Origin of the sequence: Micromonospora terminaliae (assembly GCF_009671205.1) — a bacterium.
GTDB classification, from domain to species: Bacteria; Actinomycetota; Actinomycetes; order Mycobacteriales; family Micromonosporaceae; genus Micromonospora; species Micromonospora terminaliae.
Window position 1 is genome coordinate 6240355 of record NZ_CP045309.1, and the last position, 113955, is coordinate 6354309.

Sequence of the window (113955 nt, forward strand, 5' to 3'; positions counted from 1 at the left end):
TCGGCGGCTGCGGCGCGCCCGACACCGGCGGCTGCGGCGGCTGCGGGCTGCCGGGCACCGGCGGCATCGGCGCGGTGGGGAACGCCTGGGTCGGCGGTTCCTGCGGCTGCTGGTTCGGGTCCTGCGGTCCGAACGGAGGCTGAGGGTGGCTCACCGTACTCCTTGGGCACCTTCGAGATCGTCAGTCGGAACGACGGTACAAGCCGACCGCAACGCGACCGCCGGGCCCTCACCCCGGTACCAGAACGGCAGCGGTGCGCACCAGACCGGCGTCCACCGCGAATCGGCCGGCTATCGACGACGGCGGATCGGTCACCGGCGCGGCGGCGAGGCGGGCCGGCGCGATCCGGGCGGTGAAGGTGCCCGCCGCGGGATCGAGCGTGACGCGGGCGTCGGGGAAGTCCAGCCAGGTGCCGACGAGCGGGTGCCAGACCTTGTAGACGGTCTCCTTGACGCTGAACAGCACGACCGACCAGGCGACCCCGCGGGGCAGCCGGGCCAGCTCCGTCTCCTCCTCGGGCAGGCAGACCTTCCGGCGTACCCCGGTGGGAAGTTCCCGGTGGCGCTCGGCGTCGATGCCCACCGCGCGGATCTCGGCGGCGCGGGCGGCGGCGGCCGCGCAGTAGTCCCGGGTGTGGGTGATGGCGCCGACGACGCCGGCCGGCCAGACCGGGGCGCGGTCAATGCCCGCGGGCACCGGCGCGGCCGGCAGCCCCAGGCCGGCCAGCGCCCGGCGGGCGCAGACCCGGCCGGCGGTGAAGTCCCGGCGGCGGCTGGCCACGGCCCGCTCGCCCAGGCCGGCCCGCTCGGCCGGGAGCAGCGCGCCGGTCCAGTCCGCGGCTCCGGCCACCGCCACGGCGACCTCGGGCGGCAGAAGGTCCCGCATGACGCCGAAACGTACCGCAACCATGTAACGCCGGAGAGTTCCGGGACGCTGTTCGAGCGTTCCGGGGAGGCACAGTCCACTTGCACGAGTCCACTCACGAGAGGATGGGCCGATGACGCCTGGCGCGAAGGCGTCGGAGTCACGACCGGGCGAACACGCCCCCGTGACCCCCGACTGGACCTGTGGATCCTGCGGTGAGGACTGGCCCTGTGCCACCAAACGCCGGCAACTGCTGGACGAGTACCAGGTGGACCGCGCCTCGCTGAGCGTCTATCTCGGCTCCTGCCTGGCCGCCGCCACGCAGGACCTCCGTACCGCCCCGGTCGGCTCGCTCCAGGACCGGTTCATCGGCTGGGTGCCGCGCCCGCCGCGTACCCTCTGACCCGCGCTTCCGGTGGCCGCCGCGTCGGGTTCGCGGCGGCCACCGGTCGCGGGTTCACGGCCGGCGGGGCCGCCGGGTGAGGGCGAAGCCCACGACGCCCGCCACGGCGGCGAGCACGCCTCCCGCGCTGGTCCACACCCAGCGCGAGCCGGCCTCCGGAAGCCAGCCGGCGAGGCCGTCCTCCTCCTCGGCGACCGCCTCGGGCGCCGGCTCCGCCCTGAGTACCGTGCCGGCCCTGGTGTTCGCCACCAGTGGCGCCGCCAGCTCCCCGTCGTCGCCGGACCCGCCGCCGTGGGTGTCGGCGCCGACCAGCAGGTCCACCTCGACCGGCAGGCCCAGGTCGGGCTCGGGCAGGTCGGTGACCGAGAGCCGGAGGTAGTAGGTGCCGGGCAGCGGGTCGCCGGACCACGGCTCCGCCCAGGGCCGGACGCGGCGCAGCGTGCAGCCCAGCGCCACGCTGGTCGCGGTCGCCGCCGCGGTCGGGGTCTGCGCGCCGGCCGTGCACGCCTGGCGGCGGCGCAGCCCGTCGAACACGTCGACCGTCCAGGTGGACGTCCCCGTGCGCGGCGTTCCGAAGGAGACCGTGGCCGTGATCTCGTGGACCTGGCCGGCCTCGGCGCGGAACGACCAGTAGAGGTGGTCGCCGGTCGAGGCGGCCACCCGGACCGGCTGGCCGGGGGTGATGGCCGTGGCGGTCAGGAACGAGGTGCCCGCCTTGGTGACGGTCGCCGCGCCGGGCGACGGCGTGGGGGCCGCGGCGGCGGCCGCCGGGGTGAGGGCCAGCCCCGCGGCGGCCAGCGCCGCCGCGGAGGCGATCAGGGTAGGCATCCTCAGTTCTCCCTCCAGGTGGCCACCCACCAGCGGGTGAGCAGCCCGGCGACCAGCCCGGTGACCAGGCCGGCCAGGGTGAGCAGGAGCAGCAGCGCCCAGCCGCGGCCGAGGTCCGGCCCGTCCGGGGCGGGGGACGCGCCGACCACGTCCACGGTCAGCTCCACCGGCATGCCCGGGGCGGCCTGGGTGCCGGCCCGCGGCGCGAACGAGTTGCTGACCACGAGGCACACGGTCCGCGCCGCCCGCATCCCGCTCGGCGTGGGTTCCGGGCTCTCCTCCTCGGCGGCCGACCAGCGCAGCCCGGCCGACACCACGTCGGTACGCCCGCTGCCGGCGTCGACGCCCCGGACCAGTTCCCGCCCGTCCGGGGCGGTGGCCCGCAGCAGGACGCCGTAGTCCGGGTTCACCGGCCGGTCCAACGCGACGCTCACCGAGGCCCGCAGCTCCTGCCCGGGGCGCACCGGAACCCGGTACCAGCGGTGCTCGGCGAACGCCTCGCGGTCGGTGTAGACGCCGGGGGCGAGCAGCGGGGCGCCGTCGCAGCCGGGCGACCCGCCGACCACGGTCGGGGTGGCGGTGTAGGTGTCCCGGGCCCGGTCCACCAGCTGCTTGATCCGCCCGGTCAGCTCGTCGGCGCTCTGCGCCGCGGTGTACGTGCCGCCGGTCGCCCCGGCGATGCAGAGCAGCTGCCGGCGGACCTTCTCGTCGGGGGCCAGGCCGAGCGTGTCGACGACCAGGCGGGTGCCCTGGGCGGCCAGCTCGCGGGCCACCTGGCAGGGGTCGGGCGGGGCGCAGGTGTCCTCGCCATCGGTGATCAGCACGATCCGGCGGGCGGTGCTGCCGGTGCCCAGGTCCTGCGCGGCGGAGCGGAGCGCCAGCCCCACCGGGGTGAAGCCGGTCGGGCGCAGCGTGGCGACGGCCGCCTTGGCCTGCGTACGGTCCACGGGTCCGACCGGCACGATCTGCTGGGTGTCCTGGCAGCCCTGCTTCTTGTCCTTGCCCCGGTAGGTGGCGCCGAGCACCCGGATGCCCAGCTGGTTCCCGTCCGGCAGGGCGTCGACCACCTCGTTGAACGCCTGCTGCGCCACCGCGATCCGGCTACGCCCGTCGATGTCCCGGGCCCGCATCGAGCCGCTGACGTCCAGGACCAGTTCGACCTTGGGTGGCTCGGCGGGGGGTTCGGCGGTCCCGTCGTCGGCCGCGGCGGGCGGCGGACCGATCAGCGCGGTCGCCGCCAGCAGTCCGAGAAGGACGGCCGCCGGTCGTCTCTTGTTGATCACCGGGCGAAGTGTAGTGAGATCCACTGTGGAAGATCATCGGGGCTCGGCCATCAAGATCGATCGATGCCCAAAGTGCCATGATCAGGGGCTGGCTCACGCGTCGGCGAATGGTAAGGAATTCGTGATGTTTCCGCAGCGTGACGGACCGTGAGGTGCCCGATGTAAACCTTTTGCGGGGTGGCGCATTCGTCGGAAATCTGACCATGGCCGACCCGTTGTGCCGCTGCCGCACTGTGGTTAAGCTCTGTCTTGCGCGCCCCAATCGCCCGCTTCCCCCGTGGCAGGCGATCGGGGCGCGCTTTTTCCGTGCCCCGGGCTGTCGTGTTTCCCGGCTTTTCGTGCCACGGGCCGACGGACGCGGCCGGCCCGTGATCGCAACCGATTTCCGGCCCGCGCCGGTCAGATCCAGCGGCCGTCCAGCCACATCCGGGCCGACCAGTCCGCGTAGGCCATGAGCCGGCCCACGAAGATCGGGTAGAAATAGCCGAAGCAGAGGGCGACGAGTAGCACGTACGCGCCCGCGACGATGCTGCCGACCAGGCGCCGGTCGGAGGTGTCCTCGGCGCTCGGCGGTGCCGCCGTGCCGGGCGCCGGGGCGGGCGAGATGATCGCGCCGAGCACGTAGACCACCGCGAGCACCAGGAACGGCACCGCCGGCGCGGCGTAGAACGAGAACATCGTGCGGCCGTCGAGCGCGAACCAGAACCAGGGCAGCAGGCCGGCGGCAACGCTGAGCAGGATGGCGCCGGCCCGCCAGTCGCGCCGCGCCAGCCCCAGCCAGACGGTCGCCACCAGCGCCGGCAGGAACGACCACCAGAGCAGCGGCGTGCCCAGCAGCAGGATCTCGGAAGCGCAGCTCGGCGCGCCGCAGTTGCCGTCGCCGGACCAGTAGAAGGCCACCGGCCGGCCGAGCAGCAGCCACTGCCACGGCCAGGACTGGTATTTGTGCGGGTCGTCGAGCTGGGTGTGGAAGCCGTACGCGGCCTTGTGGTATTCCCACAGGTTGATCAGGGGCCCGATGACCGGGGTGTCGCTCAGCCCCGGAGTGTTCGGGTAGCGGCTGGCCAGGCGGTAGTAGCCCTCGTCGCCGAGCAGCCAGCCCGACCAGGTGAGCACGTAGGTGACGACCATGAGCACGCCGGCCGCCAGCAGCCAGGGCAGCTCGTCCAGCAGGGCGTCCCGCCACGGGCGGCGGACCCCGGCCGAGCGGCGCACGCCGACCTCCCACAGGAGCACCAGCAGCGCGAAGGCCGGGACGAAGTAGAGGCCGCTCCACTTCACCGCGCACGCGCAGCCGAGCAGCACCCCGGCGGCCAGCCGCCACCACGGCCAGTCGCGCCAGGTCGACGGCGGCCGGCCCGCCCGCCCCGGCAGCGACGGGTCGAGCCCCGCCTCCAGCGCCCGGGCCCAGCGCCGGCGCCGGCCGTCGCGGTCGAGCACCAGCGCGCCGAAGGCGGCCAGCACGAACAGCAGCAGGAAGATGTCGAGCAGCGCGGTGCGGGAGAGCACGAAGTGGAAGCCGTCCAGGGCGAGCAGCAGCCCGGCCGCGCAGCCCAGCGTGGTGGAGCGGAACATCCGCCGGCCGATGCGCACCAGCAGCAGCACCGACAGGGTGCCGGCGACGGCCGCCGCGAACCGCCAGCCGAACTCGGGGGCGGTGGTCATCAGGTGCCCCGGCACCGAGATCCTGGTTTCGGCGTCCTGGTAGCCGAAGGCCCACTCGCCGAGGCCGATGAGCCACTTGCCCAGTGGCGGGTGCACCACGTACGACGGGCCGTTGTCCTTGTAGTTCCACTCGACGCCTCGGTCGATCAGCCCGTAGGCGTCGCGGGCGTAGTAGATCTCGTCGAAGATCTTCCCGTTCGGGCCGCTCAGGCCGACGAAGCGCAGGATCGCCGCGATCGCCACCACGACCCCGGTGGCCAGCCAGGCGCGCCCCCGGTCGAGGCGGGCATCGAGGGTGTCGAGCCGTCGCCGGACGACGGCCGGGATCCGGCCACCGCCGCCGCTCGTCGCGGGGCCGGCGGCCCGGTCGGCGGCGGACGCCTCGACGGCGGACCCGCCCGCGTTCGCGCTCTGTGCTGTCGACGCACTCGTCACCCGGCGATCGTAGGCTGCGAAGGTGCCCGGTGGCGCCCGTCGTCTCCGAGATTGGTACGGCCGTCGATGAAGGAGCGCACGCCGTGGGTGAAATGTCCGAGGTTGGTCGCCTGGTGCTGCTCGGCGCGCCACTGGGCAACCCGGCCGACGCCTCGGCCCGCTTCCGCGAGGTGCTCGCCGCCGCCGACGTGGTCGCCGCCGAGGACACCCGCCGGCTCACCCGGCTGGCCCGCGACCTGGGGGTCACGGTCCCGGGCCGGATCGTCTCCTACTTCGAGGGCAACGAGGAGCGGCGCACCCTGGAACTGGTCGACGTGCTCGCCGGCGGCTACACGATCGCGCTGGTCACCGACGGCGGCATGCCCAGCGTCTCCGACCCCGGCTACCGGCTGGTCCGGGCCGCCCTCGACGCCGGGATCCCGGTGACGGCCGCCCCCGGCCCGAGCGCCGTGACCACCGCCCTGGCGCTGTCCGGGCTGCCCTGCGACCGGTTCTGCTTCGAGGGCTTCCTGCCCCGCACGCCCGGCGCCCGCCGGTCCCGGCTGCGCGCCCTCGCCGCCGAGGAGCGCACCCTGGTGCTCTTCGAGGCGCCCCACCGGATCGCCGGGGCGCTGGCCGACCTGGCCGAGGCGTTCGGCCCGGACCGGCCCGCCGCGCTCTGCCGGGAGCTGACGAAGACGTACGAGGAGGTGGTCCGCCGGCCGCTCGGCGAGCTGGCCGAGTGGGCCGCGGCGGGCGAGCCGCGTGGCGAGATCACCCTGGTCGTGGCCGGGGCGCCGCCGGCCGCGGCGGTCCGGCCCGACGACGACACCCTGCGCGCCGCCGTGGCCGCGCGCGAGGCCGCCGGCCTGTCGCGGCGCGACGCCGTCACCGAGGTGGCGACGGAGTACGGCCTACGCCGCCGCGAGGTCTACACGGTCGTGCACAGCTGACCGCCCTCACCAGGCCGCGGCCAGGAACCCGACGGTGATCAGCAGCGGGCCGGCCAGCGCCACGCCCACCGCCCAGCGGCGGTGCCGGGGGTCCGGCAGCCGGGTCGCGCCCGTCCACCGGGCGATCCCGGCGGCGCAGCCGGCGACCAGCAGCAGCCCGAGCAGCCAGCGCAGGTGCCGGCCGGCGCCGGCGTCCGCGTAGGCGGTGCCGGCGGCCGGCCCGGTCATCCGGGCGGGCAGGACCGAGCCGGTGGCGCTGCGCTCGGCCGGCACCCCGGCGACCCGGACCCCGTGGGCCAGGAAGCGCTGGCCGTCGGCCAGGAAGAGCCCCCGGCAGCGCTGGGTCAGCCCGCCGCCGGTGCAGTCGGTGATCACCGCCGTGCCGCTGGTCCCGTGCCCCACGGCCAGCCAGAGCGGGCCGGCGCTCACCCAGGCGAAGAACGCGGCCACCAGGGTGAGCGACAGCAGGACGGACAGCCCGGTGACCGGGTCCGGGGGCCGGGCCGCGCGGGCCCGCTCGCGCCGGGCCGCCCACCGGCGCACCGGCCACGGGGCGGACCGGCGGCGCGGCTCCTCCCGCAGCGGGGTGCCGTCCCAGTGCACCTCCTCGATCGGTGCCCAGGCCGTCCCGCCCTCCGCCGTGCCCGAACGCCGCTGCCAGCGCGGCTGCCGGACCGGCACCCGGCGCGGCACGGCGTCCACGGGAGCCCCGGTGGTCGGCTCCACCGCCACGGGCGGGTCCGCCGGGTCCAGCCGGGGCTGGGGAGCCACCGACGCCCCGCGCGCCGTCCGCGGCGCGGCGTCCCCGGCCGCCGCCGCGGAGGAGGGCCCACCCGGCCCGGGCGCCGTTGGTCTGCTGGTCACGCCGTTCATTTCACACCGGCCGGTCGGGGCCGCCGGGCAGCTCAGGCCGCGTGTCGGCGACAAATCGGGCGTACGGCGGGGGTCGGCACGTGGGACGCGCCCTATTGGTTCGCAGGTGGCCCGTGGCAATCACTAGGCTTGACGCTCATGAGTCACGTTCTCGCCGCGGTCGCCTGGCCCTACGCCAACGGCCCGCGCCACATCGGCCACGTATCCGGATTCGGCGTTCCCTCCGACGTCTTCGCCCGGTACATGCGGATGGCCGGTCACGACGTGCTCATGGTCTCCGGCACCGACGAGCACGGCACCCCGATCCAGGTGCAGGCCGACGCCGAGGGCGTCACCCCCCGCGAGCTGGCCGACCGCTACAACCGGGTGATCGCCGAGGACCTGCGGGCGCTGGGCCTGTCGTACGACCTGTTCACCCGGACCACCACCCGCAACCACTACGCGGTGGTGCAGGAGCTGTTCGAGGGCCTCTACCGCAACGGCTACATCGTCCCCAAGGTCACCACCGGGGCGATCTCCCCGTCGACCGGCCGGACCCTGCCCGACCGCTACATCGAGGGCACCTGCCCGATCTGCGGCTACGACAGCGCCCGGGGCGACCAGTGCGACAACTGCGGCAACCAGCTCGACCCGGTCGACCTGATCAACCCCAGGTCGAAGATCAACGGCGAGACGCCGGAGTTCGTGGAGACCGAGCACTTCTTCCTCGACCTTCCCGCCCTGGCCGACGCGCTGCGGCAGTGGCTGGACGGCAGGGAGGGCTGGCGGCCCAACGTGCTGCGCTTCTCGCGCAACCTGCTCGACGACCTCCAGCCCCGGGCCATCACCCGGGACCTGGAGTGGGGCGTGCCGATCCCGCTCGACGGCTGGCGTGACCGGCCCGACAAGCGGATCTACGTCTGGTTCGACGCGGTCATCGGCTACCTGTCCGCCTCGATCGAGTGGGCCCGCCGCACCGGCGACCCGGAGGCCTGGCGGAGGTGGTGGTCCGCCGACGGCGAGGGCAAGGATGCCCGGGCCTACTACTTCATGGGCAAGGACAACATCGTCTTCCACTCGGTGATCTGGCCGGCGCTGCTCGGCGGCTACTCCGGCGAGGGCTCCCGGGACGGCGAGCCGGGCCGGCTGGGCCGGCTCAACCTGCCCACCGAGGTGGTCTCCAGCGAGTACCTGACCATGGAGGGGCGCAAGTTCTCCTCCTCCCGCAAGGTGGTCATCTACGTCCGCGACTTCCTGGAGCGGTACGACGCCGACGCGCTGCGCTACTTCATCGCGGTGGCCGGCCCGGAGAGCAACGACACCGACTTCACCTGGGCCGAGTTCCTCCGCCGCAACAACGACGAGCTGGTGGCGGGCTGGGGCAACCTGGTCAACCGGTCCGTCTCGATGGCGGCGAAGAACTTCGGCGCGATCCCGCCGGTCGACCCGGCCGGGCTCACCGAGGCCGACCAGGCCCTGCTGGACACCGCGAAGGCGGGCTTCGCCACCGTCGGCGACCTGATCGCCCGGCACCGGCAGAAGCAGGCCATCGGCGAGGCCATGAAGGTCGTGGCCGAGGCCAACAAGTACCTGTCCGAGCAGGCGCCCTGGAAGCTCAAGGGCGAGGACGACAAGCCGCGGACGGGCACCATCCTGCACGTCGCCCTCCAGGTGGTCAGCGACGCCAACACGCTGCTCACCCCGTTCCTGCCGCACTCCGCGCAGAAGATCCACGAGCTGCTCGGCGGCACCGGGGTGCACGCACCCATGCCGCGGATCGAGGAGGTCGAGGACCTCGACGGCGGGCCGGGATACCCGGTGCTGACCGGCGACTACACGGTCGGGGCGCGCTGGGAGTCCGTACCCCTGGAGGTGGGCCGGCCGCTCGCGGCGCCGAAGCCGGTGTTCCGCAAGCTCGACCCGTCGATCGTCGACGAGGAGCTCGCCCGGCTGGCCGGCTGAGCCGACCGACGCACGACGGCGGCCCCGGGGAAACCCGGGGCCGCCAGCGTCGGTGGCTCAGGCGCGGGCCATCTGCGGCGCGCCGATGAACTCCATGATCGCCTTGTTGACCTCGGTCGGGTGCGTCCACGGCGTGCCGTGCGGCGCGCCCTTCAGGGTGACCATCCGGCAGTCGGACAGCATGTGCTGCAACCGCTGGCCGGTGACCGGGTAGGGCAGCACGTTGTCCTTGTCGCCCTGGATGATCAGCACGGGGATGTTGATGTTCGGCAGGTCGCCCCGGAAGTCCGTGAGCCAGGCGTCCACGGAGTCGTGGGTGCCCTTCGCCGACGCCCGCGCGCCGATCTCCCAGTGCGCCCGGTACGCCTCCTCGCTGACCCATTTGCCCTTGTTCTCGCTGTAGTTGAAGAAGGCGTCGCAGAACTGGGTCAGGTAGGCGAACCGGTCCTGGATGATGGCCGCCTTGAACCCCTCGAACAGGCTCTTGTCGACCCCCTCCGGATTGTCGGCCGTCTTCAGCAGGAACGGCGCCAACGGGGCCATCAATACCGCCCGGTCCACCCGGTCCGACCCGTACGCCCCGAGGTAGCGGGTCACCTCGCCGGTGCCCATCGAGTGCCCGATGAGGATCGCGTTGCGCAGGTCCAACTCGGTCATCAGCACGTCGAGGTCGGCCGCGAAGGTGTTGTAGTCGTAGCCGAACGCCGGTTGGGCGGAGTTGCCGAATCCGCGCCGGTCGTACGTGATCACCCGGTAGCCGGCCGCGAGCAGCGGATTGGCCATCTTCTCCCAGGTCGCCCCGTTGAACGGGAACCCGTGAATCAGGACGATCGGCTGGCCGGAGCCGTGATCCTCGTAGTAGAGGTCGATGGGTGCGGAATTCTCCGTACCGACGGTGACGAAAGGCATGGCGGGTTCTCTCCCCTTGCGTGCGTCTCGGACGCCCGCGCTTTCCCCGCCCGCTCCCCGTTATGCCGTCCGGTACGGCAGATCCACCACCCGGTCGTCGGTCAGCTCGGCGCCCGGCGCCCACGTCTCGTAGACGCCCCGCTCGTGGCACTGCGCCCCGGTCGTGGTCACCGCGTCCGGATCGGGCCGGCACAGCCGCAGCCGCAGCCAGCCCGCCTCCTCCCGCAGCACCAGGCAGGGCACCCCGCGCCAGGCGGCGTAGCGCAGCCGGCGGGCCGCCGACTCCACCGGGTACCGGGCCGCCCGGGTCATGGCCAGCACCCGGAACCCGCCGGGCTGGTCGGCCACCGCCTCGTACTCGGCGCCGCCGTAGCCGCCGACGAGCTGGGTGGAGCGGGGCGCGTCGCCGGTCGGCACGTACTCCTGGTCGGGGGAGAGGCCGGGCACCGCGGCCAGCAGGTGCCGCCACTGCGGGCCGACCATGCGCAGCCAGCCCCGCTGCTCCGCCTGGTAGGTGTAGAGCACCACCTCCACCCCCTCCGCCGGGTAGGCGAGCAGGGTCGCGTTCGCCGGCATCGGCAGGTCGGCGAAGTCGCGGGTGACGAACTCGGGGATGAGCTGGGCGTTGCTCGGCACGAACCCGGTGCCCAGCACCGGCGGCCCGAGCCGGTCCCGCGGCGGCAGGCTGGTCAGCCCCTGGTGCGCCGGGCCGACCGGCACGTCGTAGTCGGCCGGGTCGGTGGCGCGCCAGCGCAGCGCGTACGCCACGTCGCCGCCGTCCGAGTCACCGCGCAGCAGCGCCATCCCCGCCGGCGTGTGCAGGTGCGCCACGTCGTGCTCCCGGTGGCAGAAGCCGTGCGGCAGCCAGCCCCGCACGTAGCCGGCGAGCTGGCGCGCGGAGAGCACCTTCACCATCCGGGTGCCCGGCCGGATCACCGCCGAACTGCGCACCGCCGCGAGGGTCGGGTCGCCGGCCGCGCCCGGCTGCTGGCTGAGCTGGTGCAGGTACGCCCAGCCGTGCTCCCGGTGCAGCGGCATGAGCAGCGGCGGGTCGAGTTCCTCGGTCGGCTCGGTCGCCCCGTGCACCGCGCTCACCTCGGTGACGTGCACGAACCTCCGCCACGGGTACGCCACCCCGGGCCGGGGCGCCCACTCGAAACCGGGCGCCTCGTCGGCGCTGAACAGCTCGTACGCCGCGCCCCGGGCGATCTCCTCCGCCGGGTGGACGCGGCCGTCGTACGTCACGCGCAGCCCGGTCCGCTCGGCGGCGGACCCGTTGGCCTGAGGAGTGACGGTCACGCACCGGACCGTAGGCGCGGCAGATGTTGTGGACGTGAACAGTCGATGGCGGTCCGGAAACGCCGGCCCGTGGCGGTGTGTGATGCTGGCCGCGATGAGCGAGCAGACCGAAACCCGCAAGCAGCGCGCCGCCCGCCGGGCCGGTGAGTTCCCGCCCGCCCCGGAGGCGCTGGCCGTGCCCGTGCTGGACAGCCACACCCACCTCGACATCACGGTCAGCGAATACGGCGTGCCCCTGCGAAGCGCGAGGAGTGAGCCGGGGTTGCGAGCCCCGCAGTCGCGAGCGAACAGCGGCCCAGCCCCGGCCGACGACCCGGTGGCGGCGGCGATCGCGGTGGCCGCCGGGGTCGGCGTGGACCGGCTCGTGCAGGTCGGCGTGGACGTCGAGTCGTCCCGGTGGGGCGCCGACGTCGCCGAGCGCTACGGCGCGGTCCTGGCCACCGTGGCCCTGCACCCGAACGAGGCGCCGCGCCTGCCCGACCTGGACGAGGCGCTGCGCCAGATCGAGGCCCTCGCCGGCCGGGAGCGGGTCCGCGGCATCGGCGAGACCGGGATGGACTTCTTCCGCACCGGCGACGAGGGGCGGGCCGCGCAGGAGGAGAGCTTTCGGGCGCACATCGCCATCGCCAAGCGGTACGGCAAGGCGCTGGTCATCCACGACCGGGACGCGCACGCCGACGTGCTGCGGGTCCTCGACGACGAGGGCGCCCCGGACACCGTGGTGCTGCACTGCTTCTCCGGCGACGCCGACTTCGCCCGCGAGTGCGTCCGCCGCGGCTACCTGCTCAGCTTCGCCGGCACGGTCACCTTCGGCAGCGCGTCGGCGCTCCGCGAGGCCGCCGCCGTCACCCCGCCCGGGCAACTGCTGGTCGAGACCGACGCGCCGTACCTGACGCCGATGCCGCACCGCGGGCGGCCGAACGCCTCGTACCTGATCCCGCTGACCGTGCGGTTCCTGGCCGAGACCACCGGCGCCGACCTCGACGAGCTGTGCGCGGCCATCTCCGCGACCGGCGAGCGCGCCTTCGGGCCGTGGTGAAAGGATGCCCGGCGTGACCGGACTCCTCGGCCCGGCGGAGATCCGGGAGCTCGCCGCGCGGCTCGGCGTGACGCCGACCAAGAAGCTCGGCCAGAACTTCGTGCACGACCCGAACACCGTGCGCCGGATCGTCACCACGGCCGGCCTCGCCCCGGACGACGTGGCGCTGGAGGTCGGCCCCGGGCTCGGCTCGCTCACCCTGGCGCTGCTGCCGGTGGCCGCGCACGTGCACGCCGTGGAACTCGACCGGGCCCTGGCCGCCGCGCTGCCGGACACCGCCGCCCGGTTCGCCGGCCCCGACGCCGCCCGGCTCACCGTGCACCCCGCCGACGCGCTGCGGGTCACCGCCGCCGAGCTGGCCGACCCGGCGCCGACCGCGCTGGTCGCGAACCTGCCGTACAACGTGGCCGTGCCCGTGGTCCTGCACCTGCTCGCCGAGCTGCCCACCCTGCGCCACGGCCTCGTGATGGTGCAGAAGGAGGTCGCCGACCGGCTCGTCGCCGGTCCCGGCTCCAAGGTGTACGGCGTCCCGTCGGTCAAGCTCGCCTGGTACGCCCGCTCCCGGGCCGCCGGCAAGGTGCCGCCGAACGTCTTCTGGCCGGTGCCGAACGTCGACTCCGGGCTGGTCGCCTTCACCCGGCGCGAGCCGCCCCGCGCCGACGTACCCCGGGAGGCCGTCTTCGCGGTGGTCGACGCGGCGTTCGCGCAGCGCCGCAAGACCCTGCGCGCCGCCCTCGCCGGGTGGGCCGGCGGCGCGGACCGGGCCGCCGCGGCGCTCACCGCCGCCGGTGTGGACCCCGGCGCGCGCGGGGAGTCACTCACCGTGGAGCAGTTCGCGGCCATCGCCGCGTCGGCCCCGGCCGCCTCCGCCGCCGCCCAGTAGGCTGGCGCCGTTGCCCACCCCGCCGAGGAGCTGACCGTGCAGAAGCCGTTCGACATCCGCCTGCGCCCGCGGGACATCGCCCCGTGACCGAGGCCTGGCGACCGGACGACGAGGACGGGCAGCGGCGCGGGGCCAGCGGCCCGGTGAAGGTGCGGGTGCCGGCCAAGGTCAACCTGCACCTCGGGGTGGGGCCGCTGCGCCGCGACGGCTACCACGAGCTGAACACCGTCTACCACGCGATCTCGATCTACGACGAGCTGACCGCCCGCCGGGGCGACACGCTCACCCTCACCATGGAGGGCGAGGGCGCCGGCGAGCTGGCGCTGGACGACACCAACCTGGTGATCCGGGCCGCCCACGCCCTCGCCGGCTACGCGGGTGTCCTGCCGCACGCCCGGCTGCACCTGCGCAAGCAGATCCCGCTCGCCGGTGGGCTGGCCGGTGGCAGCGCCGACGCGGCCGCCGCGCTGGTCGCCTGCGACGCGCTCTGGGGCACCGGGCTGTCCCGCGACGAACTCGCCGGGATCGCCGCCGACCTGGGCTCCGACGTGCCGTTCCTGATCCACGGCGGCACCGCGCTGGGCACCGGGCGGGGCGAGGCGGTCAGCCCGGTGCTGGCCCGCCCCACCTCCTGGCACTGGGTGGTGGCCGTCGCCGACGGCGGCCTCTCCACGCCGGCCGCCTACCGGGAGCTGGACCGGCTCCGCGACGCCGGCACCGCGGGCGAGCCCCTGGGCAGCACCGACGGGCTGCTCGGCGCGCTGCGCCAGCGCGACCCGAGGGTGCTCGCCGCCGCCCTCGGCAACGACCTCCAGGCCGCCGCGCTGACCATGCGCCCGGCGCTGGCCGAGACGCTCAAGGCGGGGGAGGCGGCCGGAGCGCTCGCCGGACTCGTCTCCGGCTCCGGCCCCACCTGCGTCTTCCTCGCCACCGACGAGGCGCACGCCGGCCGGATCGCCGCCGACCTGGCCGCCGCGGGCGTCTGCCGGGACGCCCGGGTCGCGCACGGCCCGGTCCCCGGCGCCCGCGTCGCCTGAGGCGCGACGGCCGGCCGCGTACCCTTGAGTCGGGCGTCCCGGGCACCGGGGCGCCTTGATCATGAAAGGTGGGTTCGTGGCCAACATCGTCAACCTGGACCGGGTGTCCAAGGGGTACGGCGCCGCCGGGCCGCTGCTCACCGACGTGTCGCTCGGCCTCGACGACGCCGACCGGGTGGGCGTCGTCGGCCTCAACGGCGCCGGCAAGTCCACCCTGCTGCGCCTGCTGACCAAGCAGGAGGAGCCCGACGACGGCCGCGTCACCCACCGCCGGGACCTGCGGGTCCTGTGGCTGCCGCAGACCCTGGACCTGGCCCCCGAGGCCACCGTCCGGGACGTGGTGCTCGGCACCGCCTGGCTCGGCCAGAGCATGGGTGCCGAACACGAGTGGGCCGGCGACGCCGGCGTGCGGGCCATCCTCGACGGCCTCGGCATGGCCCACCTCGGGCTCGACGCGCCGGTCGGCCCGATGTCCGGCGGCGAACGCCGCCGCGTCGCGCTCGCCGCCCTGCTGGTCCGCGACGCCGACCTGCTCATCCTCGACGAGCCCACCAACCACCTCGACGTCGGCGGCGTCGACTGGCTGGCCCGGCACCTCGTCACCCGCAAGGGCGCGCTCGTCGTGGTCACCCACGACCGCTGGTTCCTGGACGCGGTCTGCACCGCCACCTGGGAGGTCGCCGACCAGGCCGTCCGGGCCTACGAGGGCGGCTTCGCCGCCTGGACCCTGGCCCGCGCCGAGCGGCAGCGCGTCGCCGCCGCCACCGAGGCCCGCCGGCAGAACCTGCTCCGCAAGGAGATCGCCTGGCTGCGCCGCGGCGCGCCGGCCCGCACCTCCAAGCCGAAGTTCCGGATCGACGCGGCCAACGCGCTCATCGCCGACGTGCCGGAACCGCGCGACACCATGTCGCTGCAACGGCTCGCCACCGCCCGGCTCGGCAAGCAGGTGTACGACCTCGACGACGTCACCCTGCACGCCGGCCCGAAGGAGATCCTGCGCGACCTCACCTGGCAGGTCGGCCCCGGCGACCGGGTCGCCATCCTGGGGCGCAACGGCGCCGGCAAGACCACCCTGCTGCGCATGCTCGCCGGGGTGACCCGCCCCGACGGCGGGCGGTTCGCCGCCGGGCAGACCGTCCGCCCCGCGTTCCTCTCCCAGGAACTCGCCGAACTCCCCGGCCACCTGCGCGTCCTCGAAGCCGTCGAGGAGGTGGCCCGGCGGGTGCAGCTCGGCGACCGGGAGATCAGCGCCGCCCAGCTCGCCGAGGTCTTCGGCTTCGACGACCGGCGGCTCTGGACCCCGGTCAGCGACCTCTCCGGCGGCGAGCGCCGCCGGCTCCAGATGCTGCGGCTGCTCGCCGGCGAGCCCAACGTGCTCCTCCTCGACGAGCCCACCAACGACCTGGACACCGACACCCTCGCCGCGCTGGAGGACCTGCTCGACTCCTGGCCCGGCACGATCGTCGTGGCCAGCCACGACCGCTACCTGATCGAGCGGGTCACCGACGTCGCGTACGGGATGTTCGGCGACGGCCGGCTCGTGCACCTGCCCGGCGGGGTCGACGAGTACCTGGCCCGCGCCGCGGCCCGCGGCGGCCCCGCACCCGCCGACCTCACCGCGGCCGCGGCCGGCCCGGCCCGCGAGGGCATGTCCGCCGCCGAGGTACGCACCGCCAAGAAGGAACTCAGCCGGCTGGAACGCCAGATCGCCAAGCTCGAACAGAAGGAGGCGACGCTGCACGAGCAGCTCGCCGCCAACGCCACCGACTACGCGAAGGTCGCCGAGCTGGACGCCCAGCTCAAGGAGATCCGCGCCGAGCGGGACCGCACCGAGGAGACCTGGCTGGCCCTCGCCGATGAGCTGCCGGCCAGCTGACCCGCCCGGGGTGGGGGGTGTGCGGCGTCACTGACGGGCGTGCGGGACAATCGCAGGCGACCCCTCTTCCGTTCGGTCTTGGAGACGCACAGATGGCCCACACCCCCGTCAACCACCCCGCGCGGCCTGTCTACCGGGCGATCGGCGGGCTCGTTGGTCTGTACTTCATCGTCTTCGGCGTGCTCGGCATCATCACCAGCGCCGGCGACGACGTCCTCGCCCAGGACGACACCAAGGTCCTCGGCCAGGGCACCAACCTCGGCTTCTCGATGCTCGTGATCCTGCTCGGCGTCGCGATCCTGATCGGCACCGCGATCGGCCGCAACCTCGACGTGGCGATCAACCAGTGGCTGGCCTACGCCCTCATGGCCCTGGGTCTGGCCGAGCTGGCGTTCCTGCACACCGACGCCAACATCTTCAACTTCTCGATCATGACCGACATCGTGGTGCTCACCCTCTCCCTGGTGCTCCTGATGGTCGGCATGTACGGCAAGGTCGGCAGCGACGAGGAGCACGAGGCCTGGCAGAAGGCCCGGCTGGTGCTCTGACCCGCACCCGTTCCCGAAGGCCCGGCGCCCGCCGGGCCTTCGGCGTTTTCCGGGGACGGGAGCGGGCGGCACGAGGGACAATTGCGCCAAAACCAGTCACCCGACCGGAGGCTCCCATGGCGCACTTCCCGGTGAACCACCCCGCACGGCCGCTCTACCGGATCCTGTCCGGGCTCATCGGCCTCTACATCCTGGTCTTCGGCGTCTACGGCGTCTTCGAGACCTGGGGCGAAGGGCTCTTCAGCCGGGAGAACACCTCGGCCCTCGGCCTCCGCACCAACCTGGCGTTCGCCCTGGTCTCCGTGGTCTTCGGCGCCTTCCTCATCATCGGCGCGTCCCGCCGCGGCAACCTCGGCCACTACATGAACCTGACCGCCGGGGCGGTCTTCCTGGTCACCGGCATCCTCATGATGGCCGTGCTGCAGACCTCGGCGAACTTCCTCAACTTCGGGATGTCGACCGTGCTCATCTCGCTGGTGTTCGGGCTGATCCTGCTCGCCACCGGCCTCTACGACAAGGTCGGCACCGACGAGCACGCCGCCGAGGAACGGCGCCGCCGCAACCACCCCGTCGCCGACGCCCACCGCTGAACGCGGCTCAGCCCCGCTTGCGGACCGTGATCAGACCCGGCTTCGCCTCGAGGTGCGACAGGCCGTTCCAGGCCAGGTTCACGAGGTGCGCCGCCACCGTCTCCTTCCGCGGCTTACGCACCTCCAACCACCAGCGCCCGGTCAGCGCCACCATGCCCACCAGCGCCTGCGAATACAGCTCCGCCAGCTTCGGGTCGTAGCCCCGGCTGGAGAACTCCGCGCCCAGGATGTGCTCCACCTGGTGCGCCACGTCGTTCATCACGCTGCTGAAGTTGCCCGTCGCCGACATCAACGGCGACTCGCGGACCAGCACCCGGAAACCGCTGGTCTCCTCCTCGATGTACGTCAGCAGGGTCAACGCCGCCTGCTCCAGCAGCTCCCGCGGATGCCCCGCCGTCAACGCCGTGGTGATCCGGTCCAGCAGCGAGCGGACCTCCCGGTCCACCACCACCGCGTAGAGCCCCTCCTTGCCGCCGAAGTGCTCGTAGACCACCGGCTTGGAGACCTTCGCGCGGGCCGCCACCTCCTCGATCGAGGTGGCGTCGAACCCGCGCTCGGCGAAGATCTGCCGGGCGATCGAGATCAACTGCTCGCGCCGCTGGGTCGCGGACATCCGTACCCGGGAGGGCTTTGCCGCCGGGACGGCCCGCCGCCGGGCGGTGCTGGCGTCGCTGCCGGGAACGTCGGTCACCCGGCCCATCCTGCCAAACCCGCCCCTCGTCGATCGACCGGTTACCGCGCCGGCCGGCCGCGCACCCGCCCCGGCTCCACCAGCTTCGCCGTGATCCGCTCCGGCTTCGGCCACCGCACCGACCAGGCCGCACCCGCCCTCTCCAGCAGCCAGATCACCCGCGCCGACGGATCCACCTGCCCCCGCAGCACGCCGTGCCGCGCGCTGGTCGGCTCCGCGTGGTGCAGGTTGTGCCAGCTCTCCCCGAACGACAGCAGGGCCAGCGGCCAGAAGTTCGACGCGCGGTCGCCCTGCCGCACCGCGAACGGGCGCTCACCGTAGACGTGGCAGACCGAGTTGATCGACCAGGTGACGTGGTGCAGCAGCGCGATCCGGACCAGGCCGCCCCAGAAGAACGCGGTCAGGGCGCCCCGCCACGACCCGGTGAGCAGGCCGCCCATCGCCGCCGGCCCCAGCACCGACACCACCACGAGCACCGGGAACAGCCGGTCCACGCGGCGGGTGACCGGATCGGCCAGCAGATCCGGCGCGAATCGCTCCCGGTTCGACAGCTCGCGGTTGAACAACCAGCCGACGTGCGCGTGGAACAGACCCTTGGTCAGCCCACCGATGCTCTCCCCGAACCGCCACGGCGAGTGCGGGTCGCCCTCCTGGTCGGAGAACGCGTGATGCCGCCGGTGATCGGCCACCCACTGGATGATCTCGCCCTGCACGGCGAACGAACCCGCCACCGCCAGGGTGGCCCGCAGCCACGGTTTCGCCTTGAACGAGCCGTGGGTGAAGTAGCGGTGGTAGCCGACGGTGATGCCGAGGCCGGACAGCACGTACCAGAACGCGGCCACCAGCACGTCCGTCCAGCCCAGCCAGCCGCCCCAGGCCACCGGCACGGCGGCCAGCAGGGCGAGGAACGGGACGACCACGAAGGCCCACAGGGCGATCAGGATGCCGCGGGACTGGTGGCCCTGGGTCAGTGGCTTCGGCCCGCTGTCCGGGCCGGTCAGGGTGGTCGACATGGCACCTCCCAGTGGTACGGGCTACGCCTACGTCACCGTAACCAGGAACGGTCTAGATCGCAGCGGACACGTCAACTCGTCGATGGCTGGACCTGTCGTACGCCCGTCCTAACCTGCCGGAGTGACCGATCCGCTCGCCGCCGAGGCGCGCCGCCTGCGCGTCGAGGAACAGCTCTCCGTCGCGCAGATCCGGGCCCGCCTGGGCATCGGCCGCGACCGGACGTACGCGCTGCTGCGGGGCGTGCCACCACCCGAGTGGACCCGGCGGCCCCGGGCCCGCGACGCGACGGCCGAGCGGCGGCGGGCGCATTCGAAGGCCATGACGGACGCGCGGTGGGGCGCGTACCGGGCGGCGGGGGACGAGGCGCGGGCGGCGGAACAGGAGCGGGCCGCGAGCGCGGTCGGCGCGCTCGACGACCGCGACCTGCTGATGCTGGGCGCGGCGATCTACTGGTGCGAGGGAAGCAAGTCCAAGCCGTGGCGTTCCCAGGATCGGCTCGAGTTCGTCAATAGTGACCCGGGACTGCTCGCCCTGTTCCTCAAGTTTCTGGCCGGGTGTGGGATCGACCGCGACGCGGCGAACTACCGGCTGCTCATCCACGAATCCGCCGATGTCGACGCGGCCATGGGCTGGTGGATGGAGCGGCTGAGGCTCCCGGTCGAGCGTTTCGCGCGGCCGACCCGCAAGCGGCACAACGTGACGACGGTCCGCCGGAACACAGGCGACGACTACCACGGTTGCCTGGTGATTACTGTGCCTCGCAGTCGCCAGCTCTACTGGCGCATCGAGGGCGTGATCGCCGGCATCAGGGCGGCGGTGGAGGGGCTTGCCGGTGAGTGACGATCGGACCGCTCGACGGAGAAACCTCCGGGACGACTTGCAGCGAGCGGCGCATCGGCTGCGGGAAGAGGGACGCACGGTCAACGAGATCGCGGATGGGCTCGGAATTGCCAAGTCGACCGCCTACCGCTGGGTGGGGCATCTTCCGCTCGACCGCTCCTCGGCCGCGGCGGTCGAGCGTCGGCACATAGCGGACGCACGTCGGACGGTGCACCGCACGGAGCGCCGAAAACTGCGCGAGGAGGTCGAGCGCGAGGCACGGAAGCAGGGGGCCGAGTGGGTCGGTGCGCCGGCACTTCGGGAACTGCTGCTTGTCGGCGCGGTGCTCTACTGGTGCGAGGGCACCAAGAGCAAGCCAGCCAATCCCCGCTACGACCTCACCTTCACCAACAGCGACATCCGGCTGGTGGAACTCTTCGTTCGATTCGTCGAGGCCACCGGGAGGTCCCGTCAGGAACTCCGGTACCGGGTGAGCATTCACGAGACTGCGGACGCCGACGCGGCCGGCCGCTGGTGGGCTGCCCAACTGGGTGTGGACTCCGACTCCTTTCAACGGCCGACGCTGAAGCGGCACAACCCGAGGACAGCCCGGACCAACGTCGGTGCGGACTACCGGGGTTGTCTCGTGGTGCGCGTGCCCCGGTCGCGCGAGCTCTACCTCTGGATGGCGGGCGTGGTGGAGGGGCTGGTTGCCCTTCACGCCCCCGATCCGAGCCATCGGGAGGTGGACAACAGGCGCTAAGCTGTTGTCGACCCTTCGGCCGTGGTGTAACTGGCAACACCCAAGATTTTGGTTCTTGTGTTTCAGGTTCGAATCCTGGCGGCCGAGCAGTTTTCAGGTATAGGCGCCCTTCTTGGGGTATGCGGCGGCCTGCCCGGCGGTCTGGTTAGCATGGCCGCGAGACTGTCGCCGTCCCGACGGGAGCCACGTCGTGCCCCAGCCCCACCTCCGCACCGTTGTCGTGCTCGCCGCCGGTGAGGGCAAGCGGATGAAGTCGGCCCTGCCCAAGGTGCTGCACCCGCTGCTCGGTCGTACCCTGCTCGGTCACGTGCTGGCCGCGGCCGCGCCGCTCGGCGCGGACCGCCAGGTGGTCGTGGTCGGCCACGGCGCCGACCAGGTGCGCGCGCACCTGGCCGAGATCGCCCCGGCGGCCACGCCGGTGCTCCAGGAGCGGCAGCTCGGCACCGGGCACGCGGTCCGGATCGCGCTGGACGCCGTTCCGGAGGCCACCGGCACCGTCGTGGTGATCAACGGGGATGTGCCGCTGCTGCGGCCGGAGACCGTGGTGGCCCTGGTCGAGGCGCACGAGGGCGCCGGCGCGGCGGCGACCGTGCTGGCCGCCGAGGTGCCCGACCCGACCGGGCTGGGCCGGATCGTCCGGGACGTCGAGGGGCGGCTCGCGCAGATCGTCGAGGAGCGCGACGCCACCCCGGAGCAGCGCGCGCTGCGGGAGATCAACGCGGGCATCTACGCGTTCGACGTGGCGCGGCTGCGGGACGCGCTGGGCAAGCTCTCCACCGACAACGAGCAGGGCGAGGAGTACCTCACCGACGTGTTCGGCCTGCTGCGGGACGCGGGGGAGCCGGTGGCGGTGCACTGCGCCGCCGACCACGTGGAGACGCTGGGCTGCAACGACCGGGTCGAGCTGGCCGCGCTGCGCCGGCTGCTGCGGGACCGGGTGAACGAGGGCTGGATGCGCACCGGGGTGAGCATCCTCGACCCGCACACCACCTGGATCGACGTGACGGTGACCGTCGAGCGGGACGCGGTGATCGACCAGAACACGCAGCTGCAGGGCGCGACGGTGGTCGGCGCGGGCGCCGTGGTGGGGCCGGACACGACGCTGGTGGACACCACGGTCGGCGCGGGCGCGAGCGTGGTGCGCAGCCACGCGGTGGGCGCCGAGGTGGGGCCGGAGGCCAGCGTGGGGCCGTACGCGTACCTGCGGCCGGAGTCGCGGCTGGGCCGCAAGGCGAAGGTCGGCACGTTCGTGGAGACGAAGAAGGCGGCCATCGGCGAGGGTTCGAAGGTGCCGCACCTGTCGTACGTGGGTGACGCGACGATCGGGGAGCACAGCAACATCGGCGCGGCGACGGTGTTCGTCAACTACGACGGGGTGCGCAAGCACCACACGACGATCGGCAGCCACGCGCGCACCGGGGCGGACAACATGTTCGTGGCGCCGGTGCGGGTGGGTGACGGCGCGTACACGGCGGCGGGCTCGGTGATCATCTCGGACGTGCCGGCCGGGGCCATGGCGGTGGCGCGGGGTCAGCAGCGCAACGTCGAGGGCTGGGTGCTGCGCAAGCGGTCCGGCACGGCGGCCGCGGAGGCGGCGCAGCGGGCCCGCGAGGGTGCGTCGGACGCCGCCCCGGCCGCAAGTGAAGGTGACTGAATCCACGGGGGACCGGAGACCGTGGGAGGACCGGTGAACACGGGGGATACTGCAACCGAATAGTCCCCGGCTCACCGCCGCCGGGAACCACCGACATACGGGAGCAGACGGGCCCATGGGCAGCATCGTCGCCGAAAACCGCAAGAGCCTGATGCTCTTCTCCGGACGGGGTTTTCCGGAGCTGGCCAAGGAGATCGGTGAGGTGCTCGGCGTCGCGCCGACGCCCTCCGACTCGTACGATTTCGCCAACGGTGAGATCTTCGTACGTTTCAAGGATTCGGTGCGCGGTTCGGACGCCTTCGTGGTGCAGTCCGTGACGCACGGGGTCAACACCTGGGTCATGGAGACCCTGATCATGGTCGACGCGCTGAAGCGTGGTTCGGCCAAGCGGATCACGGTGGTCCTGCCCTTCTACCCCTACTCGCGGCAGGACAAGAAGCACCGCGGCCGGGAGCCGATCTCGGCCCGGCTGGTGGCCGACCTGCTGAAGACGGCGGGCGCGAACCGGATCCTGACCGTCGACCTGCACACGGCGCAGATCCAGGGCTTCTTCGACGGCCCGGTGGATCACCTGTTCGCCATGGACGTGCTGGCCGAGTACGTGGAGCACCGGTACGCGGGCCGGCCCATGACGGTGGTGGCTCCGGACTCGGGCCGGGTGCGGGTGGCGGAGCGGTGGACGGACCGGCTGGGTGGCTGCCCGCTGGCGTTCATCCACAAGACCCGGGATCCGCTGAAGCCGAACCAGGTGGTGGCGAACCGGGTGGTCGGTGAGGTCGAGGGCCGGGTCTGCCTGATCGTCGACGACATGATCGACACCGGTGGCACGATCACCAAGGCGGCCGACATCCTGAAGGAGTCGGGCGCGGCGGAGATCGTGGTGGCCTCCACCCACGCGCTGCTGTCGGACCCGGCGACCGAGCGGTTGAAGAACAGCCCGATCAGCGAGGTCGTGGTGACGAACACGCTGCCGCTGCCGCCGGAGAAGCAGCTGGACAAGCTGACCGTGCTGTCGATCGCCCCGCTGCTGGCCCGGGCGATCCGGGAGGTCTTCGACGACGGCTCGGTGACCACCCTCTTCGGTGGCCTGAGCTGAGGTCGGCGCCCCGCCGGCGGCGTCCTTCGCGGGTCGTCGCCGGTCGGGGAAGCCGGTCGGGAAGTGGCCGGCACGGTGTCGCCGGCGGTGATATGGGGACTGCCGGATAGCTCGGAAATCCCTCGGGTAGACTGGTGCGGTTGCCACGGCGAGGGTGCCCGGCGGGCTGCTGAAAAGCACCGCACGGAGGCGCCGTCATCGACGCGGTGCTCCGGGCGGTCGTTCATGACCTTGAGCCCCAGCGAGCCCCTCGCCCCAGCACCGCCAGACGACAAGCCGCCGCAGCGAAAAGCATCAGGAGTTTCCCCGTGTCCGAGGTAAAGATCAGCGCCGAGCCCCGTACCGAGTTCGGCAAGGGTGGTGCCCGTCGTACCCGCCGGGCCGGCAAGGTGCCCGCCGTGCTGTACGGCCACGGCGAGAAGCCCAAGCACATCGCGCTCCCGGCGCGTGAGTTCGCCGCCGCGATCCGCAAGGGCGGTGCGAACCAGCTCTTCGCGATCGAGGTCAGCGACGGCACCCAGGTGCTGGCGCTGCCGAAGGCGATCCAGCGTGACCCGATCAAGGACACCTTCGAGCACGTGGACCTGCTGCTGGTCCGCCGGGGCGAGAAGGTCACCGTCGAGGTCCCGGTCCAGCTGACCGGTGAGGCCGCGAAGGACACCCTGATCGTCCACGACCACGACACCCTCGCGGTGACCGCCGACGCCACCAAGGTGCCGGACCACCTGGAGGCCTCGATCGAGGGCGCCGAGGCCGGCACCCAGATCACCGCCGCCGACGTCGAGCTGCCGGCCGGCGTCGAGCTGGCCGCCGACGGCGAGCTGCCGGTCGCCTCGGTGACCGCCGCCCCGACCGCCGAGCAGCTCGAGGCCACGCTCCCCGAGGTCGAGGTCGCCGAGGAGGAGGCCGAGGCCGAGGTCGGCGAGGAGACCGCCGAGGCTCCGGAGGGCACTCCGGCCGAGGGCGAGCCCGCTGCCGAGGAGCCGAAGACCGAGGCCTGATCGGCCCGCAGGCTGTGCGACAGGCGTCCCCGGTTCCCGGGGGCGCCTGTCGGCGTATCGGAGTCGGGCCGGTGGGCGGCAGAGCGGAAAGGGACGTGGCGTGACGGACGAGGCGGGGCCGTGGCTGGTGGTCGGCCTGGGCAACCCCGGTCGGGAGTACGCGGGCAACCGGCACAACGTCGGCTTCATGGTGGCCGAGCTGCTGGCCGGTCGGCTGGGCGGCAAGTTCGGCCGGCACAAGCGGGCGGTGGCCGAGGTGGCCGAGGGGCGGCTGGGTTTCGGCGGCCCGAAGCTGGTGCTGGTGAAGCCGCTGACCTACATGAACCTCTCCGGTGGCCCGGTGGCCGGGCTGGCGCAGTTCCACAAGATCCCGCCGGAGCGGGTGATCGCGGTGCACGACGAGCTGGACATCCCGTACGGCCAGCTGCGGGTGAAGTGCGGCGGTGGCGAGGGTGGCCACAACGGGCTGCGGTCGATGTCGAAGTCGCTGGGCACCAAGGACTACGTGCGGGTGCGGTTCGGCATCGGCCGGCCGCCGGGCCGGCAGGACCCGGCCGACTACGTGCTGTCGGACTTCTCCCCGGCCGAGCGCAAGGAGCTGGAGTTCCTGGTGGACCGGGCGGCGGACGTGGTGGAGTCGGTGGTCACCAAGGGCGTGGAGCCGACGCAGAACCTCTACCACGGCGCCTGAGGCGCTGGGCGGGGCATCCGGGCTGGTCGGGCCCGTGCCGGTAGTCTGCGACCTTCTGACGTGCGACGGCGGGCGACGGGAGCGGGAACATCATGGGCAGTCCTCCGATGATCGACGGCGCGTTCGCCCGGTGGCTGGCGGCGCGGGCCGGGCAGGCGCTGATGGGCCTGCGCGCGGAGCTGGGCTTCGCCGACGCGGGGGCGCTGAAGTCGGCCGGTGACAAGGTCTCGCACGACCTGATCCGCACCGAGCTGGCGAAGTGGCGGCCGGCGGACGCGGTGCTGTCGGAGGAGGACGAGGGTTCCCGGCTGGCGTGGACGGCCGAGGTGAGCAGCGACGCGGTGTCCCGGCTGAACGCCGACCGGGTGTGGATCATCGACCCGCTGGACGGCACCCGGGAGTTCGCCGAGGAGGGCCGCTCGGACTGGGCCGTGCACGTGGCGCTCTGGTCGCGCAGCGCGCCGACGCCGCACGGTCTGGTCGCGGGCGCGGTGGGGCTGCCGGCGCAGCACCGGGTGCTGGGCACGGACTACCCGCCGGCGTACCCGCCGATGACCCTGGAGGCCGCCACGGCGGGCGGCCGGACCATCCGGTTGGCGGCCAGCCGCAGCCGTCCGCCGGTTTTCCTGACCGATCTGGCAGAGGACATCGGCGCGCATCTGGTTCCGATGGGCTCGGCGGGGGCGAAGATCGCCGCTGTGGTCACCGGCGAGGTCGACGCGTACATCCACGCGGGCGGTCAGTACGAGTGGGATTCGGCCGCTCCGGTCGCTGTGGCGACGGCCACCGGCCTGCACGCTTCCCGGATCGACGGATCTGCGCTGAAATACAACGAGGCCGACCCACGCCTGCCCGACCTGCTGGTCTGCCGCAAGGATCTCGCCAGCCGGTTGCTTGCAGCGCTGCAGAGGCATTCCGGGTAGCCTGAGCGTTCTTCTTCACGAGTCCGACCGGAAAGGTCTGGAATCCCGATGTGCGGATCCGAGCGAATCGAGTTCGTGTCATGACGGCCCCCGCCGCGTACCAGGTGTCGCATCTGGACGCGCTCGAGGCGGAGAGCATCTTCGTGATGCGCGAGGTCGTCGCCGAGATGGAGCGGCCCGTGCTGCTGTTCTCCGGCGGCAAGGACTCGATCGTGATGCTCCGGTTGGCCCAGAAGGCGTTCGCCCCGGCCAACATCCCCTTCCCGGTGATGCACGTCGACACCGGGCACAACTTCCCCGAGGTTCTCGAATACCGGGACCAGCGCGTCGCCGAGCTGGGTCTCCAGCTCATCGTGGCCAGCGTGCCGGAGGCTCTGAGCAAGGGGCTGGTACGCGAGTCGGCCGACGGCATGCGCAACCGGATCCAGACCCCGGTGCTGCTCGACGCGGTGGAGAAGCACCGCTTCGACGCGCTGTTCGGCGGCGCCCGCCGGGACGAGGAGAAGGCCCGGGCCAAGGAGCGGGTGTTCAGCTTCCGCGACGAGTTCGGCCAGTGGGACCCGAAGAACCAGCGCCCCGAGCTGTGGGCGCTCTACAACGGCCGGCACCACCCGGGCGAGTCGATCCGGGTGTTCCCGCTGTCCAACTGGACCGAGCTGGACGTCTGGCACTACATCGCCCGGGAGCGGATCCCGCTGCCGTCGATCTACTACGCGCACCAGCGCGAGGTGATCGAGCGCGACGGCATGCTCTACGCGGTCAACGAGTTCTTCCGCGCCCGCGCCGGTGAGCAGGCGTTCAAGGCCCAGGTGCGGTACCGGACCGTGGGTGACGCCTCCTGCACCGCGGCGGTCCGTTCGGACGCCGACACGGTGGAGAAGGTGATCGAGGAGGTGGCCGCCACCCGGATCACCGAGCGCGGCGCGACCCGCGGCGACGACCGGGTCAGCGAGGCCGCCATGGAGGACCGCAAGCGGGAGGGCTACTTCTGATGAGCGTCGAGACTGTTGCGCCGGCCGAGGCCGACGCGTCGGCCCGGCCGATGGACCTGCTGCGGTTCGCCACCGCGGGCAGCGTGGACGACGGCAAGTCGACCTTGATCGGCCGGCTGCTGTACGACACGAAGTCGCTGTTCACCGACCAGCTGGCCGCGGTCGAGGCGGTCAGCGCGGCGCGGGGCGACGAGTACACCAACCTGGCGCTGCTCACCGACGGCCTGCGCGCCGAGCGGGAGCAGGGCATCACCATCGACGTGGCCTACCGCTACTTCGCCACGCCGCGGCGGAAGTTCATCATCGCCGACACCCCGGGGCACATCCAGTACACCCGGAACATGGTCACCGGCGCCTCCACGGCCGACCTGGCGCTGATCCTGGTCGACGCCCGCAAGGGCCTGGTGGAGCAGTCCCGCCGGCACGCGTTCCTCTGCTCGCTGCTGCGGGTGCCGCACCTGGTCCTGTGCGTCAACAAGATGGACCTGGTGGACTGGTCGCAGGAGGTGTTCGAGCAGATCGCCGACGAGTTCACGGCGTTCGCCGCGAAGCTCGACGTGCCGGACCTGACCGTGGTGCCGATCTCCGCGCTCCAGGGCGACAACATCGTCACCCGCTCGGAGAACATGCCCTGGTACGAGGGCCCGTCGCTGCTGCACCACCTGGAGCGGGTGCACATCGCCTCGGACCGCAACCTCGTCGACGTCCGCTTCCCGGTGCAGTACGTGATCCGGCCGCAGTCGACGACGGTCACCGACTACCGGGGCTACGCGGGTCAGGTGGCGTCGGGCGTGCTCAAGGCCGGCGACGAGGTGATGGTGCTGCCCTCGGGCTTCACCAGCCGGATCGCCAGCGTCGAGACCGCCGACGGCCCGGTCGACGAGGCGTTCCCGCCCATGTCGGTGACCGTCCGGCTGACCGACGAGATCGACATCTCGCGCGGCGACCTGATCTGCCGGCCCAACAACGCCCCGAGCGTCGCGCAGGACATCGAGGCGATGATCTGCTGGATGGACGAGACCCGCCCGCTGCAGGTCGGCGGCAAGTACGCCATCAAGCACACCACCCGCTCGGCGCGGGCGATCGTGCGCGGGCTGCACTACCGGCTGGACATCAACTCGCTGCACCGCGACGAGACGGCCGGCGAGCTGAAGCTCAACGAGATCGGCCGGGTGCGGCTGCGGACGACCGTGCCGTTGCTGGCCGACGAGTACCGGCGCAACCGCACCACGGGCGGGTTCGTCATCATCGACGAGACCACCAACCGCACCGTGGGCGCCGGCATGATCGTCGAGGCCGGCTGACGCGGAAAGCACGTGCGAAGGCCCCCGGTCCACCGACCGGGGGCCTTTTTCCGTTCCGGTCAGTCGAGGCGGGTCGCGCCGGGGGACGGGAGGACGGTGAGGGTGCCGGGCGCGGCGAAGCCGCGGTCGGCGTACGCGGCCGTCACGGCGGCCGCCACGGCGTCGGCGGCGTCCGCGTCGACCAGCGCGAGCACGCAGCCGCCGAAGCCGCCGCCGGTCATCCGCGCCCCGTACGCGCCGGCGGCCAGGGCCGCCTCGACCGCGGTGTCGATCTCCGGCACGGTGATCTCGAAGTCGTCCCGCATCGAGACGTGAGAGGCGGTCAGCAGCGGGCCGATGTCGCGGACCCGGCCGGCGCGCAGCAGCTCGACCGTGTCGAGCACCCGCTGGTCCTCGGTGACCACGTGCCGGACCCGGCGGCGGGTCTCGTCGTCGTCGAGGCGGGCCAGCGCGGCGTCCAGGTCGGCGGCGGCGACGTCGCGCAGGGCGGCCACCCCGAGCGCCTTGGCGGCCCGCTCGCAGGACTTGCGGCGGGCGGCGTACTCGCCGTCGGCGTGCCGGTGCGGCGCCCGGCTGTCGACGACCAGCACGGCGAGCCCGGCGGCGTCCAGGTCGAACGGGATCTGCTCGACCTCCTCGGTGCGGCAGTCGAGGAAGAGGGCGTGCCCGGACCGGCCGCGGATCACCGCGGACTGGTCCATGATGCCGGTGGGCGCGCCGACGTAGTCGTTCTCGGCCCGCTGGGCGAGCCGCGGCCAGCGCTCGGTGGGCAGGTCCAGCCCGCCCAGCTCGACCAGGGCGGCGAGCACCGCCGCCTCGATGGCCGCCGACGAGGAGAGCCCGGAGCCGACCGGCACGTCGGAGGCGATGGCCAGCCGCGCGCCGGGGACGTCGTGGCCGGCGGCGCGCAGGGCCCAGACCACCCCGGCCACGTACGCGGCCCAGCCGTCGACGCCGCCGGGCTCGTCGGCCTCGGCCGGCCCGAACTCCACGGGCTCGTCGTCCAGCTCCGACCAGACGGACCAGCGCCCGCCGCCGGCGGCCGCCGCGGCGACGACGGTACGCAGCGGCAGCGCGAACGGCAGCACGAAGCCGTCGTTGTAGTCGGTGTGCTCGCCGATCAGGTTGACCCGGCCGGGAGCCGCCCAGCGGCCCGCCGGCTCGGCGCCGTACCGCTGCCGGAAGCCGGCGGTGGCGCGGGCCGCGACGTCGCTCATCGCTGTTCCAGGATGTGCGTGCGGTAGAACTCCCAGGCGTCGCCCACCATGTCCTGGAGGGTGGGCTTCTGCGGCACCCAGCCCAGCTCGGCGCGGGCCAGGGCGGAGGAGGCGACCAGTTCGGCCGGGTCGCCCTCACGGCGCGGGGCCACCTCGACCGGCACCGGGTGCCCGGTGACCTCCCGGACCACCTCGATGACCTGGCGGTTGGTGAAGCCGTTGCCGTTGCCCAGGTTGTAGATGCGGTGCCGGCCGGCGGTGGCGGCGTCGAGGGCCAGCAGGTGCGCGCGGGCCAGGTCCTCGACGTGGATGTAGTCGCGGACGCAGGTGCCGTCGACGGTGGGGTAGTCGTCGCCGAAGAGCTGGAACTTGTCGCGCCGGCCGGCGGCCACCTCCAGGGCGAGCGGGATGAGGTGGGTCTCCGGGTCGTGCCGTTCGCCGATGCTCCGCCCGTCGTGCCGGTAGGCCCCGGCCACGTTGAAGTAGCGCAGCGAGACGGCGGCCAGGTCGTGCGCGACCGCCTCGGAGGTGAGCGCCATGTCGACGGCCAGCTTGGTCGCCCCGTAGGTGTTGGTGGGGGCCTTGACGGCGGTCTCCGGGATGGGCAGCTCGGTGGGGTTGCCGTAGACGGCGGCGGTGGAGGAGAAGACCAGCCGGGGCACCCGGGCCGCGCGGACCGCGTCGATGAGGGCGAGCGAGCCGACGGTGTTGGTGTGCCAGTAGAGCTCCGGCTTGACCATCGACTCGCCGGCGGCGATCAGGGCGGCGAAGTGCAGCACGCCGTCGAAGCCGGCGTCGGGGGTGAGCACCCGGGCGGCCTCGTGGATCGGCAGGTCGACGTGGGTCGCCTCGGGGGCGAGCGCTTCCCGGTGGCCGGTGCGCAGGTCGTCCAGGACGGTCACCTCGTGACCGTGGTCGAGCAGCATCCGGGTCACCACGCTGCCGATGAAACCGGCGCCGCCGGTGACGAGCAGTTTCACGTCGCTCCTCCTGCCTGGGCCGCGTGCCGCGGCGGCCGTCGGTGATCACCCTACGGCCGCGGGCTGTGTCGCGGCTGCGAGTGGGGCCGTCTCCTATTCCACCACAATCCCTCATGATTGAACAGATCCGAACATCGCCCGGAGCGTCCGGCGACCGCTGTCTACCATCCTTGTCATGCGGGAGGGAGGTGGTCCCGGGCCCCGGCGACGTCCGCCGGGGCGGCCCAGACGCGTACCGGGACCCGTGGCCCGGACCGTGGCCCGGCTCGTGGTGCGCGCCGCCGACGGCGCCACCCGCCTGGTCACCGACCTGCTCGGGGCCAGCCCGACCGCCGGCCGGGAGCAGATCAGCGAGGCCGAGCTGCGCGACCTGGTCGCCGCCAGCACGGTGCTCGACCCCGACGAGCGGCGGATTATCGACGAGGTGCTGGTGGCGGGGGCGCGGCTGATCCGCGAGGTGATGGTGCCGCGCACGGAGGTGGTCTTCCTCGCCACCGGGCTCACCGTGGCGGAGGCCGAGCGGCTGGTCCGCGCCGAGCCGCACACCCGCTACCCGGTGGTCGACGGCACCCACGACGACGTGGTCGGCTTCGTCCATCTGCGGGACGTGCTGCTACGCCCCGAGCGGGACCCGCGCGCCACGGTCGGCGAGCTGACCCGCGAGGTGAAACGGCTGCCCGGCAGCAAACGGGTGCTGGCCGCGCTCACCGAGATGCGCCGCGAGGGCCACCACCTGGCCGTGGTGATCGACGAGTACGGCGGCACCGCCGGCATCGTCACCTGCGAGGACCTGGTCGAGGAGCTGGTCGGGGAGATCCACGACGAGGACGCGGCCCCGGCCGACCCGGCCCTCGCCGGGCTGCCCGCCGTGGTCGACGGCCGGCTCAACCTGGCCGACTTCGCCGAGCGCACCGGGGTGCCGCTGCCCGCCGGGCCGTACGAGACGGTCGGCGGTTTCGTGATGGCCGCCCTCGGCCGCCTGCCGGTCACCGGCGACGAGGTGCCGGTGGCCGTCGACCCGGACGACGCCGGCGGGCCCGCCCCGGACGACCCGCCCGGCGGCTGGCTGCTGCGGGTGGTGGCCCTCGACGGGCGGCGGGTGTCCCGCCTCGCCGTCTCCACGGCCCGCCTGCCCGAGCCGCGGCGCGAGGTCACGGCCGCGCTCCCGCCCGTGTCCACCCGACCCACCGGCCCGTCATGACGGCCGCCGGGGCTTGCTGACAGAATTGCCGCCATGTCCGACGTACCCGCCCGCCCGCGCGTCTTCTCCGGCATCCAGCCGACGGCCGACTCGTTCCACCTCGGCAACTACCTGGGCGCGGTACGGCACTGGGTGGCCCTGCAGGAGAGCCACGACGCGTTCTACTGCGTGGTGGACCTGCACGCCATCACCGCCGGGCACGACCCGAAGGTGCTCAAGCAGCGCACCCGGATCGCCGCCGCGCAGCTCTTCGCGGTCGGCCTCGACCCGGAGCGCAGCACCCTGTTCGTCCAGTCGCAGGTGCCCGAGCACCCGCAGCTGGCCTGGGTGCTCGGCTGCATCACCGGCTTCGGCGAGGCCAGCCGGATGACGCAGTTCAAGGACAAGTCGCAGAAGCAGGGCAGCGAGCGGGCCAGCGTCGGCCTGTTCACCTACCCGATCCTGCAGGCCGCCGACATCCTGCTCTACCAGGCGCACGCGGTGCCGGTCGGCGAGGACCAGCGGCAGCACCTGGAGCTGTCCCGCGACCTGGCCCAGCGGTTCAACTCGCTGTTCGGCCCGACCTTCACGGTGCCCGCTCCGCACATCGTCAAGGACACCGCGAAGATCACCGACCTGCAGGACCCGACGGCCAAGATGTCGAAGTCGTCCTCCTCGCCGGCCGGCATCATCGACCTGCTGGAGGAGCCGGCCCGCTCGGCCAAGAAGATCCGCTCGGCGGTCACCGACACCGGGCGGGAGATCGTCTTCGACGCCGAGGGCAAGCCCGGCATCGCCAACCTGCTGACCATCTACTCGGCGCTCTCCGGTCGCGGCATCGACGACCTGGTCGCCGCGTACGACGGCAAGGGCTACGGCGACCTGAAGAAGGACCTCGCCGAGGTGGTCCGGGAGTTCGTCACCCCGATCCAGGAGCGCACCCGCGCCTACCTGGACGACCCGGCGCAGCTCGACAAGCTGCTCGCGCAGGGCGCCGAGAAGGCCCGCGCGGTCGCCGCCCCGACGCTGCGCACCGTGTACGAGCGGATCGGCTTCTTCCCGCCGGTCCGGTTCGAGTAGCGGCCCGGGCACGGCGGGAACGGGTGGCGCAGTCGGTGGCCGGAGGGATGGCGCACAGCGTGGATGGCAGGGACGGGGCGCCGGACGCCGGTGAGACGATCCAGATCGGGATCGCGGTCGACATCCCGGAGCCCTGGGGCGGGATGCTCACCCGCCGGCGGGTCGAGGCCGGCGATCCGCTGGCCGTCCCGGCGCACGTCACGCTGCTCGGTCCCACCGAGATCCCGGTGCGCGCGCTGCCGGCCGTCGAGGAGCACCTGGCGCGGGTGGCCGCCACCCACCTGCCGTTCACGCTGCACCTGCGGGGCACCGGCACGTTCCGGCCGGTGACCCAGGTGGTCTTCGTGGCCGTGGCCGCCGGGATCAGCGAGTGCGAACTGCTCGCCGCCGCCATCAACGCGGCCCCCGAGCTGCACCGCGAGGCGCGCTTCCCGTACCACCCGCACGTCACGGTCGCCCAGGACGTGCCGCCGGAGGTGCTCGACAAGGCGTACGAGGACCTGGCCGACTTCTCCGCCCTGTTCGAGGTGGAGGCGTTCACGCTCTTCTCGCACAGCGGGGCCACCCGGTGGCAGCCCCGCCGCGACTTCCGCCTCGGCGGCTGACCTGAGCGCGCGGCCGGCCTGCCGACAGCTTGCCGGGAGATCGGCGAGGATGGCGCTGTGAACGTCATCGGCCGGATCGAGGCGGCGCTCGGTCGCCGCATCGACGCGGCCCGGGCCCGCTCGTCGGCCTTCGACCACGTGTGGCGGGCCGGGACGCTCTACGCCGACCTGCTGGGCGGCCGGCTGGCCGCCGCCATCGCCTACTACGGCTTCTTCGCCGTGTTCGCGCTGGCCCTGGTCGCGTACTGGATCTTCGGCACGATCCTCCAGGACAACCGCGAGGTCAGCCGGGCGGCGGCCGACTTCCTGGAGGGGAACCTGCCGTTCCTCGACCCCCAGCAGATCGCCGAGAGCAGCAACACCGTCGGCGTGATCGGTCTGGTCATCCTGGTCTTCACGGGGATCGGCTGGGTCGAGGCGATCCGCTCCTCACAGCGGCTCATGTACGGCTTCAACCAGCAGCCCGGCAACCTGGTGGTGCGCCGCCTGGTCGACCTGGGGGTGCTGGTCGCGGTCTTCGTGCTGCTCGGTGTCTCGGTGGCCGCCGTGGACGCGCTGGAGTCGCTGCTGCGGTTCCTGGTGCGCAGCACCGGGTCGGTCGGGCTGACCACGGTCAGCGCGGTGCTCAGCGTGCTGGTCAACGCGGTGCTGGCCACCGCGCTGCTGGTGGCGGTGCCCCGGCTGCGGATGAGCCGCCGCCGGCTGCGCCCCGCCGTGCTGGCGGTCGCCGTGGGCATCACGCTGCTCAACACCGTCGGGCGCTACTACGTGGTGCGCACCGAGCGGAACCCGGCGTACACCGTGGTGGCCACGGCCGTGGGGCTGCTGCTCTACCTCTACCTGCTCAACCAGATGGTGCTCTTCGGCGCCGCGCTGGCCGCCACGAGCCGCTACGGGCGGGTGGTGGACCTGGCCGAGGGTGGCGCCGTGCGGGAGGTGGACGTGGAGGTCGACGAGGAGACCGAGCCGGGGACGCCGGGAGGGGCGGGATGAAAATTCGGATCGAGCCGGACTCGGCGACGCCCCCGTACGAGCAGGTGCGCGGGCAGGTCGCCGCCATGATCGGCGACGGCCGGCTGCCGGTGGGCACCCGGCTTCCGGCGGTCCGGCAGCTCGCCGCCGACCTGGACCTGGCCGTGAACACGGTGGCGCGGGCGTACCGGGAGCTGGAGTCCGCCGGGCTGGTGGAGACCCGGGGCCGGCACGGCACGGTGGTGGCCCCGGGGCGCGACGACGCCGACGACCGCCTGCACCGGGCCGCCACGGCGTACGCCGCCGAGGCGCTCCGGCTGGGTGTCCCACCGGACCGCGCCGTCGCCCTGGTCCGTGCGGCTCTGGACGCCGGTACGCACGGGTGAGAGCGGCCGCCGGAGAGGGGGGAGTTGGCGTGAATGAGGCGCACGTCCGCGGCGGGACCGACCATGATGGGCCGGTGGGCGCACTCGTGACACTGGACCTGCCGGACGACTCGCCGATGCTGGGCCTGCCGTGGATCATCACGTTCGGCCCGCTCGGCGACGACGACGAGTGGGAGCCGGTGGTCTGTGGCCCGTACGAGCGACCGCACGCGCTCGCCCTGGCCGAGGCGGTGGTGGCCGAGGAGCAGCTGATGGCGGTGGTGGAGCCGCTGCTGCCGGCGCTGACGCCCGACGAGATCCGCAGCGAGATCGCCGCCGCGCAGATCGCCGCCGAGGACGAGGCGGCCCGGGTCGACCAGGCGGACCTCTACGGCGACTTCGAGGACGTCATCGACGAGGAGCTGGAGCTGGCCGCCGAGCGGGAGCCCGAGCCGGCGAACCCGCCCAGCCGGGACGAGGTCCGCGCCGGTCTCGCCCGGATCGCGCAGCTGCTCACCAGCCGGGGGGCCTGAGGGCTCAGCTCGGCGGGCCGTCGAGCACGCAGAACTCGTTGTCCTCCGGGTCGGCGAGCACCACGAAGCCCTCCGTGCCGGTCTGCCCGACGTCGCTGACATCGAGCGTGTACTGCGCCAGGTGGGTGGTCATCACCAGGTGGTACCCCACGGTCCCGGATGGACACCGGCCCCTCGGGAACGGATCCCCGAGGGGCCGGCGCCACCTCACCCCCCACCACAAGGGGTCGGTAGCCCAGCCGCCCGTCGGCGCGGGGCACAACGGACGACCAGGTCAATGGCGGGTTACCCGGCTCAGCGCCGTTCGAACCACGCAGCCGCGTCGACCGGCAGGACGTGCCCGTCGCCCCGCTCGGTGAGGCCGGCGCTGGCGACGACCGGCCGGCCGTGGCCGGCGATCGTCACCTCCGCGCCGCTGAGGTTGACCACGCAGGTCAGCTCGGCGTCCCCGGCGGAGCGGCGGAACGCCAGCACCCCGGGCTCGGTCTCCAGCCAGGTGATGCCGCCGGTGCCGGCCAGCGCCGGGTGCTCGTGCCGGATCCGCAGCGCGGCCCGGTAGAGCTCCAGCGTCGAGCCGGTCACCCCGGCCTGGGCGGCCACCGAGAGGGCACGCCAGGTCGCCGGGGCCGGCAGCCAGCTCAGCTCGCTGCTCTCCGGGCCGAAGCCGTACGGGGCCAGCTCGCCGCTCCACGGGATCGGCACCCGGCAGCCGTCCCGGCTCTCGCCGGTGCGCAGGAACGCGGGGTCCTGCCGCAGCTCGTCGGGGAGGTCCAGCACCTCGGGCAGGCCCAGCTCCTCGCCCTGGTAGACGTAGGCGCAGCCGGGCAGGGCGAACATCAGCAGGGCGGCGGCCCGAGCGCGGCGCAGCCCGACCTCGCCGTCGCCGTACCGGGTGACGTGCCGCTGCCGGTCGTGGTTGGAGAGCACCCAGGTGGTCGGCGCGCCCACGATGGTGGACTCCGCGAGGGCCGTGTCGATCACCTTGCGGAACGAGTCGGCCGACCAGGTGGCGTCGAGGAAGTCGAAGCTGAACGCCTGGTGCAGCTCGTCCGGGCCGATGTAGCGGGCCAGCCGCTGCGGGGTCTCCGCCCACGCCTCGGCGACCGCCATCCGGCCGCCCGGGTAGCTGTCCAGGATCGGCCGCCAGGCGCGGTAGATGTCGTGCACCTCGTCCTGGTCGAAGTAGGGCAGCCGGCCCTTGCCCAGCAGCTCGGACTGGCGCTGGCCGGTGGTCATCGAGTTGAAGCCGACGTCCGGCAGCCCCTCGGCCTTGATCATCCCGTGCGCCACGTCGATGCGGAAGCCGTCCACACCCCGGTCGAGCCAGAACCGCAGGATGTCCTCGAACTCGGCGCGTACCTCCGGGTGGCGCCAGTTGAGGTCGGGCTGGGCCGGGTCGAACAGGTGCAGGTACCACTGGCCGTCGGCGACGCGGGTCCACGCGGGGCCGCCGAAGATGCTCTCCCAGTCGTTCGGCGGCTGCTCGCCCTGTTCGCCCCTGCCCTCGGCGAAGAGGTAGCGCTCCCGCTCGGGGGAGCCGGGGCCGGCGGCCAGCGCCGCGGCGAACCACGGGTGCGCGCTGGAGGTGTGGTTGGGCACCAGGTCCACGATGATCCGCAGGCCCAGGGCGTGCGCGTCGGTGATCATCGCGTCGAAGTCGGTCAGGTTGCCGAAGAGCGGGTCCACGTTCCGGTAGTCGGCCACGTCGTAGCCGGCGTCGACCTGCGGCGAGGTGTAGAAGGGGGTCAACCAGAGCGCGTCCACGCCGAGCTCGCGCAGGTACGGCAGGCGCTGCCGGATGCCCTGGAGGTCCCCGACACCGTCACCGTTGGCGTCCGCGAAGCTGCGGACGTAGACCTGGTAGACGACCGCGGACCGCCACCAGTCGTCGTCGGCGGTCAGCGGCGTGGGGTGGGGGGCGGAGGTCATCGGTGTGGATCCCCGTTCTCTGGCGCGGGACGGCGGCGCCCCGCGCGGCGTGGGTGGTGGCGCAGGGCGTTTCAGCAGAATGCCGCCCGAGCGCTGCAAGAGTCAAGCATTCCTTGCGCAAGAACTGACGGCAAGGGATCAGGCGGGGATCGCCAGGGTGGGGTTGACGGAGGAGGGACGCTGCTGCGCCGGGCCGCCGGCCGGGCGGGCCACCGCGGTCGAGCCCCGCACCACCAGCTCCGGGCGGAACAGGTACTCGGAGTTCGGGGCGGCGTGCCCGTTGATCTCGTCGACCAGGGCGCGGACGGCGGCCACCGCCATGGCGGCGACCGGCTGGCGCATGGTGGTCAGCGGCGGGTCGGTGAAGGCCATCAGCGGCGAGTCGTCGTAGCCGACCACCGAGACGTCGCCGGGGACGCCGAGCCCACGCTGCCGGGCGGCCCGGATCGCGCCGAGCGCCATGAGGTCCGAGCCGCAGACCAGGCCGGTGACCCCGCGCTCGATGAGCCGGCCCGCGGCGGCCTCGCCGCCCTCGACGCCGAACAGGGAGAGCTCGGCGAGCTCGCCGACCTCGGCCTCGGTGGCGCCGGCCAGCCGGGACATCGCGGCGCGGAAGCCGGCCACCCGCCGCTGCACCGGCACGAACCGGTCCGGGCCGGTGATCAGGCCGATCCGCCGGTGGCCGAGCGCGACCAGGTGCGCGACGGCCAGCTCCGTGGCCTCGCCGTCGTCGCAGGAGACGAAGGGCGCCGCGATGCCGGGCGCGTACCCGTTGATCATGACGATCGGCAACGGACGGGCGATGAGCGCCCGGTACCGGTCGTGGTTGGCGGCGGTGTCGGCGTGCAGGCCGGAGACGAAGACGATCCCGGAGACCTGGCGGTCCAGCAGCATCTCCACGTACTCGTCCTCGGTGACGCCACCGGGGGTCTGCGTGCAGAGCACCGGGGTGAACCCGCTCTGCGCCAGCGTCGACTCGATGACCTGGGCGAAGGCCGGGAAGATGGGGTTGTCCAGCTCGGGCACGACGAGGCCGACCAGCCCGGCGCTGCGCTTGCGCAGCCGGGCGGGGCGCTCGTAGCCGAGCACGTCGAGGGCGGTGAGGACCGCCTGCCGGGTCTCCGGGGCCACTCCGGGGCGGTCGTTGAGCACCCGCGACACCGTGGCCTCGCTGACTTCGGCCTGTTGGGCGATGTCGGACAGTCGAGCGCGCATGGCGGCACTTTAGCTCACGGGCAAGTTCTTGCGTACGCTCCTGCAAGCCCTTCCATTCTCTGCAACCTCTTGCTAACGTCCCCGCAACATGCGAGAGCAGCGGCGCAGCATTCGCGCGCCGGTCAGCAAGAAATTTCCGAGGTTCCCACTGGCGGGCCGCCCTTCCCCCGGCGGGCCGCCATGACGACAGGAGTACCGATGCGCATCCGTACCGCGGGTGTGGTCGCTGTCCTCGGCCTGGCGCTCGCCGCGTCCGGCTGCGGCGGCAGTGACAGCGACAAGCCGGCCGCCAAGGAGACCGCCAAGGCCGCCGGCGGCAAGCTGGTCATCTGGGCCGACGACAAGCGGACCGCGGCCCTGAAGCCGTTCGCCGAGGAGTTCGGCAAGGAGAACGGCGTGACCGTCGAGGTCCAGGCCGTCTCCAAGGACCTGCAGACCAACTTCGTCACCGCCTCGCAGCAGGGCAGCGGCCCGGACGTCGTGGTGGGCGCGCACGACTGGATCGGCAACATGGTCCAGAACGGCGCCATCGACCCGGTGCAGCTCGGCGCCGAGCAGAAGAGCGCGTTCAACGAGACCGCGATCAAGGCCGTCACCTTCAACGGCCAGCTCTACGGCGTCCCCTACGCCACCGAGAACGTCGCGCTGATCCGCAACACCGAGCTGGCCCCCGAGGCGCCGAAGACCATCGAGGACCTGGTCACCGCCGGCAAGAAGCTCAAGGCCGAGAAGAAGGCCAGCGAGATCCTCTGCCTCCAGTCCGGCCAGAACGGCGACGCCTACCACGTGTACCCGCTGTACACCTCGGGCGGCGGCTACCTGTTCGGCACCGGAGCCAACGGCGACTACGACCCGAAGGACCTGGGCGTGGGCAAGCCGGAGTCGATCGCGGCCTTCCAGAAGATCGCGAAGCTCGGTGAGAAGGGCGACGGCGCCCTCAAGCGCTCGATCACCGGCGAGAACTCCATCGCCACCTTCACCGGCAAGAAGTGCGCCTTCCTGGTCTCCGGCCCGTGGGCCATCGCGGACGCGAAGAAGGCCAACATCAAGTACGACATCTCCCCGGTCCCCGGCTTCGCCGGTGGCAAGGAGGCCCAGCCGTTCGTGGGCGTCCAGGCGTTCTACGTCGCCGCCAAGGGCAAGAACAAGGCCCTGGCCCAGGAGTTCGTCACCAACTACGTGACCAAGCCCGAGCTGGCCGTCGCGCTGTACAAGGCCGAGCCGCGCCCGCCGGCGCTGACCGCCGCCTTCGACCAGGTCAAGGGCGAGGACCCGGACCTGGCGAAGTTCCAGGAGGCCGGCAAGAACGGCCAGGTGCTCCCGGCGATCCCGGCCATGGCCGCCATCTGGGACCCCTTCGGCAAGGCGGAGGCCGCCATCATCGGCGGCGCCGACCCGGCCAAGACGATCACCGCCGCGGGCAAGACCATCGCGGGTCAGATCAAGTAATGAGCACGTCGCTGTCCGGCCCGGGGTCTGCTGAGCAGGCCCCGGGCCGGGAGCCCGTTCGCCGCGGGCTCCCGCGCACGTCCCGTACCGCGCGGAACCACGCGCCGATCACCGCGACCGGCCTCGTCGTCAAGGTGGTCCTGCTCGGCCTGGTGGCCGGGATCGCGATCTGGGCGGCGTTCCCGCTCGTCGAGGCCGAGCACTGGGTGGGGCTGGGCATCCTCGCCGCCACCACGGCCGGCCTGTTCTACCTCTATCTGACTCGCCGGCACATCCCGGCCAAGTACCTGGTCCCCGGCACGCTCTTCCTGATCGCCTTCCAGGTCTTCCCGGTGCTCTACACGGCGAGCACCGCGTTCACGAACTTCGGCGACGGCCACCGCGGCAGCAAGGACGACGCGATCGTCGCCATCCAGACCTCCTCGGTGAAGCAGGTCCCCGGCTCCACCGAGTACTCCCTCTCCATCGCCACGAAGGGCGACCCGGCCACCGGCGCGCTCGTGTTCCTGCTCAGCGACCCGAAGACCAAGGAGGTCTTCGCCGGTGACGCGGGCGGGCTGCGCAAGCTCGACGCCGGCGAGGTGACGGTCAGCAGCCTCAGCGGCAAGATCACGGCCGCCGAGGGCTACACCATCCTGAACATCGGCCAGGCCAGCGGTCGCAGCGACGCCGTCACCGCCCTGGTGGTGCCCACCTCCGGCGGCGCCATCCGCTCCAACGGCCTCACCCGCGCCTACGAGGGCAAGGCGGTCCGGGCGTACGACGTGGGGTGCGACTGCATCAAGGACGGCGAGACCGGCAAGACCTGGACCGCCGACGCGGCGAGCGGTTCCTTCGTCGCCGCCGACGGCGAGCGGCTCGCCCAGGGCTGGAAGGTCAACGTCGGGCTGAAGAACTTCAGCCGGGTGCTCACCGACCCGAACATCTCCGGACCGTTCTTCGGCACGCTGGTGTGGAACTTCGCCTTCGCGATCGGCTCCACCGGGCTCACGTTCCTGCTCGGCCTGGCCATCGCGCTCGCCCTGCACTCGCCCCGGATGCGCGGGACCAACCTCTACCGGATACTGCTGATCCTGCCGTACGCCATGCCGTCGTTCGCCATGCTGCTGGTCTGGCGGGACATGTTCAACACCGACTTCGGCCTGATCAACAACCTGTTCGGCCTGGGTGTCGACTGGTTCGGCGGTAGCTGGTCGGCCCGGATCGCCGTGCTGCTGGTGCAGCTGTGGCTCGGCTACCCGTACATGTTCCTGGTGGCCACCGGCGCGTTGCAGGCCATCCCGCGGGAGCTGACCGAGGCCACGTCGGTCGACGGGGCGACGCCCTGGCAGTCGTTCAAGGCGGTCACCCTGCCGCTGCTGCTGGTGGCGCTCTCGCCGCTGCTGATCGCGTCGTTCGCGTACAACTTCAACAACGTCAACGCGATCCTGTTCACCACCGAGGGTGGGCCCTTCCCGGCGGACAACCCGCGCAACGGCGCCACCGACCTGCTCATCACCTACACCTACCGGCTCGCCTTCGGCGCCCAGGGCGCCGAGTACGGGCTGGCCACCACGGTGTCGATCTTCATCTTCGCGATCGTGGCCATCGTCGCGGCGATCAGCTTCTCGCGGACCCGGAAGCAGGAGGAGGTGTACTCGTGACCACCTACGCGGACACCCCGGTCGCCAGACGCAACGCGACCGGGAGGTCGACGGGGCGCTGGTTCGCCCAGGTCGGCTGGCGGCACCTGGTCGGGGTGCTGGCAGTGGCGTTCAGCCTCTTCCCCATCCTGTTCGTGATCTCCGCGGCGCTCAACCCGCTCGGCACGCTGTCGTCGACGGAGCTGGTGCCCACCGGCGCGTCCCTGGAGAACTTCACCAACCTGTTCCAGGACACGCCGTTCGCGCACTGGTTCCTCAACTCGCTGCTGCTCGCCGGCGTGGCGAGTTTCGCCTCGATCTTCCTGTCCGCGCTGGCGGCGTACGCGTTCTCGCGGATGCGGTTCGCCGGTCGCCGGGTCGGGCTGCTCGCGCTGCTGCTGATCCAGATGTTCCCGCAGTTCCTGGCGATCGTGGCGATCTTCCTGATCTTCACGACGGTCACCGCCCTGTGGCCGGCGATCGGCTTCAACACCCCCTGGGGCCTCTTCCTGCTCTACATGGGCACGGCGCTCGGCGCGAACACCTGGCTCATGAAGGGCTTCTTCGACACCCTGCCCAAGGAACTGGACGAGTCGGCGACCATGGACGGCGCCTCGCACGCCCAGGTCTTCTTCCGGATCATGCTGCCACTGGTCGCGCCGATCCTGGCGGTGACCGGGCTGCTCGCCTTCATCGGCTCGATCAACGAGTTCATCATCGCCAACGTGTTCCTCACCGAGCCGAACTCGAAGACCCTCGCGGTCGGCATGTTCGGCCTGGTGGCCGGGGAGCGCAACAACAACTTCGGGATGTTCGCGGCGGGCACCCTGCTCACCGCCATCCCGACGGTGCTGGTGTTCCAACTGCTCCAGCGCTACATCGTCTCCGGCCTCACGGCCGGGGCGGTCAAGGGATAAGCCGGAGGGGTGGTTGCTCGCCGTCGTGGGCGAGGCGAGTGGTGCCACTCCGTACCCATTGCGCACGCTGCGGCAAGGGCGTCGAGGACGTACACCGGAGCGGTTTCCGGGCGGACCGCCGCGGTCGGGTGACCGGCCGCGGCGGGTGCCCGCCCCACTCCCTGTCGTCGACGACGCGAAAGGCATCCCCATGTCGCTCCAGCCGCACCACGACGGATCCGCCACCTACGTGCCCGAGCAGGAGCCCGCGCTCGGCCAGACCGTTCCGGTCTTCGTCCGGGTGCCGGCCGGCGCCGGCGTCCGTCAGGTGCACGTCCGGACCACCGGCGACGGCGAACCCCACTTCGCCGAGGCGGTCGTCGACCGCACCGAGGGCGGTGACGTGTGGTGGCGGGCCGACGTCGAGGTCCGCAACCCGGTCAGCAACTACCGCTTCCTGCTCGACGGCGCGGCGGGCGCCCGCTGGCTGAACGCGGCCGGCCTGGCCGACCACGACGTGCCGGACCACGGCGACTTCAAGCTGGTCAGCTACGCACCGCCGCCGGCCTGGGCCCGGGACGCGGTGATCTACCAGATCTTCCCGGACCGGTTCGCGCGCTCGGCCGCGGCGGCCGGCCGGACGGCGCCGGACTGGGCGATCCCCTGCGACTGGGACACCCCGGTGATCGGGCGCGGCCCGGAGACGCCCCGCCAGTTCTACGGCGGCGACCTGGACGGCATCACCGAGCGGCTCGACCATCTGGACCGGCTCGGGGTGAACACCGTCTACCTCACGCCGATCTTCCCGGCCCGCTCCAACCACCGGTACGACGCGGCCAGCTTCGACACCGTCGACCCGCTGCTCGGCGGGGACGCCGCCCTGGCCCGGCTGGCCGACGCGGTGCACGCCCGGGGCTGGCGGCTGCTCGGCGACATCACGAGCAACCACACCGGCGACGCCCACCAGTGGTTCACGGCCGCCGTCTCCGACGTGCACGCGCCGGAGCGGGAGCTGTACTACTTCGACGTGGCCGGCGGTTCCGACTACGAGTCCTGGTGTGGCGTCAAGTCGCTGCCGAAGCTCAACTGGGGCAGCGCGGAGCTGCGCCGCCGCTTCGCCACCGCCGAGGACTCGCTGCTGCGCCGCTGGCTGCGCCCGCCGTACGCGCTCGACGGCTGGCGGGTGGACGTGGCGAACATGACCGGCCGGCGGGGCGCGGACGCGTACACCCACGAGGTGGCCCGGCTGCTGCGCGAGGTGGTCGCCGACACCCGGGCCGACGCGCTGCTGCTCGCCGAGCACGGGCACGACCACACCGGTGACCTGGACCGGGACGGCTGGCACGGCACCATGAACTACGTCGGCTTCACCGACCCGGTCTGGTCCTGGCTGCGCCGGGGCGACGGCACGGTGCCGAACTTCCTCGGCACCCCCGGCGGGGTGCGGCGGCGGGACGCGGGCGCGGTGCTGGCCACCATGAACACCTACCGGTCACTGATCTCCTGGCGGTCGTACGCGCACTCGTGGCAGCTGCTCGGCTCGCACGACTCGGCCCGCATCCGGACCGTGGTCGGTGACGCGGCGCGGCAGGAGGTCGCCGCCGGCCTGCTCGCCACCATGCCGGGCACGCCGGTGATCTTCGCGGGGGACGAGCTGGGCCTGACCGGCGACAACGGGGAAGGGTCGCGTACCCCGATGCCGTGGCACCGGCCGGAGCGCTGGGACGAGCGCACGTTCGCGGCGTACCGGTCGCTGCTGGCGCTGCGCCGCACCGAGCCCGCGCTGCGGCACGGCGGCCTGCGCTGGGTGCACGCCGACGCGGACACGCTGGTCTTCCTCCGCGAGGCGCCCACCGGCGCGGTGCTGGTGCTGGCCCGCCGCGCCCCCGGCACCCCGGTCCGCCTGACCGGCCTCCCGGCAGGCGAGAACCTCTACGGCGGCGCCCCCGCCCTGAACCCGGGCGCCGCACTCCTCCCGGGAGACGGCCCGACCCTCCAGGTCTGGCGCCTCGCCTGACCCCCAGCCCGGCGTCAGGGGTGGGGGGTGGGGCCGAGCAACGCGCGGACGCCTTGCAGGTAGGTGGCGCGGGTCGGGGAGCCGGTCAGGAGGCGCTGGGTGAAGTAGCCGGGGATCAGGCCGAACAGCGCCGCGCCGACGGCCTCCGGGTCGGCGTCCGCGGGCAGCTCACCGGCGTCGCGCGCGCGTCCGGCGGCGGCGACGAAGTGGCCACGCAGCCGGGTGTACGTGGCCGCGACGAACTCGGCCAGTACCGGATCCCGCTGCGCCTCGCTCCACACCTGCAGGGCCAGCGGCAGCACGCCGTCCGGGCCGAGCTGGGTGTCGACGAAGGTCAGCGCCCGCTCCAGCACCCCGGTCAGGGGCAGCGGCGGGTCGGCCGTGGACAGGTCGGCGAAGGTCGCGTCGGCCGTGCCGATCACCGCCTGGGCGATGGCGGTGATCAGGTCGTTCTTGCTCGGGAAGTAGCGGTAGACGGCGCCGACCGAGAGCCCGGCCTCCTTGATCACATCCTGCATCGAGGTGTTGTGGAAGCCGTCGCGCACGAAGCAGCGCCGGGCCGCGTCGAGGATCTGCTGACGGCGGGCCGCGAGGTGTTCGTCCGATACGCGTGGCACGAGCCACAGTGTAAAGCGAACGTTCGTTCTTGACGCCGGACCGTGCGGCGGCGCACTCTCATCTCAAGAGAACGAACGTTCGTTTTAAGGAGGCGGCGATGCCCGCTCACCCGTCCCGGATCCGCTCGCCCTGGCTGCTCGCCGCGCTGGTCGCCAGCCTGGCCGTGGTGGTGCAGGCGCCGCTCGTACCCCTCTTCGCGGCGCCCGCCGCCCACCTGGCGCCGCGCGACCTGCCGGTCGTCGTGGCCGGGCCGGCGCCCGCCACCGCCGAGCTGGCGGCCCGGCTCGCCGCCGCCCGCCCGGGGGGTTTCGCCGTGACCACGCTGCCGGACGCGGCCGCGGCCGACCGGGCGCTGCGCGACCGGGAGGCGTACGCCGCGTACGTGGTCGGCCCGGACGGGGTCGCCCTGCACACCGCCCCGGCCGCGAGCCCGACCGTGGCCGCCCTGCTCACCGAGGCCGCCACGCAGCTCTCCGCCGGACGCCCGGTGCCGGTCGTGCCGGTCGTGCCCGCCGACCCGGACGACCCGCGCGGGGCCGGCTTCGCCGCCGGATTCCTGCCCCTGGCGCTCACCGCCATGTTGGCCGGGGCGCTGCTCACCGTGCTGATCGCCCGGCGCGGGGCACGGCTGTTCGGCCTGGTCGGCTTCGCCGTCGTGGCCGGCCTCGCCGGTGCCGCGGTGCTGCACGGCTGGCTCGGCGTCCTCGACGGCGACGTGTGGCGCGAGGCCGCCGCCATGGGGCTGTTCGCGCTGGCCGCGGCCGGCACCGTGGCGGGCCTCGGCGCACTGCTCGGCGCCCCCGGGATCGGGCTCGGCGCGCTGCTCGTCTTCCTGGTCGGCAACCCGCTCTCCGCAGTGGCTGCCGCGCCCGAGCTGCTGCCGCAGCCCTGGGGTGCGGTCGGGCAGTACCTGCCGGTCGGTGCGGGCGGCACGCTGCTGCGCTCGGCGGCGTTCTTCGACGGGGCGGGCGCCGGCCGGCCGGCCGCGGTGCTGGCCGGTTACGCCCTGGTCGGTCTCGCCCTGGTCCTCGTCGGGCGCCGTTCCGTCCGGGCCGGCGTGGCCGACGCCGCGCCGGAGCGGCGGCCCGTCGAGGTCACGTTATGACGGCAGCTGCGCGGGTCGGCTACTACAAGCTGTCGTTGATGAGGCAGGATGGCCGGCGTGGAAGCTCTTCGACTGATCCTTCTCTACGTCCACCTGATCGGGTTCGCCCTGCTGCTCGGCGGTGCGATCGCCCAGTACGTCAGCGGCCGGCTGCGGATCAACGCGGCCATGCTCTGGGGCTCGGTGATCGGGCTGCTGACCGGAATCGGTCTGTCCGCCCCGCTGCGCGACGGTGACGAGCCGGCACCCGCCAAGCTTGTTACCAAGTTGGTGCTCGCCCTGCTGATCTTTGTCATGGTCTTCTTCTCCCGTAAGCGGGAGTCCGTGAACCGCGGGCACTTCCTGGCGATCATCGGGTTGACGCTGGTCAACGCGGCGGTGGCGGTCTTCTGGCGTTAGCTCTCCGGCGCAGCGGGAAGACCTCGGGAAACGGACGTTCGCGACACCTCTCCGGAGGGCCGTCGGCACGAAAGGTGATGTGCCCCACGCGCGGGTTACGTAGGGGTAACGACCGTTCAACAGTCGTGCACGATTGTCGGCCGGTGGGTGGGCGCGGGCGTACGCTCCCGTCCGTAACGTGGGACGCCGGCGGCACACCGCAGGCCGGCGCAAGGGCTGCCACCGCGCACGACGCGGTGTGCAATGGGAAGGAGACGTCTTGCGCTCTGTGCGTGGGATGCGGATCGCCTCCGCCATCGTGGCGGGTGGCCTCGTGCTGGGCGCCGCCGCGTGTGGTGAGGCCCCCAAGGACGACAACAACGCCGGCGGCAACGGCGGCAAGAAGTTCAGCGCCTGCATGGTGACCGATGTCGGCGGCATCGATGACAAGTCCTTCAACACCTCGGCCTGGAAGGGCCTCCAGGAGGCGAAGAAGGAGAACGACAACATCGACATCAAGAACGTCCAGTCGAAGGCCGAGGCGGACTACGAGGTCAACCTGACCGGGTTCGTCAACCAGAAGTGCGACTTCATCCTGGCCGTCGGTGGCCTGATGTCGGACGCCACCAAGAAGATCGCCACCGCGAACCCGAACCAGCAGTTCGGCATCGTGGACGCGAACCCGGGCGTCGACAACATCTACCCGATGCAGTTCGACACCGCGCAGGCCGCCTTCCAGGCGGGTTACCTGGCCGCCGGGCTGAGCAAGTCCGGCAAGGTCGGCACCTACGGTGGTCTGCCGATCCCGCCGGTCACCATCTTCATGGACGGCTTCGCCGACGGCGTCGCGTACTACAACAAGGCCAAGAGCAAGAACGTCCAGGTCATCGGCTGGGACAAGGCCACCCAGAAGGGCTCCTTCACCAACGACTTCGTCAAGCAGGACGAGGGCAAGAAGGTCTCCGACGCGCTGGTCGCCCAGGGCGCGGACATCATCATGCCGGTCGCCGGTGGCGCGGGCCTCGGCACCACCGCCGCGGCGCAGGCCTCGAACGGCAAGTACTCGGTCGTGTGGGTGGACGTCGACGGCTGCGAGAGCACCCCGAACTGCCCGGCGCTGGTCACCACGGTCGTCAAGAACATCCCGGACGCCGTCAAGGACGCCGTGCTGAAGGCCGCCAACGGTGAGAAGCTCCAGGCCAAGCCGGGCTTCGTCGGCACCCTGGCCAACAACGGCGTCTCGATCGCCCCGTACCACGACTTCGACAGCAAGGTCCCGGCGGACCTGAAGGCCGAGGTCGACAAGATCAAGGCGGACATCGCCGCCGGCACCATCACGGTCACCTCGAAGGCCCAGCCGACCAAGTGACCGCTCCGCCGGCCGCCGCGGTGAGATCATCGGCAGCGGGGCCGGCGGGCACCAGGTTTGACGATCCGGCCGCCTCGTCGCACGTGGGGAAGACCTCGCGTGACGTCGGGGCGGCCGGTCACCTTGATCCCCCACTGACCCCCACCCGGCGCGGTGGCGGCGCGGCAGCCGCTACGCTGCACCATCGCTCGCACTCCAGGAGGTTGCGCTGAGACTCGAACTGCGCGGCATCACCAAGCGGTTCGGTGATCTGGTCGCCAACGACCACATCGACCTGACGGTGGAGCCTGGAGAGATCCACGCCCTGCTCGGCGAGAACGGCGCCGGCAAGTCGACCCTCATGAACGTGCTCTACGGGCTCTACCAGCCCGACGAGGGCGAGATCCTGGTCGACGGCAAGCCGCTGAAGCTGAAGGGTCCGTCGGACGCGATCGCCGCCGGGATCGGCATGGTGCACCAGCACTTCATGCTGGTGCCGGTCTTCACCGTGGCCGAGAACGTCATGCTCGGGGCGGAACAGACCAGAGGCGCCTTCACCGGCTTCCTCGACCGCCGGCGCGCCCGGCGCGAGGTCGCCGAGGTGTCCGAGCGGTACAACCTCCGGGTCGACCCGGACGCGGTGATCGAGGACCTGCCGGTCGGCATCCAGCAGCGGGTGGAGATCGTCAAGGCCCTCACCCGCGACGTCGACCTGCTCATCCTCGACGAGCCGACCGCCGTGCTGACCCCGCAGGAGACCGAGGAACTGCTCACGGTCATGCGGTCGCTCAAGGAGGCCGGCAAGTCGATCGTGTTCATCACCCACAAGCTGGGTGAGGTCAAGGCGATCGCCGACCGGATCACGGTGATCCGGCGCGGGAAGACGGTGGGCACCGCCGAGCCGAGCGCCAGCCGCGACGAGCTGGCCGCGCTCATGGTGGGCCGCAGCGTCCGGCTGACCGTGGACAAGAAGCCGGCCCAGCCGGGCAAGCCGATCCTCGAGGTCGCCGGCCTGGTCGTCGACGACGACCGGCAGGTACGCGCGGTCGACGGCGTCGACCTGACCGTGCGCGCCGGTGAGGTGCTCGGCATCGCCGGTGTGCAGGGCAACGGGCAGACCGAGCTGATCGAGGCGATCATGGGCCTGCGCCCGGTGCTCGCCGGCTCGATCACCCTGGACGGCGAGGCCGTGCACGGCTGGTCGACCAAGAAGGTCCTCCGCGCGGGCGTCGGGTACGTCCCGGAGGACCGCAGCGTCGACGGCCTGGTCAAGGAGTTCTCCGTCGCCGAGAACCTGGTGCTGGACATCTACGACCGGCCACCCTTCGGCAAGGGCCTCTCGCTCAAGCCGGACGCCATCGCGAAGTCGGCGAAGGAGCGGATCGAGCAGTTCGACGTCCGTACCTCCTCGGCCGACGCGGCGGTCGGCACCCTCTCCGGCGGCAACCAGCAGAAGGTGATCGTGGCGCGGGAGCTGTCCCGGCCGCTGAAGCTCTTCATCGCCGCCCAGCCCACCCGGGGCGTGGACGTCGGCTCGATCGAGTTCATCCACAGCCGGGTCATCCGCGAGCGGGACATCGGCACCGCCGTCATGGTGGTCTCCAGCGAGCTGGACGAGGTCATCGGCCTGGCCGACCGGGTCGCGGTCATGTACCGCGGCCGCATCATCGGCATCGTCGGCCCGGACACCCCGCGCGAGGAGATCGGCCTGCTGATGGCCGGCATCACGCCGGACACCGCCACCACGACCGCTGACGGCTCTGGCAACGAGGACGAGGCATGACCAACCCGAACCCGGTGTCGGGCTCCCCGGACAAGGAGCCGGCGACCGAGGCGCAGGAGGCGCGGAGCGAGGCCCGGGCGACATCGTCCGCGCCCGCCGGCGACACCGAGCGCGCGGTGCCCGCCACCGCGCCGAAGCAGACCGAGGAGCCCCGTCCCACGCTGGGCCAGCTCTTCCTGCACAACCTCTGGGCGGCCAACACGGTCACCGTGACCGTGCTCGCGGTGCTGCTCGCCATGCTGGTCGGCGCGGTGCTGATCATCGTCTCCGACCCGGAGGTGCTGGCCACCTACGGCTACATCACCGCCCGCCCGGCGGACGCGCTCAACAGCAGCTGGTCCGTGGTCAGCGAGGCGTACGCCAACCTGTTCAAGGGCGCGATCTTCGACCCGGACGCGGTCGGCTTCACCGCCGCGATGGGCCCGATCTCGGAGACGCTCACCTACACGGCGCCACTGGTCTTCACCGGCCTGGCGGTCGCGCTCGCCTTCCGCGGCGGCCTGTTCAACATCGGCGCCCAGGGCCAGGCCACCATCGGTGTCATCCTGTCCGCCGTGGCCGGCTTCGCGCTGCCGCTGCCGCCCGGGGTGCACCTGCTCGTCGCGCTGATCGCCGGCGCGCTCGGCGGCGCGCTCTGGGGCTTCATCCCGGGCATCCTCAAGGCGCGCACCGGCGCCCACGAGGTGATCAACACGATCATGCTCAACTACGTGGCGGTCTACTTCCTGTCCTGGATCATCATCCAGAGCGGGGTGCAGAACCCGAACCGGTCGGACGCGATCAGCAAGCCGGTCGAGTCCTCCGCCCAGCTGCCCCGGCTGCTCGGCGCCGACCTGCGGGTGCACGCCGGCATCCTGGTCGCGGTGCTGGCCACCTGGTTCATCGCCTGGCTGCTGAACCGCTCGACGCTCGGCTTCGAGCTGCGGGCGGTCGGCGAGAATCCCGACGCCGCCCGGACCGCCGGCATCAGCGTGACCAAGACGTACGTGCTGGTCATGGTGATCTCGGGTCTGCTGGCCGGCCTCGGCGGATCGAACATGGTGCTCGGCTCGACCGCGAACGCGCTGACCCCGCTGGTGATCGCGCAGATCGGCTTCGACGGCATCCTGGTCGCCCTGCTCGGCCGGGTGAAGCCGTGGGGCGTGCTGCTGGCCGCGCTGCTGTTCGGCGCGCTCCAGGCCGGCGGCAACCGGATGCAGTCCTACTCCGGTATCTCGCTGGAGCTGGTCACCGTGCTCCAGGCGCTCATCGTCATCTTCATCGCCGCGCCGGCCATGGTGAAGGCGATCTTCCAGCTCCGGGCGGCCCGCGCGGCCCGGCTCCAGACGAGCCTCGCGAAGGGCTGGTGAGCATGTCCACCACCGCTGTCCCCGAGGTCGCCGTGACCGCGGTCGACGAGGGCTTCTGGACGCGCGTCCGCAAGACCGGCGCCGTCCTGCTGGGCCTGGGCGTGCTCGCCACGGTGCTGTTCGGCGCGCTGGCCACCGGCCAGCAGGCCCGCTTCACGCTCAGCGAGACCGAGGGCGGCGCCGCCCTCGAGATCAACGGCACGGTCGGCGCCATCCTGTTCGGGATCATCGCCGCCGCGGCCGGTGCGGCCCTGCTCGCCGGGGTGCCGAAGCGCTGGTTCACGCTGGTGCTCGGCGTCGGGCTGGTCGCCTTCGTGCTCAGCTTCCTGTGCTGGCAGGTCTCCGCGGCCCCCGAGGGCCGCAACTTCATGCCGCTGGTCAACATCGTCCGGGGCACGTTCATCCTGGCCCTGCCGCTGATCTTCGGCGCGCTGGCCGGCGTGCTGTGCGAGCGCTCCGGCGTGGTGAACGTGGCCATCGAGGGTCAGCTGCTGATGGGCGCGTTCTCCGGGGCGCTGTTCGGCAGCATCTCCGGCAGCGTCTGGGTGGGCCTGGTCGCCGCCGCGATCGGCGGCGCGCTGATCTCGCTGCTGCTGGCCGTCTTCGCCATCCGCTACCTGGTCGACCAGGTCGTCATGGGCATCGTGCTCAACCTGCTGGCGGTCGGCGTGACCGGCTTCCTCTACGAGCGGCTCATGCAGACCGACGCGACGAAGTACAACAGCGCGCCGCGGTTCAGCAACTGGGAGATCCCGCTGCTCAAGGACATCCCGCTGATCGGCCCGGCGCTGTTCCGGGGCAACATCTTCCTCTACGTCGGCCTGCTGCTGGTGCTGGTCGTCCACATCGCGCTGTTCCGTACCCGGTGGGGCCTGCGGACCCGGTCGGTGGGCGAGCACCCGACGGCCGCCGACACGCTCGGCGTGAAGGTGCTGCGCCTGCGCTACCGCAACGTGATCATGGCCGGGCTGGTGGCCGGCGTGGGTGGCGCCTCGTACACCCTGGCGCTCTACTCGTTCACCAAGAACATGATCGGCGGTAAGGGCTTCATCGCCCTGGCCGCGCTGATCTTCGGCCGGTGGAGCCCGACCGGCGCGCTGCTCGCCGCGCTCTTCTTCGGGTTCGCCGACCAGCTCGCCACCTACCTGGGTGCGATCGGCAGCAGCATTCCGAGCCAGTTCCTGGCCATGCTGCCCTACCTGGCGACGATCCTGGCGGTGGCCGGGCTGGTCGGCAAGGTCCGGGCGCCGGCCGCCGACGGAAAGCCGTATATCAAGGGCTGACCGCCCGCGACGCAGCGTGCCCGGCGGGGAGACCCCGCCGGGCACCGTCGTCTCCGGCCGCCACCGCGACCGATCAGCGTGAATTGGGCAGAATGGGAGTCGTGATGGAGATCGACTGGGAGCGGCTGCGGGCCGCCGCCACCGAGGTCATGCGGCACGCGTACGTGCCCTACTCGAAGTTTCCCGTCGGGGCGGCCGCCCTGGTCGACGACGGCCGGGTGGTGGTCGGCTGCAACGTGGAGAACGCGGCGTACGGCGTGGTGCTCTGCGCCGAGTGCGGCGTGGTCTCCTCGCTGCACGCCACCGGCGGCGGCCGGATCGTGGCGCTGTCGTGCGTCGACGCCACCGGCGAGCCGCTGATGCCGTGCGGCCGGTGCCGGCAGCTGCTGTGGGAGAACGGCGGCCCGGAGTGCCTCATCGAGGCGAAGGGCGGCACGCTGCGGATGGCGGAGCTGCTGCCGCACGCCTTCGGCGTGGAGGACCTGGAGGCGGTGACCGGCGAGACGCCGGTGCCGGTGGTCCCGGAGCGGCTGGCCGCCTGGCGGGGGCGGGGCACGGTCTTCGTGCACCCGGACCTCTCCGCCGGGCAGCAGGTCTGGACGGCCTACTGGGAGCGGTCGGCCGGGGACAGCGAGGGCGCCGAGACCGGCGTGCTGGAGGAGGGCCCGACCTGGGACGACCCGGCGGAGGCGATCACCTGGGGACTGGCCCGGACACCGCGCGTCGTCGTGGTCGACGCGTCGGGCACCATCTTCTGGGCCGGCGAGGGCGAGCCGCCCCTGGAGATCCCGATCCGCTGGTCCGGCGCCTGAGTTCCGCGACGCCCGCGGTCCGGTTCCCCGAGAACGAGGAAAGATCATCTGATGAGTGCATTCACGGCGGTTGACGTCATCCGGGCCAAGCGGGACGGGGGCGTGCTGAGCGACGGCCAGATCGACTGGGTGGTCGACGCGTACACCAAGGGTCTGGTGGCCGACGAGCAGATGTCGGCGCTGGCCATGGCGATCCTGCTGCGCGGCATGACCGCGCCGGAGATCGCCCGGTGGACCGCCGCGATGATCGCCAGCGGCGAGCGGCTGGACCTGTCGCCGGTGGACCGGCCGACCGTGGACAAGCACTCCACCGGCGGCGTGGGCGACAAGATCACCCTGCCGCTGACCCCGCTGGTCGCGGCCTGCGGCGCGGCCGTGCCGCAGCTCAGCGGCCGGGGCCTCGGCCACACCGGCGGCACCCTGGACAAGCTGGAGTCGATCCCCGGCTGGCGGGCCGCGCTGAGCAACGACGAGTTCATCGCCCAGCTGCGCGATGTGGGCGCGGTGATCTGCGCGGCCGGCGAGGGGCTGGCCCCGGCCGACCGCAAGCTGTACGCCCTGCGCGACGTCACCGGCACCGTCGAGGCCATCCCGCTGATCGCCAGCTCGATCATGAGCAAGAAGATCGCCGAGGGGACCGGCGCCCTGGTGCTCGACGTGAAGGTCGGCTCCGGCGCCTTCATGAAGAACGCCGACGACGCCCGCGAGCTGGCCCGGACCATGGTGGAGCTGGGCGGGGCGCACGGGGTGCGCACGGTCGCCCTGCTCACCGACATGTCCACCCCGCTCGGGCTGGCCATCGGCAACGCGGTCGAGGTGACCGAGTCGGTCGAGGTGCTGGCGGGTGGCGGCCCGGCCGACGTGGTCGAGCTGACCCTGGCGCTGGCCCGGGAGATGCTGGCCGCGGCCGGCCTGCCCGACGCCGACCCCGAGGCGGCGCTGCGGGACGGGCGTGCCATGGACGCCTGGCGCGAGATGATCCGGGCCCAGGGCGGCGATCCGGACGCCCCGATGCCGGCGGCCCGCGAGGTCGAGGTGGTCACGGCGACCGAGGACGGCTACGTGGCCGGGATCGACGCGTACGCCATGGGCGTGGCCGCCTGGCGGCTCGGCGCCGGCCGGGCCCGCAAGGAGGACCCGGTCAGCATCCCGGCCGGTGTGGTGCTGCACAAGCGCCCCGGCGACCCGGTACGCACCGGCGAGCCCCTGTACGAGCTGCGCGCCGATCACGCGGAGCGGATCCCGGCCGCGCTGGCCGAGGCGGAGCGCGCGGTCCGGATCGCACCGGAGGCTCCCGCCGCGACCCCGCTGGTGATCGAGCGGATCGGCTGATCTTTTCCGGTCATGGTGCGTTGCCGACCGAGCCGCTATTCTCGCAGGCCAAGGGGGGACCGACCGGCGATGAGCCGTTGTGAGCAGACAGGGACCTGAGCCGTGCGCGTACCCGCCCCCGATCCCCGGGCCGTTCGTGAGGCGAGCCTCGACGAGCTGTCGCGGCTGGGCCTCCCGCTGCCGCCCCCGCAGTTTCCGCTGGTCTGGGAGCCGGGGGACGAGATCGAGCTGCGTTCGACCCCGGAGATCGAGGCCCGCATCGCGGTGCTGCACGTGATCCTGGCCCGCTGCTTCGGGATGCCCGCGCAGGCGGCCATGAGCTGGCTGCTGGAGTCGCACCTGGTCGAGATGGTGACCCCGCCGGAGTGGCAGTTCGTGATGGGCGGCAAGGGCGACCACCGGTCGTTCGTGCTGCACCACGACGCGCTGTTCTCCCTGGCCTGGGTGCTCGGGCTGGCCAAGGAGCTGGACCCGACGGTGCCGGTGGACGAGCGGCTCGTCGAGCGGATGCCGAACCTGGTGGCCGGGGAGACCTTCGGCCAGTGGCGGGCCCGGATCCTGGCCGCACCGCAGCACCCGGCCGACGCGGCCGCCCTGCTCGACCTGCACTACTGCCTGGACTGGGCGTACCTGGAGGTGGAGGAGGCCGGCCTGGCGCTGCCGGGGCTGGTGGACGCGAACGCCATCGGACAGCGCCGGTGGGCGCTGGAGTGGGCGGTGGTGCTGCGCGGGCCGTACCACGACGAGCCGCCGGGCTGGGAAGAGGTCGACCTGTCGACCTGAGTCAGCGCGGCCGGTGCACGGCGAGCCGGATGGCGAGCGTCACCGGCACGGGTTCGGGCAGCGCGGTGATCTGCTCGGCGAGCCGGGCCGGGTCGGCGTGCCAGGCGCTCGGGCCCATCCCGACCAGGGTGGCGACCTCGGTGCGGCCGAGCTCCAGCCGGGCCCGGTGCTCGGTGGCCGACTCCTCGGTGAAGTGCGCGCTCAGGCTGCCGGCGACCCGGTCGGCCTTCGCCGGGTCCACCCGGAGCAGGTCGAGCGCGTCGACCAGCTCGGCGAGGTGGTCCGCCGCCGGGGTGACCACCAGCAGCGCGCCCGCCGGGTCGAGCACCCGGTGGAACTCGGCGCCGTTGCGCGGCGCGAAGACGTTCAGCAGGACGGTGGCGGAGCGGTCGGCCAGGGGCAGCCGCTGCCAGGTGTCGGCCAGCGCCGCGGCCGCGCGGGGATGGCTCCGGGCCGCCCGGCGCAGTGCCGGCTTCGCGACGTCGAGGGCCAGGCCGACCGCGTCCGGCAGCGCCGCCAGCACCGCCGCGAGGTACCAGCCGGTCCCGGCCCCGGCATCCAAAACCAGGGGGTACGGGCCGGCGTCGCCCGGCGGCACGTCGGCGGGGACGAAGCGGGCCGGCGGCCCGACGGCGCGTACCCGATCGGCCACCCGGACCGCGGCGGCGGCCAGGGCGGCGGCGATCGGCGCATAGTGGCCGGCGGCCAGGAAGTCGGCGCGGGCCGCGACCATCTCGGCGCTGTCCCCGGTGTGCGGGGCGCGGCCGGCGAGCAGGTTGACGTACCCCTGCCGGGCGACGTCGAAGCTGTGCCGGCGCGGGCAGCGCAGCGCCCGGGCGGTGCCGGCGGTGGCCTCGGCCAGCGGCTCGCCGCAGACCGGGCAGCGCAGCCGGGCCAGGATGCGGGCGTCCACGCTCAGACCGCCCGGCCCGCGCGGCCGGACAGGCGGTCGACCACCCGCTGGGTCAGGGCACCCAGCGCGTCGATCTCCTCCGGGGTCAGCAGGTCGATGAGGTGCCGACGGACCGCGGCGACGTGGCCCGGGGCGGCGCCCTCGATGGCGGCCCGGCCGGCCGGGGTCAGCACCACGATGGAGCCGCGGCCGTCCGAGGGGTGCTCCTCCCGGCTGACCAGGCCGCGTTGCTGCATCCGGGCCAGGTGGTGGGACAGGCGGCTGCGGGACCAGAGCATCCGGTCGGCCAGCTCGCTGAGCCGCAGCCGCTGGTCGGGTGTCTCGGACAGGTCGGAGAGGACGTCGTAGTCCGGCTCGGAGAGGCCGGCGTCCTGCATCAGCTCCCGGGCCAGCTCCAGGTCGAGCAGGCGGCGCATGCGGCGGTAGCCGCGCCAGGCCCGGTTCTCCCGCTCGTCCAGCCAGCGTGGTGCGTCCATGTGTCGAGCCTAACGGACTTGTTGACATGTCACCAACCCCGGCCTATGGTCGATGACATGTCAACCACATTGCCGACGCGGCTGGTACGGCTCCTCGCTGGCCTGGCCCTCTTCGGCGCCAGCGTCGCCCTGATGGTCCGTGCGGATCTCGGCCTGTCCTCCTGGGACGTGCTGCACCAGGGCCTCGCCGCCCGGACCGGTCTGCCACTCGGGTGGGTCGTCAACGGCGTGGCGCTGCTGGTCCTGCTGCTCTGGTTCCCGCTGCGCCAGCGTCCGGGCGTGGGCACGGTGGCCAACGTCGCGCTGGTCGGCCTGGCGCTCGATGCGGTGCTGGCGGTGCTGCCGCCGCTCTCCGCGCTTCCCGCCCGGATCGGCCTGCTGCTCCTCGGCGTGCTGCTCAACGGGGTGGCCACCGGCCTCTACCTCGGCGCCCGCCTCGGGCCCGGGCCCCGGGACGGCCTGATGACCGGCCTCGCCGCGCGCGGCCTGCCCGTCGGGCGCGTCCGCACGGGGATCGAGCTGGCGGTGCTCGCCGTCGGCTGGCTGCTCGGCGGCACGGTCGGTCCCGGCACCCTGCTCTACGCGCTGGCCATCGGGCCGCTCGCCCAGTTCCTCATCCCCCGACTCGCCGTACCGGCCCCCGGCCGGCCCGCCCCGACAGGAGTGACCCCGCCATGCCCCGCCTGAACGTAATCGTCGCCAGCACCCGACCCGGCCGGGTGGGCCGGCGCATCGGCGACTGGTTCGCCGCGGCGGCCGTCCGCCACGGCGCCTTCGACGAGGTGCGCCTCGTCGACCTCGCCGAGGTCGGCCTGCCGTTCCACGACGAGCCGCACCACCCCGCCGAGGGGGTCTACCTGCACGAGCACACCCGGTCCTGGAGCGCGACCACCGCCGCCGCGGACGCCTTCGTCCTGGTCATGCCGGAGTACAACTACGGCTTCAGCGCGCCGCTGAAGAACGCGATCGACTACCTCTACCACGAGTGGCAGCACAAGCCGGTGGGCTTCGTCAGCTACGGCATGACGTCCGGCGGCCTGCGGGCGGTTCAGATGATCAAGCAGGTGGTGACCACGTTGAACATGGTGCCGGTCAACGAGGCGGTGACGATCTTCCTGCGGCAGGCGCTGGACGACGCCGGCGAGCTGCGCCCCGATCCCGGGCGCGAGGAGGCGGCGGACCTGGTGCTCGACCGGCTCGCCCGGCTGGCCGTGGCGCTGGCCCCGCTGCGGGCGGTGGCGGCGTGACCGCCCGGCTCTGGGAGCTGTTCGGCGAGCGCGGGCGTGGGGTGCTGGTCACGCTGCGCCGCGACGGCCGGCCGCAGCTCTCCAACCTCGACTACCTGGCCGAGCCGGGGCTGATCCGCTGTTCCACCACGGGCGACCGGGCCAAGGTCCGCAATTTGCGCCGCGACCCGCGCGCCAGCTTCCACGTCACCACGCCCGACGGCGGGGCGTACGCGGTGGCCGAGGGGCGGGCGACGCTCACCCCGCCCGCCGCGGCGGCCGACGACGCCACGGTCGACGAACTGGTCGAGGTCTACCGGCGGATCCGCGGCGAGCACCCGGACTGGGCGGACTACCGGGCGGCCATGGTGGCCGACGGCCGGCTGGTGCTCCGCATCACGGTCGAGCGGGTGTACGGCTGGCGGCCGTGACCCGGCCCGGTCCGGTGCCGCGTTCCGGGGGCCGGTGACTAGGGTCGGTGCATGGCAATCTCGTACGAGGACATCGTCAAGGTCCCGAAGGCACTGCTGCACGACCACCTCGACGGCGGTCTGCGGCCCGCGACGATCGTCGAGCTGGCCGCCGATGCCGGCCACGAGCTGCCCACCACCGACCCGGAGGCGCTCGGCCGCTGGTTCGCCGAGGCGGCGAACTCCGGTTCGCTGGAGCGCTACCTGGAGACCTTCGCGCACACCGTGGCCGTCATGCAGACCGCGCCCGCGCTGCGCCGGGTGGCCCGCGAGTGCGCGCTCGACCTGGCCGCCGACGGGGTGGTCTACGCCGAGGTCCGGTTCGCCCCCGAGCAGCACCTGGAGCAGAACCTGACCCTGGACGAGGTGGTCGACGCGGTGGTCACCGGCTTCCGGGAGGGCAGCGCCCTGGCCGCCGAGGCGGGCACCCCCATCCGGGTTGGCACGCTGCTCACCGCCATGCGGCACGCGGCCCGCTCCCAGGAGATCGCCGAACTGGCCGTGCGGCACCGGGACACCGGGGTGGTCGGTTTCGACATCGCCGGCGCCGAGGCCGGTTTCCCGCCCACGCGGCACCTGGACGCCTTCGAGTACCTCCAGCGGGAGAACTTCCACTTCACCATCCACGCCGGTGAGGCGTTCGGGTTGCCGTCGATCTGGCAGGCGATCCAGTGGTGCGGCGCGGACCGGCTCGGGCACGGCGTCCGGATCGTCGACGACATCACGCCCGGTAACCCGCCGGTGCTGGGCCGGCTGGCCGCGTACGTCCGGGACAAGCGCATCCCGCTGGAGCTGTGCCCGTCGTCCAACGTGCAGACCGGTGCGGCCGCGTCGATCGCCGACCACCCGATCGGGCTGCTGCGGGACCTGCGCTTCCGGGTGACCGTCAACACCGACAACCGGCTGATGAGCGGCACCTCCATGTCCCGCGAGATGGCCCTGCTGGTGGACGCCTTCGGCTACGGCTGGAAGGAACTCCAGTGGTTCACCATCAACGCGATGAAGAGCGCCTTCATCCCGTTCGACGAGCGGCTGAAGATCATCGACGAAGTGATCAAGCCGGCGTACGCCAAGCTGATCGGCTGATCACGGCTGATCACGGCTGGCGCGGGTGGCCGGCGAGCAGGGCGGCCACCCGGCGCAGCACCTGACCGGCCCGGGCCGCCTCGGCGCCCAGCCCGGTCTGCCGGCGCAGCACCGCCGGCTCCGCCCGCAGCAGCGCGACCCCGCGCCGGACCAGTACCCGGGGCGCCTTGCGCTGTTCGGCGAGGTCGCGGGCCAGCCGGCGGACGAAGGTCGCGCCGCGGGGGCGGCGCAGCGCGTACGCCCCGGCGAGCAGCCCCCGGCGCCGGCACTCCGCGACGATCTCGGCGGCGAAGATCCCTTCGGCGACGAAAAGTGGCGATCCGTCGACGTCGAATGGCCGGGTGGCCACCCGGCGGTCTGCGCCGATCGCATAAACCGGCACTTCGGCCTTGCCGTGTCGGGCCAGTCGGGCGATGGTTTCCACCGCTGTGTCCGCGTCCCAGGACAGCGGGGACTCCCAGTCCACCTCTCCGTTCCGGCGCGGCAACGTAGGGTCATCGCCGTCCTTGTAGAAGTCGTCGAGGCAGAGGACAGGAAGTCCGGTTCGATGGGCTATATACGACTTTCCGGAGCCGGAGGGCCCGGCGAGCAGGACGACGCGGTGCGGGTGTTCCATTACCTTGAGTGACTCCGGCCAGACGGATTGCTATCAAATTGCATCAACATCTCATCACACCTCCGGCGAGGGACAACCTGGGCTTTCTCTTTGCGGGACGGCGTGATGGAATCTCGGAGGTCCGACCCGCCGGGTCGGTCGCTCGGCGTTGCCCACAGGCGACGCCGGACGCGGTAATGCGAGGGCGGTGACGTGAGCAAACGGCCAACGACGGCGGGCTCCTTCCTGTCGCGTCTGAGCCGGCCGGCCAGCCGGCTCCGCGACATGCCGATCTGGTCCAAGCTCGGCCTGATCATGATCGTGCCGACCATCGCGACAGTCGTGGTCGGCACCAGCGGTCTGGTCGACCACCTGGAGACGCTCAACAATGCCAACCGGGCCGGTGACCTGTCGAACCTGATCTCCTACTCGGGAGACCTGGCCGACAAGCTCCAGGACGAGCGGGTCAACTCGGTGCTCTTCCTCGGTGCGAAGGAAGTGCAGACGCGGGCGCAGTACCAGGAGGCCTACAACCGGGCCAACCAGCGGGTCGACCAGGCGAAGGCGCCGTACTCCCGGCAGCGCCTGGAGATCGAGGACCTGCCGCGCACGTTCGAGACCCGGCTGAAGGACGTCGACCAGGGGCTGGCCGACCTCCCGGGCACCCGCAGCCAGGTCTTCAACGGCAAGCTGACCAGTGCCGACGCCCAGCGGTCGTACGAGGCGCTGATCAGCGACCTCCTGGACATCCGGGACTCGGCCATCCAGCTCGCCGGCGACAACGACCTGAGCGACCGGATGCGCGCCGCTGCCGCCGTCGCCCGGCAGAAGGAATTCCTGGCCCAGCGCCGGGTCATCGTCCACGAGGCGCTGAACGGGGGGCAGCTCACCCCGAACCTGCGTGAGCAGTTCATCGCCAGCCGCACCGGCCAGACGCAGGCGTTCCAGAACTTCAAGGCGATCGCCAACCAGGCCGACTCCGAGTTCTTCGACCAGACCGTCAGCGGCTCCGACCTGCGCAAGGCCGAGCGCTACACCACCACCATCCAGGCGAACACCTCCGGCGACCTGTCGAAACCGCCGTTCACGACGGACGACTGGGACGCCACCATGGTGAACAACGCCAAGCTGGTCCGGACGGTCGAGCAGCGGCTGGACGCCAACGTGGTGCGTCAGGCCGACGAACTGCGGTCGGACACCCAGCGCCAGGTGTTCCTGGAGACCGGCCTGCTGCTGAGCATGCTGCTGCTGGCCATCCTCTTCGCCTACCTGGTCGCCCGCTCCATGGCCCGCTCGCTGCGCGACCTGCGCCAGGGCGCCCTCTCGGTGGCCCAGTACGGCCTGCCCCAGGCGGTGGCCCGGCTGCGTGACCCGCAGGTCACCGGCCAGCTCTCCCCGGTGCAGCTGGCCAACCAGATCGCCGAGCCGCTGCCGGTCCGCAGCAAGGACGAGTTCGGCCAGGTGACCGAGGCGTTCAACGCCGTCCACCTGGAGGCGGTCCGGACCGCGGCCGAGCAGGCCGCCCTGCGGGCCTCCGTCGCGACCATGTTCGTCAACCTGGCCCGCCGGTCGCAGATCCTGGTCGACCGGCTGATCGGCCACCTCGACCGGCTGGAGCGCGGCGAGGAGGACCCGGACCGGCTGGCCGAGCTGTTCCAGCTCGACCACCTGGCCACCCGGATGCGCCGCAACGACGAGAACCTCCTGGTCCTCGCCGGTGCGGACTCCACCCGCGTGCAGCGCGAGCCGGCCGCCCTGATCGACGTGCTCCGCGCCGCCCAGTCCGAGGTCGAGCACTACACGCGGATCGAGTTCGGCGTGATCGACCGGGACATCGAGGTCGCCGCGCACGCGGTCAACGACCTGGTGCACCTGGTCGCCGAGCTGTTCGACAACGCCACCGCCTTCTCCCCGCCGGACTCGCACGTCATGGTGGAGGCCCGGCGGGTGGGCGACCGCGCCTCGCTCTACGTCGAGGACCGCGGCATCGGCATCAGCCACGAGCAGCTCCGCGAGCTGAACGAGCGGCTGGCCACGCCGCCGCAGGTGGACGTGGCGGTCTCCCGGATGATGGGTCTGGTCGTGGTCGCCCGGCTGGCCTCCCGGCACGGCGTCAAGGTCGAACTGCGGCCCGGCGCCGATCGGGGCACGGTCGCGGACGTCACGCTGCCCACCTCGGTCCTGGTGCCGCGCGCCCTCGCCGGCCGCGGCCAGCCCGCGGCGGCCCTCCCGGCCGCCGGCCCGCAGCAGGGCGGTCCGGCCCCGGCCTTCGGCGGCCCGCAGGGCGGTCCGGCCCCGGCCTTCGGTGCCCTGGCCGCCCTCGGCAACGGCCCGCACACCCCGCCGGCCCCGCACCCCGGTGCCTCCGGCAACCAGGTGACCCTGGGCGGTCGGCCGTTCGACCCGGCGTCGCGCAACGGCTCCGGCACCCCGGCCAACGCCGGCGGGGGCCGCTCGATGCCGGCCTGGTCCGACCTGACCGGCGCCGGCGCCCTGGCCGGTGGTGACGGTTTCACCCCGCGCAGCTCGAACGGCCAGCCGATCGACCCGCTGCCCCAGCGGCGCAACCCGGCCGAGGCCGACCCGGCCTCCACCGGCCAGCAGGCGGCCATCCCGCGGCAGCTGCCGAGCAGCCCGGAGGTCCGGCCGTACAACCCGCCGCCGGTCTCCGCTCCGCCGGTCCCGCCGGTCTCCGGTGTCCCGTTCTCCGGTCACCCGGTGTCCGGCTCGCCGGCCCAGGGCTACCCCGTGTCGGGCTCGCCGGCCCAGGGCTACCCCGTGTCGGGCTCGCCGGCCCAGGGCTACCCGGTTTCCGGCGCGCCGGCCTCCGGTTACCCCGTGTCGGGGGCGCCGGCCACCGGTTACCCGGTCTCCGGCGCGCCGGCCTCGGGTTACCCCGTCTCGGGAGCGCCGGCCACCGGTTACCCCGTCTCGGGGGCGCCCGCCTCCGGCCAGCCCGTGTCGGCCGCGCCGGCCGCGGGTCACCCGGTCTCGGTGCCGCCGGTGACCCCGGTGCCGCCGCGTCCCGCCCCGCCGGCCCCCGCGCCGCAGGTCGGTGCCCCGCCGGCCTGGCCGCCGGTGGCCACGCCCGATCAGGCCGCGACCCCGGCGGTGCCCGAGCGGCTCGCCGCCGGCCTGGACATGACCACCGAGCTGCCCCGGGTCACCCGCCCGGAGACGCCGGCGGCCAACCCGCCCGCCCCGGCGCCGGCCCCCGCGCCACGGGCGGCCACCCCGCAGCAGCCCGGCAACCGCCAGCGGTACGCGGACGAGACGATGGAGCTGCCGATCTTCCGGGAGCTCGAGTCGGCCTGGTTCCGCACCAGCCGGCCGGCGCCCAAGGAGGAGGCGACCGCGGCGGAGTCCGCGGCGACCAACGGCGCCGCGACCCAGCAGTTCGCCAGGGTCGACACCGCCGGTCGGGCCGTCCAGCAGACACCACCCGGGACGACAGGTAACACGCCGATGGCACACACTCCGACGGCCGGCGGAGCGCCGCGGGACAACGGCTCGGTGAACGGGGGTGCCCGTCCCGGTTACGCCGGCGGTGCGCTGCCGACCCGGCAGCCGGCCGCCCCGCCGCAGCCCGGTTGGCAGACCGCGGCCGACGACGGTTGGCGGGCCGCCTCGGCGGCCACCGAGGTCCCGGTCGAGGAGACCACCCAGAAGGGCCTGCCGAAGCGGACGCCGATGGCACAGCTTGTGCCCGGTGGCATCGAGAAGCCGTCCACGTCGGTGCAGCGCCGCACGCCCGAGGGCGTACGGGGTCTGCTCTCGGCCTACCATCGGGGCGTGCAGCGGGGGCGCAACAACCCGACCGACAGCAACTCCACCGGCCCGGAGGGGACTCCGGGCGGGCAGCAGTCCTCGCAGTCTGGCTCAGGCCCAGCGGCCGGGAGCGGGCAGAAGGAGCAACAAGGATGACAACTACGCAGGATCTCGGATGGCTGCTGGCCAACTTCGCCGACCGGGTGCCCGGTGTGGCGCACGCGGTCGCCGTCTCCGCCGACGGCCTGCTCCTCGCTTCGTCCCGTGATCTCCCGCGGGACCGCGCGGACCAGTTGGCGGCGATCTCCTCCGGTCTGGTCAGCCTGACCCAGGGCGCGGCCCGCTGCTTCGAGGGCGGGGCGGTGCTGCAGACCGTCGTCGAGATGGACAACGGCTTCCTGTTCCTGATGTCCATCTCGGACGGCTCGTCCTTCGCCGTGCTCGCTGCGCGCAGCTGCGACGTCGGGCAGGTCGGTTACGAGATGGCCCTGCTCGTCGACCGGGTGGGCGATGCTCTGACCCCGCAGCCGCGCACGGCTGTCGGGATGATGGGCTGAACGACGCGCTGACCGGTGGGTCAGGAGCGGCAACAACTACGACAGGGACGAGTGCCACCGGGGCGAGCCGGTGCCGGGTACGAAGGAGGTGAGCGGCGACATGGTTGATCGTGACGAACCGACCGGAGCGTTGGTCCGTCCGTACGCCGTGACCCGCGGTCGTACCCGCCCCCGGCTCGAGATCGCCCTGGAGGCGCTCGTCGAGACGACGGTGCGCGGCCGGTCGGTTGCCACTGGCAACGGTGGCCAGGGCCGTGAGCACCAGTACATCGCCGCGCTGTGTGACGGACGCGTGCAGTCACTCGCCGAGATCGCGGCGCGGATGCAGCTTCCGCTCGGCGTGGCCCGGGTGCTCATCGCCGACATGGCGACGGACGGCCTGGTCGCGGTCCACGAGCCGACCATTTTGGACGACTCTGACGACGCGGTGGGCACTGAACTGCTGGAGAGGGTGCTGAGTGGACTTCGCAGGCTCTGACATGTCGCACCGGCCGCCGGCCCCGAGCGGGCGCGTGACGTCGGCGAAGATCGTTATTGCCGGTGGATTCGGCGTCGGCAAGACGACGCTGGTCGGGTCGGTCTCGGAGATCACGCCGCTGACCACCGAGGCGATCATGACCTCCGCCGGCGTGGGCGTCGACGACACCCGGCAGGTGCCGGGCAAGACGACGACCACGGTGGCCATGGACTTCGGTCGTATCTCGATCGATCGCGATCTGATCCTGTACCTGTTCGGTACGCCGGGTCAGACCCGGTTCTGGTTCATGTGGGACGAACTGGTCCGGGGCGCGATCGGCGCCGTCGTGCTGGTCGACACTCGTCGACTGGCCGACTGCTTCGCGGCCATCGACTTCTTCGAGCACCGGCGGCTGCCGTACCTGGTGGCCATCAACTGCTTCGACGGGATGCAGTACCACGACCCGCAGGACGTCCGGGACGCGCTCGCGATCTCCTCGGACGTGCCGGTGGTGGCCTGCGACGCCCGTAACCGGGAGTCGACGAAGCACGTGCTGATCTCGCTGGTCGAGTACGTGCTCACCATGCGGCGCTCGCGGGCCGTCGCCCCCGCCTGATCCGGTGACGAAGCGCCCGGCGGCCACCGGCCACCGGGCGCTTCTCGCTGTCTGCCAATCGGTACGCTGCGCAGCCGGCCGGTGACCGTCCCACCGGGACGGTCACCGGCTCGATACGGTCAGCCGTACAGCTGCCAGCTGCCCTGCGCGACCACGTAGGTGGCGAGCGAGTCGGGCTCCATGCCGCCGTGCCGGGTCTCCGTGAAGGCGTACCCGCCCGCGATGCCCTCGGCCACCTGCATCTGCAGGAACGCCCGCAACCGTCCACGGTCGAGGCTGGTGGCGAGCCGGACCGACTCCGCCACGAGCTGGAGCGCGTCGGAGGCGTAGGGCGCGAAGGTGTCGGAGGTGCCGTACCGCTGGGTGTAGCGGTAGTTGAAGTCCCGCCGTTCCAGGTCCGTCGTGCTGGTCGCGCTCAGCGCGGAGGCACCCAGGCCGGCCGGGTGCACGGCGTACGCCCCCTCGACCGCGGCGGCGTTGGCCTCGCTCAGGGTGTCCTCGGAGATCGCTCCGGCGTCGAAGAAGAGCTGCCCGTCGTAGTCGGCCCGGCGCAGTTCCCGGGCCGCCACACCGGAGTCCGGCGCCGTGCCCCAGACGATGACCCCGCCCGGCTCGGCGGCGGCGATGCGCCGGGCGGCGCCGGCGAAGCTCCGCCCGGTGGCGGGCAGCCGGACCGTGCGGACCAGCTCCACGTCCGCGGCCTGCAGCGCCGTACGCACCGCACGCACGCCGGAGTCGCCGTGCAGCCCGTCGGCGGCCAGCAGGGCGACCTGCCGTACCCGCTTGGCCCGGACCAGGTCCGCGAGCCGGCGGGCCACGTCGACGGCGTCCGGGGTGACCTGGAAGCTGAAGGTGCGCTCGGCGATCGGCAGCACGACGCCGTCCCCGAGACCCACCGAGATGAACGGGGTCTTGATTTTCTGGGCCGCTTCCGCGAGGGCCACCGACGTCTCGGCCAGAGTGCCACCGATCAGGGCCCGCGCGCCCGCGCGGGTCAGCTCGGCCGCCTGACGGGCCGCCACCGTGGGGTTGCTGCGGTTGTCCTGGATCACCAGGCGGACCGACCGCCGGCGGTTGCCCACCGGAATGCCGGCCCGGTTCAGCGCCTCCGCGGTGATTTCGAGGGCGCGCTGCTGGGGCACGCCGAGCGCGGCGCCCCGGCCGGTCAGTTCCAGGCTGGCGCCGACGACGAGGTCCTGGTCGCCGGGTGCGCTACTGGCCGAGGAGCCGTCGTCCGGTCGCTCGCCCGGCTGCCCGCAGCCGGCGAGCAGCAGGCTGGCGGCTGCCGCGGCGAGGACCCCCCGCCGGGTGAGCACAGAGGAGTCGATCGCCGGTGTCGCCATTGGAGCCGCCTTCCCACCCCCGGCGAACACCCGCCGCCGGCTGGTCCGCCGGGTATGCTCCCGGCCGGCCGCGCCCGGCGTCAAATTATCCGGGTGTGGGCAGGAACACGCAGGTGGGGTGGGACGTGGCTCCGATCAGGACCGGTAGCCCGCGGAGCGGTACTCGTACTCCCGCTCGTCGTCGCGGTCGCCGGTGTCCCGGCTGAAGTCCCAGCCGCCGGCCGCCTCCCGGCCGGGGCGGCCGCCGACGGCGAAACCGCCGATCTCCTGGCCGCGCCGCCAACCCCGGAAGTACCCGGTCGTGTTCTCGGCGAGGCTGGCCGCGTTGCGGACGATCCGGAGTGGACGCTCCTCCCGCAGCGGCGAGCCCGGCACCAGGTTGGCCTGCGGGACCCGCTTGGGCAGGCCGGCCTTGGTCTCGTCGCCCACCGAGGGGCGGGCCGCCTGCTCGGCCGCCTGCCAGCCGGTGTCCGCGGTGGTCGACCAGTCCAGGTCGGCCTCGTCGCCGTGCCCGACGAACCAGGCGGACTTGGCCTGCGCGAAGATCAGCAGGTCGCCGTCGCCCTCGTCGGAGACCGGCGGCGGCCGGTGCTCCTTGGGCGCGGGGCGCCGCTCCAGCGGGGCGGGCGCCTCGGCGCGGGGGGCCGGGCGGGTCTGCCGGTTGTCCTCCGGCCGGTCGACCAGCCGGAGCGGCGGCGTGTCCAGCCCGGGGTCGGTCGGCGGGTTCAGCTCGTTGCGCAGCGCCCGGTCGGCCAGCGGCGGCGGCTCCACCAGCCGCAGCATCGGCGGCTCCTGCGGCAGGTCGTCGGCGAGCCAGGGCGGGGTGACCCGGCCCGGGTCGCTCGGCGCGTCCACGCTCCGCCCGTACGAGTACGCCGGCGGCGCCTCCCTGGCCCGGTCGTCCTGGTCGTCGCCGTTGTTGACCAGCGGCCAGTTGGCCCGGGAGCCCGGGGGAGCAGTCTCCTGGCCCGGACGGGGCGTCGGCACCGGGATCGTCAGGTCGGTGGCGCTGAAGCCACCGGTCGGCGGCTCCTGGTTGGTCTTGGGCCGCGGCGGGATGACCGTGCGCTGCCGCTCGGCCCGGGCCTTGTTGATCGCCGCGGTGGTCAGCGTGGGGCGGAACGGCTCCCCGGCCTCGGCCGGCGGCACCGTGCCGCGCTGCGCCGGGGCGATCGGGGTGATCCCGGGCGGCGGCGGTGGCGGGGCGGAGATCGGCCGGTTGGTCGGCCCGTCCACCCGCGACGGAAGCGGCGCACCGGTCGGCTCGGGGCGGGCGGTCGGCGCGGAGGCCGGCCGGCCGAGGGAGGCGGCCGGGGTGACCGGGGCCGGGGCGACCGGCGGCGGTGCGACCGGGGCGGGCGCCACCGGCGGCGGGCCGAGCGGCCGGGGGGATGTCGTGGGGGCCGGACCGGAGACCGGCTCGGGGCGGCTGCGCCGACCCGCCAGCCCGGAGACCGGCTCGGGACGGCTGCGCCGCCCGGCCTGCTCGGCGACCGGCTCGGGTTCGGTGGGGCGCACCGGGCGCAGCCCGGCGGGGGTCGACGGGGCCAGCTCCTCGACCTGCTCGCCGCGGCGTGCGGCGGCCCGGCGACCGGGCGCCGGAGCCGGTGTGGTGACCCGGGCGGTGAGCGCCCCGACCAGGGCGTCGCAGCCCGCGTCGCAGGCCCGGACGGAGGCGACGGCCTGCCGCACGGTCTCGGCGACGGCCGCGGTGAGCGCCCGGTTGACAGTGGCCCGCCGGGGCGTCTCGCTGATGGCGACCCGCAGCGCGGTCACCGCGTCCTCGATGGTGTCGGGGTCGGCCACGCCCTCGGCGGCCAGGTGGGCGGCGACGGCGTCCGCCGCCACGGCGACCTCGCGGCCGCGGGCCACCGTGCCGGCGAGCATGCCCGGCTCGGGCAGCGCGTCGAGGACGGCCAGCGAGACCGGTTCGGCCGGGTCGGGGTACGCGCGCAGCGCGGCCGGGTAGAGCTCGCGGAGCACCTCGCGCAGCGCCACGGCGGCGGAGTGCCGGCCGCTGGCCAGCGCCGCGTGGGCGGCGAGGACCTGCTTGTAGTTGGCGAGGTCGCGCGGGGCCGGGAGGGTCACCGCGGAGAGCGCGCCGGCCTGGAGCGCCCGGGCCAGCCCGACCGCCCGGCGCTCGGCCGGCGGGGACTGCATCTCCTCCAGCGAGTCGTCGTCGGCGAACCGCTCGGCGAAGTCGTCGACCGAGTCGTCGTCCGCGATCGCCAGCGGCCGGCCCGCCCCGCTCAGCAGCGAGGTGACCGTGTGGTCGTCGCTGTCGGCCGCGATCGCCGCACCGCTCGGCCCGCCCGACCGCTCCACGAGCAGCGCGACCAGCTGGGCGTAGCCAGCCGGGTCGTCGCCGATCTCGCAGACATGCAGCAGACGGCCTGCGTCATCGACCACAGCGGACGTCAGCGTCGATCCGGCCGAAGCCGACCGGTCGGCCGAATCCGCCGAGGCCAGACCGCAGTACACGCGCACGAGCGCCACGGCGTCGTCCTCCTCCCGGGACCCACAGGTCAAGTTCTGCCAGAGACTGATGCTCCCCGCTCCGGGTCAGTCGCGCCAGTCCACAACAGCAGAGATCTTGCCGACAATGGTGCGCCAACCCAAACTTGCGGTTTGTGCCCCGATTTTCTTCAGCCGCCGCCGGCCCAGGAATCCACCGATTCCGCCATTGACAGAAGCGCGCAGCGCCTCGTCCAGGTCGTCGAGGCTGGAGCCGGCGGAGAGCATGTCGAGCACGGCCGGTAGCCGGAGCGCGTACGACAGGTCACGGGCGATCTCGCCGGCTTCGATCAACAGCGTCGGGTCCCACGCGTCGTGGCCGCCGCGGAGGTTCTCCACTACCAGGTCGAGCTCGTAGGTGTCCTCGTCCAGCGGGGCGATGTCGGCCGGTTCCACCCGTTCGGACAGTTCATTCCAGCTGTCCAGTTGGGACAGGTCGTTGGGCGCACCGGAACGGATGAAACTGACCAGCGACTCCGGGGTCTTGAACAGCAGCAGCTTGCCGCGGTGGCTGAGGAAGACGGGTACCTCCTCGTCGCCGGCCTCGTCCTCGTCCGACTCGTCCTCGTCCTCCTCGTCGGCGGCCTCGGCCTCCTCGGCGGTGTCCTCGTCCGCGGCCGCCTCGGCCTTGCCGCGCCGGCGGCGCCGGGCCGGCTCCTCGTCGTCCTCGTCCTTCTCGGCGGCGAGGGCGGCGAACTCCTCGTCGAGGATCACCACCTCCTCGTCGTCCTCGGTCTCGAGGACCTGGCGGCGAGCCAGGAAGGGGTCGTCCTCGTCGCGCTCGGCGACGTCGGTCGGGGTCAGCTCACGCGCCGGCCGGTAGGCCCGCAGCGTGAAACCGGTGCCGGCGGGCAGGGCGATCTCCACCGGGTCGATCCGCAGCTCGTCCCAGAGGGCGCGGTCCGCCGCCGGGCGGTCGACCTCGACCTCGTCTGCTGCCGCCGACGCGGTGGTGTCGTCGAGCTCGGGCTCGTCGGCGTCGGGCCGTTGGGGCGACTGGCGGGCCACGCTGACCTCCGTGTGCTTTCGGGTTGCCCACCCGGCGGCGATCGGCCGCCGAGTGACTCTGCGCACATACCCTAGTGGGCGTCCTGCCGTCGCCGGGAGCCGCACCCCGGTGGCGTCCCGACCCGCGGACAAGTAGTCTTGCTACACATGAAGGCCCAGGCGCTGCACGGACACCTGGACGCGCTGCTGCTCGCGGTGCTGGAGCAGGGCGCCCTGCACGGCTACGCGATCATCGAGGCGCTGCGGGCCCGCAGTGGCGGCGCGCTGGACCTGCCCACCGGCACGATCTATCCGGCGCTGCGCCGCCTCGAACGGGCCGGCTACGTGGTCAGCGCCTGGAGCACCGTCAACGGCCGGGAGCGGCGCACCTATCAGCTCACCGAGGCCGGCGGCCGGGCGCTCGCCGGGGAACGCGCGGGGTGGCAGGAGTTCAGCACCACCGTGGGCCGCTTCCTCGGCGCCGGAGAGCCGCCCGCCACCCCGGCCTGAACCGGCCCCGCGGTCAACCGGCGACGCGCGGCCCGACGGCGGTCCGCAGCCAGCAGCGGGCGGCCCGCGCCAGGGCGAACCAGCCCGCGCTGACCAGCACCGCCCCGATGATCATCGGTGGCCAGGTCAGCGCCGCGTCCCAGAGGTGCACCGACCAGCCGAACAGCGCGCTGCCGGCGAGCGCGCCGAGCGCCAGCCCGCCGGTCAGCCCGAAACCCACCGCGCGCGCCAACCGGCCGAGCCGGGGTGATCCGTGCCGCGCGGCGAGCACGCCCAGCACCAGCCCGGCCAGGGCCAGCCCGGCCACGAGGCGCCAGATCTCGTCCAGCGAGGCGGAGAGCAGCAGGTAGCCCTCCGGTGGGCGGGGACCGTCGCTCCAGCTCGACCCCCGCCAGGTCAGGTCGCCGCCGACCATCAGCACCACCGCCACCGCCAGCGCCCGCAGCGCCAGCCCGCGCAGCGCCCCGGCGGCCAGCTCGGCCTGGTAGCCGGGAGCGAGCTGGGCCGGGGTGCCGAACTCGGCCACCGCCCGCCGCTCGGCCTCCGCAGCCGGCAGGCCACCCTCCCGGTACGCCTCGACGGCGTCCTCCAGCGCGTGCCGCGCCTCGGTCAGCAGGTCCGCCTTGAGCCGGGCCGGCCCGTGCAGCTGCCCGGCCAGCTCGCGCAGCCGCTCGTCGACGCGGATCTCCTCGTACCCCCGCATGGGACCACCCTGCCACCGGACCGGGGCCGGCCGCGTCGGGGAAAACCCCGGAAACGCTCAGGGGGCGAGGGCCAGGTAGCCGCGCTCGGCCGCCTCCTGGAGCAGCCACTGTTCCCGGTACCAGCCCGGGCGGGCGACCAGGTCCTCGTGCCGGCCACGCTGCACCACCCGGCCCGCGTCGAGGACCACGATCTCGTCCAGCCCGGCGAGGCCGCTGAGCCGGTGGCTGATCAGCAGCACCGAGTGCCCGGCCGGGGTGGCGGCCAGCGTCGACGCGAGCACCGCGTCCGCGGCCGCGGGATCGAGCCCCTCGGTCGGCTCGTCCAGCACCAGCACCGGCGGGGCGGCGAGCAGCGCCCGGGCCAGCGCGAGCCGCTGCCGCTGCCCCCCGGAGAGCTGCCCGCCCTGCTCGCCGACCACGGTCTCCCAGCCGTCGGGCTGGGCGCGTACCCAGTCCAGCAGGCCGGCGGCCCGGGTGGCGGCGGCCAGCTCCGCCTCGTCGGCGCGGGGCCGGCCGAGCAGCAGGTTCTCCCGGACCGTGGCGTGGAAGACGTACGCCTCGGCGAGCAGCCCGCCGACCGTCCGGGGCAGCTCGTCGGTGGGTAGGCCGGACACGTCCACGCCGCCCACGGTGACCCGGCCGGCGTCGGGGCGTACCGCGCCGGTGAGCACGGCGGCCAGGGTGCTCTTGCCGGCGCCGCTCGGCCCGACCACGGCCACCCGCCGGCCGGCCGCCAGGTCGAGGTCGACTCCCGCCAGGGCGGGCGGCGCACCCTTGCGGTAGCGGACCGTCACGCCCGTGAACCGGACGTCGTGCCCGCCCGGCGCCGGCTCGGCAGGTGCGGCGGGCGCCGCTTCCCCGGCCTCGGCGAGCAGCTCGGCCACCCGGGCCAGGCCGGCGCGCAGCTGGGTGCGCTGCCGGGCCGCCCCGACCAGCGCGAGGGACACCTCGACGGCGGCCAGCGTGCCCACCGCCAGGACACCGACCAGCACCCCGCCGACGCCCGCGCGCAGCGCGACGACCACCACGGCGGCCGCGGTGAGCCCGCCGACCAGCACCCCGGCCGCGTCCACGGCGAAGCCGGTCGCGGCGAGCCGGCGTTCCAGCCGGGCCAGGCGACCGGCGCGGCGCTCGGCCGCGGCCAGCGCGGCGCTCGTCGCACCGAAGGCCGCCAGGTCGGCGGCGCCGTGGGTCAGGTCGACCGCGTCCACCGCGAGCGCGCCGCGCAGCGGGGCCACCTCGTCGGCGGCCCGACGGGTGAGCCGGGCGGCCAGTACGGGCAGCGCCACCCCGGCCACCAGCAGCCCGATGGCGAGGACGCCCGCGGCCGGCGGCGAGATCAGCGCGGCGCTCCCGACGGCGAGCAGGCTCACCAGGGCGGCCGCCGCACCCGGCACCAGCACCCGCAGCAGCAGGTCCTGTACGGCCTCCACGTCGGAGACCAGCCGGCTCAGCGCGTCGCCGGTGCGCTGGGCGGCGGCGTCCCGCCGGGCGGTCAGGGTGGCGAAGACCCGGGCCCGGACATCGGTGATCATGCGGAGCACGGCGTCGTGGCCGGCCAGCCGTTCGGTGTACCGGAGGACGCCCCGGCTGACCGCGAGGGCGCGCACCGCGACGATCGCCACGGTGAGCCGGTCCAGTGGTGGCCGGCCGGCGGCGCTCATGAGCAGCCAGGTGGCCGTGGCCATGAGGGCCAGGCCGGCGAACTCGGTGGCCGCGGCGAGCAGCCCGGCGCCGAGGAGGCGGCCCAGGTAGGGCCGGGCCAGCCGCAGCACCGCCCGCTCGGCGCCCGCGCCGCCCGCGACACCGGCCGGCGCGGCGGCGGCGACGGTCGGGGCCGGACCGTCCGGCAGCAGTTCGGCCGGGCTCGCCTCGGCGGCGACCGGCGGGCCCGGATCCCGGCCGGCCGGGGTGACCCCGTCCCGGGCGACGCCGCCCGGCACCGCCCGCACCGGCTGGTCCGGCCCGTCGGGACGCTCCGGTCCGTCGGTCATGGCGTCACCTTCCCGGCCGGTACGGGGCTCAGCTCGGTGACCCGGCCGTCCTCGACGCGGAGGATCCGGTCGGCGTCCTCCAGCAGCGCGGGCCGGTGTGCGACCAGCAGCGCGGTCCGCCCGGCGACGAGCCGCCGGGTGGCCGCGAGCACGACCGCCTCGCTGGCGCTGTCCAGCCGGGCGGTCGGTTCGTCGAGGAGCACCAGCGGGGCGTCCCGCAGGAACGCCCGGGCCAGCGCGACCCGCTGCCGCTGCCCGCTGGACAGCCCGTACCCGCGCTCGCCGAGCGTGGTGCCGAGACCGTCGGGCAGGGCGGCGACCACCTCGTCCAGCGCGGCGTCGGTGACCGCGCCGCCCAGCGCGGCGTCCGGGGTGTCGGGGGCGCCGAGGCGGATGTTGTCGGCCAGTGAGCCGGCGAAGAGGTGGGCCCGCTGCGGCACCCAGGCCAGCTCCCGCCGCCAGGCGTCCAGGTCGACGCCGGCGAGGTCCACCCCGTCGACGGTGACCCGGCCGGCGGTCGGGGTGACGAAGCCGAGCAGCAGGTTGAGCAGGGTGGTCTTGCCCGCCCCGCTGGGCCCGATGACGGCGACCCGTTCGCCGGGGCGGATGGTGAGCGTGACGTCCCGCAGCGCGGTGGTCCGCTCGTACGCGACGGTCACGCCCTCGAAGCGGATCTCGCCGCGGCCGGCCGGCGCCGGCCGCGCTGCCTCCGGGGTGGCCGCCTCGGGTGCCGCCGAGAGGGTGAGCGCCTCGTCCAGCGCGGTCAGCCCCTCCATGCTGGCGTGGAACCGGCTGCCCGCCGCGCGCAGCGGCAGGTACGCCTCCGGGGTGAGCAGCAGCACCAGCAGCGCCGTGGAGAGGGTGATCCCGCCGCCGAGCAGCCGGATGCCGACTGGCACGGCGACCAGCGCGACCGAGAGGGTGGCGACCAGTTCGAGGACCAGCGCCGACAGGAAGGCGATCCGCAGCGTCTTCATGGTGGCCTGCCGGTGCCCGTCGGCCATCCGGCGTACGACGTCGACCTGCGCCCGGGCCCGGCCGAACGCGCGCAGGGTGGGCAGCCCGGCCACCATGTCGAGGAAGTGCCCGCCGAGCAGCGACAGCCGCCGCCACTGCCGCTCGGTGGCGGCCTGCGCCTGCCAGCCGAGCAGCGCCCCGAACACCGGGATGAGCGGGATGGTCAGCGCAATGATCAGCGCCGAGCTCCAGTCGGCGAGCACGATCCGGGCCAGCACGGCCAGCGGCACGGTCACGCTCAGCACGAGCTGCGGCAGGTAGCCGGTGAAGTACGGGTCGAGCGCGTCCAGGCCGCGCCCGGCGAGCGTGGCGAGCTGCCCGGCCCGCCGGCCGGCCACCCAGGTGGGGCCGTGCCGGCCGACCGCGCGCAGCAGGTCGGCCCGGAGCGCCGCCTTGACCGTCGCCGCGGCCCGGGCCGCAACGGTGCCCTGCGCCCAGCTCACCAGCGCCCGGGCCGCGACCGCCGCCACGAAACCGGCCAGCGCCGGCCGGTGCAGCCGCCCGTCGACCGCGGTGGCCAGGAGGGTCGCCAGCGCGGTGGCCTGCGCGACCACGAGCAGCGCGGTCAGCCCGCCCAGCACCGCGAGCACGGCGAGGTCGCGCCGGGCCGCGGGGACCCGGCGCAGCAGCTGCGGGTCGAACGGGCGGCGGTTCACCAGTACACCGGTGCCCTGCCGTCGGTCCGTCCCCGGAACACCCACCAGCACATCGCCTGAAAGCCTAGTAGGGCCGGGACGAGCGGCAGCGCCAGCCAGCCCAGCAGCGCCAGGGTGGGCCCGCTCGCGGCCGCGTCGGCCACGGTCAGGGACGCCGCCGGGTCGGCAGTGGAGACCAGCACGCGGGGCCAGAGCGCCGCACCGACCAGCGGCACCGGCAGGGCCAGCGCCACGCTGGTCGCCGCGAAGGCCACCCCGCCCCGGCCCCGGCGCAGCGCCGCGCGGGCCACCAGCAGGGCCGCCACCAGCGCCAACGGCAGGAGTACGGCCACCGCCGGGCGGGCCACGGCGGCGCGTACCCGATCGGAGAGCAGGCCCAGGACGGTGGCGGTGGCGACCGCGGTGAGCGCCGCCGGCACCACGCCGCGGGCCAGCCGGGCGACCGACGGGACGTCGGCGGCCGGCAGCCGGAGCGTGAGGAAGGTCGCACCGTGCACGGCGACCAGCGCGAGCAGGGCCAGCGCGGCGGCGGCCACGAACGGGGTGAACAGGTGACCGGCCCCGGGCGGGTGCCCGTCGCCGGCCGGCGGCACACCCTGGAGCAGCGCCCCGAGCAGCGCCCCCCAGCCGAGCGCGGCGAGCACGCTGCCGGCCACCACGACCCGGTCCCAGCCGGCACGGGCGGCGGGGGACCGGGGCCGGCTGCGCAGCTGCACCCCGGCCGTCACCAGCACCACGCCGGCGAGCGCGCCGAGGACGGCCGGGTAGCAGCCGGACAGCAACTCGCCCTCCAGCGTGGGGAAGGCGCCGAACAGGATGCCGACCGCGGCCACCAGCCAGACCTCGTTGCCGAGGAAGAACGGCCCCACCGCGTTCAGCGCGGCCCGGCGGGCCTCGGGTGTCGCGCCCCGGGCCAGCAGCAGCCCGACGCCGTAGTCGTAGCCGCCCAGCACCAGGTAGGCGGCGAAGAAGAGGCCGAGCAGGGCGTACCAGACGAGTTCCACGGCGGGCTCCCTCAGGCGAACACGGGGTGGGGGTGGTGGTCGGTGTCCGGCGCGGGCGGGCGGCCCAGCGCGGGGTCGTGCGCGCCCCGGGCGGCGTGCCGGGCCAGCAGCACCCAGTTGGTGACGGCCAGGCTGCCGAGCAGCACGGTGAAGCCGATCAGCGAGGTGAGCATCAGCCCGGGGCTCACCGGCGAGACGGCCTGCCCGGTCGGCAGCAGCCCGTACGCGACCCAGGGCTGGCGCCCCACCTCGCGGGCGATCCAGCCGAGGATCACCGCGACGAAGGGCAGCGGCACGGCGAGCAGCACCAGCCAGAGCGGGAACTTCAGCCGGATGAGCCAGTCCCGCCAGAGCAGCGGCAGCAGGAACCAGACGCAGCCCAGCGTGAAGCCGATCATGATCATGAAGCCCAGGCCGACGTTGGATAGCACCGGTGGCGTGTAGTCGCCCGGGCCGAACCGCGCCGTCCACTCGGCGACCAGCGCGTCGCGGTCGGCCCCGCCGCCGAACTTGGTCGGCTGGAGTTCACCTATCGGCCCGAACTGCGCGAAGCCGAAGCCCTGGAGCGTGGTCACCGCGAGCGCCGCGGTGATCAGGCCGAGCCGCAGCGACTTCCGGAAGAGCGCGAAATCGGGGGTACGCCGGATCAGGTGCCAGGCGCTGACCGCGGCCATCAGCATCCCGCCGGTGACCAGGCCGGCCGAGACCACGTGGCCGAAGGCGAAGCCGAGGGTGGGGTTGGTCAGCAGCGCGCCGAAGTCGGTGAGGTGGGCGACGCCGTCGCGCACCTCGTAGCCGACGGGGTGCTGGAGCCACGCGTTGGCCACCATGATCCAGAATGCCGAGGCGTACGCGGTGAGCGCGACGCCCCAGAGCAGCGCCAGGTGGACGCCGCGCCGCAGCCGGTGCCAGCCGAAGATCCACATGCCGAGGAACGTGGACTCCAGGAAGAACGCGACCAGCGTCTCGATGGCCAGCGGCGCCCCGAACACGTTGCCCACGTAGCGCGACAGGCCGCTCCAGTTCAGCCCGAACTGGAACTCCATGACGATCCCGGTGGCGATCCCGAGCACGTAGTTGATCACGTAGAGCTGGCCCCAGAAGCGGGTCAGCCGCTCGTAGACCGGTTTGCCCGTGACGAAGCCGGCGGTCTGGAGGCCGACCAGCAGCGTGACCAGGCCGAGAGTGACCACCGCGAACAGGAAGTGGATCGAGGTGGTCGTGGCGAACTGCAGGCGGGCGAGGAGCAGGGGGTCCATGGCCGTTCCTCCCACGGGTTGACTCGCTTCTCATAGCGAGCCTACACGTAGTCTCGCTACCTATGCGGCCCGGTGGCGGCGCCGGGCCGGGTTCCCGTCGGTCAGCTCAGGAAGAGGGAAATCGGCAGGGCGACCAGCAGGGACGCGACCGACAGCGCAGTGGCGCCGAGCACCCGCGGCGGCTCGTCCGCGACCATGAGCCGCTGCATCCGCACGTCGAGGTCGCGGTCGCCCAGGCCCAGCGTGCCGGCCGGGGTGACCCGGTGCCCGGCGGCGGCGAACCGGCGCAGCGCACCCGCCAGAGGCTCCCCCGCGTGCAGCTCACGGGCCTTGTCGTCGGCGCGCATCTCGACCAGCAGCGCCACCCGCTCGTGCGCGTCCCGCACCCAGCGGAACCAGGGCAGCGCCCGGCAGAGCGCGGTGAACGGGAGCAGCACCAGGTCGTGCCGCTCTTGGGCGTGCGCGCGCTCGTGGGTGAGCACGGCCGCCAGCTCCGCCCGGTCGAGCAGGCTCAGCGTGCCGGCGCTCACGACCACCCGCGGCTTCACCCCGGGAAGGCAGTACGCCGCCGCGCTCGGGTGGTCGAGCACCAGCGCGCCGGGCACGGTCGGGTCGCGGCGGGCGACCAGGCTGAGCAGCTCCCGGTGCCGGCGCTGGGCGCGGACGCTGCCGTGGATGCTGCGCACGGTCGTGGTGAGCAGCACCGCGCCGATGCCGAAGCCGACCCCGACGAGGCCCAGGTGCAGCGCGCCCAGCCCGGCCGGCAGGGTGCCGTGGGCCAGGTCGTCGACGAGGGTCAGCAGGGCGCTACCGGTCGGCAGCCCGTACGCGCTCAGCCCGAGCGCCATGGGCAGCCCCATGGCGGACAGGCCGAGCGCCAGCCCGACCGCCTGCCAGCAGACGATCGCCACCCGCGGGGCCTGCCAGGTCCACCGCGCGGCGGCCAGGACCTGCGCGGTCAGCCAGCAGGCCAGGATGGTCGCGGCGAAGTGCAGGGCGTACGCCACGGCGGCCGCCCTACCGGTCCGTCGCCTCGTCGAGCGCCGGGCCACCGGCCCGCGGGTCCTCGACCCGGTCGGTCAGCCCGGCCTCGGCGCTGAGCGCCGCGCGCAGCACGTCCGCCTCGGTGCCGGTCACCGAGCGGGCGAAGCGCACCAACGCGGCGTCCCGGCTGCCACCGAGGTCGAGAGCGTCGAGCATGAGCTGGGCGATGTGCGCCTCGCGGGTGGCGGCCGGCCGGTAACGCCAGGCCCGCCCCTCCCGCTCGCGCTGCACCATGCCCTTGCCGGCGAGCCGGTCGAGCACGGTCATCACCGTCGTGTAGGCCAGCTCGCGCCCGTCCAGGGCGTCGGCGACCTCGCGTACGGTCACGCCGTCCGACGTGGCGGGGACCGAGTCCCACAGCACGTCCATCACCGCACGTTCCAGATCACCGAGCCGAGTCACCCCGTAATCCTACCTCGCGTAGTAGGTGACCCCGCAGGCCGGCAGGGGGCTACCCGACCGCCCAGTCGGCCAGGCCCCGGAGCAGGAGGAGAACCAGCAGCGGAGCCCCGATCACCCAGGCGAACACCGCCGTGGTGAACAGCGCTCCGCTGATGCGGCGGCGCGGCTCGGTGGCCCGGTCGGTGCCGGCCGCCGCCGCCCGGCGGCGGGCCGAGGGCGGGCGGAAGTCGAGCGGGTCCGCGCGGCGGGTCGGCCGGACGAACAGCCCGCCGGCGCAGGCGAGCACCGCCACCGACAGCAGCACGCAGGCGAGCCAGGCGGGATACAGGCCGGACGGGTCGCGCCGGCCGCCGCCGACCTGGGCCGGGGCGAGCGGGGCGACCGCCCAGGCCGCCGCGGCGACCAGCACCCCGTACCCCAGGAGCAGCCCGGTCGTGGCCCACGCCCGCCGGACCGGCAGCCCGGCCGCGGCGGCCGGCGGCGTGTGCACGAGCGTGCCGATCGGCACCGCGAGCAGGAAGAACAGGATCTGGGCGTAGCCGTGCGGGTGCCAGTGCCGCTGCGCCGCCCGGGCTCCGGCGGCGGCACCGGACAGGTCGACGAGCCAGAGCGTGCCGGCGGCGGCGACACCGAGGGCCAGCAGGCTCAGCACGACGCGCGTCGCCCGGCTCTCGACGGCCGGAAAGGGGTTGATCACGCCCAGCAGGGTAGGGCAGGCCCGCACCGGAAAGAGTGGCCGTCCGCTCGGCGGAGGCCACTCTTCCCGTTCGGTACGGGGTCAGACGCCCTTGGGGTGCCAGACCGTCTTGGTCTCCAGGAGCGTGGTCATCCGGGTGACGCCCGGGTCGGCGTACCAGTCGTTGTCGGCCGGGGCCGGCCGGAGCACCCGCTTCAGGTTCTCCGCGGCCTTGACCTCCAGCTCCGCCGCCAGCTCGGCGTCGGCGACCCCGGTCAGGTCGATGGCGTTGACGTCCATGTGCGCCGCCAGCGTCGGCACGGTCTCGGACAGCCGGCCGGTGAGGATGTTGACCACTCCGCCCGGCAGGTCGGAGGTGGCCAGCACCTCGGCCAGGGTCACGGCCGCCAGCGGCGCCGACGGGGAGGCCGCCACCACCACGGTGTTCCCGGTCACGATCGCCGGGGCGATCACGCTGACCAGGCCGAGCAGCGCCGGGGACTCGGGGGCCACCACGGCCACCAGGCCGGTCGGCTCGGGCGCGGAGAGGTTGAAGTACGGCCCGGCCACCGGGTTCGCACCGCCGTAGACCTGGGGGAGCTTGTCGGACCAGCCCGCGTACCAGACCCAGCGGTCGATGGCCGCGTCCACCTCGTCGGCGGACGCGCCCAGGGCGACGAACTGGTCCCGCCGGCCCTCCAGCATCTCGGCGACCCGGTAGAGGATCTGACCGCGGTTGTACGCGGTCGCCCCGGCCCAGCCCTTCACGGCGGCCCGGGCGGCGACGACGGCGTCCCGCGCGTCCTTGCGCGAGGCCAGCGACACGTTGGAGTCCTGCACGAGATACGACCGTCCCGACTCGCTGCGCGGGAACTTCCCGCCGATGAAGAGCTTGTACGTCTTGCGTACCGCGACCCGCTCAGACATTGAGGTACGCCTCCAGCCCGTGCCGGCCGCCCTCGCGACCGTAGCCCGACTCCTTGTAGCCGCCGAACGGCGAGGTGGGGTCGAACTTGTTGAACGTGTTGGCCCAGACCACGCCGGCGCGCAGCCGGTCGGCCATCCACAGGATCCGGGAGCCCTTGTCGGTCCAGATCCCGGCCGACAGCCCGTACGGCGTGTTGTTGGCCTTCTCCACGGCCTCGGCCGGGGTGCGGAAGGTCAGCACGGACAGCACCGGGCCGAAGATCTCCTCGCGGGCGATCCGGTGCGCCTGGGTGACACCGGTGAAGATGGTCGGCGCGAACCAGAAGCCGCGGTCCGGCAGCTCACACGGCGGCGACCAGCGCTCGGCGCCCTCGGCCGAGCCGGCCTCGGACAGCTCCCGGATCCGGGCGAGCTGCGCGGCCGAGTTGATCGCGCCGATATCGGTGTTCTTGTCCAGCGGGTCGCCGACCCGGAGCTGCGCCATCCGCCGCTTGAGCGACTCCAGCACCCGGTCGGCGACCGACTCCTGGATCAGCAGCCGGGAGCCGGCGCAGCAGACGTGCCCCTGGTTGAAGAAGATGCCGTTGACGATGCCCTCGACGGCCTGGTCGACGGGCGCGTCGTCGAAGACGATGTTGGCGGCCTTGCCGCCCAGCTCCAGGGTCAGCTTCTTGCGGGTGCCGGCGACCGCCCGGGCGATGGCCTTGCCGACCTCGGTGGAGCCGGTGAAGGCGACCTTGTCCACGCCCGGGTGCTCGACCAGGGCCCGGCCGGTCTCGCCGGCGCCCGTGACGATGTTGACGACGCCGGCCGGCAGGTCGGCCTGCTGGCAGATCTCGGCGAAGAGCAGCGCGGTCAGCGGGGTGGTCTCGGCCGGCTTGAGCACCACGGTGTTGCCGGCCGCGAGCGCCGGGGCGATCTTCCAGGCCAGCATGAGCAGCGGGAAGTTCCACGGGATGACCTGCGCCGCAACCCCAAGGGGTTGCGGGTTCGCGCCGAAGCCGGCGTGCTCCAGCTTGTCGGCCCAGCCGGCGTAGTAGAAGAAGTGCGCGGCGACGAGCGGCACGTCGACGTCGCGGGACTCCTTGATCGGCTTGCCGTTGTCCAGCGACTCCAGCACGGCCAGCTCGCGGGAGCGTTCCTGGATGATCCGCGCGATCCGGTACAGGTACTTGGCCCGGTCCCGGCCCGGCATCGGACCCCAGACCTTCTCGTACGCCGCGCGGGCGGCGCGGACCGCCCGGTCCACGTCCTGGCTGCCGGCCTCGGCGATCTCGGCCAGCACCTCCTCGGAGGCCGGGTTGATCGACTTGAAGCTGCCGCCGTCGGTCGGGTCGACGAACTTGCCGTCGACGAAGAGCCCGTACGAGGGCTTGATGTCCACCACCGAGCGCGACTCGGGGGCGGGTGCGTATTCGAACATCGCGCTCAGTCCAGGGTGAAGTAGTCGGGGCCGGCGTAGACGCCGGTCGTCAGCTTGGTGCGCTGCATGAGCAGGTCGTTGAGGAGGCTGGACGCGCCGAACCGGAACCAGTCCGGGTCCAGCCAGTCGGCGCCGACGGTCTCGTTGACCATGACCAGGTACTTGATGGCGTCCTTGGTGGTCTTGATGCCGCCGGCCGGCTTCACGCCGACCTGCCGCCCGGTGGCGGCGCGGAAGTCGCGGACCGCCTCCAGCATCACGAGCGTCACCGGCGGGGTGGCGGCGACCGGGACCTTGCCGGTGGAGGTCTTGATGAAGTCGCCGCCGGCCAGCATGGCCAGCCAGGACGCCCGGCGCACGTTGTCGTAGGTGGCCAGCTCGCCGGTCTCCAGGATCACCTTGAGGTGGGCGTCACCACAGGCCTCCTTGGTGGCCACGATCTCGTCGTAGACCTCCTTGTAGCGGCCGGCCAGGAACGCGCCCCGGTTGATCACCATGTCGATCTCGTCGGCGCCGGCCGCGACGGCCGCCCGGGTGTCGGCGAGCTTGACCTCCAGCGGCGCCTGGCCCGACGGGAAGGCGGTCGCCACGCTGGCCAGGTGCACGCCGGAACCGCGCAGCACCTCGGCCACGTGGGGGACCATCGCGGGGTAGACGCAGACCGCGCCGACGTGCGGGCAGGACGGGTCGGCCGGGTCGGGGCGCAGCGCCTTGGCGGCGAGCGCCCGCACCTTGCCGGGGGTGTCGGCCCCCTCGAGGGTGGTCAGGTCGACCATCCGGATCGCCAGGTCGATGGCCTGGGCCTTCGCGGTGGTCTTGATGGAGCGGGTGCCGAGCTGTGCCGCCCGCTGCTCCGCGCCGACCTGGTCCACGCCGGGCAGGCCGTGCAGGAAGGTCCGCAGAGCGGTCTCGGATCGTCCCAGCTCGGAGAGCTCCGACCGGGCCGACGTCGCTGTCGCCGTCATGCCTCGAATACTACGCACCCGCGCGTCGAGTGATCTTGGTCACGGCGGGCCCGCAGCGGCGCTCGCACGTGAGCGGCGTCGCTGGTCCGCCCGCACCCGCGATGCGCCCGCCCCGCGACCGGTAGGTTGAGCGATCGTGGACGTACACGTCATTGACCACCCGCTCGCCCAGGCGCGGCTGACCGCCATGCGGGACGCCCGGACCGACTCGGCGTCGTTCCGGGCTGCGCTGCACGAACTCACCACCATGCTGGTGTACGAGGCCGCGCGCTCGTTCCCCGTCGAGAAGTACTCGATCCAGACCCCGGTCACCGCCACCGAGGGCACGCGGCTGGCGAACCCGCCGCTGCTGGTGCCGGTGCTGCGGGCCGGTCTCGGCATGGCCGACGCCGCACTCGGCCTGCTGCCCGAGTCGTCGATGGGCTTCGTCGGCCTGGCCCGCGACGAGCAGACGTACGAGCCCCGCGCGTACATGGAGTCGCTGCCCCGGGACCTCACCGGCCTGCCGGTGCTGGTGCTCGACCCGATGCTGGCCACCGGTGGCTCGCTGGAGCACTGCTGCCGGCTGCTCGCCGACCGCGGCTGCACCGACATCACCGTGCTCTGCGTGCTGGCCGCGCCGGTCGGCATCGAGCGGCTGGAGCGCTCCGGCCTGCCGCTGCGCCTGGTGACGGCGAGCATCGACGAGGGCCTGAACGACCGCATGTTCATCGTCCCGGGCCTCGGCGACGCCGGCGACCGCCAGTTCGGCGGCATGCCCCGCTTCTAACCCGACCCAGCCGTCGATCATGGAGTTGTGGCAGCGGACAAGCGTCACCTACCGCCCGCAATCCGGCGCCACCACTCCATGATCGACGCGCGGCGGGCGCGTTGGCTCCCCCGGCGTGCGGGGAGGCGCTAGCGTTCCGGGCCATGACTGGTGTTGCGCTCGCCGAAGAGCTGCTGCTGCTCGCCTATGACGACGAAACCGGCAAGGCGATCATGCCGCGGATCAGCCTGGACCTGGGCATGGCCGCCGCGGTGCTCGTCGAGCTGGCCCTGGCCGGCCGGATCGCGTACGCCGACGGGAACCTGGCGGTCCTCGACCCGGCCCCGACGGGCGAGCCGATCGCCGACGAGGTCCTCGCCCGGATCGCCGCCGACACCCCGCACACCCCGTCGTCGTGGGTGCAGCGGCTGCGGCACGGCCTGCGCGACCGGATCCTCGGCGACCTCTGCGGCCGGGGCGTGGTCCGCGACGTCGACGAGACCGAGCTGGGCTTCATCCACGTGCACCGCTACCCGGTGGCGGACGCCTCGGTGGAGGCCGACATCCGGCAGCGGCTGGCCGACGCGCTGACCGGCGGGCAGCTCCCGGACGAGCGGACCGCCGCGCTCGCCACGCTGGTCGCGGTGCTGCGGATGGAGCCGGCGCTCGGCCTGACCGGCACGGCGGCCGAGGACGCCGGCAAGCGCCTGGACGAGATCGCGGCGGGCGCCGGCTTCTCGGGCACGGTGAGCATCGACGACAGCGTCGTCCGCCCCTCGGTGAGCCTGGTGATCGCCGCCCTGGCCGAAGCGGTGGACGCCGCCCTGGGCAAGCGCCCCTGACGGCCTGGGCCCCCGGCCTCGCCCGTCGATCATGAAGTTGGCGGCAGGGAAAGCGATTGCCGACGCCGCCAACTTCATGATCACCGCCGACGTGGCGCGGGTCAGAGGCCCAGGGCGGCCGCGATCTCTCGGCGGAGGGCCGTCACCGCCGTTTGCGCTCGGTGGCGGGCCGACGGGACGTCGCCCCCGGTGACCGGTTCCACCACCTCCAGGTACGCCTTGAGCTTCGGTTCGGTGCCGGAGGGGCGGATCACCACCCGGGCGGTGTCGGTGCGCAGGATCACCACGTCCGACTCGGGGAGCAGGTCGGACACCTCGGTGACCGGGTGCCCGAGCAGCGCGGCCGGGGTGGCCGCCCGGATCCGGGTCATCATCTCGGCGATCAGGCGCAGGTCGTCCACCCGGACCGAGAGCTGATCGGTGTGGTGCACGCCGAACTCGGCGGCCAGCTCGTCGAGCCGGTCGGTCAGCGTCCGGCCCTGGGCCTTCAGGCCGGCGGCCAGCTCGGCGACGGTCAGCGCGGCCGTGATGCCGTCCTTGTCCCGGACGTGCTCCGGCGCGACGCAGTAGCCGAGCGCCTCCTCGTAGCCGAAGACCAGGGGCTCCCGGCCGCCACCGGCCCGGACGATCCACTTGAACCCGGTCAGCGTCTCGTCATAGGGCAGCCCGCGGGCCGCGGCCATGGCCCGCAGCAGGGACGAGGAGACGATCGTGGTGGCGTAGAGGCCGGTGACCCCACGCCGCATCAGGTGGTCGGCGAGCAGCGCGCCCACCTCGTCGCCGCGCAGCATCCGCCAGCTTCCGTCCGCCGGCACGGCCACCGCGCACCGGTCCGCGTCCGGGTCGTTGGCGATGGCGATGTCCGCGCCGGTGCTGCCGGCCAGCGCGACCAGCTTGTCGACCGCGCCCGGCTCCTCCGGGTTGGGGAAGTTGACCGTCGGAAAGTCGGGGTCCGGCTCGGCCTGCTCGGGCACCACGCCGGGCGTCGCGAATCCGGCACGCGCGAACGCGGCGGTCAGCACCGCGGCGCCCACCCCGTGCAACGGCGTGTACGCCACCTTCAGGTCCCGCGGGCCGGCCGGGTCGACCACGGCAGCGGCCCACTCCACGTACCCGGTGACCAGGTCGTCGCCGAGCACCTGGCCCGGCGGGCCCAGCGGCACCTCGGCCAGCGGGCCGACCGCCCGGATGGCCGCCTCGATGCCGGCGTCGGCCGGCGGCACGATCTGCGCGCCCGCGCCCAGCTCACCACCGAGCTGCGCGCCCAGGTAGACCTTGTAGCCGTTGTCCTGCGGGGGGTTGTGGCTGGCCGTCACCATCACGCCGGCCACCGCCCCGAGGTGCCGCACCGCGAAGGCCAGCACCGGGGTGGGCAGCGGGCGGGGCAGCAGCAGCGCGGGGCGACCCGCGCCGGTGGCCACCTGGGCGGTGCGCTCGGCGAAGGCCCGCGAGCCGCGCCGGGCGTCGTACCCGATCACCAGCGGGCCCTCGCCGCCCTGGGCCGCGAGCCAGCCGACGAGCCCGGCGGCGGCCTGGGTGACCACGGCGAGGTTCATGCCGTTCGGGCCGGCGCGCAGCGGGCCGCGCAGCCCGGCGGTGCCGAAGGTCAGCGGGCCGGCGAACCGGTCGGCCAGCTCGGGCGCGCTGCCCGGCAGCCCGGCGAGGACGGCGCGCAGCTCGTCCTGGTCGGCCGGGTCGGGGTCGTCGTCGAGCCAGCGCTCGGCCCGGGCGCGAAGGTCGTCAAGGTCAGTGGTGTCCGCCGCCATTGCCTCATGAAAGCATGGCGGCGGATCACCACCGGCCGTCGGCCTCGACTCAGTTGGCTCCGGTGAACTGGAACGACCGCGCCATCGCGTCGAAGATCGGCTTGCTGGCCGCGAAGTCGGCCTCGTTCGCGGTCAGGTAGAACGAGTAGACCTTGCCGTCCTGCACCACGCCGCGCCACATGCCGTGCCGCTTCGCGTCGCCGTCGCCGCAGGTGTACTCGAACTCCGCGGCGGCCTTGCCGGCGAGCGTCGGCTCGCTCATCGCCAACTGCTCGTAGGGCTTGGCGCACGACTTGCTCTTGTCGCGCAGGTTGCGGGAGGCGAACTCGGCCCAGCTGACGGACGTGCCGCTCCACTCCTCGGCGAGGATGCGCACCTTGCGGCCCTCGGTGTCCGGGTCGACGAAATCGACGAACACTCCGCCGGTCTTGCGGTCCCAGCCCTTCGGCACCTGCACGTTGACGCCCTTGACCTGCTGCGCCTGCATCTCCACCGGCGGGGCCTCGGCCGACGTCGAGGGCAGCGTGCCCACGATCGGCGGGGGCGCGTCGTCGCCGCCGCTGGTCAGCGCGATCACGCTGACCAGGAGCAGCACGGCCACGCCACCGGCGGCGGCGAGCTGGACCTTGCGCGGCCAGCTCTTGACCCGGCTGACGAGCCGGCCACCGGCACCCTTGGCCCGGCCGACCGTGCCGCCGCCGGCCGGCGGGGCACCCGGTGCCGTCGTCCACGGCTGACCGGTGCCCGGCACCGACCACTGATTGCCGCCGTGGACCGGCTGGGTGGCGTCGGCGCCACGCCCGTAGACGGGCTGGGTGGCGTCCGGGTGGCCGGTGGGGACCCGCTGGGTGGCGTCCGGCGCGGCGGTGGGACCGAGCCGCTGGGTGGCGTCCGGCGCCGCGCCCGGCCCGGACATCGCCCCGGTCGGGGTGTGCAGCGGCCCGGCCAGCGCGTCGGCGCTGGTCTCGTCGAGCGCGGCGCCACCGGCCAGCGCGGACTCCGGCCGCTCCCCGCGGCGCAGCGCGGCGAGCCGGTCGGTGAGCGACTCGCCGGGCCCGATCATCGCCCGGCCGCCGATCTGGCCGCCGGGCTTCGGTTCGGGAGTGATGATCGCCGGCGGCGTCGCCGGCCGCTGGACCGGAACCACGGCGTACGGGTCGGTGACCGAGTTGACCGCCGTGGCGGTGCTGGTCAGCGGGCCGGCGAGCAGCTCGCGCAGCATGCCCCGGGCGGTGTGCACGTCCAGGCGGCGGGCCGGGTCCTTCTCCAGCAGGCCCATCAGCACCCGGGTCAGCGGGCCGCTGCGCTGTGGAGTGGCCGGTGGGTCCTCGACCACTGCGTGCATGGTCTCGATCGGGTCGCCCTTGTCGAACGGGGGGCGCCCCTCCACGGCGGTGTAGAGCGTCACGCCGAGCGAGAAGAGGTCGCTGGGCGGGCCGAAATCCTGGCCCATGGCCCGCTCGGGGGAGATGAAGTGCGGCGAGCCGAGCACCATGCCGGGCGTGGTGAGCTGCACGTCGGTGGGCATCCGGGCCACGCCGAAGTCGGTGAGCACGCACCGGCCGTCGGTGCAGATCAGCACGTTGGCGGGCTTGACGTCGCGGTGCAGCACGCCGATGGCGTGCGCCACCTCCAGCGCGCCGAGCAGGGCGATGCCGATCTTGGCGACCGCCCGGGGCGCGACCGGCCCGTCCTCGATCACCATGTCGGCCAGGCTGCGCGCGTCCAGCAGCTCCATCACGATCCACGGGCGGCCACCCTCGGTGACCACGTCGTAGACCTGGACCACGGCGGGGTGCTGGATCGCGGCGGCGGCGCGGGCCTCGCGGAGGGTCCGCTCGTACAGCGCGTCGCGGTCGCTGGGGGCGAGCCCCGGCGGGAGGACGACCTCCTTCACGGCCACGTCGCGGCGCAGCAGGGTGTCTGTCGCGCGCCAGACCGTGCCCATGCCGCCGTTGCCCACGGGCGAGCGCAGCGAGTAGCGACCACCGATGGTGGTGCCGGGTGCTGCGCGTCCAGTGGGGGGACTTGCGGGTCCGCCGCTCCACGTCGGGATCTGAGTCACAGAAAAGCCACCGGGGGATATCGAGGGGGCTGGGACACAACCCCCCTATCTTGCTGGTTCCGACGCCCGATGCGAAACCCGACGCGGCGGACGTTTACCTACTCGACCGTATGTGGCCAGGTACTCACCTCTGGTCCAGGCACGCCGTCGTGGTGTGCGGTATCCCTCACCCAACGATCGGCGACCGCGTCCTACCATCCGGTAATGAGCGAAGCGCGGTCAAGCGAGTCGGGTTTCCCGATCAAGGGCGTCTACACGGCGGCCGACCTTCCGGAGGACCTGGACTCCCGGCTGGGCGGCCCGGGTGAGTACCCGTACACCCGCGGGGTCTACCCGACGATGTACACCTCCCGGCCGTGGACGATGCGGCAGTACGCCGGCTTCGGCACCGCCACGGAGAGCAACGCCCGCTACCACCAGCTGCTGCGCGCCGGCACCATGGGCCTCTCCGTCGCGTTCGACCTGCCCACCCAGATGGGGTACGACTCCGACGACCCGATCGCGCACGGCGAGGTGGGCAAGGTCGGTGTGGCCATCGACTCCATCGAGGACATGCGGACGCTCTTCGACGGCATCCCGCTGGACAAGGTCTCCACGTCGATGACCATCAACGCGCCCGGCTCGGTGCTGCTCCTGCTCTACCAGCTCGTGGCGGAGGAGTCCGGGGTGCCGGGCGCGGCGCTCAACGGCACCATCCAGAACGACATCCTGAAGGAGTACATCGCCCGGGGCACGTACATCTTCCCGCCGAAGCCCTCGCTGCGGCTCGTCGCCGACACCTTCGCGTACTGCCGCGCCGAGGTGCCGAAGTGGAACACCATCTCCATCTCCGGCTACCACATGGCGGAGGCCGGCGCGTCGCCCGCGCAGGAGATCGCGTTCACGCTGGCCAACGGCGTGGAGTACGTCCGGGCGGCGCTCGCCGCCGGGCTGGCCGTCGACGACTTCGCGCCCCGGCTGTCGTTCTTCTTCGTGGCCCGCACGACCCTGCTCGAGGAGGTCGCCAAGTTCCGGGCGGCCCGGCGCATCTGGGCCCGGCTCATGCGCGACGAGTTCGGGGCGAAGAACCCGAAGTCGATGATGCTGCGGTTCCACACCCAGACCGCGGGTGTGCAGCTCACCGCGCAGCAGCCGGAGGTGAACCTGGTCCGGGTGGCGGTGCAGGGCCTCGGCGCGGTCCTCGGCGGCACCCAGTCGCTGCACACCAACAGCTTCGACGAGGCGATCGCGCTGCCCACCGAGAAGGCGGCCCGGCTGGCCCTGCGCACCCAGCAGGTGCTGGCCTACGAGACGGACCTGACCGCCACCGTCGACCCGTTCGCCGGGTCGTACGTGGTGGAGGCCATGACCGCCGAGCTGGAGACGGCCGCCGACGAGCTGATGCAGCGGGTCTTCGACCACGGTTCGGCGGTCGACGCCATCGAGGCCGGCTTCCAGAAGCGGGAGATCGAGCAGTCCGCGTACCGGATCGCCCAGGAGATCGACTCGGGCGAGCGGGTGGTGGTCGGGCTCAACCGGTTCCAGATCGACGAGGAGGAGCCGTACGAGCCGCTGCGCGTGGACCCGGCCATCGAGGTCGGCCAGGCCGAGCGGCTCGCGAAGCTGCGGGCCCAGCGGGACTCCGGGGCGGTCGAGCGCGCGCTGGCCGAGCTGCGCGCCGCGGCCGAGGGCAACGCCAACGTGCTCTACCCGATGCGGGAGGCGCTGCGCGTTCGGGCCACCGTCGGTGAGGTGTGCGGGACGCTGCGCGACGTGTGGGGGATCTACCGGCCGAGCGACCGGTTCTAACTCCTCGACGGCGGCCCCGCCGGCACCCCGTCGGGTGTCGGGCGCGGGCCGCCGTCGCGTTCCCGACGGGCTCTGACCTGGGCGTACGTTCCGCAGGCGGCGTACAGTCGATGGTCTCCCCACACGCGGTGGGGCGGTGACGGCTCGGCGCGGATCCTTCCCGGGCGACGCCGCCCGGGCACCGCTCCTTCGACCGTCGGGCAGCGTGGCCGCAGCCGGCCCGCGTGTGCGGATGGGGATTGCGGGTAACCCGGTCGGGGAACGGGACGGACAGCCAGTGCGGTCGCACTCGGGGGCGGCATGTCACCGTCAGGAGTCGCCCGACAGCCGACCGTTGACGCGCAATCGCCCGACCGGCAGTTAATTGTCGCGACTAATGCGACAATTCGGAACGACGGCCCGGTATTTGGTGACCGTTGAATCGGTTACGCGTTGTAGGAGGTGTGGGGCAGATGACGGCGTTCGACCGCGATCTACCTGCTGTCCCGCAGATATTCGGGCCCTCTCACCAGGGCATTCGTGACGCTACGCGGTCCGACCGCTACGCGAAAGATGTTGCGCAGCGTCACCGCCGGAGGTCTAGGCTGTCTGCTGTTCTCCCCGATGATCCATCCATCTCTAGTGATCGAGAATTCGACGTGACGAGTGCGATGACGCTGCCCTCCGGCAGCCAGCTGGCGTCGTCCTGGCCGGAGGCGCCGACCGGGTCCCAGCCCCTGCCCCTGGAGCTCGACCATCTGCTCGCGCTGCGCGTACCCGGCCTCATCGCCACCCGCCGTCACATCCACTCCCACCCGGAGCTGTCGGGCGAAGAGTTCGAGACGGCCGCCCTGGTCCACCGTGAGCTCTCCCTCGCCGGGCTGAAGCCGCGCCTGCTGCCCAAGGGCAACGGCGTCATCTGCGACATCGACGGGCGCCCGGACGGCCCGGTGATCGCCCTCCGCGCCGACATCGACGCGCTGCCGCTGAGCGACCCGAAGGACGTGCCGTACCGGTCGACCGTCGAGGGCGTCTGCCACGCCTGCGGCCACGACGTGCACACCACCGTGATGCTCGGCGTGGGCATGCTGCTCGCCCAGCTCGCCGACCTCGGCCAGCTCGACGGCCGGGTGCGGCTCATCTTCCAGCCCGCCGAGGAGATCCTGCCCTGCGGCTCGCTGGAGGTCATCGAGGCCGGCGGCCTGGACGACGTCGTGCAGATCTTCGCGGTGCACTGCGACCCGAACCTGCCGGTCGGCAAGGTCGGCCTGCGGGTCGGCCCGATCACGGCCGCCGCCGACAACGTCACCGTGCGGCTCACCGGCCCCGGCGGGCACACCGCCCGCCCGCACCTGACCGTCGACCTGGTCGACGCGCTCGGCCGGCTGGTCACCGAGGTGCCGACCCTGGTCAGCCGCCGGGTGCCGGCCAACAGCGGGCTGCTGCTCGTGTTCGGCCACGCCTCGGCCGGCACCCGCTACAACGTCATCCCCTCCGAGGCCTGCGCCGCCGGCACCCTGCGGGTGATGGACCGGGACACCTGGGACCAGGCCCCGAAGATCGTGGCCCAGGTGGTGCGGGACGTCCTCGCACCCACCGGCGCCACCGTCGACCTCGAGTACCTGCGCGGCCGCCCGCCGGTCACCAACGACGCCCGGGCCATCGGCGTGCTCACCGCCGCCACCGCGGCCGCCCTCGGGCCCGAGGGCATCGCCGAGACGCCGCAGAGCATGGGCGGCGAGGACTTCTCCTGGTACCTGGAGCACGTGCCCGGCGCGCTCGCCCGCCTCGGCGTCGGCCGGAACGGGCCCAACGTGGACCTGCACCGGGCCTCGTTCGACGTGGACGAGCGCGCCATCCCGGTCGGCGTACGCCTCATGGTCCAGACCGCGCTGCGGGCACTGGCGGCGGCCCGCTAGGCACCGGGCCGTCCGGCGCCGCCGGGGCGCCCGGGGGCGTACGGCGACCGCGCCGACGGGCCAGGGCCAGCACGAGCCCCACCGGCACGCCGATCGCCACCACGAAGGGCAGCACCGCACCCAGCACGGTGAGCGCCACCTGCAGCGTGCCCAGGAACGCCGACCAGCCGCCGCGCAACCCGGTCAGGAAGCCGAGATCCTCTTCCTCGACCGCCGCGGCCTCCGGGCCGAGGAAGGTCACCGTGATGGTGGAGAGCGCGGTCAGGTCGTCGAGGCGCCGCTTCTTCGCCTCCAGCGAGGCGAGGTCCGCCTCCCGGCGGCCCACCTCGTTCTCCAGCGTGACCAGGTCGGTGATCGAGGTGGCCCGGGCCAGCAGGCGCCGGGCGCTGTCCACCCGCGCCCGCTGGGTGGCGATCCGGGCGTCCAGGTCGACGGTCTCCTCGGTGACGTCCTCGGTCCGCACCTCGCGCCGTTCCTGCTCGCCCAGCCGGGTCAACGCCTCCAGCACGGTCGTGAACCGTGCCGCCGGCACGCGCAGGGTCAGCTCGGCCCGGGCATCCGCGGAGTCGCTGTTGCGCTGGTCGCCACCGACGAAGCCGCCGGCCGCCGTCACCGCCGTGCTCGCCTCGCGGGCCGCTCGCTCCACGTCGTCCACCCGTACCTGGAGCGTTCCGGTGTAGATGATCGCCCGCTGGTCGACCCGCAGGTCCGCGCCGCCCGCACCGGACTGCGCCTTCTGCGGCGCGTCCTGGTCCCGCGCCCCCGCGTCCCCGCCCGCGGCGTCCCCGCCCGCCACCGCCGGCGGCTGCGCGGCCGAGCCCGTGTTGTCGGTCCCCCCACCGTCCGAGCTGCACGCCCCGGCGGCCAGCACCACCAGCAGTCCGGCCGCCGCGAGCCCCCGGCGGCGACTGTCCCGTATCCTCATGTCCGCGCTCCGATCCTTCGACGGCCCCGCTGCGGGACCGATACGTCGGACGCGACGCGACACCGCGCCGGTTCCGGCAGACTGCGCTGAGGACGTCACGATTCGATAATCGAGGAGTCACGATGCAGCTCACCAAGTACGCCCACTCCTGCATGCGGCTGGAGCACGACGGAGGAGTGCTGGTCGTGGACCCCGGGGTCTTCAGTGATCCGGCGGCGCTGGACGGGGCGGACGCCGTGCTCATCACCCACGAGCACCCGGACCATGTGAACGTCGAGGCGCTGACCCGGGCGCTGTCCCGGCGGCCGGCCCGGGTCTACGGGCCGGGCTCGCTCGCCAAGGTCCTCGGCGACGCCGCCGAGGCGCTGACCGTGGTCACGCCCGGCGAATCGTTCACCGCGGCCGGGGTGGCGGTCCGCGCCTACGGCGGCCAGCACGCGGTCATCCACCCGGACATCCCCGTCGTCCCGAACCTGGGCTACCTCATCAACGACGTCGTCTACCACCCGGGCGACGCGCTCGTCGTCCCCGACGAGGTGCAGGTCGACACCCTCTTCGCCCCGATCCACGCGCCCTGGTCGAAGTTCTCCGAGGTGGTCGACTTCATCCGGGCGGTGGCACCGCGGCGGGCGTTCGCGCTGCACGACGCGCTGCTCAACGACAACGGCTTCGGTGTGCTCGACCGGCAGTACACCGCGCTGTCGAAGACCGAGTACCGGCGCCTGGAACCGGGCACCCGGATCGACGCCTGAGCACGGATGGCCGGTCCACCCCCCGACCTGGTCCAGCGGCTCTACGCGACGCCGCCGGACCGGTTCGTCGCGGCCCGGGACGCCGCGGTCACCGAGGCGCGCCAGGCCGGTGACCCGAAGGGCGCCCGGGAGATCGGCAAGCTCCGCCGGCCCACCGTCGCCGCCTGGCTGGTCAACCTGCTCGCCATCCGCCGGCCGGAGCTGGTCGCCGACCTGGCGCAGCTCGCCGAGTCGCTCCGCGCGGCGCAGCGCGACCTGCGCGGCGGCAAGCTCCGCGAACTCTCCGCGCAGCGCCGGGCCGTCGTGGGCGCGCTCGTCGCCGAGGTACGCAAGCTGGCCGCCGCCGAGCCGGCCGCCCCGCCGGTCGGGAAGCTGCCGCTCGGTGAGGTCGAGGCCACGTTGAACGCCGCGCTCTCCGACACCGAGGTGGCGGAACAGGTACGCGCCGGCCGGCTGCTGCGGTCCACCCACTACGCCGGGTTCGGCGAGGTGCCCCGGCCGCAGCTGCGCCTGGTCACCGGTGGTGGCGAGGAGGAGCCCGCCGTACCCGACCGGGCGGCCGAGCGCGCCGAGAGCCGCCGGACGCGCGACCAGCGGGCCGCCGAGCGGGCGGCCCGGGCCGAGCGGGCGAAGCGCCGCCGGGCCGTGGAACGCGAGCTGGCGAAGGCCCGGGAGGACCAGGAACGGGCCGAGACGGAGCTGGGCGAGGCCACCGACGCGGAACGGGACGGGGTGACGACGCTGGACCGGATCGAGACCGAGCTGGCCGAGCTGGAACGCCGCCGCGCCGTGGCCGAGCAGGAACTGAGCCGGGCCAAGCTGGCCCGCCGCGGCGCGGAACGGTCGCTCACCGCGGCCCGCCGGCGCACCGGTGAGGTGGAGGCCGCCTTGGAGGCGCTGGACGCCGAAGAGGAGGATGCCGCGGAGGGTGGTCCCGAGGCAGACTGACCGTGATGAATGACCACGGTGGACGGACGGTGGAGGGCCGCCGATGACCCCGGAGCAGGTCGCCGCGGCCAGCAAGCCGCTGGTGCTGGAGCTCGGGGAGGCGTTCTCCCGCTGCCCGTCGACGCTGCGCCGGGCCCGGCTGCTCGGCATCTCCGGCTGGGCCTTCTACATCACCGGCCGGGCCGGCGCGCTGGGCGACGTCCGCGCCGAGACCGTCGCCGCCGCGCTCGGGTTCATCGCCCCGGAGGCCGTCGCCGACGGCTGGGACGCGGCCGTGCGCACCGTCCCGCCCCTGGAGGTGGCCGGCGCGAACCTGGCCGAGTGCTGCCGGTGGGGCGCGACCAACCTGGGCGACGCCCCGGAGACGTCCCGCCTCGCCGGGCTGCTGCGGCGGGTGGTCGACGCGGCCGACAGCAGCGGGATGCCGCTCTTCGCCGCCTGGCGGGCCATGCCGGTCGACGACCCCGCGCCCGGCGCCGAGGCGGCCGTCGCGCTGCTGCTGCTCCGCGAGCACTTCGCGGGGGCGTACCTGCTGGCCGTGCGGGCCGCCGGCATGACACCGCTGGAGGCGGTGCTGGCCGGGCCGGAGGGGGACGCCGGGGCGGCCGCGTGCGGCTGGTCACCGCCGTACCCGCCGGTGGGGCCCCTGGTGCGCCGGCGGCTCTGGGCCGAGGCGGTGACCGACCGGCTGGTGTCCCCGGCGTTCCGGGCGCTCGGCCCCGGCGAGGGCGCCGAACTGCTGAACCTGCTCACCGCCGCGCGGCTGCACGTCCGCGGCGGCGGATAAATGGGGAGCGCGGCCCCCGGGGTGGCTGCCAGGATCTGGCGCGTGACGATCCCCGCCGGCTGGACCGCCCGCCGCCCCACCCTCGACGACGTGCCCGCGATCCTCACGGTGGTGCACGCCGCCGACACCTTCGCCGTCGGCTACCCCGACTTCGATGCGGAGGACGTGCGGGACGCCCTGACCGCGCCCTTCGTCGACATGGCCCGCGACTCGTGGCTGGTCACCGACCCGGACGGCGTCGCCGTCGGCTGGACGATCCTGAGCAACCCGACCGGGGTGGGCCGGGAGTTCGTCGAGGTCTACGTCGACCCGGACCGGGGCGCGGACCTGCGCGCTTCGCTGCTGGCCCGGCTCCTCGACCGGGTTGCCGAGCGGGCCGCCGAGCGCGGCCTGCCGGCCCTCACCGCCCGGACCGCCGTCTTCGCGCCGGAGACCCGCTGGGCGGAGGAGCTGGTCGAGGCCGGCTTCACCCGGCTCAAGCGCTACATCCGGATGACCCGTTCCCTCGCCGACCTGCCCGCCGAGCCGGCGCTCCCGGCCGGGGTGACGATCCGGCCGCTGCGCGCCGACGACGAGGCCGACCTGCGGCTGTTCCACCGGATCTTCGACACCGCGTTCCGGGACACCCCGGACTACGAGCCCGTCGACTTCGACGCGTGGCGCGAGCAGCTCCCGTCGTACGGCAAGGTCTGGGACGAGTGGTTCCTGGCCGAGGTCGACGGGGAGCCGGCCGGCGCGCTCCAGTCCTCCGACCAGGCGCTGGACCAGGACATGGGCTGGGTCCGGACGCTGTCCGTGCTGCCCGCCCACCGCCGGCGCGGGGTGGGGGCCGCGCTGCTGCGCCGGGCCTTCGCCGGCTACGCCGCCAAGGGCCGGGTCGAGGCCGGTCTCGGCGTGGACCTCGCCAACCCCACCACCCCGGTCACCCTCTACCGCTCGGTCGGGCTGACCGAGGCGCGCTGGACCGACATGTACGAGCGCAGCGTCCCCGCCGCGGGTGTGTGATACGCGACCCGGCGCGGGGCCGCCGCCCGCCCGGGCAGAGCGCCGGAGCAGACTGAACGGGTGGGAGACGCGCTACGCGGACGCGGTGCCGGTGGGGCGGGACCGCAGCTCGGTGACGTAGTCGTCCGGCGCGCCCGCCTTCTCGGCCGCGTTCGCGATCTCCGACAGGTACCACGACGTCGGCAGGCCGCCCTCGTAACCGTCGAAGACGTAGACCCAGGCGGTCACGTCACCGTCGAGCGTCGAGACGCGGACGGTCAGCTTCCGGTACGTCCCCGAGGTCACACCCTCGATCTCGTCGAGCTGGGCCGCGTCGTACGGGTGGATGTCGTAGAGCGCCACGAAGACCCGGTCACCCGGCGACTCGACGACCGTGCTGACCGAGCCCTCCCAGCCGATGACGTCCTCGCCCGCGAAGGTGAGCCGCCACCCCTCCAGCCAGCCGGTGTCCACCATCGGCGAATGCGGACAGTAGGCACGCATGCGGGCGGGGTCCAGGTTTGAGCCGTAAGCGGCGTAAAGACGCACGGCGATGACGATAGCCCGGCCGACGGGTGGGGGAGAATACGACGGTGCGTGTCGAGCGCGACGGCGAGAAGAAAGTCACTGTGAGCATTGATCGGGGGCGAGCGCGGTGAGCGCGAGGAGTGCAGCGGAGCGGAGCCCCGCAGGCGCGAGCGAAAGGACGGCTCAGTGAGCCAGATCGTGATCATCGGCGGAGGGCCGGCCGGGTACGAGGCGGCGCTGGTCGCCGCCCAGCTGGACGCTGATGTCACCGTGGTCGAGGCGGAGGGGGCCGGCGGCGCCTGCGTCCTGTCCGACTGCGTGCCGTCCAAGACCTTCATCGCCAGCTCCGAGGTGGTCACCGGCTACCGGGACACCGAGGAGTTCGGGGTGCACTCCGACGGGCTGGAGGCCGTCACGGTCGACGCCCGGGCGGTGCACGAGCGGGTCAAGCGGCTCGCCCTGGCCCAGTCCGCCGACATCCACGCCAAGCTGGTCAAGGCCGGCGTCGAGTTCGTCGCCGGCTCCGCCCGGCTCGGCGAGGACACGCTCGGTCACACCCACCGGGTGATCGTCACCCCGGCCGACGGCGGCGCCGAGTACTCGATCGCGGCCACGACCGTGCTGATCGCCACCGGCTCCACCCCGCGCCAGCTCCCCACCGCCGTGCCCGACGGCGAGCGCATCCTCACCTGGCGCCAGGTGTACGACCTGCGGGAACTGCCCGAGCACCTGATCGTGGTCGGCTCCGGCGTGACCGGCGCCGAGTTCGCCAGCGCCTACCTGGCCATGGGTGTCGAGGTCACCCTGGTCTCCAGCCGGGACCGGGTCATGCCGCACGAGGACGCCGACGCCGCGTCCGCGATCGAGCGGGTGTTCCGGAACCGGGGCATGACCATCCTCAACAACTCCCGGGCCGAGGCGGTCCGCCGGATCGGCGACGGCGTCGAGGTCACGCTCGCCGACGGCCGGGTGGTGGCCGGCTCGCACGCGCTCATCGCGGTCGGCTCGATCCCCAACACCGCCGACCTGGGCCTCGCCGAGTACGGCGTCGAGCTGGCCCGGGGCGGCTACGTCACGGTCGACCGGGTCTCCCGGACCAACGTCCCCGGCATCTACGCGGCCGGCGACTGCACAGGGGTGCTGCTGCTGGCCAGCGTCGCCGCCATGCAGGGCCGGATCGCCATGTGGCACGCGCTCGGCGAGGCGGTCCGGCCGCTGCGGCTGCGTACCGTCGCGGCGAACGTCTTCACCGACCCCGAGCTGGCCACCGTCGGCGTCTCGCAGAACGAGGTCGACGCCGGCAAGGTCCCGGCCCGTCAGGTGATGCTGCCGCTCTCCGGCAACGCCCGGGCGAAGATGGACGACCTGGCCGACGGCTTCGTGAAGCTGTTCTGCCGGCCGGCCAGCGGGCAGGTGATCGGCGGTGTGGTGGTCGCGCCGAAGGCCAGCGAGCTGATCCTGCCGATCACCATGGCCGTGGAGAACAACCTCACCGTCAACGAGCTGGCCCAGACCATCACCATCTACCCGAGCCTGTCCGGCTCGATCACCGAGGCCGCCCGCCAGCTCATGCTCCACGAGCTGGAGTGACCTCGCCGATCATGGAGTTGTGGCACCCAGTTGATGCCGGTGCGCGCCTTTCGTTCGGTGCCACGACTCCATGATCGCGGCGGGCGGGGTGGCGGAGCAGGGTGCCGGCGACCACCGCGAGCAGGGCGACCTCGGCGAGGATGAGCAGGCGCTCGACGAGGCCGATCAGCTCCCGGTCGCCCGGGTAGGCGGACCAGATCATGGCCGCGGCCAGCACGAGGCTGGTCAGGGCCAGGCCGCGCACCCACCCGGCGGCCCGCCCGCCGAGCCGCGGGGCGAGCAGCCAGCCGGCGACGGGCAGGGCCAGGAAGGCCACCACCGAGGCGTACCGGTGCACGTAGGCGGCGGTGTCCATGGGCAGGCCCGGCTCGTTGGTGGGCACCAGCGCGGCGGCCAGCAGACCGCCCGACCAGGCCACCAGCAGCGCTCCCGCGAATCGGCCCGTGCCGGCCCGGCGCAGCGCCGGCAGGAGTACGACGGTGGCCGCGGCCAGCACCGCCATGGCCGTGTCGATGACGCCGCCCCGGTCGGAGACGGCGAAGTCGCTGACGGTAAGCGACCAGGGATCCAGGTTGTCGTTCACTTCCAGGTGACCGAGGACGGCGAGGACCGCCGCCAGGGCGATCCCGCCAAGGGCCAGCAGACCGCTGCTCCGGGTTCCAGGCATGCCTCAGCCTGTCGCCGGAACCGCCCGAAACGGATCGGGGACCACCACCCACTTCGCCCCCGGGGTCGCCCCCTACAGGCCACGGGTCGTCAGTGAGTGGCCGTCGGCTCCTCGACCGTGATCTCGGCCTCGGTGCGGGAGTGGCGGGCGCTGATCACCGTCATGGCCCAGCCCGCCGCAGCAAACCCGGCCGCCGCCGCCCCGCCGATGAGCAACAGCCGCCACGCCGACTCGGTCAGCGCGGCGCCGCCCAAATGGCCGACCAGCGTCCCGTACGCGGCCCAGCACGTGGCCGCCGCGGCCTCGTAGGGGACGAAGAGGCGGTACGGGTAGCGGCTGCGCCCGGCCGAGAAGCAGGCCGCCATCCGGCCACCGGGCACGAAGCGGCAGAGCAGGATCACCAGTGGCCCCGGTTCGCGCAGTCCCCGGGTGACCCGGGCGGCGGCCCGGCGGGCCCGGCCCGGCGCGGTGTGCCGGGGCTCGCGGCGGGTCGGGGCGGTGCGCCCCAGCAGGTAGCAGGCGAGGTCGCCGGCGAAGACGCCGAGCGCCCCGACGGCGATGGTCAGCGGCAGGCTGAGCCCGCCGTAGACGGTCAGCGCCCCGCTGGTGATCATGACGACCTGGGTGGGCACCACCGGCACGAAGGCGTCGGCGACCAGCAGGGTGAGCAGCACCGCGTACGCCCAGGTGGGCGACGCGACGTCAGAGATGAGTTCGGCCACGACCGCCACCTCGCCGGAGTTCCCCGTTCGACCGCACCGAGCCTGACGGCGTGTCGGCCGTCACCGCGGACGGCCCTGCCCCGCGGTGACGGCCGACACCCGCAGGCCACTCGTGTTCAACGAGGCGGCGCCATGGAATGTGACGACCCGTCGCGGCCGCGTCGGCCGCCGGGCCGGGCGGCGGATCGCCCGTCCGCGGCGTACCGTTGTCGGCGCGCGGCTCCGGAGACGTCGGGTCCCCCGTTCCCGACGTCCGGGCCGCCGCGGGTCGCCGGCAGGTCCCGTGCCGGCGACCCGCCCCCACCGCACCACCGCCGGGTGCGTCGCGAAATCCAGGTGCCTCCGCCGTGCCGCCGCGCGTACCGTCGCCGCATGCGCAGCGCGGTGAGGACCACGACGCCGGGTGTTCCCGGCGCGCCGCACTGACGTTTCCGTCGACGAGGCCCCGGGGCGATCCGCTCCGGGGCCTCGCGGCGTTCCGGCTCAGCTCGCCTCCGGGTCGTACCCGATCAAGGAGAGCGACATGATCGACCACCGCAGGCTCGGCCGGGACCTGGAGCTGTTCGTCTCCGACCCCCTCGCGGGCGCCGGGCTGCCCATCTGGCTGCCGGCCGGCGCCGCCGCCCGGCACGCCGTCGAGGAGTACGTGCGGGAGCTGGAGCGCCGGGCCGGCTACCGGCACGTCTACTCGCCGCCGCTGGGCAAACGGGAGCTGTTCGAGCTCTCCGGTCACCTCGGCTACTTCGCCGACGACATGTTCCCGCCCATGCGGCTGAGCGCCGACGACGAGTTCGTGCTGCGGCCCGCGCTGTGCCCGCATCACGCGCTGGTGTTCCGCGCCCGGGGCCGCTCCTACCGGGAGCTGCCGCTGCGGGTCGCCGAGATCGGCGGGATGTACCGGGCGGAGCGCTCGGGGGTGCTGGGCGGGCTGTCCCGGGTGCGGGCCATCTCGCTCAACGACGCGCACAACTTCTGCGCGCTGGAGCAGGTCGGCGACGAGGTGCGCGAGATCCTCCGGCTGATCCGCGAGGCGCACGCGGCGCTCGGCGTGCGACCCGCCGGCTTCCGGCTGTCGCTGCGCGGGCCGGGGGAGAAGTACGTCGGTGCCGACGCCGACTGGGCGCGGGCCGAGGAACTGCTGCGTGCCGCGCTCGACGGGGTGGACTACGACGAGGGCCCGGGCGAGGCCGCCTTCTACGGCCCGAAGATCGACATCCAGATCGTGGACGCGGCCGGCCGGGAGTCGACCATCTCCACCGTTCAGCTCGACTTCGACAAGCCGGAACGGTTCGACCTGTCGTACACCGACGCGGACGGGCGCCGGAAGCGGCCGGTCATGGTGCACCGGAGCCTGGTCGGCAGCATGGAGCGGCTCTTCGCGTACCTCATCGAGGTGCACGCCGGCGCCTTCCCGGCCTGGTACGCCCCCGTGCAGCTGGTGGTGCTGCCGGTCGACGACGGGCAGGCCGACGCGGCCGTGGACCTGTGCGGCCGGGCGGAGGCGGCCGGGCTGCGGGCCGAGGTCGACCTGGCCGGCTCGCTGGGCGCCCGGATCCGCGACGCGTCCCGGCGCAAGGTGCCGTACGTCGGGGTGGTCGGCCGCCGGGAGGCCGCCGACGGGTCGGTGGCCCTGCGCCTGCGGGACGGGCGCGGCCTCGACCCGCTGCCGGCGGCCGGCGCGCTCGCCCTGATCGGCGCGGTGGTGGCCGCCCGCTCGGCCGACCTGCTCCCGGCCGGCTGAGGGCGGGCGGGCCGTCCCGGCCGGGTCGCCGCTCGTGGCGTTCACGTCAGCGCCCGGCCGGCGCGGCCGCCGGCCTACCGGGCGGCCCGCCACCGGGTCGTCCGGGCGGCCCGCCGTTCGGCGATCCGGGCGGCCCGCCCGCCGGCAGCGGTGCGGCGGCCTCCTCGTCGATCGCCGCACCCGTGAACTGCGACCGGTAGAGCTGGGCGTACGCGCCGTTCGCGGCGATCAGTTCGTCGTGCGTGCCCTGCTCCACGATCCGGCCCTGGTCCATCATGAGGATCAGGTCGGCGTCGCGGATGGTGGAGAGCCGGTGCGCGATGACGAAGCTGGTCCGCTCGGTGCGCAGCGCCGCCATGGCCCGCTGGAGCAGCACCTCGGTACGGGTGTCGACCGAGCTCGTCGCCTCGTCGAGGATGAGTAGCGACGGTTCGGCGAGAAACGCCCGGGCGATGGTGATGAGCTGCTTCTCGCCGGCGCTGACGTTGCTGCCCTCCTCGTCGATCACGGTGTCGTAGCCGTCGGGGAGGCTGCGCACGAACCGGTCCACGAAGGTGGCCCGGGCCGCCGCCAGGATCTCCTCCTCGCTGGCGGTCGGCCGCCCGTACGCGATGTTGTCCCGGATGGTGCCGCCGAAGAGCCAGGTGTCCTGGAGCACCATGCCGATCTTGCTGCGCAGCTCGTCCCGGCGCATGGAGCGGATGTCGATCCCGTCCAGGGTGATCCGGCCGGCGTCCAGCTCGTAGAACCGCATGACCAGGTTGACCAGGGTGGTCTTGCCGGCGCCGGTCGGGCCGACGATGGCCACCGTGTGCCCGGGCTCCGCCACCAGCGAGAGGTCGTCGATCAGCGGCTTGTCCGGGTCGTACCGGAAGGAGACGTGCTCGAACTCGACCCGGCCGGTGACCCGGGGCGGGGCGGGCCGGTCGGGGGCCTGCTCCTCGGCGTCGAGCACCTCGAAGACCCGCTCGGCCGAGGCCACCCCGGACTGGAGCAGGTTGGCCATCGAGGCGATCTGGGTCAGCGGCTGGGTGAACTGCCGGGAGTACTGGATGAAGGCCTGCACGTCGCCGAGGCTCATCGACCCGGAGGCCACCCGCAGGCCGCCGACCACGGCGATCGCGACGTAGCTGAGGTTCCCCACGAACATCATCGCCGGCATGATGATCCCGGAGATGAACTGGGCGCCGAAGCTGGCCCGGAACAGCTCGTCGTTCTTGGCCGCGAAGGCCGCCTGCGCCTCGCGCTGCCGGCCGAAGACCTTGACCAGCTCGTGGCCGGTGTACGTCTCCTCGATGATGCCGTTCAGCTCACCGGTGTGCCGCCACTGCGCGATGAACCGGCGCTGCGACCGCTTGGCGATCTGCTGCGTGACGAGCACCGACAGCGGCACGGCCACCAGGGCGACCAGGGCCAGCAGCGGTGAGATCCAGACCATCATGGCCAGTACGCCGACCACCGTGAGCAGGGCGGTGAGCAGTTGGCTGAGCGTCTGCGACAGGGTCTGCGAGATGTTGTCGATGTCGTTGGTGACCCGGCTCAGCAGCTCGCCCCGGGGCTGCTTGTCGAAGTAGGGCAGCGGCAGCCGGTTGAGCTTCTCCTCCACGTCGGCGCGCAGCCGCAGCACGGTGCGCTGCACCACCCCGTTGAGCAGCCAGCCCTGCCACCACGAGAGCAGGCTGGCACCCAGGTAGAGAGCGAGCGCCAGGGTGAGCGTGCGGCCCAGCGCCGTGAAGTCGATGCCCGTCCCGGGCACCACGTCCATCCGGGCCAGCATGTCGGCGAAGTTCTCGTTGCCGGCGGCCCGGGCCGCGGCCACCGCCTGCTCCTGGGTGGTGCCGGCGGGGATCTGCCGGCCCACCACACCGGCGAAGATGAGGTCGGTGGCGTGCCCGAGGATCTTCGGCCCGATCACGCTCGCCCCGACGCTGGCCACCGCCAGCGTGATGATCGCGGTCAGCGAGAACCGGTGCGGCCGCAGGCGGCCCAGCAGCCGGCGGGCCGACGGCCCGAAGTTCATCGACTTCTCCGCCGGCATGGCGGCGCCCATCCACGGCGGCCCGCCGCCACCGCGCCGCGCGGCCGCCGCCGGCAGCCGCTGTGGCGTGCCGCCCTCGGCGCCGGCCTTCGGTGCCGGCTTCTGCCCCGGTACGGCGGTCATGCGGTCACCTCCGCCGTCTGCTGGGACGCCACGATCTCGGCGTACGTCGGGCAGGTCACCAGCAGTTCCTCGTGTCGTCCCATCCCGACGACGCCCCCGTCCTCGAGCACGATGATCTGGTCGGCGTCGACGATCGTGGAGACCCGCTGGGCCACGATCACCACCACCGCGTCCGCGGTGACCGGTTTCAGCGCGGCCCGCAGCCGGGCGTCCGTGCCGAGGTCGAGCGCGGAGAAGGAGTCGTCGAAGAGGTAGATCTCCGGTTTGCGTACCAGCGCGCGGGCGATGGCGAGCCGTTGCCGCTGGCCGCCGGACACGTTCGTGCCGCCCTGCGCGATCGGCGCGTCCAGCCCGCCCGGCATCTCCGCGACGAAGTCCCGGGCCTGGGCGATCTCCAGGGCGGCCCACAGTTCGGCGTCGGTCGCCTCCGGGTTGCCGTAGCGGAGGTTGCTGGCCACGGTGCCGCTGAACAGGTACGGCCGCTGCGGCACCAGCCCGATCCGGCGCCACACCTCGTCGGGTTCCAGCAGCCGGACGTCCACCCCGTCGACCAGCACGGCGCCGGCGGTCGGGTCGACCAGCCGGGGGATCAGGGTGAGCAGCGTCGTCTTGCCGGCGCCGGTGGCGCCGATGATGGCCGTGGTCCGCCCGGGACTGGCCCGGAACGAGATGTCGTGCAGCACGGGCGCGCTCGCCCCGGGGTACTGGAAGGAGACCCGGCGCAACTCCAGTTCCGCGCGGCGGGTCATCGCGATCATCGGCTCGGCCGGGGGCACCACCGACGACCGGGTGTCGAGCACCTCGACGATCCGCTCGGAGCACACCGCTGCGCGGGGCACCATCATGAGCATGAAGGTGGCCATCATGACCGCCATGAGGATCTGCATCAGGTACTGCAGGAAGGCGGTGAGCGCGCCGACCTGGATCTGACGGGAGTCCACCCGTTCGGCGCCGAACCAGAGCACCGCGACGCTGGAGACGTTGAGCACCAGCATCACCACCGGGAAGATCAGCGCCTGGAGCCGGCCGATCCGCAGGGCGGTCGCCGTCAGGTCGGTGTTCGCCACCCGGAAGCGCTCCGTCTCGTACGGCTCGCGGACGAAGGCCCGGACCACCCGGATGCCGGTGATCTGCTCGCGCAGCACCCGGTTGACCGTGTCGATCCGGGTCTGCATGAGCCGGAAGCCCGGAACCATCCGCCGGGTGATGAGGCCCAGCGCGACCGCCAGCACGGGGACGCAGACCAGCATCAGCCAGGAGAGCCCCACGTCCTCCTGGAGCGCCATCACCACGCCGCCGACGCTCATGATCGGCGCGGCGACCAGCATGGTGCAGCTCATCAGCACGAGCATCTGCACCTGCTGCACGTCGTTGGTGTTCCGGGTGATCAGCGAGGGCGCCCCGAACCGGGCAACCTCGCGGGCGGAGAAGGTGTTGACGTGCGCGAAGATGCCGGCCCGGACGTCCCGGCCGAAGCCCATGGCGGTCTTCGCGCCGAGGTAGACCGCGATGATCGAGCAGGCGATCTGGAGCAGGCTGACGAGCAGCATCACGCCGCCCGTACGCATGATCTGGTCGGTGTCGCCGAGGGCCACGCCCCGGTCGATGATGTCGGCGTTGAGGCTCGGCAGATAGAGCGACGCCATCGTGCCGACGAACTGGAAGGCCACCACCGCGGCCAGCAACCGCCGGTACGGGCGCAGGTGGGTACGGAGCAGGCGGATCAGCACGGACGGCTCCCCGATGGGTCTTCGGTGTCGGACTCGCTGTCCCGGTTCAACCGGCGAAGGTCCCCATCGGACATGCTCGTGATGATTTCCGTGAGGAACTCCCGGATGACGGCCTGCTTCGCCGGGTCCGCGTCGACCGAGGTCAGGGGCCGGTTGCTGTGGATCAGGTCGATGATCGCGACGGCGTGTTCCCGGCCCTTGTCGGTCAGGCTGAGCTGGACGGTGCGCCGGTCGTCGGGGTCGCGGCGCCGGGCCACGAAACCGTCGCGTTCCAGGGTGTCGACGATGCCGGTGAGGGTGGCCGGCCGGACGAAGCACCGCTCGGCCATCTCCCGGTGGGTGCTGTCGCCGGCCCGTAGGAGGACGAGCAGCACCCGCATGCCGGCGGAGGTGAGCCCGTGGTGCTCGGCGAGGTAGCGGCCCCAGCGCTGCTCGACGAGGTGCCCGGCGATCGAGACGAGCCGGCCGAGTGGCGCGTGCTGGAGCGCGTCGGGGAAGCGGACGAGCGGTCCCATGTTCACGGGCGTTAGATTAGCCCCCGAACGGTAAGGCCCCAAACTATTTACGCCGTCAGCCGAACGCCGGCCCGGCGGCTATCTTGTCAATGGCAAGTTAGAGTGGTGCGCATGACCCAGTCCCGCGCCTACCACCACGGCGATCTGCGCCGCGCCCTGCTCGACGCGGCGGTGGAGGTGATGGCCGAGTCCGGACCGGCCGCGCTGAGCCTCCGCGACCTGGCCCGCCGGGCCGGCGTCTCGCACGCCGCCCCTGCCCACCACTTCGGTGACAAGGCCGGGCTGCTCACCGCGCTGGCCGCACAGGGATTCGCGCTGCTGGCCGAGGCGCTGCGCGACGCCGGCGACGACCTGATCGACACCGGGGTCGCGTACGTGGGGTTCGCGGTCCGGCACCGGGCGCACTTCGAGGTGATGTTCCGCCCGGACCTCTACCGGGCCGACGACCCGGAGGTGGCGGCCGCCCGCACCCGGGCCGGCGAGCTGCTGCGCACCGGCGTGGCCCGGCGCACCGGGCGGGGGCCGGACGTCGACGCGCTCGCGGCCTGGTCGATCGTGCACGGCTTCGCCACGCTCTGGAACTCCGGCGCCCTGCCGCCCCGGGTCGGCGCCGACCCCGAGGCCGCCGCCCGCACCGTGATCAGCCGGCTCTTCCCCTGACGGCCGGACCCCCGTCCGCTGCGGCGAGGGCCCGGCCACCGGGTCACCAGCTCGTCGGCAGCGGCATGCCCTCGGTGTAGCCGGCGGTGCTCTGCACGCCGACCAGGGCCCGCTCGTGGAACTCCTCCAGGTTGCGCGCGCCCGCATAGGTGAACGCGCTGCGCACCCCCGAGATGATCTCGTCGATCAGGTCCTCGACGCCGGGCCGGGCCGGGTCCAGGTACATCCGGGCCGAGGAGATGCCCTCCTCGAAGATCGCCTTCCGGGCCCGGTCGAACGCGCTGTCCTCGGCGGTCCGGGCGCTCACCGCGCGGGCCGAGGCCATGCCGAAGCTCTCCTTGTAGCGCCGCCCGTCGGCATCGGTGTAGAGGTCGCCGGGGGACTCGTAGGTGCCGGCGAACCAGGAGCCGATCATCACGTTCGAGGCGCCCGCCGCGAGCGCCAGCGCCACGTCCCGCGGGTGGCGTACGCCGCCGTCGGCCCAGACGTGCCGGCCGAGCGAGCGGGCCGCGGCGGCGCAGTCGAGCACCGCGGAGAACTGCGGGCGCCCCACGCCGGTCATCATCCGGGTCGTGCACATGGCGCCCGGCCCGACGCCGACCTTGATGATGTCGGCGCCCGCCTCGACCAGGTCGCGCACGCCGTCGGCGGTGACCACGTTGCCCGCCGCCACGGGAACCCCGGGGTCGAGCTTGCGGACCGCCCGCAGCGCCGAGATCATCCGCTCCTGGTGCCCGTGCGCCGTGTCCACCACGAGGGTGTCCACCCCGGCCTCCAGCAGCGCCGCCGCCTTGCCGGTCACGTCGCCGTTGATGCCCACCGCGGCGGCGACGCGCAGCCGGCCCCGGTCGTCCACGGCCGGCTTGTAGAGCGTGGCGCGCAGCGCGCCCGACCGGGTCAGCACGCCGACCAGGCGACCCTCGGCGTCCACCACGGGGGCGAGCCGCCGCCGGCCCGCCGAGAGCCGGTCGAAGCCGGTACGCGGGTCCGCGTCCGCCGGCACCGTGTGCAGCTCGGTCGACATCACGTGCCGGAGCTGGGCGAAGCGGTCCACCCCGACGGTGTCCGCCTCGGTGACCACGCCGAGCGGGCGGCCGGCCTCGTCCACCACGATCACCGCGCCGTGCGACCGCTTCGGCAGCAGGTGGATGGCGTCGCCGACGGTGTCCGTCGGGCCGAGCGTGATCGCGGTGTCGTGCACCAGGTGCCGCTGCTTGACCCAGGCGACGACGTTGGCCACGACCTCGATGGGGATGTCCTGCGGGATCACCGCGATCGCCCCGCGCCGGGCCACCGTCTCGGCCATCCGCCGGCCGGCGACCGCCGTCATGTTCGACACCACCAGCGGGACCGTGGTGCCGGTGCCGTCGGCCGTGGCCAGGTCGACGTCGAGCCGGGAGCCCACCTCGGAGCGGTTGGGCGCCATGAAGACGTCGTTGTAGGTCAGGTCGTGCGCGGGAGTCGCGCCATGTAGGAACCGCACCCGGCCATCATTCCTGGCCGTGGACGCGACCGCCGCTGATGGTCACGGAAAACACCCCGGCTCGGCCCCTGGCGGTGCCGGCCGCCCTCGCGGCGGCCGTGCACGCCACGGCCGCCGAGACCCTCCACTGATCGGGTGGCGGGCAGCCCCTCAGGAGATGGTGCAGATGGCGGCGCCGGCGGTGATCACCGCGCCGACCTCGGCGGCCAGCCCGCTGACCGTGCCCGCCTTGTGGGCGTGCAGCGGCTGCTCCATCTTCATGGCCTCCAGGACCACGACGAGGTCGCCCTCGGCCACGGTGTCCCCGTCGGCCACGGCGATCTTGACGATGGTGCCCTGCATCGGCGAGGTGAGCGCGTCGCCGCTGGCCGCCGCGCCGGCCTTGGCGCCGCCGCCCCGGCGGGCCGGCTTCTTCGCGGCGGGCGCGGCTGCCGCCGTACCCCCGCCGAGGCCGGCCGGGAGGCTGACCTCCAGCCGCTTGCCACCCACCTCGACCACGACGGTCTCGCGCTCGGCCGGGCCCTCGACGGCGCCGGCCGGGGCGGTGAAGGCCGGGACCGTGTTGTTCCAGCCGGTCTCGATCCACCGGGTGTGCACGGTGAACGGCTCGGCGGTGAACGCCTCGTCGCGCACCACCAGGCGGTGGAAGGGCAGCGCCGTGGCCATGCCCTCGACGACCATCTCGTCGAGCGCACGGCGGGCGCGCTCCAGCGCCTCGGTACGGGTCTCGCCGCTGATGATCACCTTGGCCAGCAGCGAGTCGAAGTTGCCACCGATCACGTCGCCGGCCGAGACGCCGGTGTCCACCCGCACGCCGGGACCGCTGGGCAGCCGCAGCGCCGTGATGGTGCCCGGGGCGGGCAGGAAGTTGCGGCCCGGGTCCTCGCCGTTGATCCGGAACTCGATCGAGTGGCCGCGCGGGGCCGGGTCCTCGGTGAACCGCAGCTTCTCGCCGTCGGCGATGCGGAACTGCTCCCGGACCAGGTCGATGCCGGAGGTCTCCTCGGTCACCGGGTGCTCCACCTGGAGCCGGGTGTTGACCTCCAGGAAGGAGATCGTGCCGTCGGCGCCGACGAGGTATTCCACCGTGCCGGCGCCGTGGTAGCCGGCCTCCCGGCAGATCGCCTTGGCGCTGTCGTGGATCTGGCGGCGCTGGGCCTCGGTGAGGAACGGCGCGGGCGCCTCCTCGACCAGCTTCTGGTGCCGGCGCTGGAGCGAGCAGTCGCGGGTGCCCACCACGATGACGTTGCCGTGCTGGTCGGCCAGGACCTGCGCCTCGACGTGGCGGGGCTGGTCGAGGTAGCGCTCGACGAAGCACTCGCCCCGGCCGAACGCGGCGACCGCCTCGCGGGTGGCCGACTCGAACAGGTGCGGGATCTCCTCCATGGTGCGGGCCACCTTGAGGCCGCGCCCGCCGCCACCGAAGGCCGCCTTGATCGCGACCGGCAGGCCGTGGTCGACGGCGAAGGCCATCACCTCGTCGGCGTTGCCGACCGGGTCGGGCGTGCCGGGGACCAGGGGCGCGCCGGCCCGCTGGGCGATGTGCCGGGCGGTCACCTTGTCGCCGAGGTCGCGGATCGCCTGCGGGGTCGGACCGATCCAGGTCAGCCCGGCGTCGAGGACGGCCTGGGCGAAGTCGGCGTTCTCGGAGAGGAAGCCGTAGCCGGGGTGCACGGCGTCGGCGCCGGCCCTCGCGGCCACGTCGATCAGCTTGTCGATCCGCAGGTAGCTGTCGGCCGCGGTGTCGCCGCCCAGGGCGTACGCCTCGTCGGCCAGGGTGGCGTGCAGGGCGTCCCGATCGGAGTCCGCGTAGACGGCGACGCTCGCCAGGCCGGCGTCGCGGCAGGCGCGGATGACGCGGACGGCGATCTCGCCGCGGTTGGCGATGAGTACCTTGCGCACCTTGGTGGCTCCTCCCGAGGTCGTTGCCGGGAGTGTATCGGCCGGGGATTCGGCCCTAACGATCGCTCAGTGTGGGATGCCGCACTGTAGTCAAATTTGCCTATTACGCTTGTCCGGTGTCGGCAACACGGATGATGATTCTGGGCCTGGTGCGGTGGATGCAGCCGGTGCACGGCTACGACGTACGCCGTGAGCTGCTGAGCTGGAGCGCGGACAAGTGGGCCAACGTGCAGCCCGGTTCGATCTACCACGCCCTGCGCAAGCTCACCGACGAGGGCCTGCTCCGCACGGTCTCCGTCGAGCAGGTCGGCGCCCGCCCCGCCCGCACCACCTACGAGGTGACGGCGAAGGGCGACGAGGAGTTCGAGACGTTGCTGCGGGCGCAGTGGTGGCAGCTCAACGAACCGGCGGACCCGTTCGTGGCGGCCTTCTCGTTCCTGCCGGCGATGCCGCGCGACGAGGCGGCCGCCGCACTGCGCAACCGGGCGAACCTCATCCGCGCCGGCGTCGAGTCGATGCGCGCCTCGCTGGACTCGGACTGGGTGCGCAACCGCAAGCCCGTGCACGTGGGCTGGATGTTCGAGCTCTGGCTGGCCCGGGCCGAGGCGGAGATGGGCTGGTGCGAGCGGATCGCCGAGCGGATCGAGTCCGGAGTGTCGTACCTGCCTGCTGGGCTGGAGCGGGCCGAGGGGTGGTCGGGATGGAAGGACGGCGCCCCCGACGCGGAATAATCAACGTTGACCACAAGAGTTATATCGCGTTAGTCTCTGCGCGAGCCGTGGGGAAGCCGTGCCGGTCCTCGCGGACCATCGGCGGCCGGTCGTGTCCGGCCCGGAGGACCAGGAGCAGACATGATCGAGACCAGGGGGCTGCGGAAGTCGTTCCGCTCCCGCGCGGGTCGCGAGACGAAGACCGTGGACGCGGTCCGTGGCGTCAACCTGGAGGTGGCCGAAGGAGAGATCTTCGGCTTCCTCGGCCCCAACGGCGCCGGCAAGACCACCACCCTGCGGATGCTCGCCACCCTCATCGAGCCGGACGGCGGCGAGGCCACCATCGCCGGTGCCGACCTGCGCAAGGACCCGGCCGAGGTACGCCGGCGGATCGGCTACGTGGCCCAGGGCGGCAGCACCTGGGACGAGTCCACCGCCCGCGAGGAGCTCGTGCTGCACGCCCGGCTCTACGGCATCTCCAAGGCCGAGGCGCACCGCCGCGCCGCCCGCGCCCTGGACGCCTTCCAGCTCAGCGAGTACGCCGACCGCAAGTGCAAGACCTACTCGGGCGGCCAGCGCCGCCGCGTCGAGATCGCGCTCGGCATCATCCACGAACCGAAGATCGTCTTCCTGGACGAGCCGACCACCGGCCTCGACCCGCAGAGCCGGGCCCACATGTGGGACGAGATCCGCCGGCTGCGCGCCGAGGGGATGACCGTCTTCATCACCACGCACTACCTCGACGAGGCCGACGCGCTCTGCGACCGCATCGCGATCATGGATCACGGCGAGGTGGTCGCGGAGGGCACCCCGGCCGAGCTGAAGCGCGAGATCTCCGGCGAGGTCGTGCTGGTCGGCCTCGACGCCGCCACCACGCCGAAGGCCGCCGAACTGCTCGACACCGAGGCGTACGTGAGCAAGCTGGAGACCGTCGACGAGGGCGGCCTGCGCCTCTACGTCGACGAGGGCGCCACCGCCATCCCGCAGGTGCTGCGCCGCCTCGACCACGCCGGGCTGGAACTGCGCTCGATCGAGCTGCACCGCCCCAGCCTCGACGACGTCTTCCTCACCAAGACCGGCCGCTCGCTGCGCGAGTCCTGAACATCGGGAGAACTGTCATGAAACTCGCCCGCGACACCTGGCTGATCTTCCAGCGGCAGATCCAGCTGCTGCTGCGCAACCCCGTGTGGGTCTTCGTCGGCGTCTTCCAGCCGGTGATGTACCTGCTCCTGTTCGCCCCGCTGCTCAAGCCCGCGCTGAACGCGCCGACCCAGGCCGCCGCGTACAAGATCTTCGTGCCCGGCCTGCTGGTGCTGCTGGCCATCTTCGGTGGCCTGTTCCAGGGCTTCGGCCTGATCGCCGAGCTGCGCGCCGGGGTGATCGAACGGTCCCGGGTCACCCCGGTCAGCCGGCTCGCCCTGCTCCTCGGCCGCTCGCTGCGGGACGTCGTCTCGCTGATCGTGCAGGCGGTGATCATCACGCTGCTCGCGCTTCTGTTCGACCTGCGCGTCTTCATCGGCGACCTGCTGCTCGCGTACCTGATGCTGGCCCTCATCGCGCTCATGACCTCGGCCGTCTCCTACGGCGTGGCGCTCAGGGTCAAGAGCGAGGACGCGCTGGCCCCGCTCATGAACACCGTGGCCCAGCCGGTGCTGCTGCTCTCCGGCATCCTGCTGCCGCTGACCTTCGCCCCCGGCTGGCTCCAGGGCATCGCCGACTGGAACCCGTTCTCCTGGGCGGTCGACGGCACCCGGGCGCTCTTCGCCGGCGACCTGGGCAACGACAAGGTCTGGCAGGGGCTGACCATCGTCGCGGTGCTCGCCGTCGCCGGGGTGGTCTGGGCCGCCCGACAGTTCGCCCGCAGCGTCCGCTGAGCAGGACGAGAGCTGCCTCTCATCCGGGGCGGGGTGCCGGCCACGCGCAAGTAGCGTAAGGCCGGTGCCCCGCCTCACCCGTGACCGGACTACCTGGCTGACCTACTCCCAGCTGGGGTTGTGGGGCTTCTTCCTCTACGGGTTCGGTCCCGTGGTGCCGCTGCTCCGCGACGAGCAGGGCACCAGCGCCGCCGTCGCCGGCCTGCACAGCACCGGCATCGCGGTCGGCGCGCTGGCCGGCGGCGCGCTCTTCGCCCCGGTCGCCCGCCGCCTCGGCCGCGGCCCGGCCATCTGGCTCGGCCTCGCCGGCGTGGCCGCCGGGGTCACCGCGCTCGGCCTGCTCCACCCGCTGCCCGCCACCATCGCCGCCGTCGCGGTGATCGCCACCTTCGGCATGATGGTGATCAGCGGGGTCAACGTGGTGCTCACCGCCCACCACGGGCGTGGCGCGCCCGCCGCACTCAGCGAGGCCAACGCGGCGTGCGCCGGAATGGGCATCCTCGCGCCGCTGGTCATCGGCGCGACCGTGGACGCCGGTCACGGCTGGCGGCCCGCGATGGCCGCCGAGGTCGCGCTGATCACCGTGGTCGCCCTGGCCGCCGTGACCTTCCGGGTACACCTCCCGAAGGCTGACCCCGCTGTCGCGGCTGCCGCGCCCTCTGCTTCGTCTCCGATCTTGGACACCTACCGTTCGCCTCGAACGGAGACTGTCCAAGATCCCGGATCGCGCGTGGTGCCGGCGCGGCTGCCGCGGGCGTACTGGATCGCCTGGGTGCTCATGTCGGTCACCGGCTCGATCGAGGTCTGCCTGTCGCTCTGGACCGCCGACGTGCTCCGTACCCACGCCGGCCTCAGCGCCGGCGGCGCGTCGGCGGCGGTCGCGGCGATCGTCTGCGGCATGTTCGCCGGCCGGCTGGCCGGCGGCCGGCTCGCGCTGCGCTGGCGGCCGGTGCCGCTGCTCCTCGCCGCGCTGACCGTCTCCCTGGCCGGGTTCGCGCTGTTCTGGTCCGCCCCGGTGGGCTGGCTGGCCGTGACCGGCCTGGTCGTGCTCGGGCTGGGCAACGCCCTGCACTACCCCTTGGCGATCTCCATCGCCCTCGCCGCGGCGGGACCGGCCACGGACAAGGCGGCCGGCTGGGCGTCGTACTCGATGGGGGTCGGTTTCGGCATCGCGCCCGTCGCGCTCGGCTGGGTGGCCGACGGCGTCGGCCCGCACCTGGCGTTCCTGCTCCTGCCCGGCTTCATCGCGGCCGCCATGCTGCTCACCGTGCGCCTGGGCCGGGCCCTGCGCGCGGCCGCGCCCACCGACGACCGCACGCCGGCCGCGGCCGCCGCCTGACCTGTCGCCGCCCGGCCGCCCAGCCGCTCGGCCCGC

104 protein-coding genes, 1 tRNA gene and 1 pseudogene (1 of these 106 only partly in view) are annotated in these 113955 nt (G+C 73.4%); 62 read left to right on the forward strand and 44 right to left on the reverse strand.

The window, feature by feature from the left end:
- Both GCE86_RS29075 and GCE86_RS29080 read right to left on the reverse strand, forming a co-directional pair.
- On the reverse strand, window positions 1-154 hold the start of the coding sequence (locus GCE86_RS29075) for a DUF4352 domain-containing protein (RefSeq protein WP_154229856.1). Its footprint begins 914 nt before the window's first position; only the first 154 of its 1068 coding nucleotides appear in the window; its start codon is at window positions 152-154; its stop codon lies beyond the left edge, outside the window.
- Window positions 155-229: 75 nt separating this feature from the next.
- Complete coding sequence (locus GCE86_RS29080) at window positions 230-886, reverse strand: 4'-phosphopantetheinyl transferase family protein (RefSeq protein WP_154229857.1); 657 nt, start codon at window positions 884-886, stop codon at window positions 230-232.
- Window positions 887-998: 112 nt separating this feature from the next.
- Between GCE86_RS29080 and GCE86_RS29085 the strand changes: the two genes are divergently transcribed.
- The gene (locus tag GCE86_RS29085; protein WP_154229858.1) at window positions 999-1268 is read left to right on the forward strand and encodes a hypothetical protein; all 270 of its coding nucleotides are present in this window, start codon (window positions 999-1001) and stop codon (window positions 1266-1268) included.
- 54 nt (window positions 1269-1322) lie between these two features.
- Here GCE86_RS29085 and GCE86_RS29090 read toward each other — a convergent pair whose 3' ends face one another.
- The 3 genes from GCE86_RS29090 to GCE86_RS29100 form a co-directional block, all read right to left on the reverse strand.
- Entirely contained in the window at window positions 1323-2096 is a 774-nt protein-coding gene (locus GCE86_RS29090) for a peptidase (RefSeq protein ID WP_154229859.1), read from the reverse strand.
- 2 nt (window positions 2097-2098) lie between these two features.
- Window positions 2099-3379 carry a VWA domain-containing protein gene (locus tag GCE86_RS29095; protein ID WP_154229860.1) on the reverse strand — a complete coding sequence of 427 codons (1281 nt, stop codon included), beginning with the start codon at window positions 3377-3379 and terminating at the stop codon, window positions 2099-2101.
- Window positions 3380-3778: 399 nt separating this feature from the next.
- Entirely contained in the window at window positions 3779-5479 is a 1701-nt protein-coding gene (locus GCE86_RS29100; RefSeq protein WP_154229861.1) for a dolichyl-phosphate-mannose--protein mannosyltransferase, read from the reverse strand.
- A gap of 92 nt (window positions 5480-5571) precedes the next feature.
- Between GCE86_RS29100 and rsmI the strand changes: the two genes are divergently transcribed.
- Window positions 5572-6411 (forward strand): 16S rRNA (cytidine(1402)-2'-O)-methyltransferase, encoded by an 840-nt coding sequence (gene rsmI / locus GCE86_RS29105; protein ID WP_204341868.1) that lies wholly within the window; start codon window positions 5572-5574, stop codon window positions 6409-6411.
- 6 nt (window positions 6412-6417) lie between these two features.
- Here the strand turns inward: rsmI and GCE86_RS29110 are convergent, their stop codons facing one another.
- Window positions 6418-7284, reverse strand: coding sequence for a hypothetical protein (locus GCE86_RS29110; RefSeq protein ID WP_239542191.1), 867 nt, complete (start codon window positions 7282-7284; stop codon window positions 6418-6420).
- 138 nt (window positions 7285-7422) lie between these two features.
- Between GCE86_RS29110 and metG the strand changes: the two genes are divergently transcribed.
- Entirely contained in the window at window positions 7423-9225 is a 1803-nt protein-coding gene (metG, locus tag GCE86_RS29115; protein WP_154229863.1) for a methionine--tRNA ligase, read from the forward strand.
- Window positions 9226-9282: 57 nt separating this feature from the next.
- Here the strand turns inward: metG and GCE86_RS29120 are convergent, their stop codons facing one another.
- Together GCE86_RS29120 and GCE86_RS29125 are read right to left on the reverse strand one after the other, a co-directional pair.
- Window positions 9283-10134 (reverse strand): alpha/beta fold hydrolase, encoded by an 852-nt coding sequence (locus tag GCE86_RS29120; protein ID WP_154229864.1) that lies wholly within the window; start codon window positions 10132-10134, stop codon window positions 9283-9285.
- A 60-nt stretch (window positions 10135-10194) separates the two neighbouring features.
- Window positions 10195-11433, reverse strand: coding sequence for a hypothetical protein (locus GCE86_RS29125; protein ID WP_154229865.1), 1239 nt, complete (start codon window positions 11431-11433; stop codon window positions 10195-10197).
- Window positions 11434-11515: 82 nt separating this feature from the next.
- On the opposite strand from GCE86_RS29125, the gene GCE86_RS29130 reads away from it, so the two are divergent.
- From GCE86_RS29130 to GCE86_RS29155, 6 genes are all read left to right on the forward strand, one after another.
- On the forward strand, window positions 11516-12472 hold the full coding sequence (locus tag GCE86_RS29130) for a TatD family hydrolase (RefSeq protein ID WP_154229866.1): 957 nt from the start codon (window positions 11516-11518) through the stop codon (window positions 12470-12472).
- A 13-nt stretch (window positions 12473-12485) separates the two neighbouring features.
- Window positions 12486-13355, forward strand: coding sequence for a 16S rRNA (adenine(1518)-N(6)/adenine(1519)-N(6))-dimethyltransferase RsmA (gene rsmA / locus GCE86_RS29135; RefSeq protein WP_154229867.1), 870 nt, complete (start codon window positions 12486-12488; stop codon window positions 13353-13355).
- An 83-nt stretch (window positions 13356-13438) separates the two neighbouring features.
- Complete coding sequence (locus GCE86_RS29140; protein WP_154229868.1) at window positions 13439-14392, forward strand: 4-(cytidine 5'-diphospho)-2-C-methyl-D-erythritol kinase; 954 nt, start codon at window positions 13439-13441, stop codon at window positions 14390-14392.
- A gap of 76 nt (window positions 14393-14468) precedes the next feature.
- Window positions 14469-16268, forward strand: coding sequence for an ABC-F family ATP-binding cassette domain-containing protein (locus GCE86_RS29145; protein WP_154229869.1), 1800 nt, complete (start codon window positions 14469-14471; stop codon window positions 16266-16268).
- A gap of 92 nt (window positions 16269-16360) precedes the next feature.
- Window positions 16361-16816 (forward strand): DUF4383 domain-containing protein, encoded by a 456-nt coding sequence (locus tag GCE86_RS29150; protein ID WP_154229870.1) that lies wholly within the window; start codon window positions 16361-16363, stop codon window positions 16814-16816.
- A 116-nt stretch (window positions 16817-16932) separates the two neighbouring features.
- On the forward strand, window positions 16933-17406 hold the full coding sequence (locus GCE86_RS29155; RefSeq protein WP_154229871.1) for a DUF4383 domain-containing protein: 474 nt from the start codon (window positions 16933-16935) through the stop codon (window positions 17404-17406).
- 7 nt (window positions 17407-17413) lie between these two features.
- Here GCE86_RS29155 and GCE86_RS29160 read toward each other — a convergent pair whose 3' ends face one another.
- Window positions 17414-18097, reverse strand: coding sequence for a TetR/AcrR family transcriptional regulator (locus tag GCE86_RS29160; RefSeq protein ID WP_091314339.1), 684 nt, complete (start codon window positions 18095-18097; stop codon window positions 17414-17416).
- A 41-nt stretch (window positions 18098-18138) separates the two neighbouring features.
- The gene (locus GCE86_RS29165; RefSeq protein ID WP_154229872.1) at window positions 18139-19110 is read right to left on the reverse strand and encodes an acyl-CoA desaturase; all 972 of its coding nucleotides are present in this window, start codon (window positions 19108-19110) and stop codon (window positions 18139-18141) included.
- A gap of 121 nt (window positions 19111-19231) precedes the next feature.
- Between GCE86_RS29165 and GCE86_RS29170 the strand changes: the two genes are divergently transcribed.
- The 10 genes and pseudogenes from GCE86_RS29170 (at window position 19232) to cysN (ending at window position 28354) form a co-directional block, all read left to right on the forward strand.
- The gene (locus GCE86_RS29170; RefSeq protein WP_154229873.1) at window positions 19232-19951 is read left to right on the forward strand and encodes a resolvase; all 720 of its coding nucleotides are present in this window, start codon (window positions 19232-19234) and stop codon (window positions 19949-19951) included.
- Window positions 19944-20693, forward strand: a complete 750-nt coding sequence (locus GCE86_RS29175) for a resolvase (RefSeq protein WP_154229874.1) — start codon at window positions 19944-19946, stop codon at window positions 20691-20693. Before GCE86_RS29170 ends, GCE86_RS29175 begins: the two co-directional genes overlap by 8 nt.
- A 15-nt stretch (window positions 20694-20708) precedes the next feature.
- Window positions 20709-20780, forward strand: a tRNA-Gln gene (locus GCE86_RS29180).
- A 160-nt stretch (window positions 20781-20940) separates the two neighbouring features.
- Window positions 20941-22410: pseudogene (glmU, locus tag GCE86_RS29185) on the forward strand (bifunctional UDP-N-acetylglucosamine diphosphorylase/glucosamine-1-phosphate N-acetyltransferase GlmU).
- A gap of 52 nt (window positions 22411-22462) precedes the next feature.
- A complete protein-coding gene (locus GCE86_RS29190; RefSeq protein WP_154229876.1) occupies window positions 22463-23443 on the forward strand; it encodes a ribose-phosphate diphosphokinase in 981 nt (326 codons plus the stop codon).
- 308 nt (window positions 23444-23751) lie between these two features.
- Window positions 23752-24444: a 50S ribosomal protein L25/general stress protein Ctc gene (locus GCE86_RS29195; RefSeq protein WP_154229877.1), complete on the forward strand. Its 693-nt coding sequence runs from the start codon at window positions 23752-23754 to the stop codon at window positions 24442-24444.
- Between the two features lie 100 nt (window positions 24445-24544).
- A complete protein-coding gene (gene pth, locus GCE86_RS29200; RefSeq protein ID WP_154229878.1) occupies window positions 24545-25135 on the forward strand; it encodes an aminoacyl-tRNA hydrolase in 591 nt (196 codons plus the stop codon).
- A gap of 92 nt (window positions 25136-25227) precedes the next feature.
- Window positions 25228-26058, forward strand: a complete 831-nt coding sequence (locus GCE86_RS29205; RefSeq protein ID WP_154229879.1) for an inositol monophosphatase family protein — start codon at window positions 25228-25230, stop codon at window positions 26056-26058.
- A gap of 80 nt (window positions 26059-26138) precedes the next feature.
- Window positions 26139-27050 (forward strand): sulfate adenylyltransferase subunit CysD, encoded by a 912-nt coding sequence (cysD, locus tag GCE86_RS29210; protein WP_154229880.1) that lies wholly within the window; start codon window positions 26139-26141, stop codon window positions 27048-27050.
- Window positions 27050-28354, forward strand: a complete 1305-nt coding sequence (gene cysN / locus GCE86_RS29215; protein WP_154229881.1) for a sulfate adenylyltransferase subunit CysN — start codon at window positions 27050-27052, stop codon at window positions 28352-28354. The genes cysD and cysN overlap by 1 nt, the downstream gene beginning before the upstream one ends.
- 59 nt (window positions 28355-28413) lie before the next feature.
- Here the strand turns inward: cysN and galK are convergent, their stop codons facing one another.
- Window positions 28414-29571: a galactokinase gene (galK, locus tag GCE86_RS29220; protein ID WP_154229882.1), complete on the reverse strand. Its 1158-nt coding sequence runs from the start codon at window positions 29569-29571 to the stop codon at window positions 28414-28416.
- On the reverse strand, window positions 29568-30497 hold the full coding sequence (gene galE / locus GCE86_RS29225) for a UDP-glucose 4-epimerase GalE (protein WP_239542341.1): 930 nt from the start codon (window positions 30495-30497) through the stop codon (window positions 29568-29570). The genes galK and galE overlap by 4 nt, the downstream gene beginning before the upstream one ends.
- 229 nt (window positions 30498-30726) lie before the next feature.
- Between galE and GCE86_RS29230 the strand changes: the two genes are divergently transcribed.
- From GCE86_RS29230 to GCE86_RS29255, 6 genes are all read left to right on the forward strand, one after another.
- Entirely contained in the window at window positions 30727-31752 is a 1026-nt protein-coding gene (locus GCE86_RS29230) for a hemolysin family protein (protein WP_154229884.1), read from the forward strand.
- 33 nt (window positions 31753-31785) lie between these two features.
- On the forward strand, window positions 31786-32811 hold the full coding sequence (gene trpS, locus GCE86_RS29235; protein ID WP_154229885.1) for a tryptophan--tRNA ligase: 1026 nt from the start codon (window positions 31786-31788) through the stop codon (window positions 32809-32811).
- Window positions 32812-32858: 47 nt separating this feature from the next.
- Window positions 32859-33416 carry a 2'-5' RNA ligase family protein gene (locus tag GCE86_RS29240; RefSeq protein ID WP_154229886.1) on the forward strand — a complete coding sequence of 186 codons (558 nt, stop codon included), beginning with the start codon at window positions 32859-32861 and terminating at the stop codon, window positions 33414-33416.
- 57 nt (window positions 33417-33473) lie between these two features.
- On the forward strand, window positions 33474-34409 hold the full coding sequence (locus GCE86_RS29245) for a YihY/virulence factor BrkB family protein (protein WP_154229887.1): 936 nt from the start codon (window positions 33474-33476) through the stop codon (window positions 34407-34409).
- Entirely contained in the window at window positions 34406-34774 is a 369-nt protein-coding gene (locus tag GCE86_RS29250) for a GntR family transcriptional regulator (RefSeq protein ID WP_154229888.1), read from the forward strand. The genes GCE86_RS29245 and GCE86_RS29250 overlap by 4 nt, the downstream gene beginning before the upstream one ends.
- A gap of 74 nt (window positions 34775-34848) precedes the next feature.
- Window positions 34849-35286 (forward strand): hypothetical protein, encoded by a 438-nt coding sequence (locus tag GCE86_RS29255; protein WP_154229889.1) that lies wholly within the window; start codon window positions 34849-34851, stop codon window positions 35284-35286.
- Between the two features lie 4 nt (window positions 35287-35290).
- Here GCE86_RS29255 and GCE86_RS32450 read toward each other — a convergent pair whose 3' ends face one another.
- The 3 genes from GCE86_RS32450 to GCE86_RS29270 all read right to left on the reverse strand — a co-directional run bounded on the left by GCE86_RS32450 (window position 35291) and on the right by GCE86_RS29270 (window position 38430).
- Window positions 35291-35419, reverse strand: coding sequence for a VOC family protein (locus GCE86_RS32450; RefSeq protein ID WP_275587089.1), 129 nt, complete (start codon window positions 35417-35419; stop codon window positions 35291-35293).
- A 161-nt stretch (window positions 35420-35580) separates the two neighbouring features.
- A complete protein-coding gene (locus tag GCE86_RS29265; protein WP_154229890.1) occupies window positions 35581-37215 on the reverse strand; it encodes a glycoside hydrolase family 13 protein in 1635 nt (544 codons plus the stop codon).
- 138 nt (window positions 37216-37353) lie between these two features.
- The gene (locus GCE86_RS29270; RefSeq protein WP_154229891.1) at window positions 37354-38430 is read right to left on the reverse strand and encodes a LacI family DNA-binding transcriptional regulator; all 1077 of its coding nucleotides are present in this window, start codon (window positions 38428-38430) and stop codon (window positions 37354-37356) included.
- A 198-nt stretch (window positions 38431-38628) separates the two neighbouring features.
- Between GCE86_RS29270 and GCE86_RS29275 the strand changes: the two genes are divergently transcribed.
- From GCE86_RS29275 to GCE86_RS29290, 4 genes are all read left to right on the forward strand, one after another.
- The gene (locus tag GCE86_RS29275) at window positions 38629-39879 is read left to right on the forward strand and encodes a sugar ABC transporter substrate-binding protein (protein ID WP_154229892.1); all 1251 of its coding nucleotides are present in this window, start codon (window positions 38629-38631) and stop codon (window positions 39877-39879) included.
- Window positions 39879-41522, forward strand: a complete 1644-nt coding sequence (locus GCE86_RS29280) for an ABC transporter permease subunit (RefSeq protein WP_154229893.1) — start codon at window positions 39879-39881, stop codon at window positions 41520-41522. Before GCE86_RS29275 ends, GCE86_RS29280 begins: the two co-directional genes overlap by 1 nt.
- Window positions 41519-42418 carry a sugar ABC transporter permease gene (locus GCE86_RS29285; protein ID WP_154229894.1) on the forward strand — a complete coding sequence of 300 codons (900 nt, stop codon included), beginning with the start codon at window positions 41519-41521 and terminating at the stop codon, window positions 42416-42418. Before GCE86_RS29280 ends, GCE86_RS29285 begins: the two co-directional genes overlap by 4 nt.
- Before the next feature lie 190 nt (window positions 42419-42608).
- Entirely contained in the window at window positions 42609-44414 is a 1806-nt protein-coding gene (locus tag GCE86_RS29290) for a glycoside hydrolase family 13 protein (RefSeq protein WP_154229895.1), read from the forward strand.
- 14 nt (window positions 44415-44428) lie between these two features.
- Here GCE86_RS29290 and GCE86_RS29295 read toward each other — a convergent pair whose 3' ends face one another.
- A complete protein-coding gene (locus tag GCE86_RS29295; protein ID WP_208818049.1) occupies window positions 44429-45031 on the reverse strand; it encodes a TetR/AcrR family transcriptional regulator in 603 nt (200 codons plus the stop codon).
- A 98-nt stretch (window positions 45032-45129) separates the two neighbouring features.
- On the opposite strand from GCE86_RS29295, the gene GCE86_RS29300 reads away from it, so the two are divergent.
- From GCE86_RS29300 to GCE86_RS29340, 9 genes are all read left to right on the forward strand, one after another.
- Window positions 45130-46137 (forward strand): hypothetical protein, encoded by a 1008-nt coding sequence (locus GCE86_RS29300; protein ID WP_154229897.1) that lies wholly within the window; start codon window positions 45130-45132, stop codon window positions 46135-46137.
- A 57-nt stretch (window positions 46138-46194) separates the two neighbouring features.
- Entirely contained in the window at window positions 46195-46536 is a 342-nt protein-coding gene (locus GCE86_RS29305; RefSeq protein WP_154229898.1) for a hypothetical protein, read from the forward strand.
- Between the two features lie 277 nt (window positions 46537-46813).
- Entirely contained in the window at window positions 46814-47884 is a 1071-nt protein-coding gene (locus tag GCE86_RS29310; protein WP_154230721.1) for a BMP family lipoprotein, read from the forward strand.
- Between the two features lie 280 nt (window positions 47885-48164).
- On the forward strand, window positions 48165-49646 hold the full coding sequence (locus GCE86_RS29315; RefSeq protein ID WP_280116431.1) for an ABC transporter ATP-binding protein: 1482 nt from the start codon (window positions 48165-48167) through the stop codon (window positions 49644-49646).
- Entirely contained in the window at window positions 49643-50995 is a 1353-nt protein-coding gene (locus GCE86_RS29320; protein ID WP_154229900.1) for an ABC transporter permease, read from the forward strand. Before GCE86_RS29315 ends, GCE86_RS29320 begins: the two co-directional genes overlap by 4 nt.
- A gap of 2 nt (window positions 50996-50997) precedes the next feature.
- Window positions 50998-52278 (forward strand): ABC transporter permease, encoded by a 1281-nt coding sequence (locus tag GCE86_RS29325; RefSeq protein ID WP_154229901.1) that lies wholly within the window; start codon window positions 50998-51000, stop codon window positions 52276-52278.
- A 92-nt stretch (window positions 52279-52370) separates the two neighbouring features.
- Window positions 52371-53090 carry a cytidine deaminase gene (locus tag GCE86_RS29330; RefSeq protein WP_204341686.1) on the forward strand — a complete coding sequence of 240 codons (720 nt, stop codon included), beginning with the start codon at window positions 52371-52373 and terminating at the stop codon, window positions 53088-53090.
- Window positions 53091-53141: 51 nt separating this feature from the next.
- A complete protein-coding gene (locus tag GCE86_RS29335; protein ID WP_154229902.1) occupies window positions 53142-54422 on the forward strand; it encodes a thymidine phosphorylase in 1281 nt (426 codons plus the stop codon).
- A 102-nt stretch (window positions 54423-54524) separates the two neighbouring features.
- Window positions 54525-55205 (forward strand): DUF4272 domain-containing protein, encoded by a 681-nt coding sequence (locus GCE86_RS29340; RefSeq protein WP_154229903.1) that lies wholly within the window; start codon window positions 54525-54527, stop codon window positions 55203-55205.
- A gap of 1 nt (window position 55206) precedes the next feature.
- On the opposite strand, the gene GCE86_RS29345 is transcribed toward GCE86_RS29340, so the two are convergent.
- The gene (locus tag GCE86_RS29345; protein ID WP_154229904.1) at window positions 55207-56118 is read right to left on the reverse strand and encodes a putative RNA methyltransferase; all 912 of its coding nucleotides are present in this window, start codon (window positions 56116-56118) and stop codon (window positions 55207-55209) included.
- 2 nt (window positions 56119-56120) lie between these two features.
- A complete protein-coding gene (locus GCE86_RS29350) occupies window positions 56121-56594 on the reverse strand; it encodes a MarR family winged helix-turn-helix transcriptional regulator (protein ID WP_154229905.1) in 474 nt (157 codons plus the stop codon).
- A gap of 57 nt (window positions 56595-56651) precedes the next feature.
- Between GCE86_RS29350 and yczE the strand changes: the two genes are divergently transcribed.
- Genes yczE through GCE86_RS29370 form a run of 4 tightly spaced genes read left to right on the forward strand, consistent with a single transcriptional unit; the run spans window position 56652 to window position 59376 of the window.
- Window positions 56652-57281 (forward strand): membrane protein YczE, encoded by a 630-nt coding sequence (gene yczE, locus GCE86_RS29355; protein WP_154229906.1) that lies wholly within the window; start codon window positions 56652-56654, stop codon window positions 57279-57281.
- A complete protein-coding gene (locus GCE86_RS29360) occupies window positions 57269-57841 on the forward strand; it encodes an NADPH-dependent FMN reductase (RefSeq protein ID WP_154229907.1) in 573 nt (190 codons plus the stop codon). The genes yczE and GCE86_RS29360 overlap by 13 nt, the downstream gene beginning before the upstream one ends.
- On the forward strand, window positions 57838-58251 hold the full coding sequence (locus GCE86_RS29365) for a PPOX class F420-dependent oxidoreductase (protein ID WP_154229908.1): 414 nt from the start codon (window positions 57838-57840) through the stop codon (window positions 58249-58251). The genes GCE86_RS29360 and GCE86_RS29365 overlap by 4 nt, the downstream gene beginning before the upstream one ends.
- 51 nt (window positions 58252-58302) lie before the next feature.
- The gene (locus GCE86_RS29370; RefSeq protein ID WP_154229909.1) at window positions 58303-59376 is read left to right on the forward strand and encodes an adenosine deaminase; all 1074 of its coding nucleotides are present in this window, start codon (window positions 58303-58305) and stop codon (window positions 59374-59376) included.
- Window positions 59377-59386: 10 nt separating this feature from the next.
- On the opposite strand, the gene GCE86_RS29375 is transcribed toward GCE86_RS29370, so the two are convergent.
- Window positions 59387-59800, reverse strand: coding sequence for a hypothetical protein (locus tag GCE86_RS29375; RefSeq protein ID WP_239542193.1), 414 nt, complete (start codon window positions 59798-59800; stop codon window positions 59387-59389).
- Window positions 59801-60184: 384 nt separating this feature from the next.
- Here GCE86_RS29375 and GCE86_RS29380 point away from each other — a divergent pair, with 384 nt between their 5' ends.
- The 4 genes from GCE86_RS29380 (at window position 60185) to GCE86_RS29395 (ending at window position 65369) form a co-directional block, all read left to right on the forward strand.
- Window positions 60185-63895 (forward strand): sensor histidine kinase, encoded by a 3711-nt coding sequence (locus GCE86_RS29380; protein ID WP_154229911.1) that lies wholly within the window; start codon window positions 60185-60187, stop codon window positions 63893-63895.
- The gene (locus tag GCE86_RS29385) at window positions 63892-64296 is read left to right on the forward strand and encodes a roadblock/LC7 domain-containing protein (RefSeq protein WP_089011242.1); all 405 of its coding nucleotides are present in this window, start codon (window positions 63892-63894) and stop codon (window positions 64294-64296) included. Before GCE86_RS29380 ends, GCE86_RS29385 begins: the two co-directional genes overlap by 4 nt.
- Window positions 64297-64396: 100 nt before the next feature.
- Complete coding sequence (locus GCE86_RS29390; RefSeq protein ID WP_091261430.1) at window positions 64397-64774, forward strand: DUF742 domain-containing protein; 378 nt, start codon at window positions 64397-64399, stop codon at window positions 64772-64774.
- A gap of 1 nt (window position 64775) precedes the next feature.
- Complete coding sequence (locus tag GCE86_RS29395; RefSeq protein WP_091260490.1) at window positions 64776-65369, forward strand: GTP-binding protein; 594 nt, start codon at window positions 64776-64778, stop codon at window positions 65367-65369.
- Window positions 65370-65488: 119 nt separating this feature from the next.
- On the opposite strand, the gene GCE86_RS29400 is transcribed toward GCE86_RS29395, so the two are convergent.
- The 3 genes from GCE86_RS29400 to GCE86_RS29410 form a co-directional block, all read right to left on the reverse strand.
- Window positions 65489-66712, reverse strand: coding sequence for an ABC transporter substrate-binding protein (locus GCE86_RS29400; RefSeq protein ID WP_154229912.1), 1224 nt, complete (start codon window positions 66710-66712; stop codon window positions 65489-65491).
- A 135-nt stretch (window positions 66713-66847) separates the two neighbouring features.
- Window positions 66848-69241, reverse strand: a complete 2394-nt coding sequence (locus GCE86_RS29405) for a transposase (protein ID WP_154229913.1) — start codon at window positions 69239-69241, stop codon at window positions 66848-66850.
- A 33-nt stretch (window positions 69242-69274) separates the two neighbouring features.
- Window positions 69275-70276 carry a DNA primase gene (locus GCE86_RS29410; RefSeq protein ID WP_208818148.1) on the reverse strand — a complete coding sequence of 334 codons (1002 nt, stop codon included), beginning with the start codon at window positions 70274-70276 and terminating at the stop codon, window positions 69275-69277.
- A 105-nt stretch (window positions 70277-70381) separates the two neighbouring features.
- On the opposite strand from GCE86_RS29410, the gene GCE86_RS29415 reads away from it, so the two are divergent.
- Window positions 70382-70723, forward strand: a complete 342-nt coding sequence (locus GCE86_RS29415; RefSeq protein ID WP_154229915.1) for a PadR family transcriptional regulator — start codon at window positions 70382-70384, stop codon at window positions 70721-70723.
- Window positions 70724-70736: 13 nt separating this feature from the next.
- Here the strand turns inward: GCE86_RS29415 and GCE86_RS29420 are convergent, their stop codons facing one another.
- The 11 genes from GCE86_RS29420 to deoC all read right to left on the reverse strand — a co-directional run bounded on the left by GCE86_RS29420 (window position 70737) and on the right by deoC (window position 82794).
- The gene (locus GCE86_RS29420) at window positions 70737-71426 is read right to left on the reverse strand and encodes a permease prefix domain 1-containing protein (protein WP_154229916.1); all 690 of its coding nucleotides are present in this window, start codon (window positions 71424-71426) and stop codon (window positions 70737-70739) included.
- Window positions 71427-71483: 57 nt separating this feature from the next.
- On the reverse strand, window positions 71484-73421 hold the full coding sequence (gene cydC, locus GCE86_RS29425) for a thiol reductant ABC exporter subunit CydC (RefSeq protein ID WP_338106335.1): 1938 nt from the start codon (window positions 73419-73421) through the stop codon (window positions 71484-71486).
- Window positions 73418-75094: a thiol reductant ABC exporter subunit CydD gene (gene cydD, locus GCE86_RS29430; protein ID WP_154229917.1), complete on the reverse strand. Its 1677-nt coding sequence runs from the start codon at window positions 75092-75094 to the stop codon at window positions 73418-73420. Before cydD ends, cydC begins: the two co-directional genes overlap by 4 nt.
- Window positions 75091-76098 carry a cytochrome d ubiquinol oxidase subunit II gene (locus GCE86_RS29435; RefSeq protein WP_154229918.1) on the reverse strand — a complete coding sequence of 336 codons (1008 nt, stop codon included), beginning with the start codon at window positions 76096-76098 and terminating at the stop codon, window positions 75091-75093. The genes cydD and GCE86_RS29435 overlap by 4 nt, the downstream gene beginning before the upstream one ends.
- 11 nt (window positions 76099-76109) lie before the next feature.
- A complete protein-coding gene (locus GCE86_RS29440; protein ID WP_154229919.1) occupies window positions 76110-77357 on the reverse strand; it encodes a cytochrome ubiquinol oxidase subunit I in 1248 nt (415 codons plus the stop codon).
- 101 nt (window positions 77358-77458) lie between these two features.
- A complete protein-coding gene (locus GCE86_RS29445; protein WP_154229920.1) occupies window positions 77459-78364 on the reverse strand; it encodes a M56 family metallopeptidase in 906 nt (301 codons plus the stop codon).
- Between the two features lie 10 nt (window positions 78365-78374).
- Entirely contained in the window at window positions 78375-78803 is a 429-nt protein-coding gene (locus GCE86_RS29450; RefSeq protein WP_154229921.1) for a BlaI/MecI/CopY family transcriptional regulator, read from the reverse strand.
- 49 nt (window positions 78804-78852) lie between these two features.
- Window positions 78853-79500 (reverse strand): hypothetical protein, encoded by a 648-nt coding sequence (locus tag GCE86_RS29455; protein ID WP_154229922.1) that lies wholly within the window; start codon window positions 79498-79500, stop codon window positions 78853-78855.
- 81 nt (window positions 79501-79581) lie between these two features.
- Window positions 79582-80406 carry an aldehyde dehydrogenase family protein gene (locus GCE86_RS29460; protein ID WP_154229923.1) on the reverse strand — a complete coding sequence of 275 codons (825 nt, stop codon included), beginning with the start codon at window positions 80404-80406 and terminating at the stop codon, window positions 79582-79584.
- The gene (locus tag GCE86_RS29465) at window positions 80399-81829 is read right to left on the reverse strand and encodes an aldehyde dehydrogenase family protein (RefSeq protein ID WP_154229924.1); all 1431 of its coding nucleotides are present in this window, start codon (window positions 81827-81829) and stop codon (window positions 80399-80401) included. The genes GCE86_RS29460 and GCE86_RS29465 overlap by 8 nt, the downstream gene beginning before the upstream one ends.
- A gap of 5 nt (window positions 81830-81834) precedes the next feature.
- Entirely contained in the window at window positions 81835-82794 is a 960-nt protein-coding gene (gene deoC, locus GCE86_RS29470) for a deoxyribose-phosphate aldolase (RefSeq protein ID WP_154229925.1), read from the reverse strand.
- 136 nt (window positions 82795-82930) lie between these two features.
- On the opposite strand from deoC, the gene upp reads away from it, so the two are divergent.
- Window positions 82931-83563 (forward strand): uracil phosphoribosyltransferase, encoded by a 633-nt coding sequence (upp, locus tag GCE86_RS29475; RefSeq protein WP_154229926.1) that lies wholly within the window; start codon window positions 82931-82933, stop codon window positions 83561-83563.
- Between the two features lie 143 nt (window positions 83564-83706).
- Window positions 83707-84384, forward strand: coding sequence for a GOLPH3/VPS74 family protein (locus GCE86_RS29480; protein ID WP_154229927.1), 678 nt, complete (start codon window positions 83707-83709; stop codon window positions 84382-84384).
- 101 nt (window positions 84385-84485) lie between these two features.
- Here GCE86_RS29480 and GCE86_RS29485 read toward each other — a convergent pair whose 3' ends face one another.
- Window positions 84486-86150 carry a phospho-sugar mutase gene (locus GCE86_RS29485; protein WP_154229928.1) on the reverse strand — a complete coding sequence of 555 codons (1665 nt, stop codon included), beginning with the start codon at window positions 86148-86150 and terminating at the stop codon, window positions 84486-84488.
- A gap of 49 nt (window positions 86151-86199) precedes the next feature.
- On the reverse strand, window positions 86200-88215 hold the full coding sequence (locus tag GCE86_RS29490; protein ID WP_154229929.1) for a serine/threonine-protein kinase: 2016 nt from the start codon (window positions 88213-88215) through the stop codon (window positions 86200-86202).
- Window positions 88216-88419: 204 nt separating this feature from the next.
- Between GCE86_RS29490 and GCE86_RS29495 the strand changes: the two genes are divergently transcribed.
- Both GCE86_RS29495 and GCE86_RS29500 read left to right on the forward strand, forming a co-directional pair.
- Window positions 88420-90003 carry an acyl-CoA mutase large subunit family protein gene (locus GCE86_RS29495; protein ID WP_154229930.1) on the forward strand — a complete coding sequence of 528 codons (1584 nt, stop codon included), beginning with the start codon at window positions 88420-88422 and terminating at the stop codon, window positions 90001-90003.
- Window positions 90004-90641: 638 nt separating this feature from the next.
- Complete coding sequence (locus GCE86_RS29500; RefSeq protein WP_154229931.1) at window positions 90642-91901, forward strand: amidohydrolase; 1260 nt, start codon at window positions 90642-90644, stop codon at window positions 91899-91901.
- Here GCE86_RS29500 and GCE86_RS29505 read toward each other — a convergent pair.
- Window positions 91858-92826 carry a DUF4349 domain-containing protein gene (locus tag GCE86_RS29505; RefSeq protein ID WP_154229932.1) on the reverse strand — a complete coding sequence of 323 codons (969 nt, stop codon included), beginning with the start codon at window positions 92824-92826 and terminating at the stop codon, window positions 91858-91860. The genes GCE86_RS29500 and GCE86_RS29505 overlap by 44 nt on opposite strands.
- Window positions 92827-92948: 122 nt before the next feature.
- Between GCE86_RS29505 and GCE86_RS29510 the strand changes: the two genes are divergently transcribed.
- The 4 genes from GCE86_RS29510 to GCE86_RS29525 are packed head-to-tail and all read left to right on the forward strand — an operon-like array spanning window position 92949 to window position 96318.
- Window positions 92949-93578 carry an MBL fold metallo-hydrolase gene (locus tag GCE86_RS29510; protein ID WP_154229933.1) on the forward strand — a complete coding sequence of 210 codons (630 nt, stop codon included), beginning with the start codon at window positions 92949-92951 and terminating at the stop codon, window positions 93576-93578.
- A 6-nt stretch (window positions 93579-93584) separates the two neighbouring features.
- Window positions 93585-94526, forward strand: coding sequence for a hypothetical protein (locus tag GCE86_RS29515; RefSeq protein ID WP_154229934.1), 942 nt, complete (start codon window positions 93585-93587; stop codon window positions 94524-94526).
- A 43-nt stretch (window positions 94527-94569) separates the two neighbouring features.
- A complete protein-coding gene (locus GCE86_RS29520) occupies window positions 94570-95313 on the forward strand; it encodes an SCO6745 family protein (RefSeq protein ID WP_154229935.1) in 744 nt (247 codons plus the stop codon).
- A 42-nt stretch (window positions 95314-95355) separates the two neighbouring features.
- The gene (locus tag GCE86_RS29525) at window positions 95356-96318 is read left to right on the forward strand and encodes a GNAT family N-acetyltransferase (RefSeq protein WP_154229936.1); all 963 of its coding nucleotides are present in this window, start codon (window positions 95356-95358) and stop codon (window positions 96316-96318) included.
- 72 nt (window positions 96319-96390) lie between these two features.
- Here GCE86_RS29525 and GCE86_RS29530 read toward each other — a convergent pair whose 3' ends face one another.
- Window positions 96391-96846 (reverse strand): gamma-glutamylcyclotransferase, encoded by a 456-nt coding sequence (locus GCE86_RS29530; RefSeq protein ID WP_154229937.1) that lies wholly within the window; start codon window positions 96844-96846, stop codon window positions 96391-96393.
- Between the two features lie 165 nt (window positions 96847-97011).
- On the opposite strand from GCE86_RS29530, the gene GCE86_RS29535 reads away from it, so the two are divergent.
- Window positions 97012-98415, forward strand: coding sequence for an NAD(P)H-quinone dehydrogenase (locus GCE86_RS29535; RefSeq protein ID WP_154229938.1), 1404 nt, complete (start codon window positions 97012-97014; stop codon window positions 98413-98415).
- Here GCE86_RS29535 and GCE86_RS29540 read toward each other — a convergent pair.
- Together GCE86_RS29540 and GCE86_RS29545 are read right to left on the reverse strand one after the other, a co-directional pair.
- Window positions 98393-99082: a DUF998 domain-containing protein gene (locus GCE86_RS29540; RefSeq protein ID WP_154229939.1), complete on the reverse strand. Its 690-nt coding sequence runs from the start codon at window positions 99080-99082 to the stop codon at window positions 98393-98395. The two genes, GCE86_RS29535 and GCE86_RS29540, sit on opposite strands and share 23 nt — an antisense overlap.
- Window positions 99083-99171: 89 nt before the next feature.
- Window positions 99172-99804, reverse strand: a complete 633-nt coding sequence (locus tag GCE86_RS29545; protein ID WP_154229940.1) for a DedA family protein — start codon at window positions 99802-99804, stop codon at window positions 99172-99174.
- A 523-nt stretch (window positions 99805-100327) separates the two neighbouring features.
- On the opposite strand from GCE86_RS29545, the gene thrS reads away from it, so the two are divergent.
- A complete protein-coding gene (gene thrS, locus GCE86_RS29550; RefSeq protein ID WP_204341691.1) occupies window positions 100328-101545 on the forward strand; it encodes a threonine--tRNA ligase in 1218 nt (405 codons plus the stop codon).
- A gap of 46 nt (window positions 101546-101591) precedes the next feature.
- On the opposite strand, the gene GCE86_RS29555 is transcribed toward thrS, so the two are convergent.
- Genes GCE86_RS29555 through GCE86_RS29565 form a run of 3 tightly spaced genes read right to left on the reverse strand, consistent with a single transcriptional unit; the run spans window position 101592 to window position 105951 of the window.
- A complete protein-coding gene (locus GCE86_RS29555; RefSeq protein ID WP_154229942.1) occupies window positions 101592-103706 on the reverse strand; it encodes an ABC transporter ATP-binding protein in 2115 nt (704 codons plus the stop codon).
- Window positions 103703-105436: an ABC transporter ATP-binding protein gene (locus tag GCE86_RS29560; RefSeq protein ID WP_154229943.1), complete on the reverse strand. Its 1734-nt coding sequence runs from the start codon at window positions 105434-105436 to the stop codon at window positions 103703-103705. Before GCE86_RS29560 ends, GCE86_RS29555 begins: the two co-directional genes overlap by 4 nt.
- Entirely contained in the window at window positions 105430-105951 is a 522-nt protein-coding gene (locus GCE86_RS29565) for a MarR family winged helix-turn-helix transcriptional regulator (RefSeq protein ID WP_154230724.1), read from the reverse strand. The genes GCE86_RS29560 and GCE86_RS29565 overlap by 7 nt, the downstream gene beginning before the upstream one ends.
- Window positions 105952-106062: 111 nt before the next feature.
- Here GCE86_RS29565 and GCE86_RS29570 point away from each other — a divergent pair, with 111 nt between their 5' ends.
- Complete coding sequence (locus GCE86_RS29570) at window positions 106063-106611, forward strand: TetR/AcrR family transcriptional regulator (protein WP_154229944.1); 549 nt, start codon at window positions 106063-106065, stop codon at window positions 106609-106611.
- A gap of 43 nt (window positions 106612-106654) precedes the next feature.
- Here GCE86_RS29570 and GCE86_RS29575 read toward each other — a convergent pair whose 3' ends face one another.
- Both GCE86_RS29575 and GCE86_RS29580 read right to left on the reverse strand, forming a co-directional pair.
- Window positions 106655-108094, reverse strand: a complete 1440-nt coding sequence (locus GCE86_RS29575; RefSeq protein WP_154229945.1) for a GuaB1 family IMP dehydrogenase-related protein — start codon at window positions 108092-108094, stop codon at window positions 106655-106657.
- Window positions 108095-108244: 150 nt separating this feature from the next.
- Window positions 108245-109996 carry an acetyl/propionyl/methylcrotonyl-CoA carboxylase subunit alpha gene (locus GCE86_RS29580; protein WP_154229946.1) on the reverse strand — a complete coding sequence of 584 codons (1752 nt, stop codon included), beginning with the start codon at window positions 109994-109996 and terminating at the stop codon, window positions 108245-108247.
- A 131-nt stretch (window positions 109997-110127) separates the two neighbouring features.
- Here GCE86_RS29580 and GCE86_RS29585 point away from each other — a divergent pair, with 131 nt between their 5' ends.
- From GCE86_RS29585 to GCE86_RS29600, 4 genes are all read left to right on the forward strand, one after another.
- Entirely contained in the window at window positions 110128-110727 is a 600-nt protein-coding gene (locus tag GCE86_RS29585) for a PadR family transcriptional regulator (RefSeq protein ID WP_154230725.1), read from the forward strand.
- A 120-nt stretch (window positions 110728-110847) separates the two neighbouring features.
- A complete protein-coding gene (locus GCE86_RS29590; RefSeq protein ID WP_154229947.1) occupies window positions 110848-111807 on the forward strand; it encodes an ATP-binding cassette domain-containing protein in 960 nt (319 codons plus the stop codon).
- 17 nt (window positions 111808-111824) lie between these two features.
- Window positions 111825-112580: an ABC transporter permease gene (locus tag GCE86_RS29595; protein ID WP_154229948.1), complete on the forward strand. Its 756-nt coding sequence runs from the start codon at window positions 111825-111827 to the stop codon at window positions 112578-112580.
- A 64-nt stretch (window positions 112581-112644) separates the two neighbouring features.
- Window positions 112645-113919, forward strand: coding sequence for an MFS transporter (locus GCE86_RS29600; RefSeq protein ID WP_154229949.1), 1275 nt, complete (start codon window positions 112645-112647; stop codon window positions 113917-113919).
- Window positions 113920-113955: the final 36 nt, after the last annotated feature.

Bases quoted from the DNA above. Each gene is read 5' to 3' on its own strand.
- GCE86_RS29080 (WP_154229857.1), bottom strand. From the start codon at position 886: ATGCGGGACCTTCTGCCGCCCGAGGTCGCCGTGGCGGTGGCCGGAGCC.
- GCE86_RS29085 (WP_154229858.1), top strand. From the start codon at position 999: ATGACGCCTGGCGCGAAGGCGTCGGAGTCACGACCGGGCGAACACGCC.
- GCE86_RS29090 (WP_154229859.1), bottom strand. From the start codon at position 2,096: ATGCCTACCCTGATCGCCTCCGCGGCGGCGCTGGCCGCCGCGGGGCTG.
- rsmI (WP_204341868.1), top strand. From the start codon at position 5,572: ATGTCCGAGGTTGGTCGCCTGGTGCTGCTCGGCGCGCCACTGGGCAAC.
- GCE86_RS29110 (WP_239542191.1), bottom strand. From the start codon at position 7,284: ATGAACGGCGTGACCAGCAGACCAACGGCGCCCGGGCCGGGTGGGCCC.
- metG (WP_154229863.1), top strand. From the start codon at position 7,423: ATGAGTCACGTTCTCGCCGCGGTCGCCTGGCCCTACGCCAACGGCCCG.
- GCE86_RS29120 (WP_154229864.1), bottom strand. From the start codon at position 10,134: ATGCCTTTCGTCACCGTCGGTACGGAGAATTCCGCACCCATCGACCTC.
- GCE86_RS29130 (WP_154229866.1), top strand. From the start codon at position 11,516: ATGCTGGCCGCGATGAGCGAGCAGACCGAAACCCGCAAGCAGCGCGCC.
- GCE86_RS29150 (WP_154229870.1), top strand. From the start codon at position 16,361: ATGGCCCACACCCCCGTCAACCACCCCGCGCGGCCTGTCTACCGGGCG.
- GCE86_RS29155 (WP_154229871.1), top strand. From the start codon at position 16,933: ATGGCGCACTTCCCGGTGAACCACCCCGCACGGCCGCTCTACCGGATC.
- GCE86_RS29165 (WP_154229872.1), bottom strand. From the start codon at position 19,110: ATGTCGACCACCCTGACCGGCCCGGACAGCGGGCCGAAGCCACTGACC.
- GCE86_RS29190 (WP_154229876.1), top strand. From the start codon at position 22,463: ATGGGCAGCATCGTCGCCGAAAACCGCAAGAGCCTGATGCTCTTCTCC.
- GCE86_RS29205 (WP_154229879.1), top strand. From the start codon at position 25,228: ATGGGCAGTCCTCCGATGATCGACGGCGCGTTCGCCCGGTGGCTGGCG.
- cysD (WP_154229880.1), top strand. From the start codon at position 26,139: ATGACGGCCCCCGCCGCGTACCAGGTGTCGCATCTGGACGCGCTCGAG.
- cysN (WP_154229881.1), top strand. From the start codon at position 27,050: ATGAGCGTCGAGACTGTTGCGCCGGCCGAGGCCGACGCGTCGGCCCGG.
- galK (WP_154229882.1), bottom strand. From the start codon at position 29,571: ATGAGCGACGTCGCGGCCCGCGCCACCGCCGGCTTCCGGCAGCGGTAC.
- galE (WP_239542341.1), bottom strand. From the start codon at position 30,497: ATGCTGCTCGACCACGGTCACGAGGTGACCGTCCTGGACGACCTGCGC.
- GCE86_RS29230 (WP_154229884.1), top strand. From the start codon at position 30,727: ATGCGGGAGGGAGGTGGTCCCGGGCCCCGGCGACGTCCGCCGGGGCGG.
- trpS (WP_154229885.1), top strand. From the start codon at position 31,786: ATGTCCGACGTACCCGCCCGCCCGCGCGTCTTCTCCGGCATCCAGCCG.
- GCE86_RS29240 (WP_154229886.1), top strand. From the start codon at position 32,859: ATGGCGCACAGCGTGGATGGCAGGGACGGGGCGCCGGACGCCGGTGAG.
- GCE86_RS29250 (WP_154229888.1), top strand. From the start codon at position 34,406: ATGAAAATTCGGATCGAGCCGGACTCGGCGACGCCCCCGTACGAGCAG.
- GCE86_RS32450 (WP_275587089.1), bottom strand. From the start codon at position 35,419: ATGACCACCCACCTGGCGCAGTACACGCTCGATGTCAGCGACGTCGGG.
- GCE86_RS29265 (WP_154229890.1), bottom strand. From the start codon at position 37,215: ATGACCTCCGCCCCCCACCCCACGCCGCTGACCGCCGACGACGACTGG.
- GCE86_RS29270 (WP_154229891.1), bottom strand. From the start codon at position 38,430: ATGCGCGCTCGACTGTCCGACATCGCCCAACAGGCCGAAGTCAGCGAG.
- GCE86_RS29275 (WP_154229892.1), top strand. From the start codon at position 38,629: ATGCGCATCCGTACCGCGGGTGTGGTCGCTGTCCTCGGCCTGGCGCTC.
- GCE86_RS29280 (WP_154229893.1), top strand. From the start codon at position 39,879: ATGAGCACGTCGCTGTCCGGCCCGGGGTCTGCTGAGCAGGCCCCGGGC.
- GCE86_RS29290 (WP_154229895.1), top strand. From the start codon at position 42,609: ATGTCGCTCCAGCCGCACCACGACGGATCCGCCACCTACGTGCCCGAG.
- GCE86_RS29300 (WP_154229897.1), top strand. From the start codon at position 45,130: ATGCCCGCTCACCCGTCCCGGATCCGCTCGCCCTGGCTGCTCGCCGCG.
- GCE86_RS29310 (WP_154230721.1), top strand. From the start codon at position 46,814: ATGCGGATCGCCTCCGCCATCGTGGCGGGTGGCCTCGTGCTGGGCGCC.
- GCE86_RS29320 (WP_154229900.1), top strand. From the start codon at position 49,643: ATGACCAACCCGAACCCGGTGTCGGGCTCCCCGGACAAGGAGCCGGCG.
- GCE86_RS29325 (WP_154229901.1), top strand. From the start codon at position 50,998: ATGTCCACCACCGCTGTCCCCGAGGTCGCCGTGACCGCGGTCGACGAG.
- GCE86_RS29330 (WP_204341686.1), top strand. From the start codon at position 52,371: ATGGGAGTCGTGATGGAGATCGACTGGGAGCGGCTGCGGGCCGCCGCC.
- GCE86_RS29335 (WP_154229902.1), top strand. From the start codon at position 53,142: ATGAGTGCATTCACGGCGGTTGACGTCATCCGGGCCAAGCGGGACGGG.
- GCE86_RS29350 (WP_154229905.1), bottom strand. From the start codon at position 56,594: ATGGACGCACCACGCTGGCTGGACGAGCGGGAGAACCGGGCCTGGCGC.
- yczE (WP_154229906.1), top strand. From the start codon at position 56,652: ATGTCAACCACATTGCCGACGCGGCTGGTACGGCTCCTCGCTGGCCTG.
- GCE86_RS29360 (WP_154229907.1), top strand. From the start codon at position 57,269: ATGCCCCGCCTGAACGTAATCGTCGCCAGCACCCGACCCGGCCGGGTG.
- GCE86_RS29370 (WP_154229909.1), top strand. From the start codon at position 58,303: ATGGCAATCTCGTACGAGGACATCGTCAAGGTCCCGAAGGCACTGCTG.
- GCE86_RS29385 (WP_089011242.1), top strand. From the start codon at position 63,892: ATGACAACTACGCAGGATCTCGGATGGCTGCTGGCCAACTTCGCCGAC.
- GCE86_RS29390 (WP_091261430.1), top strand. From the start codon at position 64,397: ATGGTTGATCGTGACGAACCGACCGGAGCGTTGGTCCGTCCGTACGCC.
- GCE86_RS29395 (WP_091260490.1), top strand. From the start codon at position 64,776: ATGTCGCACCGGCCGCCGGCCCCGAGCGGGCGCGTGACGTCGGCGAAG.
- GCE86_RS29400 (WP_154229912.1), bottom strand. From the start codon at position 66,712: ATGGCGACACCGGCGATCGACTCCTCTGTGCTCACCCGGCGGGGGGTC.
- GCE86_RS29415 (WP_154229915.1), top strand. From the start codon at position 70,382: ATGAAGGCCCAGGCGCTGCACGGACACCTGGACGCGCTGCTGCTCGCG.
- GCE86_RS29420 (WP_154229916.1), bottom strand. From the start codon at position 71,426: ATGCGGGGGTACGAGGAGATCCGCGTCGACGAGCGGCTGCGCGAGCTG.
- cydC (WP_338106335.1), bottom strand. From the start codon at position 73,421: ATGACCGACGGACCGGAGCGTCCCGACGGGCCGGACCAGCCGGTGCGG.
- GCE86_RS29440 (WP_154229919.1), bottom strand. From the start codon at position 77,357: ATGGACCCCCTGCTCCTCGCCCGCCTGCAGTTCGCCACGACCACCTCG.
- GCE86_RS29460 (WP_154229923.1), bottom strand. From the start codon at position 80,406: ATGTCTGAGCGGGTCGCGGTACGCAAGACGTACAAGCTCTTCATCGGC.
- GCE86_RS29465 (WP_154229924.1), bottom strand. From the start codon at position 81,829: ATGTTCGAATACGCACCCGCCCCCGAGTCGCGCTCGGTGGTGGACATC.
- deoC (WP_154229925.1), bottom strand. From the start codon at position 82,794: ATGACGGCGACAGCGACGTCGGCCCGGTCGGAGCTCTCCGAGCTGGGA.
- GCE86_RS29480 (WP_154229927.1), top strand. From the start codon at position 83,707: ATGACTGGTGTTGCGCTCGCCGAAGAGCTGCTGCTGCTCGCCTATGAC.
- GCE86_RS29485 (WP_154229928.1), bottom strand. From the start codon at position 86,150: ATGGCGGCGGACACCACTGACCTTGACGACCTTCGCGCCCGGGCCGAG.
- GCE86_RS29495 (WP_154229930.1), top strand. From the start codon at position 88,420: ATGAGCGAAGCGCGGTCAAGCGAGTCGGGTTTCCCGATCAAGGGCGTC.
- GCE86_RS29505 (WP_154229932.1), bottom strand. From the start codon at position 92,826: ATGAGGATACGGGACAGTCGCCGCCGGGGGCTCGCGGCGGCCGGACTG.
- GCE86_RS29510 (WP_154229933.1), top strand. From the start codon at position 92,949: ATGCAGCTCACCAAGTACGCCCACTCCTGCATGCGGCTGGAGCACGAC.
- GCE86_RS29515 (WP_154229934.1), top strand. From the start codon at position 93,585: ATGGCCGGTCCACCCCCCGACCTGGTCCAGCGGCTCTACGCGACGCCG.
- GCE86_RS29520 (WP_154229935.1), top strand. From the start codon at position 94,570: ATGACCCCGGAGCAGGTCGCCGCGGCCAGCAAGCCGCTGGTGCTGGAG.
- GCE86_RS29540 (WP_154229939.1), bottom strand. From the start codon at position 99,082: ATGCCTGGAACCCGGAGCAGCGGTCTGCTGGCCCTTGGCGGGATCGCC.
- thrS (WP_204341691.1), top strand. From the start codon at position 100,328: ATGATCGACCACCGCAGGCTCGGCCGGGACCTGGAGCTGTTCGTCTCC.
- GCE86_RS29555 (WP_154229942.1), bottom strand. From the start codon at position 103,706: ATGACCGCCGTACCGGGGCAGAAGCCGGCACCGAAGGCCGGCGCCGAG.
- GCE86_RS29565 (WP_154230724.1), bottom strand. From the start codon at position 105,951: ATGGGACCGCTCGTCCGCTTCCCCGACGCGCTCCAGCACGCGCCACTC.
- GCE86_RS29570 (WP_154229944.1), top strand. From the start codon at position 106,063: ATGACCCAGTCCCGCGCCTACCACCACGGCGATCTGCGCCGCGCCCTG.
- GCE86_RS29585 (WP_154230725.1), top strand. From the start codon at position 110,128: ATGATGATTCTGGGCCTGGTGCGGTGGATGCAGCCGGTGCACGGCTAC.
- GCE86_RS29590 (WP_154229947.1), top strand. From the start codon at position 110,848: ATGATCGAGACCAGGGGGCTGCGGAAGTCGTTCCGCTCCCGCGCGGGT.
- GCE86_RS29595 (WP_154229948.1), top strand. From the start codon at position 111,825: ATGAAACTCGCCCGCGACACCTGGCTGATCTTCCAGCGGCAGATCCAG.